Here is a 115,343-nt window from a genome sequence, read left to right as displayed (position 1 = left end):
TGTTCGTCCAGATGCCAAGTGGGTAAATATTACCGTAGAAGACACCGGCCCCGGTATCAGAGCCTCAGAACAAGCTTCGCTGTTTGAACGATTCCGCCCCGGAAACCATGCTAGAGCAGGTTGCGGCCTGGGGCTGCACTTGTCTCACCGGATTGTAGAAGCCCACTCTGGCAGTATTGACGTGGCATCAACGGTGGGTCAAGGCAGCACATTTACTGTACGTTTCCCTATCTCGCTCTAAAAATCTTGTTTGGATACAAAAGAGCGCATACGTTCTATTTTGGGCACACTCGTGCCGCTGAATTACAATTGTCCTTTTTTTGAATAAACCAACCATGAATAAAATTAGCGTTGCCTTAATTGAAGACCACCACCTGACAAGGGCTGGAATCAAAGCAGCTTTAGAAGACTGCGAAGAACTCGAATTTATCGGAGAGGCAGCTAACGGTCTGCAAGGGATAACTTTACTGGAGAAAACCCGGCCTGATGTAGCGATCGTTGATATCGGACTACCGGGGTTGGTAGATGGGATTGAATTGACAAAAAGATTCAAAGAATACGTACAAACTTCCAAAGCCCCAAGCGTAGATAACCAACCGAAAGTGTTGATTTTGACGATGCAGGATAACGAAGAATCCGTACTGGCAGCTTTTGCAGCGGGAGCCGACTCTTACTGCATGAAAGATGTCAGTTTTGAAAAGTTAGTGGAAGCTGTTGTTGAGACAAATGCTGGCGAAAACTGGATCGATTCTTCAATTGCCAGAATCGTTTTGGCTCGCATGAATAACCCTTTCAAGGAAGCTGTTAACAAAGCCCCCATTTCCACTGTGTCAATCAATGGAGTTGAGCCAGAGTACGGTCAGTTGTTAATGGCAAACCCTTTAACAGAACGAGAAAAAGAGGTTATAGAGTTGATTGTCGAAGGGTGCAGTAATGAGGAAATTTGCAAGCAGCTATACATTTCCCTCGGTACTGTGAAAACTCATGTGCGTAATATCCTTAATAAGCTGTCTTGCGACGATCGCACTCAAGCTGCTGTCAGAGCCCTTCGCGCGGGTTTAGTTGACTAAATCCGTTTCAAGAGCAACCGCTTGGTGGATAATACAACAGAGACGTTCCAGCAATCTAAGCTATTTAGGCGAGGGTCGCGATTAGAGGAGGTGCAGTGCCAGTTAATGCCGACAAACCACACTTGTGGAAACCCGATATTGCCCTGTCGGTAGACTTCTATAACAATTGGTTCATGCAGTTCGCTCCCCTCGCCTACCGCGACACTCGCATTGCTACAACTCAACAAGTTGAATTTGCCTCTTCTGAGACAGCCAATCTGACCAACATCACGTCCGTATTACTGCGACAGCATCCAGAGGTTTTGCCCATTTTACGCATGGCGGCAGCGCCGCCAATTGCGCGCGATCGCTTGGGAAATCCGATTAGAAGCGTACCTGAGTTATAAGTAAGAACTGAGAGAAATCGTGACGTAAAGCTAGGTCCGCAAAAGATATCTTTCATGTGGCTCGCGATCGCTATCTGATGTTTCATGTCGGGTGGCATGGAGAAAGACGAATGTTTGGATATGTTATTAACATTGAGATGAGGATAATTGAGTTATCAAATTGAATACGCTGACGCTGCTATTGAGCATCTAAAATTTTTAACAACTCGACAGCAGCGAACTGTATTAGATACTGTAGACGAACAACTAAAATATGAACCCCTAGTTGAGACAAGAAATCGCAAACCGATGGAACCTAACAGTTTAGCGACCTGGGAATTGCGGATTGGAAATTTACGGGTGTACTACGATGTAGAAGAAAACACAGTTTCTGTAGTCTACATTCAAGCAGTTGGAGTCAAGAACCGCAATCAAGTTCGGATCGGTCAGGAGGAAATTGAACTATGAAATCAGTAGAACTCGCACAAGCAACTGAATCGTTGGGTAAATACATTCAAGTTTTAGGGAAAGAACCGTTGCTTGTTACCATCAAGGGAACTTCTGTAGCTGTACTAACGCCAATTGCCGACTTAGAAAATTTACCCTTAGCAACAAATCCAGATTCGCTAATATTAATCAAAAAATCTTTGCAGCAACAACCGTCTGATTGTGCAGCATCATTAGCCGATTATGTCCGTAGTTTGGGAAGAGAACCGATGATCGCAGCATTTGAAAGTAAACCTGTAGCTGTTTTAGTAGCTATAGCTGATATTGAAAGGGTTTCTTTAAGTAGCAATCCTCGGTTTTTGGAGATTATCGATCGCTCCAAACAACAGCAAAAAGCAGGTAAAGTTGTGAGTAGTGAAGATGTGCGAAAGAAGTTAGGGTTAGGATGAAGAAAGGAGGGCGATCGCTACCTGTACAAGCATCGCTTTCTCTGATATGCTCAGGAAAAGCGTCCCCTTTCCCCTTTCCTCTGTACCTATATGGGTCATCAAAATACTGGTAGAGGTAAACCTTTTGCCTTTACCCTGAATTATTCAAGGGTAATTTAACTGGATAGAAACTGTTTTATTCGCATTAAAGTACGCCAAACATCTGGTGAAAGAGCATCTTTTAAAACCCTTTTATAGTCTTCATGGCTTAATGGTTTAGTATGCGAAGCCTGATTGCGAATTTGATAAATACGTTCCCAGGCATCGAAGACATGAGAAGGTAGAGTTTGCTGTAAACAGCATGATACAACTGTGTCAAAAAAATTTGGAGAATGATTTGGCATTGCTCTGATAACATACAAGGCATATCCCAAGGGAAGAAAACGATGCCTTACTACTTGCGGATAGTGCCGAGCGCGTTGATTGACATCCTTATGAATTCCTCGAGCAGTTTCAACTCTTCCCCTTACCCTTGAGCTTGGATCGTATCGCGCAAAAAAATCAGGCATAGTTACGTTACGCGCAGCACGAGCCGCTTGGATGACTGACAAATTAATTTCAAGTTCAAATGCTTTCGAGACTCCCTGTGCTCCGGGTGTAAAATCTACTGAATTAAATTGTCTCCTTTTTGGAGGATTAACGCAAAATTATAAGTTTTAAAATCGTTTAGTGCCTATTTTCTTGCTCTTTTAGCGTCTATCCCTAAACCTACGCTTCTCCATAGGCTCCACCCAAATCGTACAAAATCCTTCTGTAGCTGGCCTACCCGCAACTTCCAGAGTCACCCCCAAACGCTTGACATCTTTTTTACATTCTAAATTAGTCAGACTATCCGAATTCCACTTCATCAAATTCCGAGCAAACTTCCCCTCAGCGCTAGTCGCCCACCGCAAAGCCTCCGCCTGCTCCTGAGTCAGATGAACCGCTTTCCCCGGCGCAAACCCTTCTTGCGACCAAAGTAAACCCATCCACCCTATCAAAGCACCGACACCCAACGCTACCAACAGGATACTCGCAGCCGGTATCAAAGCAAGAGCCGATGTCCTCCACCGAGTCAATTCCGTCTGACGCACCAGAGAATTGACTGCTTCAGCAATTTTCCCCTCTTGCTTCTCAACCGCCACCCGTTCGTAACTCGCCAAAGTCTTGTTAATCCGCCCCACCCACCGATCGAACGCTAACTCAAAATCCTCTGGTTTTGGACTCTCTTGAATCAGCACTTCCAATCGGCCAGCAGCCAACAAAATCAGAAAAATCGGGTCAGTTGGCTCAATTTTCCCCTTAAAAGCCAACTCCAAAACTTTGCGCCTGTACTCCTCAGATTGCCCCTCTAAAGCAATATCCAGCAAAGATTTAGTATCAACAGCACCATAACTCACGGCAACATCCCCGTAGTTTCAAACGCTTCATAAGCTGACAACATAAACGACTTAATCCGCTGTCGGCCCAACACACCGAGTTCCTGGCTATTCCTTGCCAAATCAAAAGTTATCCCCCGAGCATCTATCGCATTCCTTTCCCGTGAATAAAACTTAGGAAAATCAATCACCTTCACCTCATACTTTTTAATCGCATTCTGAACCTCCTCCATCTCTTCCACAGAACTCCAATCATCCTCCAATCCCAAATTGCGGACTAGGACGTGAGCAATCTTATTGTCAAAATGCTTAACTGACTTCAAAAAGAGCTGCACGCTATCGTAGCCCCCCGTGCAAATAAACCACTTGCAAAAACTAATGCGAGACTGCTTCCCCAACTCAATTAAATTGTTTCTTCCCATCCACTTAGTTACCAAAGGATAAACCTGAGCCGGTAAATTGACAATTACGCTCTTCTCAAACGCCAATTCAAAAATCCGATCCGCTTCGTAAAACTTCTTCTCATCCTCGCTAAATAGAGCTTCACGGCATACACTCTCATAGATTCGAGATACATCAGGATTAGAGCGATCGGTATCTACGGCAAAAAATGGGAAATTCTTGTCCAAGAAATACTGAATCAAAACCCTAGCAAATAAGCTCTTGCCAACCCCGCCTTTCTCTCCATCAATCAGATGAATTTTAGTAGCCGATTTTTCAACCTTTTCTAACCCGCACTCTTTGAAACCATTCGAGTTTTCTATCACTGTATCCATACCTGAATCTCCTCCTTCATTTACCTGTTTAACCACAGAATCTGTTAGTTGCACTTGATATTTCGAGTTTCTACTTCTATTTGCCATGTCGAACTGTCCTATTTCAGGTTGATTTCCTAACACAAATACAGTTATTTCTGCTTTTTAGAAATAGCTAATAACTGCCCAACCAGCAAGAAAATGTGCCTAATATCTAAATTCGCAAATCCAATACAATGACTAGCCTACCTGTATTTGCAGAGGTAGTTAGGGCCAAATTCCGCTCAATAATTGAAACTCATTCATGCGAATCCTGAATCATCGAAATCCTCGCCACCCTCTAATTCAAAGAAGTCATCCGCAGTCAATCCGCTACGAGTGGAATGGTTAGGAGGCGTCAAGCTTTCCACACCGTAAACCAGAGAACGGTCTGCCTCCTCAATGCCAGCAGGTACTTCTCGCGAAGATGGTATTTGGGAAATAGGCATTCCCCCTATATTAGTAGGAGGATATTCAATCCCGCCTCGCTCGCGCAAATAGAGAGCGTGCTTTTCCAGAGCATAGACGGCATTTCTAAATAACCGCCCTAAAATAACTGGATCGGTATTCTCTTTTTCCAGATATGCTAGCGGCAACCAGTAAGGTCGCAGAGATTGGAGAATCATTTCTCTCGAAGGCAGCAATAAATTGCCTTTAATATAGGACATCAAAACTCCATCATCAGTAGATTTTAAAGGCTGATAGCGCCACAAAAAATCAACCCTTTCTTTTTTGTTAGCCACGACCAACTATCTCCTGTAAAACGGAACCTTTTGACCCACAAACAGCGGATTCTGTGACCTGAGAATTGAACTGCTTTTTCAAATTGGCCTTGAAATACGAAAACATCCCATAGACATCATTGAGCCGATTTTCAAACCCTTTCTTTGACAAAATAGGTGGCATAGCAATTTCGGCATTCCAAATAATCGGAAAGCGATCGTAATGTTCGTTTAACTCCTTGCGGAGATAATCAGCCGTCCCACCGCAGAACACCAACTCATCGCAATCCGGCGGCAAATTCTCATCCAACCAACTGGTGAGACTCCGCGCATATTCAGGTCGTGCCTCTTTGATGGCTGCTATCATCTGCTGCACTTCTTCAGCCCGCCCTTGCTTAGTCGTGCTGCGAGCCAACCGCATTAAAGGAGCTGCCTTGAACTCAGATCCCGCTGCTGCGATCGCCGGAGTCAGTCGCTCCGCAGTCTGCCCTGAAGTCCTAGCTACCACCCTCTCCACCATGCGGATGAAGCCCAAATCGCTCGTTTTTCCCGGTCTAACATCCCCCCGTTGCACCACCAGCAGACTGGCATTGCGGTAGCCAATCATGGCGATCGCGCACACCCGCTCTTTCAAAACAGAACCAACTTTTTTGTTGTGCATCAGGTAAATACCACCCCCTTCTGGCTTGCAGTTAAACGCCAACAATTCCACGCTCATCTGACCTGTAGGAGTTTGGTAATCTGCTAAAGCTTCCCGCAGCACCCGCTCGAACCTCCCCCGGTCTTCATATTCCCCCGGTGGCAACAACACGGCGATCGCCGCCGTAAATTTCGGAGGCAAATTCAGCTTTTCCTTAATCGCCCACATCCCAGCCAGAGTTTTGTGCAGCGCCCTCTCGTACTTAAGCTCCGAAAGGCCAGCATTGGCGTGAAACCTCTCTTTCGCCAAATACCCTACTGCCCTGTAATCGTTCCTAAAGGCAACCCAAGCCGTATTCTCAGGCTCGGCTGACCCCAATTGGTCTGTGCCATAAGCCAAAATTGATTCGTGCGGTACAGATACAACCTCCGGTTCCATGCACAGCAGTCGAATTTGATTCTTTGGTCCTGCGTAAAGAATTTTGGTAGCTGACCCCCCGTAATCGCAGACCGCGATCGCTTGAGGCCAGATGGTTTCGATAGTAGTTTCGCTCATATCGCAGGTCTTCCTAATTGAAGTTTCAAGAGTGGTAAACAAACAGCCCTGTACGGAAAGGACGTGCAGAAATAACCCTTACGCTAAGCCAAGCCTGCCACCTCAAAAGAAGGCTGTAAAACAAGAGCTATTCAAGGATTAAAACGCACTTACTACTTATTAACCCCTCCTAAAACCTCCCCTCCCTCAGCCAGTTGTCTGAATCCCAGCATCTACAAAAATCGGACTCACGGCTTAGGCTGGGACAGAGCTTTTGGTAGCAAGCTGTGTCAGAGGTGCGTGCAAACTGCTTTCTCTAACGGGATAGCACCCCTATGAGGAGAGCGCTGCTGCCAGCCTGTCGCTGTTCAATGGAAAATTTTCCATTAGCTATTAGACGGGAAGCCCCCCGCTGTATTGCTTGCAATCAGCATCGGGTACTTCACACAGACATCTCGAAAAAAGATGTAGAGACAAGGGCGATCGCGTATGCAAGCAAAAGTGGAAGAGCACGCATCATTGATTTTCCCAGATGTCTATTGGAAATTCCCACGCCTGTTAAGTTCAGCCAAATCTGGCTCTGGGCCACAGTGACAATGGAAAATTTTCCATTGGAAATTCCCACGCCTGTTGAATTCAGCCAAACCTGAGTCTAAGCCCTAGTGGCAAGGGAAAATTTTCCATTGGAAAGACTGACATCGAGTTGCCATGCCTTAAAGCCCCTCCAGGCAACAAGCGAGTGGCAAGTGGCTGAGGCGCGATTGCCCTCCGCGCACGCTACCCGATCGCAGCCGAAGGATAAAGTTCGTTACCCAACACCAAATAGCGAGCAAACTAGCCATGTCAAGATCCAAACGAATCAAAAGAATAGCCGTATACCTAACGCCAGAAGAACTTCAACTTGCTGAGACAATGGCTAAAAATCTCCAGGTGAGCATCAGCAGTCTGTTCCGATACCACACTTTTAAACAACAACATCAACCAGCTTTGTGCCAAAAATTAGCCGAACTTAACCTCCGCCTCAAACCGATTGCCCTTGCTACAGAACAAGCATTATGGATGGGGGAAAAAATTACACAGCCAGCCAACTTTGAGGATCTGATTGAGCAAACTTTGGCACTGCTCAAGCAAGTACAGCAACAGCAAATGAACGTACCACTTCTAATGAATTTAAGCGATATTGAGGAAAATTTAGAAGCTCCTAGCGAAAACTTTTAATAAAAACATCCACAAATCATCACTTTTTTACTACACAAGTTTTAAGTTTAGTAAATAATGATTGGCAAGCAGAAAATCGGTAAAACTTTTACCCCATTGCTCAATTACCTCTTCTCCAAAGAAGGAGCTTCACTGATTGGAGGAAATATGGTAGGAGAAAATGTCCAGGAATTAGCTGCTGAGTTTCTGTTCTCCAAACAACTCAACCCTAGAGTTGAAAAACCAGTTTACCATGCGACCTTAAGCGTGCCGGATGGCGAGTATATCCCTGATGCCAAATGGCGGGCGATCGCTCTAGATTACCTAGAAGGAATGGGACTGGATAAAAATCTGTTTGCTATCATCCGCCATACCGACCGCGACCACGACCACATTCACATTGCAGCCAGCCGTATCAAATTGGATGAGCAAGGAACTTGCGTATCAGATAGCTGGAACTATCTACGCAGCGAAAAATTGATTCAAGAATTGGAAGAAAAGTATGACTTGACACCAGCTTCCCGCAGTTTTGATAAAGAACGCCGTTCTCCCACGACTGGCGAACACCGACGGTTAGCAAGAACGGGGGAAATCAGCACGCGGGAACAACTGCAAACAGCACTAGATAGAGCAACCACTGACAGTCCCGCGCTCGCTCTTTTGATTGACCGACTCGTTGAACAAGGCATTAGTGTAAAAATAGAACCTACCCCCGCAGGCGAATTAGGGATTAGCTACAAATTAGGCAATATTGCTTTTAGCGGCACTCATTTAGGCAAAGCTTACACCTTCAAGGGGTTGCAAAAATACAGAGGAGTCACTTACTCTGCTAATACTGACATAAATGTGGAAGCCATTCCCCCATTGCAAGAGCGAGAATTGAACGAAATTTTGGAAACAGAAAACTCTAAACCAAATAGCGACGCGAACAATGATAGTGATGCTGATGACTGTGGCGAAATGAGGAACAGCAGCATCGAGAGCAATTCTTCACCAATATACTGGCAAAGCTACTCTAACATTGACAGGCCAGAGCGAGAAGGAAGCAGCACAGGGACTTCCTCAGAAACCGACAAAGATTCTCTAATCGCTGAGTCAGAAGATGTAGGCAAACCCGACTCGCCCAACGATCGCGAAACATCGGGGTTCGACTCACTTAACTGGGAGTCTGTACGAAGCAATTTAATAGAAAATGCTTGTCTGCCAGTCGAATTAATCGACCTCCTACACGACAGGGGATGGATAGACGCAGACAGCCTGAACCGCCCTGTATTCCAACTCCGCACTCTTGCAGGAGAGTACAGAGGAACCTGCACCTTAGACGCCAATAGAAAATTTTCCATTGACAGTCATGGGGAAGGCTCATATCAAGGAGGCGACAATAGTGAAAAGGGAGTTTTCTGGATAGCGGTTCAAAACAATATTGAAAGAGCCATTATTGCCAGCAACCCGGTAGAACTCCTGTCTGTAATTGCCTTAGATCCAGATTTCAATAAGAGGCCGACTTTATACTTAAGCATTGATGCGGTTTCTTCGCTGCCAACCGACTTTCTTAAGGAAGTAGAAACTATAGTAGCCGGCTTCAAAGGAGATCGAGATGGCGATCGACTGTCAAAAGAAATTATTGAAACATTCCCTCAATCAAAGCGAATCAATCCAGGCTTTGCCGGCTGGAACGCAATCTTAGCATCTCAAGAGCAAGAAACAGAAAATGGTTTTAACGATCGTGATGAAGCAATCGAGCGCAAATTTGGCGTAATTTTGGATTAATCAAAGCTCACTATTAGTATTCTACGCAGCTTTCATGGGGCCAGGAAACGATGACTGAAGTTGGGCGATAAACAAATTGCTTATTGCCCACCCTTTTCGACTTATTTGAGCAGTAAAACCGTCGTTGCAACCCACCTAAAAACCAAACAATATGCTATTTGGAAAAGAGCTTTTTCCAAACCGGCTTGTCCAAGCCGTGACTCAGACTCTATTATCAGTAGTGTGAAAGAGTGGAAGCGCCACCTTAAAATTATGAATCTACGTCACTTACTTCTCTCGACTGCGCCCTAAATCTTCGTGCAACCAGCGAGAATGGAACTCTGCTTTGTTAGAAGTAATGGAAGGACTAAAAGCAGTGTATCTCCCAATTAAATTCAGCGATTTGCCATTGGTGAAGTGGCTGCTAGCGCAGCATTATGAATGGCTTACTAACAAAAATTTGAATTTGAGAAATTCCCAACTATCATCATGAAACTGCATTCACCCATTTGCGATCTGCCAGGGTTACACCCAAGCAATTACAAAATGCTAGAAAGGCTGGGTCTTGCAACTGTACGAGACTTACTGCTCTACTTTCCCCGTGATTACATCAAGTATCAGCGAGTAAAAATTTATCAGTTGAACGTAGGCGATTCAGTCACGGTTGTAGGTAAGATTGAACATCAGGAAGTAGTTAGTCCGCCTAAAAATTCTAGGCTAACAATTCAGACTATTATTGTCAAGGACAAAACCGGTAAAATAGCCTGCAAGCGTTTCTTCAACCACCCGTACTACCAATCAAAAAAGTGGAGGAACGAGCAAGCCGCCACCTATGTTGCTGGAAGCATTGTTGCTATATCTGGGATAGTCAAAGCCGATCGCTATTGTGGAATGACATTAACTTCCCCTGAAATCCGATTAATCGGTCTAGACGAAGCCAAGGATACGAAAAATTCAATTATCCCAATTTATCCTTTGACAAAGGGAGTTAGCAACGAAATTGTCCAAGATGCAGTAACCTCAGCTTTGGAATCTGCCAAGCTGCTAAATGACCCCCTGCCGCAGGAGTTCAGACGACAACACGGTTTGATGGAATTACAGAAGGCGATCGCAAACATCCACCAGCCCCCAGACGAAACCCAACTAGAAGCTGCCCGCCGTCGCCTTGTATTTGATGAGTTTTTCTATCTCCAGCTATCGTTTCTCGTGCGTCGCCATCGGCTTTTGGCGCGATCGGCTTTTACAAAAATAACTCCTGCTGGCCCTCTAATCCAACAGTTTTACTCTCAACTTCCCTTCTCGCTTACCTCAGCTCAACGTAGGGTGATTAACGACATTCTCAACGACATGACTTCCAAAACGCCGATGAACCGACTGGTACAAGGGGATGTCGGTTCTGGTAAAACAGTTGTTGCTGTCGTTGCTATCCTCGCTGCCATCCAGTCTGGCTACCAAGCGGCACTTATGGCACCTACAGAAGTGTTGGCCCAACAGCATCACAGAAAGATTGCTACGTGGTTTGAACGCCTTGGCGTTTCTGTTCAATTGCTGACGGGTTCTACCAAAACCGCCAAGCGCAGAGAAATTCACGCCCAATTAGAGACAGGTGAACTTTCCCTGTTAGTGGGAACTCACGCGCTGCTGCAAGAGAAGGTCAACTTCAACAAACTCGGTCTGGTAGTCATCGATGAACAGCACAGATTCGGCGTGCAGCAGCGGCAGGATTTACTGAACAAGGGAAATAGACCTCATGTATTGACGATGACCGCGACTCCTATTCCGCGTACTTTAGCCCTGACCTTGCACGGGGATTTGGATGTCAGTCAGATTGACGAGTTACCGCCCGGTCGTCAGAAGATTCACACGAAAGTGCTTAATAAAAGCGCTTCAGCATACGATTTAATCCGCCTTGAGGTACTTCGAGGTCGTCAAGCGTACATCATCCTTCCCCTGATCGAAGAATCGGAAAAGCTAGATTTAAGAGCAGCGGTAGCAGAATACGATCGACTCTCAACGGAAATCTTCCCCGAATTCAAGGTAGGATTGCTGCACGGTCGGATGACATCTGCCGAGAAAGATGAAGCGCTCAACTCATTCCGCGACAACAAAACTCAGATACTCGTTTCTACCACTGTGGTTGAAGTGGGCGTGGATGTTCCAAACGCTACAGTGATTTTAATCGACCATGCCGATCGCTTTGGCTTGGCTCAACTGCACCAGTTAAGAGGTCGCGTCGGTCGGGGTTCCCACCGTTCCTATTGTCTTCTGTTAAATACCAGTAAAGCAACAGAAGCTAAGGCACGTCTTGAGGTATTGGAAAAATCTAGCAACGGGTTCTTTATTTCCGAAATGGATTTGCGACTGCGTGGGCCAGGTGTTGTGCTGGGCTATCGCCAGTCGGGAATTTCCGAATTTGCTCTGGCAAATATACTGGATGATGAGGGTTTGCTGAATTTAGCTCGTGAGATGGCAGTAGCGATCGTCAAAAGTAACCCGAATTTAGAGGGACATCCTTTGATGGTTGCAGAACTTAAAAGGCGGAGGTTGACGAGTTGGGATTGTACTCTTAATTAATAGGTTTGCTTAGAGGATATTAAAAAATTATGGTGAACAGAGTGCCAGCCCGATCGAGTATGTCAATATATTGGCTCACATCACACGGTTTTGCTTCCCTCCTCTCATCAGCAGTTAAATATAGCTTTCTTTAGCTTTTGAAATATCCTCTTAGCTTTTTATGAGAATATTTTTCTACTTAACCTCAAACAATCTATTAACAGAGCTTTTATTTCATAAGATATACTTTTAATTATATAATTGTACTTTATAATTACTATTGAGGTCGTATTTTGAACGGTTATCTTATCTACCATCCATCTCGTACTAAATCAGTATTCGATAGCATCGTAGTTTATCATGATTCTATTGGTGGCAATCAAGATCCATACATTTGGAATTGTAAATTCCTGCATTCCTATTGTCACATTACACAAATGTCTTCCATAGTAGGTGATATCAATTTTTGGGTCAGTGGCGATACTTTTCCAAATTTCAATAACCTTTATTGTGATTTGGTATTTATTATAAAAGAAAAAACTTATTGGAAAAATGCTAATACTATAGATCGTACCGATGCTATTATTGATACTGATGAAGCATATCTGGATCACTATCGCTGGGCTTGGCAACATCCTTTTAAGCGTCGTCGCAGATTCACCCTTAAAGCTGATCCAGATAACAGCTTTCAGCCACAGAACGCTTTTCAAGAATTAATTGATATTCTTCCTTTTCTGCTCGAACAAGGACTGACCCTACCTGAAATTCGTCGAGGTATGAGAGCGGGCTTTAATTCTAAACCGTTTAGCCTTAATGCTTCTTTGGCAGCTAATCTTTACTCTTGGTTGGATCGAACCGCAGCTATTAAACTTGAGGGAGCTAAGTTACAAAAAATTCGTGAAAACAACCCGCATTTAGCAAGCCTATAAATTTATTGAAAATTTTAGTATAATTCCTTAATTAACAAAAATTATTTCTTATGTAAGAGTTACGAAATTTAGCCTTAGCCATATAAACAGCTTCCTTAACTTTCCATTGTTTTTGGGGCAGTAACTCTTTAACATTTTGTAACTGAACTAATCCTCTATAATCACCTGTAATTTGAGAAACAACTCTAGCGATCGCCTTACAACAACCATCAGGATATTTAACAACTTGCAACTCAGAAAACCGAATCACCACCCAATTTCTTTCTAAGAAAAACTGATTGCGCTGATTATCTTTATTCCTATCCACACAATGATGAGGCTTTCCCGTTCTCCCATCATAAGGTTCATCAATCTCGATATCTATAGCTAAACCAGTCGGTTTATGAACCAAAATAAAGTCAGCGGTGTAACGAAAAGATGTACCGGGTATAGGAAACTCACCACCCATACAGAAGTCATAAAAACCAGAGAAATAACGACATAAGTAAATAAAAAATTGCTTTTCACTTACCCCTTGCTGTACTCCTCCCTTACTCTGACTTGCTGGCTGCTGAATAATTTCTCTTAAAGAAATATTAAGCAGCTTAGATCGCTCCTGCAACAGATAATTATATTGCTCAGTTTCCTTGCGATTTGGCTGCAAGCGACACAATTGATAACTTTCGTATTTGGATAATTGTTGTTGGTAGTCAGCCAGTCGTTGCTTGTAGCGATCGCGCACTTGAAAATCAACAAACCGCAGATAGGAAAAAGTCGCCACTACACTCACTGACGAACACGTCAGCGATGACCAGAAAGCTATAACACTCATGCCAAACAGCCAGTTAACCAACATTACTACCGCAACACTAGCTATCCAAAGTTGAATTACCAGAGAATAACGAGAATTATTGGAAACTGGCGGTCGCGGCGGAAAAGGCATTTTTTTTGTAGAAGAAGCACTTTCTTCCAAAATAGGTATCGGGTTATCCGCGCAGAACTGACGAATTGAATCAGGGATAAGAATAACTGGATAAAAGCCTCTTATTTGGCTCATAATTATGCTTTTTGTAGGCGATGTACAAACTAAAATTATGTATATTTTCAGCCTTTAACTTACTAAATATGCGCGTCGTATCCCATCAGTCCAAGGAATTATACACACCTCTACCTAATTTCCGATGTCATCGACTTATAAATGGGCTAACGCCCACCTTTTTGGGTGAAAATAATAATTTGGTACGCCACTACTTATGCCTACAAATCAGCCAAATAATACACAAAAAATTGCCACAGACCGTCTCAAATCCACGCGGGAAAAACTGACTAGAAAAATCAAATTGGCATTGAAGACTGCAACACCAGAAGAAACTCTGGAAGTGTGGATGCTAATGAAACGGCAGGAACTCAAAAGAACGACTCCTGGGTTATCGGAACAGCAGATGGAAAGCGTCGTGCGATCGCTAATCCTAGAACTCGGCTATGACATCATCGCTACCTCAACTGCCTCACCTGCTGCAGCATCGCCAGAACCAGAAGTTCAGACAGATGAAAGCGAAGTGGATGACGCGGATGAGGATAACGATGCTGATTTCACTAACGACGATCTTGAAGACGACGAAGATGACCTTTCAGAAGAATTACCAGATGTATCTCAAGAAAAAATTCCTTCTCGCAAGCAGCGAGTCCCTGCTTTAAAAAAAGTTGAAAGCTTAAGGGCTTCTACGCGAAATGGAAAGCACTATTAAGCATTGTTGACTTTGAAACTCTAAAGGAGGTTTTACACAACCGTGTACCTGCAAAAATGTGAAGCTGATAATACAACAAATTCGCTCATCTCCTACACTAATACTTCTTTGTTGGCAATAGTGGATTTCAAATCAGACTCCCTAGAACTTATCCCAGAGACGGAAATTTTGGAAGTAGGCGATGATGACATTGATTCTCATAGTTTGGAAGACGAACTCACGCCAGGAACGCTAGACCTACTCGCTCGAATTGAAACTTTTGATGAGTATTTTCATTGTTGTGGAAGGTGGTAACTAATGTATTTAGCCAAAGATTTGTTAGCCAGATATTCGATACAAGCAGTCGAACTCTGGAATCAATTGGAAACTGCTGAAACTCCCGAAGAAGAGGAGGCTATTCTTAAAGAAATCTGGGAAAATCAGACAAACCAGGAAATTGCTGCTGACACTCAAGCCGAACTAGCAGACCAACTAGATGCTGAAATTTGTGCCGTAAAAGCACGCTTAAAACACTTAGTAGAACTGCATAATAAGGCAATTGAACGACTGGAACGGTGGCGCAACAGTCTAGATAAAACCCTGCTACAATTTCACTCAATGGGAGTAATTCCTACAGAGATTGTGGGGCGCTCGCGTCACATCCGACTCAAGGAAAATCCGCCAAGTTGCGAAGTATTAATCAATCCTTGTGAATTGCCAACAGAGTACCGCACAGAAAAGCTAGTTGTTACACCCAACAAACGCAAAATCGTAGCGGATTGGAAACAAGGCATTCCCGTTGATGGCACTCGAATTGAGCGTAAACTCAGAGTTGAATACGGAATAGTACCATCAAATCTGACCTCTGCAACTGAGGTAATTTCAAATCGTGCTGCAGCACCAAATACTCAGGAGAATCATTCAACTATAACACAAAATAGTAGGCGAAAAGAAAAGGCGATCGCTAAAAGCGTTGATGGTTCTAACAAGAAGATGAAAGCACGAGTCGGCTAGGGGTAAATCTTCAGACAAACAAGCGTGGGAGGTTTAACTAACAGCAGATAGTTGTTATATCGCTATCTGCTAAACCTTTTTTTTGAACTAATTTAGGAGAACTTAATCCATGAATAAAAAAAACAACCATTCCTTTGATATTTCAACATTTGACACAATTATCTACCGAATTCATCGAGGAAAACTTGCCATCTTAATTGAGGATGGAGACAATCGCCTCGATATATCGTTTCCCATAAAAGATGGGCGATTATTCGTCCTCCTTGGTTCTATAAGAGCCGCTGTAGCTGAAGCAATGACCGATTACTTGGAAGTAGAAGCCTACGGAGATGAGCCGCTACTATTATTAAGTGGATCTTTGAATAAGTTTAATTAATACCAATAAGGGGGCTAACGCCCATAAGTAGTATGACAAGCTATTAAATAGCATAGCAAAAATGAAATGGTTGACACCAGAAGAGGCAGTCGCGGCTGCTAATTTATCGGTAACGAGCGAAGAGTTAATTGAGTATACAATTCAAGGCGAAGATGAAGAAACAATAGAGGAAAAATTCCAAAAGATTGGACTGCTATTTGACCGCGATCGCTGGCAAGCCAAAAAACATTATCTAGGTCTCCTCTCGCCAGCTAAAGTTAAAAAACCAGTCGCTACTGAATCATCAACCTCTGCAAGCGCTTCAGAATCAATAGATGATGATAATTGGGCAGAGGAAGATGAAGAAAATACTGTCTCTGAAACTGAAGAATCCCACAATTTACAATCCGAACATCAAGAAGAACCTTATATCTTAGAGAAATGTACCGTCGAACTGCACCTGACATTTAAACCAGATGACGGCCATCCAGACGGACGAATTGTAATTATTTCCGCAAGTAGTCACAGAGACTTTCCAGTTAGCGAAAAGATAAGAGAGTCATCATTGGGAGAATTACCGCCACCTCTCAAAGAACTGCTGAAGGAACTTGTAGCAGATTTTCCCAATTGCCAAGTGCGGCGACAGATTGCTAATGCTCGCAACCAAAAGAAAAGAAGCGCTAACCCAAATAAACCTGGAAGCGAAGCGAGTAGCACCACTACGTCTACAACTTCTACAGAGTCTAAAACTACTGGAACGCAACTGACCTTATTTGGGATTTGAACAACATACCTACTTTTGGGATAAGAAAATGACTTCAAAAAAGAAAGTGCTAATTTCCTTCGAGGGACAACAGCATCCTGTTGATGAGGAAATAGCAAATGATGATAACGAACTCCGCAAATTGCTCACAACTTATTACCCAGATTGCGCCAACGCCGACATCATTAGAAAACCTGGAGAATTGATTACAGTAGCCAAACGCAACGGCTCTAAAGGAGTAAAATAACCATGAAAATGACTCCTTTAGAATTCCTCATCAATGCACCAGAGGAAGTCAATCCAGCACTATCTATGTGCCGGAAACTACAACGGTTAGAGCTTTCTGGCGAACTCGATAGCGCGACTATGAAAGAAATGGTAAAAGCTATTGAGTTAGCTATTTCAAAAGGGACAGACGACGTGAGAGCAGTTGAGCAAACCAAGGAACGACTGTTAAATAGTCGCTCTGTAGCTGGTGCAGTTCCAATGGGGTTTTAATATGGCTGCAATTTGGAATGCTAAATCCGCTCTGCAAATATTACAGCAGTGCCAACCAATCATCGACTTTAAATCAGCAACCGATTATTTGTTAGATAAACTGAACACGTATCAGCTACTCAGTCTTTATCAACAATTGTTTCCTTTGGAATGGGAAAAAAGCCAATCGGAGCTCTACTCGGAAGATGAAAATCACAGTCCGAAGGAATTGGAGTTTATTTCGCTAGTTAACGAACATTTATTTCCGATTGACGACATAATTTTAGAGGGCGCTTATGAAGAGCGCCTCTATCAAATTCCTGTCTCGCCTAAAGGAATAGATTGGCAAGACCATGAAGAAGGAATTGACGCATTGCGAAGTGGATGGCAGATATTACTGCCGCTTTCGCAGTCAGGTCGGTGGTGGTTGGAATCGGTAGCAGGCGATGAAGGAAAATCGTGGTACGAATGCACGTTTGGATACAGGTTGAAAGACATTGCACATCCCGAAAAAACTAACCTCAAACTTCTCAAGAGATTAGCCCGTCGCGTTGCACCTCCTATTAGCAATTTGCCTACAGCCTTAGCACTTCTTGACTTAGAAACAGGAAATATTTGGCTAGACCAAAGTGTTTGCTGTGAAAGTTACTGGAATCATAATTTTGAATCAAGACCCTGGACAATTGAAGACATTAAATTCCTAGCAAGTGAATGGAAAAAAGCTAGTCATCTACTAGATAAAGCCTGCGAATTGATTGACTGGATTGAATCTGAGCCTAACACCAATTTCTCACACCTCTTAGCATTATGGAATCTGACATTGCATCTGAAATAATTCGAGAGGTACTGGAGGTAGCCCCCCGAAAATTGTCCACTATTCAAGCCGAACTTCTCTTTATTGAGGGCGGTACTTACATTTTTCACTATCAATCGGGGGGCAGTTCCAAGTACAAATGCCTGTCTCCAGCAACTCTGCGAGCAGCTTTTGCCAATACACCCATTGATTCGGGTTGGATAAACCCTGAATCGGGGATAGTACGTTGGGGAACTGGCAGCGCCGGGGAATGGACAATCAAATTCGTGCTACCTCAGAAACACGAAATAAATTTGTTGGAATCAAAGCACTTAGTTTCTTTACCAGCATTGGTATTCTTGGGGTTGAAATCTGATTACTGGGTTTGGGCAATTAAAGGCTCTAAATTTGACCCGGAAGCAGATGCTTTTCACGTTCCGCTGCCCAACGTCTATTTGCATTCCTATCAACCCTGTGGACGCATCTGCTGGGGAGATAATAAACCGCCTGTAGCTTCGCCCAATACTATTAAAAAAGCTTGGGAATTGTTCATCTCTAGTCCCTTCAATGGACATTTGAGTGACGGCAAATCTAGGGCGCAACCCAGTGACGTGCGCTTGCAGCTCGAAAAAGCAGTTAAACGTTCATCTTACCCAGTTAAAGATTTAGTCAGCACGAACCAAACAATTGCCAAATTAGTTTCAGCAATAACTGATGATTGAACTACCTAAACTGAATCACTACAACTTAGAAATTGTCGAGTATAAGATTGTCAAACTCGGAGACAATCTGCCGTTTCACTCTAGCAGTATGTTCGAGTATCTGATTGGCAGCAATGGCATCTTTGTTAGAGCGGTTAGACTGGGGTTAGAAGTGATAATTCCGGTGGAAATTTTTACCGCGTCAATCAGAGGATTAGAACCGATTGAGCCTTTAGTCCGATTAACTCCCGGACGAATCCCTCAGCAGATACTCATCCAAATGTGGAAAGAAAGTTGTATCGCCGCGCTTGCAGAACCACCGTTAGAAATCACTTTCCACATTCATCAGGAACAAGGACAATGGCGGCTCGTAATTCCAGAGCAAACGCAAAGTTCTGCTAAATGTAGAGCAATTGAATACGGTTTAGATTCTTCGTACATTAACGCCACTGTAGAGGTACATTCGCACAATCGGATGGCAGCTTTCTTCTCAGGTGCAGATGATGCAGATGAAGGGGGCTTCCGCATTTTCGTAGTTTTAGGGAGAGTGACTGAATCGAGCGCTGAAATTATTTGCCGCGTGGGAGTTTATCGGCAATTCTGGCACGTTCCGGCTGACTGGATATTTGAATTGCCGAGTTTCATTGCAGATGTCACCGTTGGCGGGAAAAAAGACGATTTGATTTCTAAATTCTACTCTAGTTCTGTTGCACCATCTTTGTTAGATGATCCTATCGAATTGTAAACAAGATTTGGAGATTTACCCCATGTTTAATTATGATTATTTGGAAGCTTCGCCTTTGATTGTCAGACAAGCTGATTCGATTGATTTTTGGCTAATTGGGGCGGGAGGAACGGGTTCTTGGCTGTCTTACCATATTGCACGGCTAGCACGGAGTTTGGGTAAGTCGGGGAAAAAGGTGCAATTTGCGATCGCAGATCCAGATCGAGTTGAAGAAGCCAACATCAGCAGGCAAGCTTTCTGCGATAAGGAAATCGGACTGCCCAAGGCGCAGGCTCTAGCGTTGAGATACTCTATCGCTTGGGGAGTGGACACGACGGCTTTCGTGCAGGAATTTGACCCCAAGCTAATCCGCTACGCCTACGACAAGTTGACCATCCTGGTGGGGTGCGTGGATACAGCAGCCGGGAGAGCGGCAATTAATCAGGCTCTGGAGTTAAACCAATTTTACAGCCGTTCTGAAATTCCCCGCGTGTGGTACCTGGATTGCGGAAATCATGCAGCAGCCGGACAAATCTTGCTGGGCAGTTCTTTGGAAACTGACCCAGACTTCTATAATTTTGGGGGGCTCGGATGTGCTAGGCTGCCATCTCCGGTGCTCCTGGCTCCTGACCTTTTGAAACCGAAACCTGAAGAGTTGACAAATAATCTATCTTGTGCGGAGATGGCAGTGCTGAATGTGCAGAGCGAGAGCGTGAATGTTCGAGTGGCGGCTGAGGCGGCAGATTATTTGTACCGGATGGCTGCGGGCAATCTCAAGCGGTTTGCGACCTATTTTGATTTGGAGAGTGGGACGGCGCGATCCATTTATATCACCCAGCAGTCCGTATCTACGATGTTGAAATCTTTTCACTTGGAAGCATAATTTTCTACTGTCTACTATTCTTAGGAAGTCCAACCTAGAAACAACCGTGAGACAACCCTTAAGTAAGACCCATTCAGCGTGTCGCTCTCTAATCCAGAAAGCAGTGCGTCGTGGCGATCTTTCTCTCACCAGAAAAGTAGCCTCTCATCTACGCGAGATAGGGGACGGTAATTGGTTGGCAAGACGTACAGCAGTGATTACCTTTGAAGAATGCTGGCCGCTTGGTGCAAAGTTGGATTTAAGCACTGAGTTTACAAACACAGTCAATTCCTTAATTCGTGCTGCACAATCGGTGAAAGTGAAAGATGCGACTGGCCTTGGTACACTAGCATACACTCTTTCCACAGGGGATGATTCGGTACTCTCTGGTTCTCCGGAAGATCGTGACATCAAGATAGTGTCCGAAGCCATCAAAAGGCCCAACGATTTCTGGGACTGGGTAACTGCAAACTGTTCCCAGGAACGCCAGCGTAGCCTTGTTGAAGTGGCGCAAAAAGCTCACCGTCGAGGGGGGTGGCCCTGGGACAGAGCCTTTATGCAAGCCGCTGCTTATCTCGCTCTTACAGAAGACGTACCTACCGTCGCTACTGCCAAACAACAATCCAAGGAATTTCCCTTTTGGGTGGCGCTAGATAAACATACACCGCAGGGCAAACAGGCTCTTCGTCACGCAGCAAAAAGGATTGGAGTTCCAAGTAACCAGCTTTTTTGGGTAAGCTTTTACTTTGAAAGTGCGCTCACTAATGAAGCTACTGATTCATTTTGGTGGTCAAAAGAAGTTCATTGGCGACTCCATCAAGTCGGGTTAGATTTTGAGCAAGCTAGTTTTATATGGGATAAAGCAAAACCAGTTGTTTCTGAAATACTGAAAGCTGAAGCAGAGCATTTGCGGAAGCATATAGAACCTGCGGCACCAGTTCAATTGAGCCTGTTCGACCCGACTTGCTTTGTGTTGGAAAATGAACAACTTATTTTTTCCGAAGAAACACCAAAGACAGAGCCTAATCCTTTGCAGAAGCCTAAAAATAGCTTATAGTACGTTCAATTAAAGCTTTTTGAATAAAATTTGTAGATTTTGGGAGGAAAGTATTATGTTCCAAGGTGAGGAGCTCCAGAAATTAGTCGAGCTTTTGAAGGAGAGGGATGCATACCTCTATCATGCCTGCCAATTGTTGGACTTTCAATCTTACCTCAACGTGGGGGGCATCCCCTCACGATCGCACTTAGAAAGCAACAGACAGCTTTATACTGGATTTGAGACGGATGAGAAAGATCGTAGCAGGCAAGTCTGGGACAAGGTTTTTGGTAATTTAGAGGACTTTGGTAGAACGTTTGCCTCTGGTAAACCAGCAGTCCCCAACCCTTTTGGCCCAATTTTGTTCCAAATCAAACCAGAGGCACTTTACGAAGCCACAGATGTGGCTATTTGTCTGCGCTCGGCAGGCAGACCGGGCTTTAACAGGGAGAATGAAGCTCTTAGTTCTATCCAAGACGTAGACCGTTTATTTCTATACCCCATCGAACATTCAAAAAGTTACTTTGTAAAACACCCAACGCAGCTACAAGAAGAATTCACCCCAACGGCATCAAAGGCATCTGCTCCAGAAATCAGTTGCACTGTAGTGTCTGGTCTATTCCCGTTGCATTATGTGAATTATGTTCGTGTCGAACCTTACATTATTCAGAGACAGCCCTTGCAAGCCAAAGTAAAGGAAATAATATCTAACAAGGGCGCTAAATTTAAAGTTTTTGAGCGCGATCTCGATCGCTGTCCACCTTATACAAACGAACTTTTAGAAATTATTAAAAGCGACTTGCCCTCTCTTCAAAATTTATCTCAAAATCCCAGGGTAAGTTTGGAATTGAGAGATTGGTCTATAAAACTCATGGAGAAAAACCTAGAGTATCAGTTTAATCGATTTGCTAAATATTTATATCATGGTACAATTTTGCCTATTCTCAAAGGGCAACTATAACATTCCTATTATAACAAGGATGTACCTTCTGAGACCAAAACGGCAGCTATTGAGGTTTTTTTTAATGTTTTGAACAGTGGTGAATCCTTGTCTTATACCAAATATCGCCTTATTCATAACCTAATTCATTTGAAACTAGACCCGAATACTCCAGAGTTTCGGGTCATTCATCATCTAGATGATACCATAAAAGAAGAATTAAGAACAATTTTATTTTATTTACTAAAGCAACCAACATTTGAGTTGAATATTGTAGCTTTATATGCGTTCAGAGTTTTAGGTGATTCAAGCAAAGATATAGAAAAATACGCGCATCAGCACATACCTAAACCTATAGGTTCTCCAATTCTTACTGTGCTAGATTATCTGCAAGAATTAGAGCCTATGCTCACTTGGCAAAAGACATAAACAGAAAGAAGTAAAGATTCTGAATGATACAGCAGAAGAGGAGACTGATTATGATCGATAGGAAACAGACGAATTTTATTAATTCATCAAAGTGACTCTCCACAGATAGTAGCTTTCATCAGTCTGGATAAATCATCTTAATGAGATGCCTTTAAGTTGCTGAAATAAAGTGGTGGCGTAGGAATCTGTCATCCCAGAGATATAATCTGTAATTTTGAGAATTTTGCGATAGGAGCTTTCACTCTCAGCAGGGCAAAATTCTTTTGGTAGCATTAGCTTGACCAGTTTACCTTTCTTGGTACTATAAAGAGTGGAGTTAACAAACTCCGTAAATAAGTGACCGAGAACTTCATAGCCAGCTACTTGAATGCCAATGACTTCTGAATGGTTAAAAACCTTATTTCTAGTTTTACTTTGGATACAATTAAGAGTTTCAGCGTAAGAAGTCAGTGAGATAAGGTCTCCGTCAAAGATGCCTGCTAGTAATTCTTGCTCGCGCTCAAGAAATATTGTAGCAACTTCCTGAACGAGGTTGTTAATAGCAATAGCACGCAAAAACTTAATTTGTTCTTCTTTAGTATTTGCTTTTTGTTCTATGTCGGGGCGTTTAGCAATCTCATTGAGTAATTTTTTGGCTTTTTTAAAAGAAATGTATCCCATACGATAGCCATCTTCTAAATCCACAATATGATAGCAGATATCATCCGCAGCTTCGACTAAAAAGGCAAGGGGATGCCGTGACCACCACGCCACGTCTGGACTACGGCGAATGAGTCCAACTGTATCCGCAACAGTAGCAAATAATTCTTTTTCTGCTTGGAAAAATCCATGTTTTTTCGCACTTTTTCCTGAATAATCGTTAAGAATATCTGTTGAAATTAACGATTCTCTGGGGTATTTGGTAAAAGTGGCTAACGTGGGACAGGTTAGCTGCATTCCCCCAGTTCTAGCTTGCATTCCTAATCGGGTAAGGATACGGAATCCTTGAGCATTCCCTTCAAAGAGATCTAGGTCGGCTTTTTCTTGCTTTCTTAATGTTAATTTTTCTTTGACTGTTTCGTACCAGGATGCAAAACCGCTGCGGATAGCATCTTCTCCGGCATGACCAAAAGGTGGATTGCCGATGTCATGGGCAAGGCAGGCGGCAGCAACGATATCTCCAAAATCGGAAGCGGTAAATTCGTCGAGTTTATGCCTTTCTTTAATTTTATATCCTACTATTGTGCCGAGGGAACGACCAACACAGGAGACTTCTAAACTATGGATTAGGCGAGTGCGGATGTAATCATTCTTAGCTAAAGAGAAAACCTGAGTTTTGTCCTTAAGGCGGCGGAAGGGAGAGGAGAATACCAATCGGTCGTAGTCTCTTTGAAAAGAGGTACGAGCATCTTCAGGTTTTTCTGGTTTATCCTTACCTAGTCTTTGCTTTGTCAGGAGTTTATTCCACTGCATCATTGATTTTATTTGTGGGGCGATGAAAAATTTTTACAAGCTTAGTGCCATGATACCGTCACTGTTGAATTATCTTGCGAGGGTAATGGTAAAACCTAAGACACTTCAATAAAGGGCGGCTACCGCCGCCCCATCGAACCAAACACCCCATGCCTCTGCTATGTGTCCCCCTACGCCTAGACCCTATCGATATATGTAGGGTCAGCCTGAATTCGCTCGTCGAAGTCCATATTCTCCCATTCTTCAATAACCCTCCCCGGTCTGTCCATCAAATCCGCAGGAGCACTGCTGGGACGCACGAATGGGTATTTATCCTCATCTTCAGGAGCGATCGCCAATTCCACCAGCTCAGTATCTTCATCTTCAAACAGAGCCGGATTAACAATTGTATCAACCTTTAGTTCCATTTCAATCACCTCAAAAACACTTCCAACGGTCAACACTTGACCGAGTTTCAACCTGTTAAGGCTTAGATAGACTTTTCTTACCTGCCTTACCAACTGTTTCAACAATTCCTATTATAACACCTCGATTCTAGGGAGAAATCAACTCATGGTCGCCACAGTTGTTACCGAACAAGGACTCAAGATTCCCGTTTTTGATGCCGCTTACACTGATGCCAAAGGTCGAAATGTAGGAAAATTCTTCAACAACCCAGAAATCCTGCGGCACTCGATTTTGCAAGCAATATTTGAACCAGAGGAACTGAAGACATTAATGATTGTCAAACTTGACAAATCCAATCCAGATCCTAGCCAATTACGCGCCAGCATCCATGACCCAGAAGACGGCATCAAGCGACGCATGATATTTCAATCTGGAAACAGCTATTATTTTGGTGACGAAACCCTAGCCAAAAAGATAGGAGACTTATTCGTAACCGAAAAAGACACCGCCTGTCGCTACGGTTCCCTTCTAGTCAGCACTTGTATGTCCGGCGTATCAGAATGCGACAACCTGCGAGTAAAAATTGTTGATTTTACCGACCCGCAATATGCTAAATATCGAACCGGAGACTGTCACGGTGCCATCAGTTCCGAATTACTCAAAAGCATCGGCGGCGAGAAAAATCGAGCCAGCCAATTCCGTTTCGCTTGGCTACGCAGTTGGAATTCAGAAAATACAGAATCCTCACCCCAAGTCAGCTTTTTGGCTAAAGGAACCCTCCGTCCCGATGACAATTTACTCGAGTCCGACGCCGACTCAGAAGGGAACAAACCTCAACTTATTTTAGACCGTTCCAGCATCAAAGGCATCAATAAAAAACAACTCAAAGAACTCATTCCTTGTGGCGATTACGAATTACCAAAAGCCATCCTTGGAAACCGCAAAAACAGTCAAATCGGCATCACCCAAACAAGCTGGCAGTCTACTGGAGTTTGGTTCGACGAAGAAGCCCAAAGGCAAGACTTAGTACCAACAACTAAAGCTGAAGCCCAAAGACTGGCAGCACTGCAACGCGACCCCATGAAATTGCGCCAAGCGATGATTGAAGATTACGACAAGCGCGAAGCATTTTTAGCGCGTTTGAATGAAAGAAAACTCAAACAACAACAGGAAAAACTCTCAACTACAATTAACGACGAAATTAACGGTGACAGCGAGGAAAATACCGAGGATAAAAAGCGGGAAAGACAGGACATCCAGATGCTCAAAGCCGATAAATTCGGACTGATGATAGGCAGTCCCGAATTCACCAATATGGCAGAAAGGTGGCTGGCATCCAAATGGCGAAATCTGGCAACCAGGGGAGCTTTATCAATGACTTCTGCAATGGCTCTACCCTGCGAAGATTTACCCAAAGGCAGGGTTTGCGCTAACCATTTAGAAGAAGGAGAATGCGTTCAAGGTCGATTCCCAATTCTCAACAAAGATGGTCTGAGGATATATCAAAATGTACACGCAAAAACCCTGGAAAATATTTCAGAGGAAACCCGCGGTGTCATGGCGAAAATCAAAGGGGTAATTTGGTTCAATCCCAAAGACTTAGAAAAGTTCCATCAAGGAGACTTTGACGGTGACGAACCGTTTGGCATCGAATCTCGAAAAATCCCTCAAATTGCCCAACAAATCTTACCAGCACAAGACGGATTATTTGACTTCGGAGAAGTGGTACAAGCGGAGAAAGTTCCCTATACTAAAGCTCGGTATCGAGAAGACGACCCCGAAGTCAGAGAAGGTAAAGTTAAAGCAGGTCAACGCAAATTTACCACCCTAGAACAAATTGGAGTTGCCAGCTCTCAAAATGAAGTCGGAATCGTCGCCTTAGCCATTGGCAAAGTAGCAGCAGCACTCCCCAACCCCGGCGAAGATGAAAAGCTATTTCTCAAGCAGCAAAAGCGATTTATCGCCGCTCTCAGCATCATGGAACAGTACGAAGTTGACTACCAGAAAAACTCGCTGCGGGGTAAAGATGCCAAAGAAGTGAAAGAGAAAACAAATCTAAATCCCGACACTTTACTAGAAAAAGTAGATGAATGGTGCGAGAAACACAAAAGCTGCACTTACTTTTTCCAGTACAAAGGAGACGATCGACTGTACAAACAATTTCCCATGCCTGCTGACTTCCCCAATCCTGTTTACGTCCTAGCTAAAGAAGCCGTTAACCCTTATTGGGAACAGACCCGGCTCATCCACCGCAACCGAGATGAATTTCAGCACATTCTTCCCCCCATCCCGGCTCATTTAATCGTGTCGAAAGCCAATCGCCAGCAACTAGAGGCAGCAGGCATTGAGTATGAAAAAGAAGGGAAGGAATTGCACGTTTCCTATGAGTACAAAAATGCCTTACTAGAGAGAGGAATCGAGTACCGACACAGCAAAGAAAATGACCTGCATTGGGAAGAAAACGAATTACAATGGGCGAAAGACCTGGTGCAGCGCTTTCAAGAGGACAAAAGCATTATCTACGATCGCACTGGCAGCGATATCAAAGCTCGAAAAGAGGAAATGGGGAAACTTTATGACAGTTATCGAGCCGAGATCGACGAAATTTGGGATACTCCTGAAAGAAAAACCAGGGCTGCTCATGCCTTATTCCAAGCTACCCACACTTCCGATAACCTGAGCAAACACCGGACAATTTGCCAGAAGGTAGCAGAGGATTTGGAAATTACCTTTTCCCTACAAGAAGACTACGAATTGCTCCACGAAGCCTTACCGCGAGATGTCTACGTCCTGCAAGTTCCTTTCCAGAAAATGAAAACTAAAGACGGCAGAACCATTGACCTTCCTAACCAATGGAAAGACGCACTCGATAGCAAAGGGATTGCATACGAAGCCACTGCTCATCCCGAATTGCCGTTAGTTGAATTCGCCTTCAAAAACTTACCCCAGAGCATGGTGGCGAAACTAGATGCCAAATATGGAGATAATTCCAACGACCATATCGACACCGACTCTTTGAAAGTAACCAACTACTCCGGTAATGAAACCAGACTCCTCATCGTCCCTCCCGTCGATTGTAAATGGATTGAGTCTCAAGATAAAGCAGGTAGAGGCGCACTTGTCTACAAATTATTCATGGATGAAATCTCCGATGCTTTGTCAAATTATCGGGTAAATCAAATAGAAGTAGTCAATGTCAAACATCCCGATAACGATTACTCAGAGGAAGATTTCTCCAAGTCAAAATGGAAGGATCGGAAAGTAACTCTGCAAGTGGGAACGATAGACTTACCTCCCACTCACGAGAAATATTACCGATTTCAAGGCACTCCCATTATCCAGTTGGACGCGAAAAACTTGGGTACATTTTCCCCTGAAAGTCCTAAATTTCCCCCTGGAACCACTTTTGAGGCGACGCTTTCCCCCGACAAAGGCGGCAGGTCAGTTATGCTGAAAGTTGACCGCGAATCGATTCGGTTGCCTGAAACTCAATTGCCATTGATCGATTCACCTGAAGTATCTCAGAGCTCTGAGTTGGCGAAAACTGGGCGTAGAGTGATCGCACAAAATGATAGCACGTCCCAACCCCCAAAACTCCCACAAGAATGGGCTTCAAAACTAGAAACAGCCGTTAATAACGGAAAACGCGACACCACTAACGCTAAAGCTGAAAACTGGCGGCTTTCTCTGCAAGACACCCTCTTGGGCGTCGTCTCGGAAACCTACAAACAGCGGCGGTGCCCACAGACAGCCGTTACGCGATCGCACCTTCCTTCCGATAGTACCCAACACTTCAAGTTTGGCGACAACCAATGGACGGCTTACGTGCAGCCGAACGGGGATTGTTTTGTCAGAAACGAGTCCAAGCGCACCGTGTTTAAAGCCAACGTTCACACCGGGGAGGTTCAAATTCCCCTGACAGAGCAAGCAGCGGCTCGTTTTCAAGAGATGATTGTAGAACGGGAAAAAGATTTGGCCCAGTCCCGAACTACTCTCACGCCTGCGACTGAATCGAAACCGAGGGAGTTGGAAATGGTTTAGTCGAGTGGGGGTGGCTGGGTTTTATATCGTTTCCGGTTGGATGGGAATGATAAAGTCAAGGTCAATAATTCCACATTCCCCCACCGACCACGGACCACGGATCATCATTCCGGTCTAACCGGAATTGATATTAGGGGGCGATCGCCTAGGAGTCAATGGAAAATTTTCCATTGACTTCTGTTGTACGCACAGCTAAAAGTATGTTATGGATTATACTTAAACCACTTTTTACCCTCGTCCTAGACGAACGCTTCGCTTCGCAAATCTCTGTAGTATACTTGTGCTATCCTAACAATTAGCTTGAAAACAAAGTTTCTTAATGTCAGCTAAAGATTTCTTTCACAATACAGTTAAAACATCTCTCGAAAAAGATGGGTGGACAATTACAGACGATCCTCTATTTATTCAAGCTGAGGATATTGATTTTTACATAGACTTAGCAGCAGAGAGAATCCTAGCTGCTGAAAAAACTGGTCAAAAGATAGCAGTAGAGGTAAAATCTTTTCTAGGAGCGTCAGACGTGACTGAGTTTCACATAGCACTTGGTCAATGCCTCAACTACCGTTCAGCCTTGAGATTGACAGAGCCAGAGAGAACTTTGTATTTAGCAATTACAGTTGATATTTACGATGAATTTTTTAGTCGTAAATTTATTCAAAGAGTAATTGCAGAACATCAACTCAAATTGCTTATTTTTAACCCCGAACGAGAGGATATTGTTCTATGGAAGGAATGAATTACCGTGAAGTAGTGCAAACAATTCTTAAAAGTCATGCCAAAAATCGGTCAAATAGCCAGACTGAAGTCCAACTGATATTTGATACGGAACGCGATCGCTATCAAGTTCTTAATATTGGTTGGCAAGATTTAACACGAGTATTTGGCTGTATCATCTACGTGGAGATTAAAGATGGCAAAATTTGGATCGAACGGGATGGTACAGAAATCGGAGTTGCTAACGAATTAGTAGAAGCTGGAGTTCCTAAGCTAGATATAGTTTTAGCGTTTAAAGCTCCCTATAAACGAAAATTTACTGAGTTTGCTGTCAGTTGAAAATGGGAGCGATCGCATTTAGTCATTTTGAGAAATATCCCTCTTTACTCTCCTATTAAACATTTGCCACTGATTCGTCACAGTTTATGTTTGTTCGCTCAGCAATTTTTCTTTCAACTCCTGACATTCTTGGGCTAATGGGATGCCTAATCCTGTAGCAATGGATAAGGCATAATCGCAAGTCTCAATAGCTAGAGGGATGTAGCCTAAATCCGCTGACTCATTTTAGCGATCGCTATCTTAATCCGCTCTGTTGCCTCGCTGGTTCAGGTACTAACCCCACTGATATTACGACAAAGGTCAGGTTCTTCTAAGAAATAGCACCTGCTAACAAAAAGCATGAGTTGCATCCTCCACACAGAGGGTGCAACTTTTTGTGAGAAATAACAGCTCACGATTGTTACTGAAACCCACAAAAAGCTTTATATTTTAACCCTTCTGTTTCCTAATATTTCCTAATATTCCCTAATTTCTCCTACTTCTCCCTAATATTTCCTAAATTTTCCTCCCAATTTCACAAATCTTAATTAAGTTAAATTAAATTTCGCTGCTTTTTAATAGATTTTTTGTACTCCGACACCTCCTCAATCCTCCTAGTTAGTGTGCTAGTCGCATAGCAAGCCATGTCAAATAGACGTTATAGGGGGGTAAAAATGAGTAAATCGCCCAAATCGCCCAATTGTCAGAATTTGTGCAAAAGGCAACGACATATATTCGCTTCAGTACAAGTAGCTGACGAATACCTTTCCTCTGGCTACCGCCAGTAAGCAGGACGATCGCTTACTCTTAAAATTGACCAAATGCCACAAAAACACTACACGCCCACTGAAATGGCGCATCCAACCAATGCTACTGCCCCTGAACCGAATGCGATCGCCCTGCCTGACCATTGGGCGCAACCGGATTTTAACTTTGGGGATGCAGTGACAGACAAGGAAGAATCTTATATCGTCATAGGTTTGGCAATGGACACACACTTGGACATTTGGAAATACTTGTGTCGCACCCCGAACAATACAGAGCGATTCTTCTGGGAATATCAACTCAGACTTGCTTAAACTTCCAGCACGAAATATTAAGACTTTGTTGAGCGACGGCGATCGCAAACCAAAAACCGTCCTCAACAACAAAGTACGATTGGCTGCAAACCATACTCAACAATGATGCACTTTGCCAACTTTCAAACAACAACATAGTCAAAGGCTACAAGCAATCCAATCCGCAGTATTCACCCTCCCATCAGCCATCTGGATGATAGAAACTGCTCTGGTAACTTCTCACTAATGCGACTTGTGACCGAACAAAACATAAACCGAAAGAAACAGCCTCATCTCCAACAGAATTGCTGAAAATTGAATCAATAAAAGCAATGGATGAATTACGGCGCAAACCTTACCATCAAGGTTCAGGAAATTGTAGCGAGCATCGGTTGCTCAGGATTAAGTTAACTTGATGCCAACAACCGCTCTGACCTAATCCCTTGCTGTTTAACTTGGCCTTAATAAACCATTAGTTAGCCCTAGAAAATTGATGTGCTTACAACTGCAAGTTTCCCCACAAACAAACTTTCCAAACCTAACGGAAAGACTGAAGTAGTCCGAGTGCGCCTAACCACCTTTGAAAAGGCAGATTTAGTGAAGCGTGCCGCAGAAGCAGGTGAAAAAAACCTGTCTGACTACTTGCGCAAACGCGCTTTTAGCCCTAACCGCACAGTCCCCGCTATCAATGAAGGAACTTGTGTCCAACTGCGAAAAATGAGCGCGCACATTTGCCAAATGACCAAAGGTGTAGAGACAGCAGTAAAAGCAGGGCAGTTACCCAAACAAAGTCTAGAAGTTCTGCAAAAATTCAGCAGAATGCTAGGCGAATATCACCAAGAACTAAGAGGGAAAGTCAGGAGAGAACTTTTGAGCGAAACCTGCGAACAAATACCCCCGCTTGTGGATTACCAATAAAGCGATCGCTCAACTAGCTAATAGTCCTGTTTGACAATCTCAAGCGCTGCTGAAAGTTCAAGCTCAAACCTAATGATAACCTCAATTTTCCTCGTAGGAGGTGAGAAAGAATGGCGGCAAAACTCTCAACTAAGCCCAACTCCAAAAGACAATTTTCTGCCCCAAAGCGTACTTGGTCTGTCCTAACAGCCACAGATCCCAAACACGTCAAAAAACTGGAACACATTCAGGAAACCCTCGATGCTGCAATAGAAACAATCCAAGAAGAAGGTGGCATTGAGGACTGGGAAGATTTCAAAAACTTCGTTGAATCCTTCAACAAACGACCCGACAGAATCAATGATTCTGGCAATCAGAAAGCTAGTGTCAGCATGGATTTAGTTACTGAAGGAAAAGGAGGCGAGGTATCTGGCTTTGTTTTCTATTTAACTAAAGACCCCAGCCAGAGAACCAGCGGTGTCTATTTAGTTAAAAATTTGAAACAGGCTGGCGTTGAAACGAAAGACAATAACAATTACTATACTCCATCCCAAATTATGGACTTAATCGGGCTGGATGCCAGTGATGAATTAGAGGAGGACGGCATTTCCGAAGAATTTGATGAGGAACTAGATGATGAATTGGAAGATGACTTAAGCGATTTAGAACTAGATGATGAATTGGGAGATGACTTAAGCGATTTAGAAGAAGATGCAGACTTTCCCAGCCACCATACGCAAACTCGCAAGTCATCGCAGTCCAAACGCCAGCTAGGAAAGTCAGTAGCTTCTCAAAAAAATGCCAGCAAAACGCAAAAAAAGGAGGAAGAAGATAATATTGAAGAACTACTTTCTGATGATGAAGATACTCCTATCTCCAATGGTGTATTGGGCAAGATAGCTAAAAATCGCCGCGTTCTAACTCAGAATGATAACGGACAAATCAAGCAAAAACTTGCTGAACACCCCGACGCAAAATATCCCTTCCTCGACACCCTTGAAACTGTTCTAAAAGAAACCGATCGTCAAGGTGCAAGTGTCGCTTCTATGGGAAGCGAAATTAACGGCTTAACCGTAAGTGGCTTAACCGTCCAAACTGTCTCTTTAATGGGTCTACTTGGAGCCAAGAGTATTGGAGATCTAATTGATTACATTGAACGAGCGAGGGAAAAGGAACAGGCAGAAAAACTCGAAAAAATTCTCGAACAAATTGACTCATTAAACGATCGCGCCGACCGAGTTGCGACTCGTGCTAAACACGCTGATGTCATTTCCGGCATAGAGGCGATAGATACACGCACTGAAAAACTTGCTGAACGGGCTAAGCAGGTATTAGAACCGCCTGCTGCAACTGAACCAGAGGAATTGGAAACGAGCCAGCCTCAGAGAAGCGATCGCGACATTGAAGCCAAGGTCACCGAGGGAGTTAAAATCAACAATCCCGAAACCAAGGCAGCTCAAATTGGCGAAAAGATTGGCGATCTAGAGAGCAAGCTCAACCCAAACTCCCAGAAATCTAAGCCTCTACAGCTCGATAAAGATACCAGCATCAGCGAACAGCTAGACCAAATTCAAGACTATTTAGGCCACCTCTCAAAGAGGTTGGATCGCCTTGAAAGTATCGTTGACAAACTGGAACATAAAATGACCGTTCAGATGCCTGTTGAATCAGAATTTAATCCTAATTCACAAGTGCCAGAAACTCGTCAAAAAGTTCAGCCCACAGTTACTGCACCTAACAGTATCGACAAGGAGGAAAGCGAAGCAGAGGATCTTCTTAGCAAAATGGTAGCTCAAACAAAAGCACAGCAGCAGCGAGAAGCTGTAGCAGATTGCTTGGTCAATTATGCTTTCGCTACGGGGCAGTCTCCCCAATCGGGTATTGCTTTTGATGGTGGCGGCAGCTTGAATGTAACTGCTGAAAACAACGAAGTTAAAGTTGTCGTAAAAGGCAGCGATAATACCGAAATTTTTTCGGGAACCAAGAATGGCGAGCGCTGGAAATTTGAGCCGAATCAAGACAAACTAACTCCCGAAGAAAGAGAAGCCATTTTCAAATTGCCTCAGTCAGAAGAAGAATACAACAAGCTAGCAACTGCCCAGGCTTTAGTTGAAAAGTTTCAGGACACCTTCCCCAAACGCTTTAGCGGGGAAAAAGATCCAGTGTTTCCTTGGAAAGAATCGCGTCGCGAAGACGGCACGACCGGGGCAGTCAAATACGAATTTGAAATCCTGGATCTGCCGGACGGGTCAAAACAACTGATAGGAACTGACCCCCGCCAAGGTGACACACAAGTGTTCGATGCCGTTCTGGTCAAAGGAAAGCCGCCAGACGTTCGACAGTGCCACATTGCTGTTGAAGAAATGGAGGCTGTAGTCGGCTCCCCAGAGCCACAAAAAACTCAATTTAGAGATTCTCAAGCATCTAAAAACTACAACTATACCTCGCCAGGACGCAAAGAACAGTCGCGAGAAGACCGCAACGAATTGCAAGCTTAAACCACTTTGAGGAAAAATTCAATGCAAAACGATTACTTGAACAACAACTACCGCTCTCATAACGATCGCGCAAGGGTTACTAACCTAGGCATTACCCACAAGCGCCGCAGGCATTTTAGCACATTCATGCGTAAATTCAAGCTCAATAACGCCGATTTAGCCTTCATTGCAATTTGCCTAATTGCAGCCATTTATCTAACTCTTGTCCAGCCCTTATTTGTCAGCGTATTTAGCTGTGCATCTCTGGTGTTCTTCGGACTATGGCAAATTACCCGCAGCGTTCCCATCCTCGAAAAACTGCTGGGCAGCAAAATTCGCTTCTGGCATTTAGCTGTCGCTGTCATAACAATAACAATGTTCCTGAATAACTTTCAGACCCCAGCACAAGCCATTTTTCTAAGCGGTCTCCAAGCGTTTATGACCAATCTAGCAAGCGAAGCTGGAGCAGCAGGAGGAGGAACAGCCATTGACGAATCAACGATCGTTTTAATTTTCAATGCCATTCGAGGCGTATTTCTCTTGCTAGTAGCCGCCGCAGCTTTATTCGCTTACAACCAAGCGCAACAAGGCAATGATTGGCGTCCAATTGTCACCCAAATTGCCCTCGCCTTCGGCATTGTGATTGCCATAGACGTAATAACGTTCTTGTTCGTCGGCGACGGCAGCGGTACTACAGCCGGCTTGGTTCCCAACCTTCCTCCGCTGGGAGTGATTACAAGTTTGACCTTTTGGAACTAAGAAAAAGGAGTCACCAATGGCTTTGCGAGATCCCGAAAAAGACTTTATCAGAGTCAATAAAATCCTGGGCAAACAAGCAAGTATCGGGTTTATTCCAGCCAATCAAATTCTACCTTGGTGCTTCTTGACCGCCATTGCATACATCTTAACGATGGGTCTATTTAGCCTGGGACTGGGTTGGTTCTTCACTGTCTCGCTTTGGCTGATTGTAAGCTGGTGGCTCCTAACAGGAAATCAACCCCACCTTTTTACTGACAAGTTCCGCAAGCCCCCCGGAGATGAGTGGTGCAACGGCGACAGCTTCTATATTTCTCCCATCTCTTCCCTGCGCCCTCCTAGCATCCAAGGCAAGCCTTACGATTCGCAAATGCGAGTCAAATTGAAGCCCAAAATTGTACCCAATCAATATGGTGGAAGGAGCAAATTTATGCCTTTCCAAAATGAAATTAACCTCTGCTGTTTGGTGGAAATTGAAAAAGATGGCAGGCAAGTGTCTGGGATGCTCCTCAATAACGGGACTAACTACCAACTGGTATTTGGATTCCGCCTCCGAGGGCTTCACAACCTACTGTTTAGGAACGAAGTGTCGGCATTTGCAGCTTCTCTTGAAGAAGGAATGAAAGACATCCCACCCAGTGAAAAAATCACTTTCTGCACCGGCTGTTACAGCAGTGATGCTGCGAGGCAAAAAGAGTTAGAGCAATTGGCTGACACCGCTGAACTCCAACCCGTATCTGTACTGCTCCGAAATGAACAGTACCGCCTCCGCCAACAAACTCATCAAGGTACCAGGCAGGTATGGGAGCAAATTGCTTTCTGTACTTGGACGGCCGATAACGAAGGCGAAACCATCTCCAGGGATTTCATTGGCAAAGCCATTGATGGGGTCAAAAAATTGTGCGATTCGATTGTGGAAACCATTGCGGGCAACACGCGAATTTACAGAGAGCAATTTTACACGAAACTGCTACTCAACTCTTTTGAACAAGGATTCCTCCGCTGGGAAATTCTCCTGAATACCAAAATGGGACTCGAAATTAGTCCCATGAATTCATCTGAACTTTGGGAGTGGCTGTGGCAGCGATTTAACAGCAGTAAACCACCGCAAATCCCTCAAGTTGTTAAACTTGAAGAAACGCTTTCTGGCTATCAGCTCAGTGAAATTAAGACGACTGAAAAACACATTTCTACAGTTTTGATTGAAGGAACGAATGGCGTATCCTCCTGCCCCGAACACCGCAAGAGCAACAACCGCGTCTATCTGACGGGAAAGGGAAAAGAATGCGCTGTTCTGACAATGTATGACGCGCCCGCAGGCTGGATTAATACCCGCCAGCAATTGAAATGGATTTGGGAGGTGATGTCCTCAAGCTACGTCCGCGATACAGAAGCTATTGTAGAAATTAGCGCCGGAAATTCCCTTGTAATTAATGATAACTTGGCCCGACAAGCGAAAGGAGCAAAAGCCGCTAGCAGCAGAGCTATAACTAAAGGGCAAGGGCGCGATATTGGCGCTGAAATTAAACAGGAGGAATCTTTCGACGCCCAGCGCCGGCTTTACCAAGGAGCCGTACCCCTCAATGCAGCCGTTGCCTTTTTAGTGTACAGAAACACTGCGGAAGAATTAAGCCAAGCCTGTAACGTACTCTCTAATAGTTTTGGAACTGCGAAAGTCATCCGCGAACGGAACGTTGCCTGGGATATTTGGCTGCAATGCCTGCCCATTACTTGGAAATGGTTGCTGCATAGCGGTTCATTTTTGAGCGAACGCCGCCTCACCCTCGACACTGAAACTGCTGCTGGAATTCTGCCACTAACAGTTCCCCGCGATTTGGATAAAAAAGGAGTTGAATTTATTACCCATCGAGGCGGAAAGCCAATTTTTATTGACTTGTTCTACAGCCAAATTAGCCGCGCTTTAATTACTGGCTCCTCTGGTTCAGGCAAGAGCGTTTTGGGGTGGCGTTTTACCGCTGAAGCTCTGGCGAATAATATCCCTGTTGTCGGGATGGACATCAGCAGCGGGGGTAACAGTACCTTCAAAACCGCGATCGAACTTTTGGGCGACCAAGGCGCATATTACGACATCAGTCAAGGATCTAGCAATTTAGTAGAACCGCCAGACCTCCGCAAGTTCGACAAAGCTGAAAGAGAGCGGCGGATGGAATCTTGGAAAGAATTTATCCGCAAAGCTCTGGTGGCGATCGCAATGGGCAAAATTCACCATCCCCACCTAGCCCAGCGGGTAGATTCAATTATCCTGCGAATGCTCGATATGTACCTTAGAGATCCAGAAATCATCGCTCGCTACAACAAGGCATTTGAAAGAGGGTGGCAATCTCCCGAATGGCAGCAAATGCCAACTCTCCAAGATTTGCTGAGGTTTTGCAGCAAAGAAAGGCTCAACCTCAAATCGTTTGAAGAACTGGATAGGCTAGCCATCAATCAAATCCTCAGCCAAGGAAATGCTTTGCTAACATCCCGCTTGGGAAAAGCGATCGGTCAGCCCAGCACGTTTTCGCCGGAACCTGCTGTTAAGTTCTTTGCCCTATCGGGACTGTCTAACGAACAAGATGCCTATTTAATGGCAATTAACGCCCATGCTGCTTGCATCCGCAACGCTCTTTCTCACCCCAAAAGCTTATTTATTGGAGACGAATTGAGCGTCCTACTCAAAAAAGATGGTTTTGCATCAGTTGTCGGCGAACTCTGCGCCACTGGCAGAAAAGATGGCATAGCTGTCTTGCTATTGAGCCAAGATTTTGATGCTATCTGCGAATGTTCCGCAGGAGCACAAATTCTGCAAAATATGGTCTACCGAATTACCGGAAGAATAACCAATTCTGGGGTGGCAGCCGCTCACAAATATTTGGGGTACGACCCGCAAATTATCAGTTCAAATGCAACGGAATCTTTTTTGCCAAGGGCTGCTGACCTCTACTCGTGCTGGCTGATTGAGAAAGGAGGAAGATTTTGGCGAGCGCGATTCTACCCCGGAGAGATGATGTTGGCATCAGTTGCTAACAATCAAAATGAAAAAGAAGCCCGAGATCGCATCATGGCTCAATATCCTCCTACCCTCAAAGGGCAGCTTCAAGGGCTAAAGCATTTCACCCAAGAATACATTGCAGCAGTGAAAGAAGGAAAAGGCTTCGACCACATTGGTCAAAATTTAGAAATTACTACCATAGCTGCCAAGGCTCAACAAAAAATGGCATCCGACTTTCACAGCAACAATTCTCAATTTTTTGCAAAAATACCAAAATAACTCCCATGAAATACCGACTTCAATTGATGCAGCAACCTGCTACAAAACTCGCAGCAGTTTCCCTATTAGCCAGCTTGGAATTAATCGTTCAAGTCAAACCAAGTTTAGCTCAAGCAACTCCTCCTTTCGTGCCCGGTACACAAGGAGTCGCGGTGAAAGCTCCAGCACCAACCGCTTTCGTACCCGGTACACAAGAAGCGGCTGTGAAATCTCCAACCCCAAACGCTTTCATCCCAAGTACACAAGAATCGGCTGTGAGATATCCAGCCCCAACTGCGGGAAGTTTCTTAGCTCCCATTGAAGATGTTTTCAAACAAGTCAACGATTTTATCGGCGACATCCAAGGTTTCGTGCAAAACGAGCTATTTGGCTCTTTAAACGAACTCCTTTCCTCTTCTCTCGGAGCTATCCAAATTCCTGATTTGAGCCAAGTCAGCAGCCAAATTATTAAAGCTCCAACATCCCAGACAGAAGGAACGAAACTATCAGATTTACTCGAAACTAAGTCGAGCAAATTAGACGGCAAAGGTTCATATACCATCATGTCTGACTTAGACGCTCAAGCTCAGCGCAGCGCCGCTATCGGCATAGCTGACGGAGCAACCCTCAGCAAAGAAGCTCAAAACAACAGCTTCCAAGTATTAGAAGCAACTCGACAAGATACCGAACAAAACGTCCAATTGGGCGAAGAATCGCAGAGCCTCGACGTTACTCAACAAATTCTCCAAAACCTCTCGCAGCAGACCGCATTGGGCGCACAAGTCCAGATGCGAAATTTACAGGAAGCTCAGCAAGCTCGCACAGATCGGGCTATTAATAACGTGCTGCTGTCGCAAGCTGCTAAGGAAATATCCGCGCTCAACACGGGCGATCGCCGAGGCAGCACTGCGTCTGGAAACCAAGCCAGCTATCAGGCGGGAATGCTGATGCTCCCCGGCGGCGGCTACTTGGGAAAACCGAGTGGCAGCAGCACAACCCCGATTTCAACTAACAGGTTCGCCGCTCCCGATTAATGCTCCGAGCAGTTAAATTGAACTCGCGATCGTCTCTTGGCTTAGCAAAGATTTTGACAACACAAATTGAGCGTAGCTGTTGACTGTATCGCTCTAAAAAAAATTGTCAAGCATCGCTCTTAAAAAGTTTGTCAAGCGCTTCTAACACGGCTGGCTTGAATGCAAAGTTGGGGAGCAAGCAGACATCACCGATGACTATTGCCTAGTTTGCGTGCAGACTGACCGTGTTGTTGAATACAAAGTTGAAAATTTTCCCGAAAAACAAATGATGGAATTTCTAGCACAAATTACGCCACCGACAAGTGGTGCAGAAGGGTCATCCTTGGACATTGTGAGCGAGTCAATTAACCTGGCTAAGACTACCTCAGAATCTTGGGACAAAGTTTGGATTAGCACGATTGACCCGATCGCTTCTGGGCTGTGGGTCGGTCTAGTATCGCTCGGCATCACCCTAGCAGCCGTCAGCATCCTCTTCTTAACTCTAAGCAGCGGGAAAGACATTATCGAAAAGCAGTCATGGTCAGAACTGGCAGCACTGTTCGTCTGGCCGCTCGTCATCATGCTGTTCCTCGGCGCTAACGGCAAATTGCTAGCAAATACCGTCATTTTTACCAGGAGCTTTGCTTACAGGCAAGTCCAAGGTGTCCTCGAAGCGCAACTAGGAGAAATGACATTTAGGGACGCGATCGCCAACGTCACTATCAGCAACATCGGCCGGCAACAACTCGAAAATCTCTACGGCGAATGCCGAAATAAAGTAGGAGAAGAGCTGGTTACTTGCTGGAATTCCAAGCAAGAAGCTGCTCGGAAAATTGTTAGCGAAGCTGAAAGGCAAGCCGCCGGCTCAGCCCCTCTGCAAGCGCTGCGGGCTTTTGCTGAAATCCTCTGGAATAATAGCTTGCCCGGCGCTGCTCAAGATGCCGCGACTTTTATAACTGACCCAGGTTCAGTGTTTAGAGAAAAAGCAGTGCCAATCATCCGATTCATTCTATATAGCATCCAGTGGGCGTTTGTCAACATCCTTGAAGCAGCGCTCTTACTAACAGCACTCTTTTCGCCGATCGCGATGGGGCTGTCGCTACTTCCCTTGCAGGGCCGACCGATTTGGGCTTGGGCAACTGGATTTCTGAGTTTATTTGGCGTCCAACTTGGATACAACATCGTCGTCGGATTGGCAGCCACCGTGCTAGTCAATTCTGGAGCCGAATTAGCTAGCGATGTTGCCTTTCTCTTTTTAATCAGCATTTTCGCACCCGGATTAGCTCTATTAATCGCCGGCGGAGGAGGAATTGCCCTGTACAGCGGCATCGCTAGCAATGCCAAACAACTCATCGATGTTTTGAGCAACGCTATAGGAGCAGCCGCTAATTTGGCAATGAACAAAGGATTTAAGTGATGTCAATGTAACTCGGAATTGAGAATTCGTAATTACCCACGCATAAATGCGAGGTAGTGAAAGTAATTCGTTTCTTGATAATTAGTATTTCGGAATTAGCGCTCGGTTTCTTTAATCCTGAATTATAAATTACTAATGAGAAATTCCGAAATACTAATTATTTCAGCGCTCGCTTTGTTTAATTAGAAATTGCGAATTAGTAATTGCGAATTACTAATTATTCGGTCACTAACCTCAGGTGCTTTTAGCGCCAGGACTGGAAAGTAGCTAAAGCTACTCGGGCCGTGTTTTATCCCTAACTTAAGACTACGGGTTTTTCACACTTACCGAAATGTTTTATGAAGGTACAAAGATTTTCACAAACTGCATTGTTGCCAGAAGCTAAAAATCTACTGGCATTGTGCTTCCTCATCTTAACTGGAGTGAATATCCTCTCCCTAATTCTGCACCTGTTCGTCGCGTACCGAATCAACTCGGTAGCTGCTATGAAGACAACGCAAGTCCAGCTAATCAACGGTCAAACTTACTATGTAGCGGAACGAGACAGGTTTTTTCGGTATCCCTCAGTTATCCAAAACTTTGTCAAAACTTGGGCCGAGTTAACCTTCAACTGGGACAATAAAATACCAGGAACTAACGATACAGACTCAGGAATTAAAGTCAATTCCAAACGAGTTCCTACCAGCAGTTATTTTGCTTCGTTACTCCTAGAACCCAATTTTGGCAAAGCTTCTCTCCCTGACATAGCTGAACTCGTCCCCAATAAAGTTTTTACGGGTCAATTGCGAGCAACTGTCATTATTTCTTTTTTATCCGAACCCCGAGAAGTCCGTCCGGGCGAATGGGAAATTGACATGATTGCTACCCGGTTGCTCGTCGATCGCACGTCAGGAATTGATGAAAGAATTCCTTTCAATCGCACTTTCCGAATCAAAGCTGTAGAACTCCAAACCCCGCCGCTAGGTAGCCAAGCCTCAGCTTTTGAACAGAAAATTTATGAGCTTCGCTCGGCGGGCTTAGAAATCAACAAAATTACCGAATTTAAACCCAATTAATAGCAGGTAAAAACATGAACGAAAAAGAACTTCAAAATTGGCGCGAATTTGATGGCGAACCCGATGAAATTGAAGAAAGTTCCTACAGTACGCCGCCTAGCAGCACAACTAGCCACCCTTTTAATGGCAACAACTCCTCTAATGGAGCCAATAACTTTTCCAACAGTTTTAATGGCAACAACTCCTCTAATGGAGCCAATAACTTTTCCAACAGTTCTAACGGTTTTCAGGCAGCTAACGCTCCTAATGGCCCTAGCAGCAATGGCAAAAAGTTGAGCCGTGAGGAGGAAAGAGAATTGGCAGGGCATGACGGAGACGCCGATGAATTATTGGCCTCCGAGCACAGAATTAAACAGGACAGCGAAGGAGCAGAAACCCGCTCTGTTTCTGAGAAGCCCGAAGTTCGGACGTTTTCAGTATTAATGGGTACTGGCGCAGTTCTCGGCATCTTGGGATTCTTTTGGTTTGTGTTCTTTGCTCCTAAACCTGTCCGCCAACAGGCAAAGACGCCGAACCCTAAACCGACTCAAGTTTCTAAAGACGAGTCAGGAGAACTAAAAAGCCGGCTGGCATTTCAAGATCAGCAGCGGGCGCTAGAAGTTCAGCCGCCTGAACCTAAAAATCGATCGACCCCTGCTTCCAAACCGACGCCTGCACCAAAACCTGTACCAGTCGCTAGAAGGTCTCAAACCCCGAGGCCGGTTCAAAACTTTAATCCGCCACCGCCAAGGACGGTACAGACCATTCCTCCTCCACAGCCGCCGTTACCGCGCCCTGCACAGCCACCTGCACCGCCCGCGCCTCGCCCGCGCCCTGTGCCGCCACCCGCACTGCTGGCACTTCGACCTGCGCCACCACCCCGGTCGCCTTCACCAGAAAAAGTAGACCCTTACGAGCGCTGGGCGCAATTAGCTTCTCTGGGGCAAAGCAGAGGTCAAGCAGTTAAAGAGCTAAATGCTGAAGGTATTTCTGCCAGTTCCGCAACTTTTCCTAGCGCAATCGCGCCGGGGATGACAGCGGCAAGCTACCCTGCTGTGCCGCCAGCAATGCCAGTACCGGCACCGCCCCCCAGTGCAGTAGCAATTGCGCCAGTAGCAGCACCAGTACCATTGTCCCAACAGCAGCCGGTGCCGCCGATTTCTCAAAACCCGCAGCCAGTGCTAGTCAGTTCGCCAAAAAGCCGACAATCGGCTGCACCAATGCAAGAGATACCCGCGATCGCAATTGGATCTCCTGGCTCGGCTGTAAACACCAAGGTCATGAGCCCTGGAGAAGCTGGAATCCTCAACCGCACGACCGCCGGCGAAAATACTGAAGGCAGCACAGCAATGAGAGAGATAGCCATCGGGTCATCTGCTCTTGCCAAGGTAATCGTGCCGATGATTTGGGACGAAGCAGGTCAAAGCCCAACAGCCGGAAGGTTTGCCGTCCAATTGACCGAGGACGTGATAGGAACTGATGGGGCGATCGCCTTACCGTCCGGCACCGTCTTAATCACTCAAGTAGAAAATGTCACGCGCGGAAATCGACTGGTTTCTCAAAGCGTGGTGGCGCTTGTTTACCCCGATTCTGCTGGTCGCATCCAACAAGTACCCATTCCTCCCGGATACTTAATCGTTCGCGGAATCGATAACCAACCTCTCATTGCCGACAGTTTATTTAACAGAGGTTCTGAAATAGCCAAGGCTGATATTTTAGTGGGAATTCTCGGCAGCTTGGGGCGGGTAGGAGAAATAATTAATCGACCCGCCCAAGAAACTTTCAGCCAGCAGAGCGGCTTTTTTGGAAGTACGGCTGTTAAAACAACAACCTCGTCTGAACCTAACATTTTAGCAGCCGCTTTAGAGGGATTCTTTACACCTACTGCCCAACGGTTGCGAGAAAGATCGGATCGCAACGCGCAAGAACTTTTGAAGCGAGGCAACGTGGCGATCGTACCAGAAGGAACTCAAGTTTCGGTATTTGTCAATGCCTTTGTCACAGTGCAGAGATAACGGAGTTGACATCCTCCCCGCCCTAAAGGAACGGAGATTCCAAGAATCACTTCTTGGACTTCCTCTTTCCACGACTCGGCTTACTCACACCGGGCTTTATACAAAAATCTTGGAGGTAATATAACCATGAAAAAACTCACTCGGAAAATTCGTCTGGCTTTACTTTCTCCTGCCTTACTAATTGCCACTGCATTCAGCAATGTCGATATTGGGCAAGCTCAAACATCGGCCCTAAAAATTGTAGGAAGAGATGCAGCAACAAATGCAACTACCAACCTTCAAGTGTGGTCTGGCCGTTCCAGCGTTATTGACTTTAGCCAGACTGGTGAAGTCATTATGTACATCCGGTTGGCAGATCCGTCCAGGGCTGTCTTTAACACTGATGCTGAATTAAAAACTAACCAAGCTAGAACCATATTTGTCCAACCGATTCAACCCTTACAATTCCCTGGCGCTACAACAGCAAACATTACTAACCTGTTTGTTAAAACTCGCTCTCCTGAAGGAATTGAACGCCTTTATACTTTCAATGTCGTTCACCGGGACGGGCAACCTACTAATAATGGCATTGCCATCTCTACGGTAGTGCCCGGGCAGGAGCCAAGCGTAACTTTAGCAGACAATCGAACGGCGACGATCGGCGACATCGAACGGGGATTAGGCATTGCTATCCGAAGAGGTTACACGCCTCCCAACGACCCTGTAGTTTTTAAAGTTCGAGAGTTCATCGCTCTAGCTCGAAATGGTACGGGTATTGCTAAAGCTGCTGAAACAACTAATCTATCAATGTCTGTTGTTATTTCATTGGGGCAGTTAGGGTTGAGTCGCGAACCTGTGTTTGAAATTCCCAAAACGTCATCTTTTTCGCCCTCTCCTTTAACTCTGATTCCAGGAAATTAAACCCGTTTACTCGACCCAATACTCCAACTTCGTATCGGGAACGTTATCCCTCTTCTTTGAAACAGAAATGTTTCTTTACATCAATTGGGAATGCGATCGCCTTCGGGAATGACTCGAAGTTCGTTACCAGGCTGGTGAAGTGTTAGCAAATGAAGGCAATCAATAAAAATTTGACTGCGTTCGAGAAGCCGATGGTAAGTTCATATAAAAATATTGCCTCACTCTAAACTCTAGCCGAGTCGCAAGTGAGGCTGTTGGATGAGTCAAAGCGAACAGTTAGTCAGAAAAACAACCTTAGAATCCCCATTCTGAACGTTTTTCTTTAACCAGAACGCTTCTTACAAATCAAATAACCGGGGTCTTTTGACAGTTATGACCACCGATCCTAGTCATAGTCAGAGCCCTTTTGGGAGCCGGAATTTTTAGCCCTTTTGGGAGCCAAAAATTTTAGTGTTAGTCCTTGCCGAAATTTTTAGCCCCTTTGGGAGCCAAAAATTTTAGCGTTAGTCCTTCAATAATACCAAATCAGAAGCTCTAAATCAACAGATATGTTCTGGTAATCGTGTCTGCGAGTGACTGCCGAGCACCGACCCACAAACATATTAAATTGATGTAGAGCGCCCCATACGTGCTTTTTGTCCAAAAAAACACGGTGTTCTTGTCTTTCTGGACCTGTGACTGGTAAAATAAGTATCAATGTTGGCACTCCTGACTCGCTCACGCTTGCTATGTACCCCCTGAAGCTCGAACTCAAACTCAACAATGCTGAACGTACCCTAATGGCGCGACACTGCTGTAGCAGAGTTGATAGCGATCGCTGACATTTACCCCCAGCCCTGCCACCGCCACTACTGGGTGAGCGATCGCAACGGCCCCACAGCCCTGCGATTTACTTTGTGATGCGAGAAAGCTTTGTAACCAGCAAGCCCATCAACCTGACAAGCACAATGGACTGACCGTAACAGGTGGAGACAGATCGCCCCCATGTCTGGCAAGAAAATCTGCGATAATCAAAGCCTTGAGGTTAATGCAGGCTCTAATAACCTTAGCGACAGACCCAACGCGAAGTTAAAGCAATCGCAACGGTCACATAAGTCATCTACAGAACCCCGGCTCTGCCGAACAAAATTTTACGAAGAATGCCCCAGTAGTGCAATCACAGATACGGTCTATACGGCTGGAGTCACTGGTATGGATTTCTGGGAAATAAGCGAAACCAGTTTAAATGGTTGCAAAGATTTTTCCAAAGGTCGAGTGGAATTGCAAATCCGCGATCGCTTTGACCTAACAGACTTTGCTGAAATTGCCTATCAAGCTAAGGAAATTATCGCCCAGAACTTCGGAGAAGAAACCCTCAAACTGCACTACGCACTGGCAATGATTGCCTTCCGCAAACCCGAAGCCGGGAGAGAGGAAATTACAGTATCAGCATCTAAACTCCTAGCTGACTTTGGTGAAAATAATAAAAAGAAACACTACATCCCAAAAGCCGAACGAGACGCCAATAGCCAGCCAGCCCGATACCTTTCTAAAGAAGAAAAACTAAAAGCCTTAGTTCATCATGGATATCTACTAAAGCGATTAGAAGTTTCCGTTAAATCTTGGCGGATACGCAATAAAATATTTACTATTGAACGCTCCAATCTCTGGGATATTTTTCAAATTACCGAGGTGTTTCATCAACAAGACAAAAACACCTTAATCGATATTGAAATCACTTATCGCCCTGGCAAATGGTTTGACAAATTTGCAGGTCACGAATACTTGCGGGAATTTGGCTACATTACCAGCGAGGCGCTAAAACTAGATTGTTACCAGGAAAAAATGGCCCTCAGACTGGCTTATTTTGCCCTATTTGCCCTGCAACAACACAAAAACGGTCGGTATCAAATAGAGACGCTGCTGACACGAACTGGGTATAAAAACGATATAGAGACAGCCAAGAGAAAGGGAGTTGTTGCCTCGAATTTAAAACGCAGCTTCGATCGAGGGCTGAAAACACTGGGAAATTTTGAATACCCGTACCTCTTTGACTACGAGCCCGATGTCCCTGACTGGGCGCATCCAAACAGCAAAGTTAAAAAGCCCAATCACTGGTTTGAAACCTGGCTACAGCTTAACGGGACTTTACGCCAGCCAGAAGCGCTACCCAAACACCCACAACAACCCGAACCAAAACCAGAGCAACCGCAACCGCCCAAAAGACCCGCCCACAAGCAGAAGCCAGCTCAGCCAGCAGCCAACCTAACCGAACCCATAGCTTTTGGTCAATGGGTGAGAGAAGCTCGGAAAACTATGGAAGAAAGCCTGAGAACAATGGCAAAAGAGCTGGGGATCTCAGCATCCCAGCTATCTCAGATTGAGAACGGCTGCTATCCACATACCATCAAGCCCAGCCTGAAAACCAAGATAATTCGTCACCTTGGCTTAAATGAGTAACTAGCCAACCAGAAGGCATCGTGGCTCCAGCGGAAAGACTCCCAGTTCAGGGGGTCTTTTTAGCATTTTGAGCAGCAGAGTGTTTAAACAGCTAAACACCTAAAAGATTAGCAAATTTGCTTGAATCTCTTATCTGACAATAGTTTCAGCGCCTAAACACTTTGGGGGTATTCGGAAAAGTTTTGGGGGTATTCGGAAAAGTTTTGGGGGTATTCGGAAAAGTTTTAAATTTGAAACCTTTGCCCTGTATAGCTTTCAGCGCCTAAAAATCTCCTGAGTAGTTTGAGTAGTTTGAGGGAGTGTCACTAACCGCAGCAGCCGAGTCAGACAGGCTGAGGATTGATTTCAAATTCTGCCAAATCTAAAACGTGACGAGAGAATTTTATCTGAGGTGCTGGAAGCATTGCTGTCAAACCAAACACACGGGAATTGCCTGCAGCCTTGCTGACACCAGAGAAACACCCCTACCCCTACTCACAACCCCCTCAACCCCGCCTGACCCCTTCTGGCTCAAGCCCTTCCATTTGACCAACACCGGAGGTGTGCTGTGAACGCGCCCATCTCCCCCCTGTCCGAATGGCTGGCTTCGGGCATAGACCCCGACCTCATCGCCCTCAACGTCCAAGACCTAAAAGGCGACGCCCCCTACGCCTACCTCCTGTACGAAATCAACGCCGCCTCCGGCAGAGTCCACCCCGACGCACAATGGCGGTGGGCCAGAAAGCACTACAGCCACATCGAACACGGCGGCTGGTGGTGCTCAGGCCTTGACCCCCTCAACAACTGGCAACCCATGTATTGGGGCTGCTTCAAACCCCACCAGCCCCGAAATGCCTTTGACCCCAAAGGCAAAATCAAACCCGTCAAATACGAACACCCCCCCAAAACCCCCACTAGAGCCTTTTTCCTGCAAGTCCCATATCACATCTGGGCAAAAGTCGCAGAACGCTACGGTGTCCCCATCGACAACTCAGACAGACAACTTGGCTTCTGGCAATGGGTATGGGACAACAACATCCCGGTCATCATCGTCGAAGGCGTAAAAAAAGCCGGATGCCTACTCACACTGGGTTACGCCGCCATCGCCCTCCCCGGTGTCACCGGCGGTGTCAGAACCAAAACCCCTCTAGGGGAAAAATGCGACCCCTACCTCATCCCCGAACTGCAATACTTCGCCACAGAGGAACGTGAAATCTACATCTGCTTCGACCGCGACAGCAAACGCCAAACCGTCCAGAACGTCAACCGGGAAATTGGCAAACTCGGCCGCCTTTTCACTGCCGCCAAATGCCCCGTCAAAGTCATCAACCTGCCAGGGCCAGAAAAAGGCGTTGACGATTTTGTGCTATCAAAGGGCGAGGATGCCTTCAGCGCCCTCAAAAATGAAGCGCAAGGCTTCCAATTCTGGCTTGCTAGGGAATCATGGCTTTTAACCTATCCCGCCTCTTTAAAGCTAAATTCTCGCTATCTAGGGAAACTCCCCTATCCAGAGTCCGGGTTAGCCTGCATCAAAGCCCCCAAAGGCACCGGCAAAACCCAAGCCCTGACCAACTTAGTCTCACAAGCCCTACACACTGGCAACCGCCGCGTCTTGATAATTACGCATAGGATTCAACTAGGCAGGGCGATCTGCGCCAGCTTAGGAATCAACTACATCGACGAAACCAGAGACTCAGCGGAGGGTAAACTGTTCGGATACGGCTTGTGCATAGACAGCCTCCACCCCCTATCTCAAGCTAATTTTAATCCAGAAGACTGGTCCGGTGCGATCGTCATCATCGATGAGTGCGAACAAGTCATTTGGCACGCCTTAAACAGTTCAACTTGCCGCGAAAACCGAGTCGCTATCTTGCAAACTCTGCAAGAACTCATCCACAATGTCTTGACAAGTGGAGGCTTAGTTGTTGCCCAAGATGCCGATTTATCCGATTACAGCATAGACTACTTAATAGCGATAGCAGGTATCCCTATTTCGCCTTGGGTTGTTGTTAACGAATGGCAGCCAAAACGCGGGCGAGATGTGACTTTTTTTGCCACTTCTAACCCGGCATCGCTGTATGTGCAAATGGAGCAACTTCTCTCTCGGAAAGTCACTTGCTGCGACATTGAAAGCCGTGCAGAATTTTGTCCTGAAGAGCAATACCGACCGCGTATTATGGTTGTAGAAGACTCTCAAAAAGTAACAGGAAAATGGTCTTGTCGAAACCTTGAAACCCAACTGCAACGACGCTTTCCCAATTATCGAATTCTTAGAATTGATAGCGAATCAGTAGCAGATCCAAATCATCCCGCTTATGGCTGCATTGAGCAACTCAATTCTCACATCAAAAACTACGATATTATCATCGCCAGCCCCACGATTGGCACTGGTGTGAGCATCGATATCCGAGGTTACTTTACAGCAGTTTTTGGCATCTTTAAAGGGACGGTAGCCGTCAATGACGCTTTGCAAGCTCTAGCCCGTGTAAGGGATGAAAATGTGCCTTGGTTTGTTTGGACTCAACAATTTGGTTTCGGCAAAATTGGCAATGGCAGCGCTAGTTATCGAGCAATAATTAAATCTCAGCAGAAAGTCATTAAAACTAATATCAAACTGTTGCACGGTGTGGATTTTGACATAGATATCGCTCACGACCCTGTCCACTTGCGGACTTGGGCTTTAATGGCAGCTAGAATCAACGTTGGAATGTGGAACTACAGAGAGGCTATTTTGGAGGGATTGAAGGCTGAAGGGCATCAGATAACATTATGTCGAGAGACTCAATTACATCAGGAGATTAAAATTATACAAATGCAAAAGTTGGCGGCTCACAATTGCCAAGACAGGGCTTTATTGGAACAGCTAACTGAACAAGCGCAAAATTTAGAAAAGGAGTTGGAAAACTTAGAAGCTGTAGCTAATTGTCTTAGTGATGAGGCCAAAGTAATCAGGGAAGAGAATAAGGTAGCTGAGGCTTCAGGAGTTGCCAATGCTGAAAACATTACTCTGTCTGAATACCTGAAATTGAAAGACAAGCGGGCTAAGACGAAGCTAGAACTTGAGAAGCAGCGTAAATATCAACTGTGGGATACTTATGGAGTGCCTATTACGCCCGAACTAAAACTCAGAGATGATGATGGCTGGTTGCCAAAAATTAGCCTGCATTATTATCTAAGTTATGACCCTGAATTTGTCAGGTTGCGAGATAAAAATCACTTGGCTGGACATCAGGAGAGGGGTAAAGGTAAGGTTTGTCCCCAAGATTTGCGCTTACTTACAGCTAGGGTGGAAGCACTTAAGAAATTGGGAGTGATGGAGTTTTTAAACCCAGATAAAGAATTTCGAGGGACTGACGCGCAAGTGATAGCTTTTGCTGAGCGGGTTAAGCTATGTTCTGTTGATGTGAAAGACTTTTTGGGCATCAGCGTCAATCCCAAGGCTAAGCCGATGGAGGTGGTGCAGTATATTTTAAGGGGTAAGCTGGGGTTTACGTTACAGCGAGTTCGTCAGGAGCGTTTGGAGGAACAAGATGCTAAAGGTCGGCCCAAGCGTATTAGGGTTTACCAGTTTGGGTTTCCCCAAGATGGCAGGGAGGCGATTTTTGAGGCTTGGCAGCAGCGGGATACTTTGGCAGTTTCTTTGGTGGAAGGTGCTAATCAGTGTTTAGCAGAGGTTTGTAGTGGCACAGGGTCGGATAATAGTATAGAGATGTCAGGGGGTGTGCCTCCCCTTGGTTTATCTCAACAGATTAATGAGGTGGGAACTGCTGGCACAGGGTTGGATAATAATATAGGGATATCTGAGGGTGTGCCTCCCCTTGGTTTATCTCAACAGATTAATGAGATGGGAACTGGCGGCACAGGGTCGGATAATAATATAGGAATATCTGAGGGTGTGCCACCTCTGGGCGAGGAATTGCCTCACGCCACTCAAGTGTTCGGAGTGGAAGCTGAACCCGCAGAGACATTAACAACAGAAGGGATGGGAGTTGCAGCTTCTTATGAGGCGATAGAACCCGAAAATCACGTCATTCCCACTTATGAGACAAAAGTACCCAAAATAGCACCGTCTGAGCTTAAAGTGGGCTCGGTGGTGAGGTTCTGCGGTGAAGTTCAGAAATATGTCGTTAGAGCTGTTGCAGGGGCTCAGGTAATGGTGAAATCCCTGTTTTCGGGGCAATTCGTCAACACTTACGCGCACCGCTTGGAGCTTGCAGAAGAGGGGACAGGATGAGTTATTTATGGCGTGAGCGATTGATGCTCAGTTCAGCCTTGTATTTGTGAACTGCGAGTGCAGCGAAAGAAATAGGCTGAACAATTTATGTCCGATGAATTCCCCATCATTATGACATCAGGAACATTAACATCACACAAGAGCGAAAGCATGATGAAGTACCCTGATGCTTTACGAACGCTTGCGGGCTTGTTTTACCACAAACCCGTCTGGGATATCCTTTGACTTGATGAATTCCACTACACCCAGTTGAGGCAACTTGATTGAGATGCCTTGTACGCAATTGGGCAACATTTGTGGAAACACGAAAGAACGCATTCTTGCCCGGTTCTTAAACCGAGGAAAGCCCATTCGCAATACGATTGCATATCCACAAACGTGGTTTCCAGTCTTCTCAAGACTTGCTGCAATACCTGAGCATTTACTGTCTTGAGTTCTGGAAAATGCTCTTTCGCTTCGGTTAAAGACTTACATTGTTTAGCTAGCGTAATATACGAATTTCTAAGCATTGCAGGCATTATTAGTGCCATTTTATGGTTCCATCTAGCGTGCCAAGTTAGGGGTGAAATGACAGTAATGTCCGATTAATTTTTGATTAACTTTTATCTCCGCGCCTACCGTCGCGGAGTGGAAGACAGCTGAACTAACAATTCCCGCACCCGGCCTACAAACAAAGCGAGCTACTGAAACCACTTTCCGCAGAGAGTGCTAATTGTGGCGACTGAACGCTCACTCGCCACTGTCCCCTCGCATTGGCGCCCGTCACGCGCGAGGCGATCGCGAAGAAAGAAAACACAACTTTTCGCTTTCCTGAAACCGCTTAGATCCTCGTACAGCAGGTCGGAGCCTTTGAATTAATTATCAGAGGAGGTGTATTTCTCCTCAGTTAATCATCCAAAAGGCTGAAGTTAATTATCCGTTTTTTCAGCCCGTGTAGCCATGCTGCACCATGTTGTCAACTGTTGCAATCTAAAAAAGGTTAGCAATGCTTACCGCGAAAAATTTGATTGGGAGTTTTCTGTTAATATGACTATCCAAACTATCAACGATGTACTATTTCCTCCTTTCCTTTTTACCACTCTCTTTTGCTTAGCCTCAGTATTCCTGCACAAACCTGAAGCAGCCCAAGAAGAACTCACAGACAATCGAACCCAAGTAAATGTGTCAACAGTCGCAACACCATCCGATGGTATTGGCAGTGCAGTAAATGGAGCAACAATTGAAATTGAGAAACCAGCCAGCTCCCATCACACTCGCCATCACACCACAGGCAAAAAAACACCAAACAAACCTGCAAAACCTATTGATTTTGCCGCACATTCAGGTGCAAGCACAACCTCAGTTCCTGCCGTTAATACTTCACTAATTTCACTTAGGCAAGCTCGCAAAATTGCTAGCGCCATCAAAGCTGCTGCGCCAGAACTGGGGTTCAAGCAAAAAGTTAACGGCTCTGATTCCTCTATTGAATGGTTGCAGGCTCAAATCAAAAATCGGCTGGAAAATTATCCCCTAATTGTGATGCCTATCATCCTCAAGCTTGCTCCCAAAGCGGTGATTGCAAATACCCTAGCATCTGCTACTTCCGAACTAAGTGAAAGTGCGCGTTCAGTGTCCTAGCAGCGAACGAAAAGTTTCTCAACCAACCAGCGTACTCGTTTACCCTCCGAAACTTATAACAATGCCCAAGCCTTACGAAGGCTTGGGCAGTTCTTTTGACCATAATAAGCGATTTTCCAATAAAATCCTAATTTTTTATTAAAGGGGAACAAAACTAGCAAAACAACTTGCAAAGTGAATCAAAAAATAGTATAATCAAATTCTTACAAGCGCCACTTCTATTTGAGCGTACTGTTATGGCGGCAATTAAACCTGTTACCTTCCGAGACCTCATAGATGCGATCGCCACATTGCCAATTATCAACTTTCCTGAGAATTTAAGTCAGTTGAGTAGCAATAAAAGCCAATCTAACTGCAATAAAGGACGCGGGCTCCGGCATCCTCGGCGCAGCGCCCCGCAAGTGGCCCATCAAGCGATAAAAGCTTTTCGGCAGACTTGACGAAAGGGCACTTTCGTCCAATAATAAGGGATCTTCCATTTTGGAGGGCTGCGCCGTGAAGGTTCAAGGCAACGGGCGTGCTAAGATTTTGACGCCCGCCGAAATATCTAGGCTGTTCGACCGGGGTTTTGTTACAGCAAGGGATAGGCTTTTGTTTGCTGTGACTTTTTATTGTGCCTGTCGTATTTCAGAGGCGTTAGCTTTAACAACTCAGGACATTGTTGGCGGTGTGGTGACGCTGCGGAAAGCGACAACTAAGGGCAAGTCAGCAACGCGAACGCTGCCGCTACATCCCATGTTGGCTAAGTTTTTATTGGCTTACAATCCAGATGCGGGTTTTTTGTTTCCTGGGCGAGAGGGTACGAAGCCTTTGACACGCTCTCAGGCCGACTTGATTTTTAAAGAAGCTTGCAAACGGGTAAGAATTAAGGGAGCTTCCACACATTCGATGAGGCGGACAGCACTCACGAACTTGAGCAATGCTGGGGTGCCACTGCGGGTAATTATGGAGATATCAGGTCACAAAAATTTGTCGAGCCTCCAGCGGTATTTAGAAGTGCAGCCGGAACAGCTTGTCAAGGCGCTCGGGATTCTGAAGTGAAGCTATCGCGACTTTGGTTCGCCAGATTGTTTCAACAGTTGAAGGGCTCTCCCGTAAGTCTTCTTTGAATTCAGGCGATATTTGGACGCAAGGCTCGCGATGGCTACCCATTTCTTGCCGGATGTATTTTAGCTAAAACAAAGGCAACTGCTATCCGCGACAATCCTGACTGGTTTGGGCCGCCTGCTCAAGAGTGAGGTGTGAATAAGCTTTCCTGACTCTTGAGTTGTAATTGACGTAATCCCCATAACTCCATAAAAACTATCTTACAGAACCAGTCAAAGGGCAGATAGATATATACTTACTGCTGCAAATGCTAGGAAATGCCCAAATCATTAAAAATGACTCCACCAATCAACAAGCCGAAGGTACTTATCAGTGCGACACCAGCAGTAAATACACCGGAATCCTGATTGTCATTACACCCACAAACCGCCAATATTTACCCCCTTAAAAGTTAGATATTTGGGGTAATTTTGGTTGGTAGCGACTACTATATCACTAAAAAAAAGCTCAAAAAATTAAGCTATTTTCGGGCGAAAAGCCCTTGTCAAAATCTAGGGATATTCATTCATTGATAGTCAGAAGATTGAACTGACAAATTTATCAGTACAAGACAGGTTTGGCCTTGTCAAAGAGCGGCAGCCCTGTCACGCGCGCGTGAAGAAGGCTCTCAAACACCTTCCATTTGGTTGTTGACGACGTTAGCGCAGCCGGAGAAGAGGATCGCTCGATCTGATTTTTTTCAACCGCTCACGACAATAAATCTTGTTTCCGATCGCTCGCGAGCACCTAGGATGACGTAAATACGTCGTTAGCGCAGCCGGAGAAGAGGATCGCACTCAGCCAGCGGGCTGGTCAAAGAGCGGCTATCGCCGCTATTGGGAGTGACCTGCTCATTTAAGTTTCATCCATTCTTAACAATAGCGAACGCATTCACCTAGGAAAGCCTTCATCACGGGCGATCGCCCTCAAAAAAGCCAGTTAGCTGTTAAGAATTAGGATTGACTTCTATTTCAGTTAACTGGCTCCCTTTCAATTAACCACACAAAATTCAAAGAGGGAGGCTATCTCACCATGAACGGACACAACTTGAATTTACTACCAGTACCACTACCGCCCATGCTGCCAGAAATGGTGGGTATCGTTGGTGATTCCCGATACTTCGCCATGTTTTATATGGGCAGCAAAGCTACTTGGACTGATGGTAGAGGGTTAGGGACTTTCAGTTATTATGCCGTGTACGAGCCACTTACTGAACATCCCGCTCTCGCCCTCGATCTGGAACCATACCACCTCGGTTCCGATGATGAATTTCCCACCCATGCAATTGTGTGCGATCGCTTGGAAGGAAAGATGTACGTCGGAGATTACCCAGAAGTAGAGAAATTTCTCAACATCCAGCACCCGCCGCTGCCCACTCTGTCACCAGAAGAAGTTGAACAGCAACGGCAAAGGATTGAGGAAGAACTGGCAAACTTTGACATTTCTACGTTGCAGAAGTTGGGGATGTTTGAGTTGTTGGCAGGGCACAATCAACAACAAAAGCAGGAGCTAGTGGAATTGGGGCATTGGCTTGACCAACAAGTAACTGAAGATTTGCTCCGGCGATATCTCAAAGCTGCTAATAAAGGTAATTGGACAGCGATTTCTGTAGTGCAAAGATTTTTGCAACGCATCCATAAAATTTTTTGACAACAGAATCATTACCATTAAACGAACGCAATCTTTACTTGTAACTATGAGAGGAATTGGTATTAGGGCCAATTCCTAGCAACACTAATTAATGACCAAAAACCCTGCCTATTTCCGTAACAAAAATAAAACACAGAATCAAGTAGTAGCCATTGGAGAAAGAGCGCTTGTACAATGCGTTAAAAGCTGGTGTCCTCCCAGTTGGGAATCAAGATTTCCAGGGAAAATCATCCCTTTCTGGATTCCTATACTTCCTGAGCGACCGCACTCTGATGCAGAAATTCTCAAGTTTGAACCGCTCCACTATCACTTTGACTTTCGCTTTTGGCATGACCGACTTATCAACTTATTCTTCACAGATGGGGAAACTGCTGAAGATTGGCAAGCACGAGTTCAATTAGCTTGTGAAGTTATCGAAATAAAACAAGTGGTGCGCTTGTGCTACCGCAATATACCAATCCTTTCAGCCGACTACAACTTCTTGCCACGCTTGGAGGAAGCTTACTCGAACTGCTCCTTGCTGCCTGGTAATATTTGCCCCCACAAAGGTTATAAACTTTTGCCAAATACCAAGCACCCTAATTTAGGAACCTGCCCGGGTCACGGCTTAGCATTTAACTTCAAAACAGGGCAATTATGCCGGAGAAAGGAATTTACACAGCTTGATTTCAGTTGATTGATTTAGGGGAATATCGCGCTGTAATTTCTTTATCAAGAAATTTGCCGAAAAACCTGTCAAAAAAAGTCAGGTGCAATCGATTCACAGCTATGAACTTATGTCAATCTTAAAAGGAAGTCGAGATTTGATTTCGGCGCTGCCGCTAAGAGATTTGAAGGGGATGCCACCTTCAATCGAATTGCCTGCTAATTTTGCCAAAATTCACACGTCGCGCTTTGAGTGCGGCGACATAGTGCGCTGGACGGGTGTTGGCGAAGAAGCTGATTGGGGGATAGTTATTGGCAAATTTTACAACTGCGAACCGCGTCGGTACTGTTGGATGTGGTGCTACATAATTTGGCTGGCTGCTAATTCCAAGAGCGCAGCTTGGTGTCAGTTTGATACGGCGCGAGAGGAAGATTTGGAGAGGTTTGAGGATGAAAAAGCCGCAGACTTTGACAGATAGAGAGCGCAATTTAATTGCAGCTTACAGCCAATGCCAATTGGGAATGACGCCGAAGCAGTTTTATGGCAAGTGGGCGGTGAGTTACGAGGAAATCGCTTTTATTTGTTCCCGTTCTAATTCTACAGTGCGGGGTTGGTTTAAAAAGGGAAAAAATCGCAGATTTCCTACTCCTGTCGATTTGCGTCATCTGGCAGTAATGGACTTTCTGCTGGAACATTTTGAGGAAATTCCAGAGGCACTGGCAACCTTGCTATGTCGGCTTTCTGAAGATAATAACTAATAACGTGCATTAGTAGTGGCGCGTATGCTTGAAATTAGTGCATTGAACAGTTGCCCGTGTTTTCTCAAATTGATAAACTTCAAAGCGTTTCACGGAGGCGGATCACCCGTTATGGATCAAAGAAACTCTTTCTCCCCCTCTCCCCTGCGAGTTTCTGAGGAGATTTCTAATGCCTCATTTCCAAATAGACGCGCCACTATTGTTTTTGATTTTATATACATCAAGCCTTTTCAGCATCAAAAAATAATTTGAGCTGGTTTCAGCACAAATATAGTCAATTGTCAATATCACCGTGACCTGTCTTTGACAATATTGTTTCAATTAAGGTAATGGCAGGTAATCAAACACAAACACAATTTGTTACTGTTATCAGGAGGTTAAAATGACCTATTTTGAGAAGTTGCACCCGTGGTGCTTAATTCGCTTACTTCCTAATTGCCAGCGTATTGTTGTGGCGCGATTTCGCAAGAGAAACGATGCAGATGAGCATCTGCGGGTTTTGCACCGGTTGGTTAAACATCGCACATTTGTGATTATTTTTGATAGTCAAGAACAGCCAGTTTTGCCTCAAGATTGATGGGCAAAACTTATTTTGAAGTCGAATTAGTCAAAGTACCTGCATTAGATTAATAACTCCGCTTCTCCACAATTTCTCCTAGTTATCAATCCAACTGATAACTGGGAGAGTTTTTGATGGGTGCATAAGTCCTAACTATGGAAAATTTGAGTAGCAGTCAAATCAACAGAACAAATTATACAAGATTTACGCCCCAAGTGTTTAAATAAACTATTGGTAGCGGTAAGGTGCTTATGGCTCACCCTACATATAGAGGTTATGCGTAAGTCCTGTTAGAGTTATTATTATCGTCTCCATCAATTAATGATTGTGTAAATTTCAGCTAGCGCTGATTAGTGTTTGAAAGATAGTGGAAGAAACCAACCCTATGATTCAAACACTGGTAAAACCGAATTTTCAATTAACTTCTCAACAAAACAACGCCCTCCAACTCCTCGAACAATTTGTAGCAAGTTCTAAACGGGTATTCGGGCTATTTGGATATGCAGGTACGGGAAAATCAACCCTTGTCAACCTGGTAGCAGAACAATTAGTCAGGGCCGGAAAGAGAGTCGCTTTCACCGCTCCCACCAATAAAGCTGTAGGCGTATTGCGACGGATGGCTGCTGAAAAAGGACTGAGAGGAGTAGACTTTATGACCATCCACCAGCTATTGGGGTTAGCTCCAGTCAAACAGGGGCAAAACAAAATCCTCAAACAAGTTTCTCCTTCTTTCCTTCACCTGTACGACACCATTTTTCTCGATGAGTGCAGTATGGTTACAGCAGAACTGTGGAATATTATTCAAGAAAGAATTGCTAGCGCTTTACTCATCGGCAGCAATCGGCAGCTTATTGTCATGGGCGACCCCGCACAATTGCCTCCTGTTAATAAGGGCGAAATAGAAGAGAAAAAATCTCAATCCTTCAGCGTGCCTGAAAAAGCCGTTTTAACAGAGGTCGTCAGGCAAGGTGCGGGCAGCCCTCTGCTAGAATTCGTAACAGCTTGCCGCACGGCTGTCAAAAGCAAAGAGGCGTTCAAACCCTTCTCCAAATTCAGCCTTGATAAAAAAAACGGAGCCTTCTTAGTCAGAGAAAAAACGCTGCTGAAATACGCCTTAAAAAAGTTCTCTTCTACTTTCCCTCAAGACCCTGATTGCTTTCGCATCCTCTGCTACACTAACGAGCGCGTCGCCTACTGGAATAGCAAAATCAGAGCCAAAATCTACGGAAAAAATGCTCCCAGATTTATTATTGGAGAGAGGTTGATTGCTAAAGCTCCCGTTATTGCTCCCGACGGCAAAACCGTCATCCTGCCCACATCAGCAGAAGTGGAAATTGCCGAATTTCAAGAGGATAGGTACTCTGGCTATAAAGCCTGGAATCTCCAGGTTAAAACCGATGCAGGCGACCAACGCCAAATTTACATCCTCCACGAAAGTGACGCTTGCCGATTCCAACAGGACAATGCTAGGTTGCTGCAAAATGCTAAAAGCAATCCGAGCTTATGGAAGGCATGGTACGACCATTGTGAAATTTTTGCAGATATGAGAAATTGTTGGGCAATTACTGTACACAATTCTCAAGGCTCTACTTTCACGGAGGTGGGAATTGATAGCAGTGATATCGGCAGGAAAGTCGCTACTAAATTGCTGTATCTTGCTCAGGTTTGTCCTAGTCAAAAAGCTCAATTTGTCAAAGAATACCGCGACAGTATTCGAGCGCACAATCAGCTTATGTACGTGAGTTGTAGTCGTGCGAAGCACCGGGTTTTTGTTACTAAATGAACCCATTTTATATTTGGTGAATGGCACTTTTAGAGTTTAAGGGCGATGCCTGTGGCTGGCTACGCCTACTCGCTTGCGATCTGACAAGACGATCGCCCACCCCCGGCTGGGGGGTTGACTTGTACGGCGTTTTGGCGTAGAATTAAAACAGGTATTTAGGTATTGACCTGTAAATTTATCGCTTTTAATTGCTTTTAATTGCCATATTATTTACCAAATAGTTGATAATTGTAACACAAATTCGGGTAAAATAGATTCGCCGCTGAGAGTAGCGGGGTTATCTAAACATTCTACTTCTGAGTTAGGACGATAAATGTAAACTTTACGGTTTTTCCGGTCAATTAACCAACCGAGAGAAACACCGTTATCGATATATTCTTGCAGTTTGTCTTTCAAGGGTTGCAGGTTGTCGCTGGGAGAACGCAACTCGATGATAAAATCAGGACAAATAGGAGCGAATTTTTGCTGCTGTTCGGGAGTGAGAGTCTGCCATTTTTCCAGTTTTATCCAAGCAGCATCAGAGGATTTCATCGCGCCGTTGGGGAGGGTGAAACCCGCAGAAGAATCAAAACCGATTCCTGTTCCGTTTTGTCTTGTCCAGATTCCCAGTTGTACAATTAAATCAAAGTTGCGATTTCCTGTTTCGGAACCTGTGGGTGGCATAATGGTAATTTCTCCGGTGGCGTTGCGTTCAATTCGATAATCCCGGTTTTGCTGGCAGAAGGCAAAAAATTGCTCGTCTGTCATGTCTATGGCAGGTGACATTTGCAGCTTCAGGGGGATGTTTTCTGTGAGTGAGATGGTTTGAGTCATTTTTTTAGCGAGATTTTAGTCTAACTTGTAGGGTGCGTCAGATTGAACGGTAAGGGGTTGAAATTTCTGGTTGATTATCTAACTCACCCTACTTTTTTTACTATGGCGGGAAACATTTGCAATATTTAGAGATTGCATTTGAATTCAGATTTTATCTAAAAATCGTACCCAAATCTTATATCTAAAGTTGAGTGACAAGCTGAATCGTGCGAACTATTCTCCGGGCAGCTAGCGCTGCCCCCGCTTAGCAGCTATTTTAACGCACAAAGATGCAAACCAAATCCCACACCGCGACAGCTAAAAGCCGAAAAAAAGAAAGCGGATTTTCCAAAATAAAACCCAAGGCAAGTGTTCCCTTAGAACAAACCGAACCTTTGGTCGAAGATGAACCAAAACTTGAAGAAAAATCCGAGCACAATTCCTCCAATAGCGCAGGCGATTCTCCCCAGCTTTTGCCAGCAGAAATTAAGCTTGTCTGCACGCAAGACAATTTAGCCAACCATCTCGAACTTGTCAGCAAAGCTGTCCCAGCAAAACCCACCCACCCCGTGTTAGGAAATGTCCTCTTAGTCGCTTGCAAAAAAACGCAGCGAGTTCAACTCAGCGTTTTCGACATGAGCTTGGCCATTCAAACATCCTTTGATGCCAAAGTGATATCTCCCGGCGACATGACCATTCCTGTCGGGCTACTTAGCGATATTGTCGGGAAATTCTCGCCCGGAGATATCACTTTAGTCAGTCGCGAAGCCTTGAGTCGCGAAGGTGAAGATAGCGAAGATAGCGGGAATAGCGCCACGCCAGAGGCTGTTAACAACAGTCCAGTTGCTACCCTAATTGCTGCTTGCGGTCGCTATCAAGTTCGAGGGCTTTCGAGTGAAGAATTCCCTGCCATTCCTGAAGTAAAAACAGCGCAAACAATTTGCATCCCCGCTGAAACGTTGAAAGAAGGCCTGAAAGGGTCACTGTTTGCCACCGCTACCGATGAAGGCAAGCACATCCTGACAGGTGTTTACTTCAAAATCTGCCAAGATAGCCTCGAATTTGCTGCCACAGACGGCCACCGTTTGGTTGTCCTCAATACTTCAATTCAAGGTTTTTCTAAGAAGAAACAAGCAGAAATTGCACAGCCTATAGAGCTTACAGTCCCAGCTAAATCGCTCGCCGAACTGGAGCGAATTTTATCGAGCAGGACATCCGCTGACCCAGTAGAGCTTTCTTACAGCACTGAAAGCGCTTTGATAGAATTCCGGTGGGGAGCGCAGCGCTTAGTAACGCGCTGTTTAGAAGGCGCATACCCAGCTTATCCCGATTTATTGCAGCAGGATTTCCAACATCAGGTAACGCTGGAAAAAGCACCTTTCATCAAAGCTATAGAGAGAATTGCTGTGCTGGCAGACAAGAAAGAAAAAACGCTCAGCATCCGTATTAATAGCGAAGCACAGCAAGTGTCACTGTCGCTTTTCAGAGAATTTGGAAACGGCTTGGAACAGATGGCGGCGCACGTTAACTCAGACGGAAATTTGTCAATTTCATTCAACATAAAATACCTGTTGGAAGGTGCAAAAGCGATCGCTAGTTCCCAACTCCAAATGCACCTCACTCAGCGCGACGGTCCCGCCATTTTAGTTCCTGCTGGCAACCGCTCCAAGCCCAACATCCTAATGGATGCCAAATACTTGTTAATGCCGATTTTCAAAGAATGATGTCTTTTGCATAAAAGGCTCGCTTGGCAGAAGTAAAAATATTGAGTTTTTTACTTCTCTCTTCTTCTGAGTGCAAACTCCGCAAATATGACTCTAATTCTCAGCAAACAATTACACCTAACCATTCAATCATGTACGCAGCATTGCCTCAAAAATACCGCCCTCGTAGCTTGTCTGAACTGGCCGGACAGGAGTACATCCAAAGGACACTTTCCAATGCGGTCAAAACTAATAAAATTGCTCCGGCTTACTTGTTCGCCGGCGAACGGGGAACGGGCAAAACTTCAACGGCCCGCATTTTAGCTAAATCTCTCAACTGCACGAGTGCAGACAAACCCACAGTAAAGCCGTGCGGCAAGTGCCAGTCCTGCCGCTCGATTGAAAAAGGCAGCAGCTTAGACGTTGCTGAAATTGACGCGGCTTCCCACAACGGCGTGGATGACGCTCGCGCCCTGATCGAGCGATCGCACTTCGCACCAGCTATCAGCCGCTACCGAGTGTTTATTTTAGATGAAGTTCACTGCCTGAGTTCCCAAGCTTTTAACGCTCTTCTAAAATGTTTGGAAGAACCTCCGCATCATGTAGTGTTCATCTTGTGTACAACAGAGCAACACAAAGTGCTGCCAACAATTAACAGCCGCTGCCAAACGTTTCTGTTTCGATCGCTGCCAATCCCAGCCATTGTCAAACAGCTAACAATGGTAGCCCAGAAAGAGTCAATTGCAATTGCCGAAGAAGCTAAAATTGCGATCGCCCGCGCCGCGAATGGCGGGATGAGGGACGCCTTGCAGTTGCTCGACCAGTTGAGCTTATTAGGAGAGGAAATTACCAGTTCTCACGTATTGGAGCTGTCGGGGCGGATACCGGAGTCGGATTTAGTTGCAATTTTGAAATCGGCCCGCACCGGCAACGCGCTGAAGCTGCTGCAACTGTCCCGCGAACTCATTGACAGCGGGAAAAGCCCTAAAATGCTGCTGGCGTCGCTGCTAGCCTGCTACCGGGACTTGTTGCTTGCAACGAGCGTGCCGGACTGTTCGCTGATGCTAGTTAGCGGCATTTCGCACTCGGCCCTGATGGAAATTGCCTCTGCTTGGGACTGCAGTGCGATCGCTGCTGGCCTCGAACAGTTGCAGGCTTCGGAATGGCAGCTCAGCAAGAGCGCTCACCCAACGCTGTGGCTGGAACTCTGCTTGCTGGGATTGGCAAGGGTGCCACAATTAAAACCCCACGCCGCAGAGAACGCGAGTGGCAACTCTTGGCAGCCCGATCGCACCCAGAAGCTGCCCAGTACCTCCTTGTTGCGATCGCCCCGTTCCAAAGAGCGAGCCATTTGGGAAAAAGTGCTCTCAGCAACTTCTGAGAAGAACCGCGCTTTACTCTGTGCCGCTTCTCTGGTAGCACTGACGGAAAAGAAAGCGGTGCTGGCCGTGCCCGCCCAATACCTGGACAAGTTCAACCGGAACGCGGCTAAGGTGCAGAAGATATTTCTGGCTGCAACGGGCGTCCGCTATCTTGTGTCGTTCGAGGAGAAAAACCCATGATTAGCTTGCTGATAGGGGATGACCTCCACGCGATTCACAAAAAGCTTTCTGCCTTTAAAAAGAACCTCGACCCCGCTTGGATTGGCTTCAATTATCACCGCTTTGATGCTTCGGCATTGAATGAGGCGGTTGACTGCGCCTTAACTCCCGCCTTGGGAACGGAAAAAGCAAAGTTAGTGGTGGTAGAAGGGTGTAATTTCAAACAGTTTACTGAAGAGGCGCTGGAGGTTCTCCAGTTGCTCCCGCAGGTGCCGGAAAAGACGCACCTGGTTTTTGTAGCGCCTTCTATTGACAAACGCCTGAAGGTGGCAAAATTCGTGCTTTCTCAAGCTAAGCTGTTCGAGTTTGACCTTATTCCCCCCTGGCGAACGGATCTCATTGCCCGATCGATCCGAACTCAAGCTTTGGCAATAGGGCTGTCGCTGAACTCAAATGCTATTGATTATTTGGCGGTTGCGATCGGGAACAATCCTGCTCGCGCTGAATCAGAACTGCACAAGCTGGCGACCCTGAGCAGCGGCGCGAACCTTACTTTAAACCAAGTGCGATCGCTGGTTCCTTCAACCACTCAAAATAGCCTTCATCTTGCCGAAGCGCTGAGGGAAAATAACTCTAAGAGAGCAGTCTATTTGCTGCTTGACCTTTTGGCAATAGAAACTTTCCCGCTGGCGATTTGTGCAACGCTGATTGCTCAATTTAGAACTTGGTTGTGGGTAAAAGCGGCGATAGTTGGAGGAGTTAAGCAAGACGCTGAAATTGCCCGGATTTGTCAAATTGCCAACCCGAAGCGAGTGTACTTTCTGAGAAAAGAAGTAGCTGCTGCTTCTCTAACATCCCTTTCGTCTGCGGTGTCCCTGCTGCTTGACTTAGAGGGTTCGCTGAAGCTTGGGCGTAAAGGGGATTCCATGTTGCCTGCAATTCTGGCGATCGCCCAACTGTTTCCTTCTAAGAAAGTAAGGCTAACAAAGTAGGAGCGATGTAGAAGTGATGTAGGGGCGATCTAGAAGTGATGTAGGGGCGATCTAGGGGCGAGCGCGAGTGTTCATTTCCCTCGTTTAACTAATGCAACAAGTTAAACGGGGAATTTTTTTTTACCAAAACACCTTATAAAACTTATTAATTAAACTAAAGTCACTCCAATGTTAATGCTTGCTAATCAAAAAATAAAACTCTCACAGAGATGCCCGAAATGTGGAAACTACGTAAGAAATGGGCTAAATTCTCCCACATACATTATGTTTGTAGTAATTGTTAATTTGAAATACAACGTGATAAAAGCTCTGTTATAATTATTTTTAATTATTTCTCCAGTTTTAATCAGAAACGCTGTCATATTAATCAATAATTGTTTAAAAATTTTTAAACATAATAGTCTTTGTTTATACCATTATGTAGCGCATTGCTAGTTTAAGAAATATGCTATTCTAAGGATGTAAAAGCAGCGAACCTTTTGACAGTGAAGGCGACCTGCCGATACAGCCCGCGCCGCCCCGACAGAGAATAACCCCAGCTTTCTGTTAGGAAACCTTATTGGGTTTAGCAGGCAAAGGTACAAAGCCCCAATCCCCAAATAAACAACCAGGGCTATCCAAATGAATAAAAATGAAACTGTGTCGCTCTCAGTCAGCGACGCGATTCAGCATATTGGTCTTGACCAACTCAAGCCTCACCCTCGCAATGAGGAAATTTACGGGTGCACCGAAAGTATTGCTGACCTGGTAGAGTTGATCCAACTCAAAGGCTACGTCCAACCGCTGACCGTCAAAACAGATGGCACGATCGTTAGCGGCCATCGGCGGTGGAGGGCGCTATCCGCGCTGGGCTGGAAGTTTGTCCCAGTTATTGTCCGCCCCTTCCAGACTGAAGATGACGAGCTCTTCGTCTTGGTGGCAGAAAACCGCCACCGCCACCAAAGTCCAGTACAGAGAATTCGGGAAGGAATTGTTGTGGAGCCTATAGCTAGAGAGCTGAGGAACAGACATGCTGCCAAGAAAGCTCGCCACGAAGCTGCTGACTCAGCAGAGCCGCCGTCGGACAACCAGCAACCGCTGATGGAAAATTTTCCATTGAAACCGATCGACTTAGGTCTGACTCCAAGGGAAATGGAACTGACGGAAAATATTGTGGCGGCTATAGTCGGCTTGGGGTGCGGCCGGAACTACAGGAAAGGGCGCATTGCCGTCAAAGCTGCCGACGAGCTCAAGAAAGATCGCCCCGAATTGGCTGCAAAGTGGTTGGACATTATTAATGACCACAGCATAGATGTAGGGTATCAACTTGCGAAGATGCAGGAGGACAAGCGAGTAGTGGCGTTGGCTGCGATCTCGTCGGGAGCAGCGAAAACCCCGAAACAAGCTAAAGCTCTGATTAAGGGTGCTTTGAGAAAATCTTCCGCCTCGAAGAAAACCGAGGGCAGCATTAGTAGCGAGCCGGTTCAAGAAAGCGATTGCGGTGGAGAATGTAAAACTTGCACTCCTTGCGAACCAATTACGGGTGAGGGAGTCAAAACGCGCTTTGGTTCAGACAACGCGGGGGCATGGGTTATTGTCAAAATCCCTTTTATTCCTAAAGAAAAAATAGCGGAAAGGAAGTGGAATGGTTTTTGGGGCCGGATTGTGGAAGTTGGAGCGACTTTGAAAGTCGATATGGGTTCAGAGGTGGTATCGCTCCTTCAATCGGATGTGGTGGCGATATTGAACCCAACGCCGAGTTTTTGCTCAATAGCTGAGCGGATTCTCAGGCTGCAAAGCTTCGGCACGGTGTACGAGTTTGGGAAAATCGTCTTGAACAGGATGCAGAGAAAAGTGGTTTGGGATGCAGCAGCGCTAGCTTATCTGGATGCTGTGGAACAGGTGGAATTGGCGCGGCGGGCGATCGAGCAGGCTTTGTAGTAAGGTTCCTTTTTACTGGCACTAACCGATGATCTGTTTGCCAATGAGTTTGAATGTGCGATCGCACAGCATTGAGTGCTGCTGCGTCGCAGTTTAACTCGTCGCTACCATAGCCGAGCAGTGCAACCTATAACTGTTTGGCTCGTTTTTTCGCTTCCGGGTCTGACGCGGGTGACAACGCCTCTGAAACCTTGATAGGTCAATCGTTGAGGCTCCTTAACCTCGACAAGCATGATGACTGCTTGAGAGGGTTATTAACAATGTTCCTGGGCAGCAATGGCGTAGTCGCAGGCATTGAGACATCGCCCTTAAACTGAAGTTCCCTGTACTCGAAACCCTCTCAAGTGGCGATCGCCCGTGAGTATTTTTCTTGAGGTCGCTCAACTCTTATTTATAAATATTTGATAACCAAAATATTCATTATCAATAAATAGCATGCAGGCGACTAGCGTCGCGCCTTCTGGGTAGGCTGTAACTGTCTTACCCACCTATGCAATTAATCACCCTCACAGATTTAAGTTTTCTAGCCAATCCGACACAACTAGCAGTTCCCATTGAATTGAAACAAGAGGAATTTCAACTAACAATGAAACAAACTTTCTTGAAACTTCCAACTGAACCCCTGCTACTTGCGAATCCAAAAGTGGATGAGTGGATTATGGAAGTTAGTTTGCTATTTCCAGAGGTATTTGAATGGGAACCTCCTACATTCTTAGTCGATACTCAGTTTAGCGCTAGGCTTAATAAAGATGTATGCGTACAAATCAACGCCAATGCAGCTTTTCTTGAACGTCAATCCGTCCATTTAATTGAATGGGCAATCCGCCATCCTGCATTAAATTGGTCTGACCGAGTAAAATTGTGGACAGCAGCCGAATCTCTCTCGCTGTCGCCAGAAAATATCAAGCTAACCGTGTTAGCACTGCACCCCGCCCATCCGGGGACGAGGCATGAAATCAGTTGGGACAGCCGGCAACACGCGCAGGCGAAAGACTGGCTCGCGTCCGCGCTGGCAGGACAGGCGAGATGGCCTGTTGCTGCTCGAAGAACATCACCGCCTGCTTGCGCGCCCCTCACTCATTTCGACATTGAGGGAATTCCAGAGGTAGAGATTTAGACTATTATCGCAGCCGCTCAGAATCCGATCGCGGCTTTTGCTATCCGAATCGATCCCAACTTCCAGGTCAAGGTCAATGGAAAATTTTCCATTGGCTGCCACACTCCCGCTAGCGCTTGCCAATGCTGCCAGTGGCAAAAACCCGCCTAGAACGCCCAGTTTTACTGACAACTGAGTCTAGCGGGTCAGAGCCAAATTTCTTGCCTGAAGCTGGCGGCATCGGCGATTGGGATGGAACGTTACCTCCGGCGTCTGGCAGAGGCAGCATCCGTTCTGCTTCCTCAATGCGATCGTACAAAGCAGCTGTAAGCTGGTCAAGACTTGCAAGTTGCACCCGACTCTCCAGCCGGAACCTGACCTCTGTATCCCAGAGAGCCTCACTCTCGCTTTGCCGCTGCAAGTCTGCTTTGGGAATAGGTATAGTCAGCGCGTAAGGAATTGACCCCTCGCCGCCGGAACTGTAGCCGGGGTTCGTAATTACACACCGGCCCTGGGGGAACCGCAAAATTTCGTCCACCGAAAACAGCGGCATTTTTTGAAGCGACTCGTTCCAACTAATAGATTGATTGCTTTGAGATTGGCCGCCCATTGAACGGCTGGTGGACTTGCTTTTCAGCAAAACTTCTTTTTCTCCGTAGCGTTCGGAGTATTTTTTTGCAGTATCAGTGTTACCCGGATTGAATAAAATATGAGTGCTGCAAGCAGAGGCGATCGCCGCCCCCATTTTCTCTCCGTACCCTTCGTACAGTTGCTCCAAACTCTGAATTCCTAGAATGAAACAAGCTCCATTCGAGCGATATTCGTTAATCCACTGCGGCATCCGATCCAATCGAATGGAGGGAAATTCATCGAGTGAAATAACCAGTGGATCTTTCCGAGGGCGACTTAAGTTGGACACAACGAGGAGGTGAATCGCGGCTGCTAGCAGAGGCCCCACGACGGAGCGCCGTTCGTCATCTAATTTGAAAATAATCATCTGTCGGCCTTCTATTTTCGTCGGGATGTCCGACTTTCCCAAAAATGCTCGCAACAGGTCAGCTTGGATAAAACTGCTGAACGTTCCGGCCGCTGTCGTCAGAATTCCTGAAATAGTTTTTTCTGCTTCCTTAGCGCTCAAAAATTGGTTGAAGCTGGTAGCGACCCACTCATCGATTCGACGGGATTGAACCGCATAGTCAATCCGCTTTACCAAATTTGGCAACCTCAAAATTGCATAGAGCATTGCCATGTCTGGATACCTAGAACCCTTGACTAATTGAAGGAGTGCTTTAGCCAATAAGTCTCCAGCTTTAGAGAAAAACTCATCACTTTTTCCATTGCCTGCACTCGCATTTCTATTAATAACCTGACCGATTTCCCCAGCCATGACCGAATCTTGAGGGGACTTCATAAAGTCGAGGGGATTAATGATGCCTGAATAAGGTTCTCCCGGTGCAAATACCGACACTTGGTAGCCATACCGCGCTGCCAGAGGTGCGTGGAGTTTGAGCTGAGCGCCTTTCTTATCGTATAGAATAATCGGAAATCCTTGCACCATTGCACTTTCTAGCGCCCTATCAATTGTAGAAAAAGTTTTACCCGACCCAGGTGCTCCAATTACTAAAGTTGACCGTTCTGCATGAGGGAGCCAAACAGTGGGAGGAGAACCAAAAGCTGTCTGAATAGTGGTAACAAAACCTTTAAGTTTTTTCCCCTTCCACCAATAGCGAGGACTGCCACACCATAGCGTGACTTTATTATGCTTGCGTTCCTTAATTTGTTTCAACGCAAGCTGAGTGGCTGCCATTTTTTCGGAAGTTCCGCACACCTTGCCAGTGGTAATTTTGCCCTTTCCATTTCCTAGAAACCGAGACAGTAAGAGAAGGAATATCAGCGCTCCTATTGTTAGATATCCATCCGGGTTATTGTATTGTTGGAAGAGACCGCCTAAGTCAATTGATGATAGGGGTGTGGGTTGCTGGGTTCTCCTCTGGGCTTGAGCGAGAACTGGAGTAGAGTTAGCCTGTGCTATCAAAAATTTAATCTCAAAATTCATAAGTATCTATCTGAATTCAATATTTGGTCTATAGATAAATTAACTATGTCCTCAGTTGTAGCTACAACTTAGTGTTGGCAGATAAGTAACCTTAAATCAAAATTACTCAGTGTTAGTTCAGTCTTGGGAACGAGCAATTACAGCCAACAGTTCTAACTTTCGGTAGAAAACAACCAGCACTTGATATTATCCCTGCTAACGCAGTCAACAGGATAGGAAGCAAAATTATTGAAAGATTTTTTTACCGTGAACAAGAAACAAAAAGAGTGGCTGTCAGAGCTTTTGAAGAGACACCCGGACTATGAAATTTTAAAACGCAGCACCATCAAACTAGGAAGAGGCGACATTTCGCTAACTTTAGAACGTACAGAATGGATCTACATGGGAGCCGTTGAAGTAAAATATTCAGGAGCCTATCTACCTGGATTAAAGTGGCATTATCTTAACGCCAGACTATCCAGAACGGGCAAATTGCTTTCCGACTTAACCTACAACTCTAAAGTCGTGTCTTACCCTCACTGTCCGCTGGCGCCTGACTGGTTGACAAAATCTAACTTAGAAGAGGTGAAAATTCAGGAAGGAGAACAGATGAATTTCCCCTTTCACGAAGCTGTATTGATGGTAAGCCAGCCCCCATTATTGAAAGGGAGTTTTTACCGAGCCAAGCGGTGGCGTAGGCGCAAACCAGAACGATCGCCTGTAACAAACAGTCGCCGCACTCCAAAAACTTTCCAGCGCGAACTGCCATTTTTGAAACCAAAAATCCTAGCTCCCGATACTAAATTTGTCCCCCTTGCTTGTATTGATGGCGCTCTCGTACAGGTTCCTGAATATCTAACAAAGTTGTTAGAAGAAGCCAATGCTAGTCTATCTGAACGAGCAGATGCAGCTTCTTTGTATGCTATCGCGGGTTTGAAAGGAGCCATCAACTTTGTTGAAGGGCTACCTCTACTGCGGACAATAGGAATAAACGCTTTACCGAGCGTCGATAGCGCCCAATATTGGCAGCGAGAAAATTAAAAGCATTGTGAGTGCTTGATTCTGATAATAGCGCAACTTCAGAAATTGCTGAAGCTGCGCGAGCGCTTTCACAATCGTTCTTTTTTTTGCACACTTAATTAGTCTTCCTCACGATGCAGTAGTTCTGTACTACCAGTTAATTTTTTTATGCCTTTTAAATTTTTTTGACAAAATTACTAGGCTTAACTGTGCTACCTCTTACCCTTTTTAAAGGTAAGGCTACCGCCTTGCAGGAAGTGCAATGTCACAAACTTTTAGAATGGTTAAAACCAATAGTAAAGCTAAAGCAAAAAGCTCAAATAACGCAGGGATGACTGAAGGCACAATCCCACATCAGTCAGAAGACCTTGATTTTGAAATTGACCCCGAACTCCTAGAACCCGGTCACAATCAAGTAAGGCGACCAATTCTGCCCTATGGCATCGTCATCAACGAACAAGTGGCGGGAATATTAATTCCAGAGGAGCAGCTAGAAAAAGCCAATTGGTTTGTCATGCCAACAGAAGAGGAAATGACTACAATTGGACTAACAGAAGATGTTACAGGCCTGCTGTTCTCTAAATGCCACTTATGCGTGCTGGGATTCGTCCCTGAATACATTCGTTACAAGAATGACGTTCCCGATCTAGGCGGTAGTGTTGTCGGGCTGTACGAAGAGTATAAAGCTCAACTCGATAAAAAGATAATGGATGTTGTTAGCGAACACGCCATTGTCTTCTTGGATGAAAACAATCGTCCCAGACACAGCACGCCTATTGTCGTCAGATTTAAAAATGTTGCGCTTTGGAGCTTTAAAGCAGCCAGAGACGAATTCTACCGTCTGTTGGAAAAAGCATTCGCCGATTATTTCCAAATTCCTTTCAGCGGGAAAACCGATAAATGGCGAAGCCTCGGTATCCTAGAGGTGGAATTCAAAGGAGTTAAAGAAGGTGAAGGCTCTAATAAGAGCTACTGTTGCAAAACTGTCAGCTATACTAAGCCAACTGCTGATAATTTCCCCTTTCTATATCTGGGACGCCCGCAGCATAAAAATGCGATTTGGGGACTGCACGATATCATTGCCGGATTCACTGAAACTCCTGCATTACCAGGTACAGCCGAACCGCAAATTCAAGTGTTGCCACCCGCTGCTCGTAAAGTAGAAAATGGAAAAAAGCAGACCGCCAATCATAAATCCCCTCGTAAAATTGCCGCTGAAGTAATAGAAGAAGAGGATGATTTGGACGATTTTGATGAAGAAGAGGAGTTCGACGATGATTTTGATGCGGAAGCAGATGACTAACAGCCTCGGTTAGTTACTTTTGAAGAAGTGCCTCATATCCAGTTAGGGAGCGAGGCATTTTTTTATTGGTGCGGAACAGGCGATCGCTAACGAAGAGCCAAGCTCAAATACTTTAAAGTCGCTTATTTCATTTTATTTGGAAGCTCAATCAAGGAACTGTTTTATTAGGAAGCTCAATCAACGAACTGTTAGCTAACTGGTACTGGCGGCCGTTGAAACAATAAAACAACTGCCGAATACCATTTTGTGACGGCTGCTGTACTTGCAAGCAAGGCAAATCAGAGGTTTCTGAGGGGTCACTTACTACTTGAAGTAGCGGTTTATTAGGTGGCAAGTTTTCGTTGAAATAACTAGCAAATACACGATGAGGAGGAACATTCTTTCTGAATAAATACCCAGCATATAAGCAACCTCCCGCCCCACAAACTCCAGGGCTGTTAAAATAAAAAATAACTAACCTGCCTGCTTGTCCGTTTACAGCCCAAGCCAACACATTTGATGCTGAATTCTGGGGGTTCAGGTCAGAATTTTCGGCAACTATGCCTTGAACAGTTTCAACAGGGATGAGTCTAGTAGCAGGTGTCCAAGAAATCGTTGTAGCACTCGGGGTGCAACCAGCAGTTCCTAACAACACCGATAACAGCAAGAACAAGACCACTCCAAAGCGGAACCACCGCCCAATAAATAAAAACGATGATACTCTGGACCGAGAATTATTTAGGGAATTAGAAGCGGGGTTTGGGAGTTCCTTATGAGAAGGTTGAGAAAACAGTAATAATTTTTTATTTGCAGCTATGATTGGTGGCTCCCCTATGTGTTCTGAACCTGAAGTTAGTTGTTGCTTTTTGCTAAACATTGCTTTAACCTCCGTGAATTATTTCTATGTAGATGTCATTCCAAATCCCGTTAGGAAAGACACCAGGCAGATTTACTAAATCCCGTTAGGAAAGACACCAGGCAGATTTACTAAATCCGGTGATGAAAGACACCAGGCAGATTTACTAAATCCGGTTATGGAAGACACCAGGCAGATTTACTAAATCCGGTGATGAAAGACACCAGGCAGATTTATTAAGTCCGCTTTAAGCAAAAGTTTGATTTTTGCTTGTAGGAGTCTTATTAAAGCGAACATATCTCACTTATCTTTGCTGGTTTTACTAAGTGAAGGAACAGTAATGCCAACCTGCTTAAATGCCCAAAGCTCTTCTTCCGAAAACTGCCAAGTGGATTCTCCCAAATTCGGCTGCAAGGTAGAGCGGAACTTATCAATACTCCCTGCCTTGTTGATGGAGTAACGCAATTCTCCCAGAGCGATTTGCCTTGCTATCGGCAGCTTGACAGTGTGGCTGTAAGGATAAAAATCGTTTGTCGGGTTGGAATAAAGCAAGCTACACTGCTTCCCTTGGAGAGAAACCAATACAGAAAAAGGCACGGCATCTCCCTGCAAATAGGCATCGAACAAGCGATATTGAGTGCTGCCATCTGTTACTTCAGTTACAAACTCTGTCCTGAGACTCCCCAGACCAACTGGAAGGCAAGCTGAAGGGACATCAGCGTTCCGAGTCGGCTGGCTAAAAGCTGGGGGATGGGTGAATAAACTGCTCAACAAATAAACCAAAAAAGCTGTTAGCAAGCCCCAGGTAAATTTCAACATAATTGTCCGTTTTTTCAAGGAAATCATGGTGCAGAACATCTCCGTTTAATTCAAATTCCTTCTTGAGATGGGTTAACAGCCGTTCCATTAATGCGGGTTTCAAAGTGCAAGCGAGGGTCTGCCGTTGTCCCAGTGCTGCCTAATCCGCCTATGACCTGACCTTGAGAAACACGATCGCCAACTTTGAGTTTCACTGAACCCTCGCGCAGATGAGCATACCGAGTTGTGCGACCGTTGCCGTGCTCAATTTCGATCCAGTTGCCGTAGCCACCGCCGCAGTTCTTTAACCCTTCCTGGCAGTTAGACACCGCTGTCTTGACAACCCCGCCGCCAACAGCTTTTACCGGACTTCCCATTGAGCCGGCAATTCCAATGCCGTTATAGATTTTCCGCACCCCGGAAACCGGACGAGTCCGCATCCCAAAGCGGCTGGTTACTGGCCCATTCGCAGGCTTGATATACTGACTCGTGGATTGACCGCCGCTGGGGGCAGCACTCGCAGAATTAGAGGATTGCGCCGCACTGAAAGTCGGAACGCAAGCAGCAGCATTCGACTCCGCGATCGCCCTACCTCCCTCTCGATAGCGCCTCAAAACATCCTGTCCGTAACTTGAGAGAGTTAAACGACCGAATATATCGGTTGAAGAGCCGTCAACTTTGGAATAGTCGCCCCCGAAATGCTTTTGAGCTACTCGCTCAATCAGGCGATCGCCACTAAAAAAACTTCCAGTAGTAGGGTCTTTTTCTTGAGAGGTGGCATTCAGCTTAGAAGCGAGACTTTGAGCAAAAACAGCTTCTTGATCGGCAGGTGGAAAAAATTGAAAAAGTTCTGTGGGAGTGGGTTGATAACCCCCTTGTAACTTGGCTAAAAATTGCTCGCCTTCTGGTTTAGATGAAATTGAACTAGCAGCGTACTCGTTGTAGCTCATAAACTGGTACTTGCCCAACGGAACCCCGCAATTCTTGCCACCATCAGCGCAAACATGAACGCCGACAGTCTCATAAGAACCGCTACTTTCGATATTGGCGATCGCTTCCGATAAAGCGGGAACATTGACTCCTTGAACATTGCCAACTGACACGGGCGCTGGTGCAGTGCTACCCGGAGGACAAGGAACATTAATATTAGCTGCTGTAGCTACGCCTTTTGTAACAGGAGAAGATACTCCGCCGCGAACTGCCCCAGTTGGTACAGAGGAAGAGCCGCCAGAGGACGATTCCAGCGCCCCAACGAAAATGGGAGAATTAACCCGATAGGTGAAGAAAGGTACTGGGCCAATGAAATAAGGAGAGCAGCCGCAAGGCGAACAAAATCGGAAGAATATAGCCGTATCAACGGTATCGGTTTGCTCGTCCGGTTCCATGACCACTACCTTAAAAGCACTGCCAAAAGGCAATCTTCCCGTAGGTTCCTTGCCACCGTTGACACCTTTAAGACAGCCCGATCCGCCCTCCACTTCCTGGTACTTACCGCTAATCCATTGCTTGCCTTCGAGCGAACCGCGAGCGTTCCGACCTGAATTCTCCAAATCGTCTAGTTCGATATAAGCGCAATCATTTTCTTGGCAGTTAACTGAAAATCCCTGAACGTCGGAGCCTGATATCGTCTTAGTTCGCCGTCGCTCGGCGGGGCCATAAATCGCATCAATTCTCATTACTAAATTGCCGAATTCTGCTATTGGATTGGGAAAGCTAGACAGAGGTAAAGCATTCAGCCCAGGTACGTCTTTAATTAAGGTCGTTTGCCAATCTGAAAACGCGCCAAGTTGAGCGCTGCTTAAGTTCGGAATCGAAGACATTGAATACTGAGACAGGTCAATTTCTCCCAGTTTCAACTGACCTAATTGTGGATTGGAACTGAGAACCAGCTCTAGAGTGCGATCGGCTACATCAATGCCAGCAGCTTTTGTTGCTAGCAGTCCCGCCACCGGCGCAATCTCTGCGACTTTAAATTGACCGAGAATAGGGATAGCCTGAACTAACTGATTTAACGACTGCTTGGCAACTAAAGTAAATGCGCTTAAAGCTACGCTATCTAAATTCAGACCAGCTTGCTGTGTAACAAAACCAAAGGATAACAATTCTGGTTGCAAAGCTTGGCTGATATCGCCCAACATGATGTACTGGTCAGGAGTTTGCCCTGCTGTCCAACTTCGGCTCAAATCATAGCCAACTGCCTGCTTGTACTCTCCCGCTGAAAGGCTTCCCGATTGACTGATGGGTGGCATTTGAGAAAAAGAAATTTGTGTCCAATCTGGCAAGAGGGCGTTAATTGAAGTAGGATTTCCTTGCCTGTCCATCCCTGGTATTTCTAAAATTTTGGTTGGCATTTCAGTTGTATCAGCAGGAATTCGTGCCGTAGCAAATATTGGTTGCTCAAACAAAATGGAAACTATTAAGGCTAAAGAGAATAACCATACTGATAATTGCCCGAATCTTGTTGATAATATTCTTCTCATGTTTGTGCAAAAAACTTTGGTTATTGGTTGAGGATACTGTACAAAAGTTAAGCAATTAAGTGGGAGAAAGGAACCCACCGAACTTGATGAGGCTGCAATTGCGCTTCTTAAAATAAATAAAGCAGTCAACCAAGGCTTTACATGGAGCAGCCTCGGCGTAAAGCACTGCAGCTCTAAGTCATCGTCCCCGAAATGAGAAGTTTCATACAGGCGATTTGTAGCCTGCCATCTGAAGCACTACAGCTCTAAGTCACTGCCGTAGAAATGAGAAGTAGCTGTTTGATTTTGATAGGAATTAGCGTCATTTACAGCTCCCTTAAAATAGGGGTTAGGGTTAGCAGCCGTCTCCGTCCACGGAGTATCTGCTAAATTCAAATCGCCTTCAAAAACGTTTTCTCGATAGCCATCAGCAAAGTAGTCTGGAACCCCGTATCCCTCTGTTTGCTGACTGCTATAACCGTTGCTTCGATATCCGTTAAGGGAGGATTCGCACGGGTTACTTTCACAGCCGCTAACAGCATAGCCATCAGCGCTGTAACCTGGTTCATTGCCACAGATATTGTTTGGATCGTTCATAAATTATGTAGCTACAAAGTCGTAAGAATCAACAATTAAGCGTAGCTAGGGATAACGAGTAGGGGTTTCATCCGATAGTCGTAATTAAACTACCGCCTATCGGCGGATAGGCTACGGCGGCGATCGACGCAGCCTATCTGCAAACAACCAAGACCTAGTGCTATTGCACGAAACAAAATATAGCGCTGGAATTGCTTTTAATTTCGCCCGCCTTCCATCCAGCAAGGTGGGTAAAAATTACTCAGAAATATAGAGGCGCGTATCTCTGCCGAATTGTTTGCCCAACAGACGGCGCAAATCCCTGTAACTGAATTCGCTACGCGATTTTTTTGACCTTCATTCGTCACACAATTATCCTTCACAAAGATATGACTCAGCTAAATCTGTTAACGCCCGAATTACTTGAAGAAATTACCACTCACCCTGTAAAACCTCAGTCCGGCATTTTGGAAAAGCTGAAGCTATTAGCCCAGATGGGTATGCACCGCGACTTAATAGCCGTGCTACTGGAATTGACCGGAATTCCCCTTCCCCTTTTACGTTACTATGCAGGCCCATTAGTTTTACACAAAACCCCCTGGTCAGAAAGCATACCTGACTGGTTGAAAACGGCTTGCTTATCCGATAGGCTCGATTTGATTCTAGAGGAGTACAGCAACAGAATTGTAGGGAATTACTGCACTTCCACAGAAGTCGTGGCGTATATGATGGGAGCCACATTTGAAGCTCCTCTGCACCACAGTTATTACAACGTCTATATGTGGGCAGCACAAGACGCCTTGACAAGACATAATCGGCTACCAAATGGTTACAATTTATCCGAATTATCTGAATTTTCAGCGGTGAACTTTGACAGCATCAAAAATGATTATCACCATCTAGCTAGAGCAATTAGGAAAAGCGTTGTCCGCCATGCAGCGTCCCAAGGCTGGGGCAAACGTAAATTGTCCCAAGATAAAAGCGCTGATGCAGATTTACCGACAGAAATGGTAACAGCTAAGTCACCAAAAGATAAGTCAAAAGTTGAAGGGCAATTGACTTTATTTTAACCACGAGAAAAAAGCAATTTTCGCCAATTATAGCCCTAATAGCAGCAAAATTAAAATGAAAGATACTTCATTGCTTGCAGAAATACTATATGAGCGAATCCGAGAAGCTCCACCTTATTCCTGGTTTCCGTCTCCCCCAGAGCTAATTGAGCTTATGATTGAAGAAGCTCAAATCATTTCAGGAATCTACGCCTTAGAACCAACAGCAGGAGACGGCTTATTGGCGCAGGCTATGGTTAGAGCGGGTGCAATCGTTGATGTAATTGAAATAAACCCGCTGCTACAACAACTTCTGTTTCAAAAAGGGTTCAATCTAGTTGGAAGTGACTTTTTAACAACTGAACCGCAGAGGCGATATAGCAGAATTTTGGCAAATCCCCCATTTTCTACGCCCCACATCAAAGGAGTTGATTTAGATATCATACAACGTGCCTATAACCTTTTTCTAGGCAATTCTGGACGCCTGGTAAGTGTTGTTAGCAATTCCATGAATGTCCGAGGCGATCCGCGATCGCAAGCATTTCGAGCCTTTCTTAAGCGCACGTCAGCCAAGTTAATCGAACTTCCCTTAGAAATCTTTTGGGGGAGCGATCGCCCGGTTACTGTTGAGAGCTACCTAGTCGTAATAGATAAAAAGTAGACGATTGCTTCCCCACTATACCGTTTTATTAGTGGGGACAGCACAACTTACCCTTCAACAAATCACTCTTACTTTGTCTCGAGATAAATATTAAGAATGTAACTTAGCGTTCTATACCGAATATCTGCCCCAATATCTCCGCTAGTTCTATCAATTTTACGACTAAAACTATTACCTTAAAACCCCTCTACTCCCATGAATAATTCCCCACCCTTCGCCAAAAATCCTATTGTGGAATACGAGCTGATTACAAACTTTTCCAGACTAAATGATGTCCTCTCGCCTTTAATAAAAGCTCGTGTTATAGCCATAGACACAGAAACCACCGGCCTAGATCCACTTACAGAACGCATCCGACTCATCCAAATAGCTGTTCCCCAACGCCCAGTGATAATTGTCGATCTAGCTGCTTTTGCCGATCGCGAATTATCGCCTTTAAAAGCACTTCTAAACAGCCGTGCGCTCAAAATATTTCAAAATGGTAAGTTCGACTGGCAGGTACTAGAAATAGCTGGACTTAGACCGTCTGGCCCATTTTTTGATGTCATGCTAGCGAGTCAGGTGTTGCGATCTGGACTCAAGAAAGACCACGATCTACAATCCCTCGCTCTTGAATTTTTAGGAATCAAACTTGACAAAAGCCTACAGTCGAGCAATTTCGGAGGTAAGTTATCAGCTTCTCAGTTAGAATACGCCGCTTTAGATGCTGCTGTCCTGCTGAAACTTAGAGCGCGACTCATCTCAAAACTTCAGAATGCTGGGTTACTAGAAACCGCCCAAATTGAATTTGAAGCGATGCCTGCTGTAGCCCAAATGGAACTAAATGGAATGTTACTGGATGCAAAACACTGGCATTTGGTGGGCGAGGAACTGGAAGCTCAAAAGCAGACTACGCTGGTGGAATTAGTGAAAGCCGGTCTTAAACCAGCCCCTAGCGCACAACTTTCGCTATTTCCAGAGATGGTGGAAACCATAAACCCCCGTTCGTCTGTACAAGTTTTAAGTGCTCTTCAGGCTCTCAACATTCCAATTAAGTCAACAAGTAAGAGCGAACTTATTCCTCTAGCTCGTCAATACCCGATTATCCAGTTGCTACTGAATTATCGGAAATTAGCATCTTTGTGTTCCAACTTTGCTGAGGCATTGCCCAAACACATTCACCCGATAACGGGGAGAATTCACCCCAGCTATCGGCAATGCGGCGCTCGTTCTGGACGCTTTAGTTGCAAGAAGCCAAACTTGCAAAACGTTCCCAGGAATTGTACGGCAAATGGGATGCGTGCGTGCTTCATTGCCGCTCCCGGATATCAAATTATTAAAGCAGATTACAGCCAAATCGAGCTAAGGATTGTCGCTGAAATATCTGGCGATCGCCGAATGCTGAATGCCTACGCTAAACGCGAAGATTTGCATACTTTAACGGCATCTTTGATTACAGGTAAGGCATTAGAGGAGGTAACGGCAGAGGATAGACGGATAGCTAAATCAGTTAATTTCGGATTAATTTATGGCATGGGTGCTGCCAAACTCCAAGCTTATGCTGAGGAAAAGTACGAGGTTTTTTTAACCTTGGACGAAGCTAAAGAGTTCAGAAAACGATTTTTCCAAGCTTATTCGGGAGTCAGAAGATGGCACGACAGCATCAGGAAAACGGTGTACGTCAAAGACATCAAGCAAATCCGTACAATTGGCGGACGCAGAAGACGGTGGGCAAAGAAACCCAGGCTTTCTGAGTTGCTAAATCACCCTGTTCAAGGAACTTCGGCTGATATGTTGAAAGTGGCGATCGCTCGTCTGTTTAAGCTCTTACCCAAGACTGGAGCGAAGTTGATTGGTGTGGTACATGACGAAATTTTGTTAGAGTGTCCAAAGGTAACTTTAAAAAGAACCACTCGCCTTCTAAAAAAAGTGATGGTGGAAGCTGGAACTCTATATTTACAGCAAGTTCCGGTTGAAGTGGAAGTAACTATTTCCTCCTCGTGGGCTTGAATTCAATTAGAAGTTTTACTCTATGTAATTTTATCCCTAATGGGTAAAAGTACATTAGGCGGCTTACTCCTTGTTATTACTTAGCGATCGCACTCTCAACTTTTCAAGTTTCTTTTTAGCCAACACAGAACTAATTGCATACCTAAATATACTTCCGGTTACATCAGATACCGTGTAGTGACAAATATTGACACTTTCAGGACTAAAGTCTCGCTCGCTTCCCGCATCCCGTATTATTTTTATGAATGGTTGCGCTCGCAATTGAGCGAAATTTTCAAACACTAAAGAAACGGTTCGCTATAACCTTTCATGTCTATTTGCTCCATTCGTCCCATGCTGCCTTCGCCACTTTTGCGATGACTTCCTCGCGTACCGCATTGTTTGCCCCAGAATCTGAAACAAAAACGGAGATCGCCAGATGTCGTCCATTCGGGAGCGTCACGAGTCCAACATCATTGGTTGCAGCCGTCACTCCATCAACGGTACGCGACGTACCAGTTTTGTGCGCTACCACTGTCCCATCAGGCAACAAATCCTTTAATGCGCTGTAGACCCGTAGGGGTCTGAGTCATCAACTTTCGCAATAACGCTTGACTAGATTCTGAAAGCCCTTGCCCTTCATGTAATGCCCGCAACAAGACGACGGCTGCATTAGGTGAAGCATAGTTGCGGTACTGCACGGCTTTATCTTGACCAATTTCCTTTTCCGTATTGGCTACAACAATGCCATTTACACCGAGGTCACGCAAATACTGAGTGACCACCTCCGATCCACCAACTAGCTTCAACAGCACCTCACAAGCTGTCCCATCACTTTCAAATACCATGTATTTCAGCAGTTCAGCTAGGCTCAGTTCCACCCCTTGCGGATTCTCGTCTCGAATCGGACTGTGCTGAAGGTCTGAGACAAAATCGCTTGCTTCAACACGAACTTGCTGATCTAGTTTCAACTTTCCTCGATCGACCTGAGCCAGTACAGTCATTCCGATGGGAAACTTGTAACGATGTCGATGTTGTTGGAGTTGGAGGTGGCGCTCAAAGGGGTACGGAAAGGGGATTTGATGTTGACAGGGATTTTGGCGATCGCTAGAGTTTTTGATTGAGTACCTGTTACTGTTGGCCCAATGGAAAATTTTCCATTGGATTTCTCCATCTATTCAATCCCAGGAATTCGGCGCAAACATTTCAGAGTTACTAAAGCCTCAACTTATGACTTCTACTTCTTACGTAGCTCGCACAAATAATGCCTTTATCCTCACCGAAACAGTAAAAGTGGCTCAACTGATATACCAAGGAGCGACTTTCGATGAAATTCGGCAACAAGTAATTGAAGAGGACTTATTTCAATTGCGATCTCTCACTTCACGCCGTCGGGCATTGAACACGGTCTTCCACCGCCTGCAAAAAGTAGACCTTAGTTACATTAAATTGCTAGCCACAGGTATTACTGATATTCGTCGCCTGACCAATCTGTTTTTAATTTTGCGCTCTGACCTTCTTCTAAGAGAACTGATTGATGAAGTATTGTTAGATAAACTCAAGCGCCTTGTTTACACGGTTAATCCTGCTGACTTGCGAACCTTTTTCGAGACTAAGCGGGAGCAAAGTCCAACCATCGCAAAGTGGTCGGATTCAACTTACCAGAAAACTGCAAGCAATACGGTGCTGGTACTTGTGAGTGCAGGGTTATTGCAAGCCATCAAACCACCAGGGAATTATGAAATTAGACCTATTCCTATTCCAGGGGCGTTACGTCAGCAACTCTTGCTTGATGGAGAAGAACTTTACCTGCGTTTGATGCTCAACTAACGCCCAGTGCTTTGAATGTTGCATCTACAGGATCGGTGTAAAAAGATGTTTGGAACTTGACAAACAGTTCAGGCGGTACGGTAGGCAGGTCAGCCGCACTGGTCATTGGTAGTAAAACGCGCTTGGCACCTGCATCGAATGCTACTTGGAGACTACCTGCCAGATTACTAACTGGGGTAATAGTACCACCCAAGGTCATCTCTCCAAAAATCGCTAGTTGGGACTGTACGCTCCGTCCTAATGATGCCGAACATAAGGAGATAAACAAAGCCAGTCCGCACTCTTGGGGAAGTCCAGCCCCTTGCAAATCTAATAACTGAAGTAAGAAATCTACGTTTTCTGGATGAATAGTGCCGCTAACTCGGTGGACATTGGCTTTGAAGAAATTTAAGGCAATATTCATCCGGTCTTTCATACGGCTGCTACTGGCTACTCCGGTGCGAACTAGCTTCCCGTTTCCTGGTACTGTTTGTAACTCTAGTTTGAATGTGCCAATCATCTCACTATCGCCTGTGCTGACAAAGTGCAAATGACCAGGGGCAAGGGCATCTTCACCTATTAAACTTACACCCCCTTGTTCTGGTACAGAGACAAAGTGTTCTTCTAGAGTTTCCAAATCAATGTAGCTAAAGTGGACATCATAGAATTCCATCCCGCCAATTTTCTTTAGTTGCTCTTTGATGCGACGGCGGACTCGCAGTGCATATACCAGTGCTTCGCGCACATCTTCTTTACTAAATGAGCCATCAGGGAATAGTAACTTTAACAGTCCTGATACTGTTTTGCGGACACCCTGTACATCTCGTTGCTTAAGGTTATCTCCCAGACGAAAATAGCGATCGATCCCATCTCCAAAACTACGTTTCCGCATTTCCCGCAGCCATTCGGCTAGGTAATCCACAATAAAGCCATACTGTTTAGTAAAGTTGTGCGGACTAAATTTAGGAATTTCCCAACCTGGAATATAAGCATGAAAGCGATCGAAAAATGCTGTATCAATCATCGCTTCGGGAAAGGGGGCTAGCAGGTGGGAAGTTTTAACCAAGGACTCTACACTTTGATTAATATTGCCCACAAATACCATTGAAGCGTTGGCAGAAATTTCTGCTTTACCCCGTGCAAACGATCCAGATGCCATATAATCTTTCATGATCTGCACGCCGTCGTTGTCGTGGAAGCTGATTCCGGCGACTTCATCAAACGCTACTACGTCAAATAAGCCTACTAGCCCTACTCGGCGAGATGCCATGTTGTAAAACAAGTTGGCAACGGTAGTCTTACCACCTGAAACTAATATTGAGTTGGGCGAAACTTCTTTATAAATGTGGGATTTGCCTGTAGAACGTGGGCCTAATTCGCAACAATTATAGTTGTTTTCGCATAATGGCACCATCCGTGCTAGCAAATGCCATTTCACATCTTCAGTGAATGTAGTTGGTTCTAGTCCTACAGAGCGAATTAGCAGATCGATCCATTCATTTTTGCTGAAAGCTGGGCGACCTGCAAACAGTTCATCCATATCCACATTTGGCATCTGGATGGGTTTGAGGCTGCCGACAATGAAGGGGCTTGGATCTGCTCCAGCTTCATATTCTAGTTGTAAGATACACCAAATACCCCCGCCTAAAAGCTTTTCATTACGTTTGACAATATCCGGGTCAATTACTACCCCTCTGATTGCCAAGTTCGCTAATTCTCCTTGGTATATATCAGCTTTCTCGTTTAATTTGACTGTTACGCGATCTATAATGGTAAATCTGCTTAATTCCCGAATTTTAGATTTAACTTTTTCTGCTTCATCAGGACGCACGTAATTTTCGGCAAGGATACGTTTAACGCTTTGAATACCTTCTTCAATAGTGGTTTCGTCATCAGTGGCGCAGTACATTCCTAGTAAATATTCCAGCACATAAACTGGAACGTTAGCACCTTCCTTGATTCGCTGAGTAAGGTCTTTACGAACTACTTTGCCAGGGTAAACTTGGTTTATTTGTTGGTCTAGATCATCCATAATTAATTGTAACTGTATTTCTGTCAGTGGTTAAATTTTTGACTCGAATCACCGCCTAGATTCCCAAAAAATATATTTCTGGATAGCTTTATCATTGTTTCTTATTTTTGCTGCTTTTTGAACACTATTAAACTATCTATAGCTATTTTTTTCTTTTCCCCATCATTTTTTTTCGTTTTTTCATCGTTTTCTTTCGTTTTCTCCTCATTATTTATATCCTGGTTATAGAATAAAAATTCATAATCTTTGTTTAAAAAAATACCATCTATTCGTTTATAACTTTTAACTGTTGTACTTGCCTCTTGAACTTGAAAAGCTATGAATTTTTGTTCCGAGATAATGTCTTCTAAATCTCCAATTCGGTTTGTTTTTAGTCTGTTTTTAGCTTGTTCAACCAATTCTTCAAATTCAAAATTATTAAAACTAAAATCACTACTTCCTTGAAATTGAGCAAATAATTTACCTACACCGATGTGGAAATCAGGCTTATAATAAAAATCTTTTATACGTTGATAAATTTTAAAACATAAATCGGCTTCCAGCTTGGGAAATTCAACACTTTCATAATCACATATGAAAGTATTTAGTAAATTTGTATCATTCAAGACTCGGAAAATTTTGTTACGCCAGTTATTAACAGCCACTAAATTACTAGAATCAAATTCAATCACTTCTTCTTTAAATTTTCTGTCAACAAAATCCTGCAATATCGTATAATATTCTTTTATTTGTTCTGGGCTACTAAGTTCTTGAATAAGATGTTGAAATATTTCCTTAGTTAAATTAACTTCATTTTCAATCAACTGACTAATTTCATTTGGTACCCACTGTCCCAAAAGGGTATCAATACTATAAGTTCCCCAAAAATCTCCTGGGATGGGCTTTGGGCAAGTATTAAATATGGATTTAAGATTTATTGGATCTCTGGTTATAGTTTTGATTTGCTTCAACGTAAAGTCCTCTATTTTTTTCCGAGTTTCTTCATTATTTGCAAGTCCATACAATCTTTCTTTCTCTTTAGCCGATAAATTCAAGCGGAATTTTAAATCTAATGAAGGATGCCATGTATGGTAAAAATTTCCTTGTGCAAGAAATTGGGACGCTGATTGAAACTTTTGCTGTTCAGCTTCTTGTTGAGGAGAAAGCGCACATTCATTCTTTAATTTGAGAAATAATTTAACAAACTCATCAAGAGAATGTGGGTCGTAAACTATTTGCCCAATCTCAACATTATGAGTGAGTCCTGACTTGGTGAAATTTCCAGAAGTTACAAGAGCAAAACCCTTATAATCATCACTTTTTAAAACTGGCTTTGAAGAAATTAATGCGTAAGATTTAGCATGGAAAAGCTTACTATGACAAGCTATAGGTGTCAAAGAAATTTTTCTAATTCCCAAGCAGCCTAATTTCTGGTATACAATATTGATAAAATTACTAATAGTAATAGGTTGTTTAAGCCATTCATCAGCATCAACAAGTAAATGAACTTCTGACAAAGTATCGTCTAATATTTTTTTTATATCACCAATCAAATTTATCATTACATCAGGATTAAAATAGCAAGTAATAGCATATAATACCCACTCTTTTTCGTCTATACTTGATGCTTGTTTAACTTGTTTTTTGATAAAATTTAATAGAGAATCTGAATCTGGATCGTTGAATAAGATAGGCATAAAAAGTGATTGTTTAAATTTTAGGCTAATGGATTTAATTTTTATTGAAAATTTTTATCAAAGTATTAAAAATCCCCAAAATCATTGGTAATCCCCAAATTTACTGTCCAAGTTTCTCGCAAAATTTCGCTCTCATCATCGGTATCCTTCACAATTAAGTAAGCAGTTGTTGGTGGATTGGTTGTTGTTACGGTCAAACGAATGCTAAATTCACGATCGCTAGGACTAACACTACTACTACTTAACTCTGCTCCCGGCACGTCTGTAATTGGTGCTAAACTCTCAGGGTCATAAAGGGCAACAGTTACCTGACGCGATCGCCATCTCCCTTCTACAGCTTCAGTTTGTACTAAACTCAAATTAAAGCGGTTATTGGTCACTCTTCGCGCCCTGGCGTTGACTTGCACTCCCACTTTGCGTGCTGGCCCTTCATCGCCCTTAACAGCGCGTTGGTGATGGTAGGTAATCACGGGAACGCAGATTTCTTGTAAACTAGCACCACCGTGTACATATTGGGAACCTGCACCTTGGACAGCAAAGCGCAAACTACCGCGAGGAACGATTGCGATCGCTTCCCCAGTATAAGGTAAGCTAAAGGCTTTAGTCCCGGAATCAGCGTCTAAATTTTGTCCCAAAACGTAGCGACGACTTGTTTCTAGCACTCCTTCCCCCCGTGGCAAAGGGCGTTTATCAGCTTCAGCAATCGGACGGCGCTGGTATAAAAACCCATGATCGGAGGTAATTAATACATTAGTCCCGTTGAGAGAATTACAAATCTTTTTCACCAGTCGCACCAGTTCGTTAATAGCTTGGGAACAAGCTGCAAATACCTGACGTTCGCTAGCAGCTTTATCACCAATGGCATCGATGGTGTTGTGGTAAATATAGACAAGGTGGTAGGCGGAAATCGCTGTGCGTCCTTCTTCACTACTCATTGTCAAAAGTTCCTGGGCACTCAGTATAGTTGGTTCAACACGGCTGTTTTGGTCTAATACTTTCTGACGTGCTGGTGTCCCTTGGGTACTTAGTCCGTCTCGAAGTACATCATTATTTCCAGGCAGTAACTCCAGCTTCCTCCCAGGTAGTAGCGCCGCCATCCCTAACTTGGTGACGCTGGGTAAAACGCCAAACAGAGGTTCAATAGTGGTTTTTCCCCGAAGTTCTTTTTGAATGGTTTCTTTGAGTTCGCTAGCGACTTCGTACCGGAGGGCATCGGAGATAATCACAAAAGCTTTTTCGCGCTCTTTTCCGCTAATAATTGGTTGTACGTGCTGTCCGAAGAAGCGGGTTTGACTGGGAGTATCTGTTAATTGCCAACTGTTTTCTAGGGAATCTGACCAGGCTTCCCCCAATTCATCTAAATACCATTGGGTGTAAAGGTTTTCTATATCCTCGATTAATCCTTTGAGGATATCGCCTCTGGCTGCATCGCTGGCAACAATAAACTGGCGGTAAGTTTGGTCAAAACGGTACAGTTGTTTGGCATAAGCTTGAAATAGTTGGGGTGCAGGCATCCGAAAGCCTTCGGGATATTGGCGCTTTAATTCTAAAAGTTCAATGGCTGCATCCAAGGCGCAATAAAGAGGTTGGTATTCGGAGAACCAAAACAAAGTGCGTCGGGCTTGTAACCAGTTTGGCCAAGGGGTGAGGTCAGGGGTGGGGGAACGTAAGGCTTTGACGCAGCCGCGAATGATGGCTTGGTCTACTACTTCAAAAGTAGCGGCTTCATAGAGGACTTCTGGAGATAAATTCTGGATAGCATCAAGGATGTTTAATTCCTCTGCAATTTGTTGGCTTAATTCTTTCCATCCTGGTGAGTCTTGTTGGTCGCGCATCCACTGGTCGATGAAGGCGTAAGCCCGTTGTCCGGGGGTAATAACTTGTGCTTTAAAATCAGTGGGAATTGACCCGTGTAAGGACTTTTCAAAATGAGTGATGAGTAGCTGTACGAACAGTTTTCGCAAGCTGGGGGTGGTGTCGGCAAAACCAGTATGTTCCTGCACAACTCGCCAGAAGTCATGGGGGTAAACAAAACGGTCAATGTCTTTCCACAGCAGATTATCTGATTCCAATAATCCTTTTAGCAAGACTTGGCGAATCAGTGCGCCTGCATCGGGGACTTTTAACCCAGCTAGTACCGATAGCATTGCCAGAATTAACCCCCGTTCGTCGGTATCTGGGGGTAAGCCCATATTTTGCAAGGCTTCCGTGCGTTTGCGGCTGTTGAAGAATTTGAGGCGATCGCGAATTGTCATTTCCAGGCTACGCTGTTTGAAGCCTAAGTCTGCGTAGATGAGGGCAGCAGGGTCAGCCGAAAAGGTTAAGCCGGACAGTTGGATGTCGAGTAACCAGTTATCCTGGTGTGGGGGTTCTGGAAAAGGTGCATACAGTAAAAAGGGTTGTTCTGGTTGTTCGATTAATAGGTGATGTTTGACGGTAAAGGGAGTATCGCCAAGTTGTAATTTTTTGATACCATCTGGCTGTAATTCATTGAAAGCATCTGTAAATTGCCCATCTGGATCATACCAAAACACTACTCGTCGTCCTGGGTGTGACCAACGGTTATCATCTTGAAATAAAGTTAGTATGCTACTTTGAATGCGGGTAGTGTTCATCTTAGGGAGTCGTTAACCGTCAACTTTTAACAATTCTAATTTCCATTGAGCAGCTTTTTGCAAATCTGCCATTTTCAGATCGGAACCTTCATAAACTAAACCCTTAAACTGAGTATAGTTATAAGCAACTCCATCATCTAAATCAAGTTTAATTCTGGCATCTGCCATTGTTTGTAATTTGGCTTGATAGTCACGTAATTCTAACTGTTGGGTTTGCAACTCTTGTAAGCGTTTAGTAGCAGCTTTTTTGGCAACGCTATTGGTTGCATTATTAAATTGTTGTTGAGTGCGGGAAGTTTCGCCATCGAGTTTGACTTGCTGTTCTAAAACATAGTCAGTGCGGAGTCGGGCGAGGGTGTCTTCTCTGTAGCGGTGCAAGTAAACTAAGGCGTTAAAGGCGCGATTTTTGCCACTGGTGAATAGCCAGTAAATCGGGCGTTTTTTATAGGTTTGGATATGGTCAGAAATGAATTCGGTTAGGAAGTAGCGGCGAATTCTATCACGGGAGGTTTCGCCACTTCTTCGGTTTAAGGTATCGGCTATAAAATCAAGGTTTTCGGTGAGGGTTTCTGGTGAGTAAGCGACGCGGATAAATTCGACAAAGCGGTTGACAATATCATCATCAAAATAAGCTTGATCTGTGATAGGAATAATGGCATCAATATCGGCAGGAAAAATGCTGTGTTGTGTCGGGTCAAAGGGTTGTCCGGCGTGAATTAATCCGGGTTTATCGAGGGAATAGCGCCCCATCATGCAACCAACGGCGTAGGAGATGAGGGAACGAATATCGCGGTTGTGGTCGGCGCGACGGATGGTGATTTGGTTGTCGGGTACTTCAGGGGTGAGTTCGTCTTGTAAACCGTATGCTTCTATCCAGTATTTGTTATTTTCTTCTTCGAGTTGTTTAAGTTGTTGAAAGGCGTTTTCGCTGTCGTTTTGCCAGTTTTTAAAGGCTTCTGATAGTTTGGGGGTGTTATATCTTAATAAGGGATGGGTTTGGAAGTCCCAGGAGGTTTCAAAGTTGTCCCAGTCTTGACGAGAAATTGCGATCGCTTGTTTTGATAAAAAACTTATATGTTGTTCAAATTGTTCTGCTAGTCCACTTAAGAGGGGCAATGAAGCAATGTGACCAACTTCAAAGTTTAGCGTAGGACTAATTATTTTAATTAACTTGGAAACTAGATGAGAACATAAAAATCCAGCTATAAAATCAAGTTTTTTTTCATTTAAAAAAACAGAAGATCCTCCTGTACCAAAAATAAATCCATTTTCATATTTTCTGGCTGCGAAATGCGAAGAAGTTACACTTGACCATGATACTGAGGCTTTGAAAATATAATCTAGGTTAAAATTATGTGCTCTAATTCTACCTGATTCATGTTTTGTTGTTTGTAACAAGTATCCATCATTTTCCCAATTGACAATAAATTCATTATTGCCATACCATTTCCTGTAATCTCCACCTTTAGTGAAAGGAAACCATTGTTTTTGGGAATTTTTTGCCTGACCTCTATTGGAATAATGAAAGCCTATTTTATCAAAAAAAACTTCATGCCAACTCCTCATGAATTGATTATTGTCACCTGTTGCCATCCCAATTCTAGTTTCTACTATAGAAGCTAATGGAACACTGATTTCAAAAATTTGTCTAACTGTAGAACTCACCCAATAAGCGATCGCACTCCCCGGTATCTTACCAAAATCAGCCTGATTTACTCCTAGATAACGATATTCATCCTTAAAAAATGCTTCTTGTTTCCATGCCACACTATAATTATCTACTAATCTTATAAAAATTGATTTACTTTCTCGTCCCGATGGTTTAGGTTTACTTAAAATAAAAGCAGTAGATTGAACAACTTTACTATTAAGTTCTGGAAAAACGCCTATTCCCAGGTGTAACATACTTTGAATCGTAAAATTTGCAATAATATATTTTCTTAGTTCTTCATAACTACTTAAAAACATCCAACTATGCTGATTAATATTAGCCATTAAACCTTCTGGCAAAGTTATCGACAAAGATTTTTTCATAAAAGGTGCAAATAAATCACCTTTACAAGAAGGATAATGTTTACTGATAAAAGTTTTCAAAGTATCATTAAATGAACCACCCCCCATATAAGGCGGATTTGCCACCACCACCCAATACTGCTTCCTCAACAATTCCGCCTGTAAAACCAACCCCCGCAACGCTGGAACAAACCCTTTAAACACTGAATAACTCGCCTCTAACGCCTCTAATTGCTCCCTTAACTTTTCCCCATCAAACACAGGCGGAACAATCAAACTCCCCAAATTATCCGCATCCTTAAACGCCTCAATCAACCCTTGCCAATCTTTAACATTCAACTCAGAAGCAGGCGGTAAACTTTGGCTATTCGTCCCACGCACCGCCGTAAGATTTAACGACAAAGACTTCCTAAAAATCCGCGAATTAATCGCCCGCGCCTTCATCAAAACCGCAAAACTCGCCAACTGTACCGCCCGTTCATCGATATCCAACCCATACAAATTATGCGTCAAAATTAACTCAGGAATATCCCTTTCTAAATACCCTTGTTCTCGGTAAATCAAAAACAGCAAAGTAAAAGCATAAACCAAAATATGACCACTCCCACAAGCAGGGTCACAAACCGTTAAATCTTCCGGTTGTAATGGTTTAAAACTTTCCTTTTCCCCCTCTTGGTGCGGATTTTCCAAATAATAAGGCATATAATCCCGCAACTTCGACTCAGGATGAGACTCCAACCACAACCGCCCCAAACTATTTTCCACCATGTAACGGACAATCCAATGAGGCGTAAAAAGTTGCGTCGCGGCGGGAATATCCTGCGCCTTCACCTTAGACTTTGCCCCAATCACTTCATCCTTCTTTTCCGAAATATAAAACTGATACAACCAACCGATAATTTCCACATCCTGTTGGTCTTCCTCATCCGGTCGTTTCGCCCGCAAATCTTCCTCACTAATATCATTCACCAACCGCCGCAAAATCGAATCTTGATTTAACAAATTACCCGGTATAAATAAGGCAATATAATTCTTGCGGCGGTCAAACAAAAAAGGCAAACTATCGGCCAAAGCCTCACACTGACACAACAACAAGCGCCGATACAGAAACTCATCGGAATTAGGTTCCCGACTCGCCAAACTGCGCCACTGATTTAAAACATCTAAATTTAATCCCGGTAACTTTTCTAATTCGGCAATTTCACTAGCTTCCCGTAGAATATCCGGGTCAACAAACATCGCTTCACTACTACTTAAAACCCGCCCAATATAACCGTTCACTTCCATGTAGCGCAAAGCAATTAAACGGTTAAACCAAGTATAAGCAATTTCATCAATTAACGTTTCTACGGCTTCCGCCAATTTCCCTTTCTGCATCAACTCTTTCAAATGTTGACGCAATAATTCATACTGCTTCGCCTCCCGCGCATCCAAAGTTTGTCCCGCAACTAATAACCCCCCAGAAACCGTTATTGGTTCCACCAATTGTTTAGCACTAATCCCATATAAAGCAGCCCGCGCCGTAACTTGTTCCCGGAGGTGACGACGCGCCCAAATAGCAAAAATTTTGATAGAGTTGCGGTTCATTTTCAGTAAAGAGACTAACAGTCCAAATTGAATGTATCTATTAAACGGAGATAATCTTTATTCTAGACGCACGCGGCGGTTTTGCTCAATTTCTCCTAGTAATGCTCCTCGTAAAGCTGCTAAATAAGATTCTACATCCTCAGCCGTTTCTAAAAAAGGTTTAGGAGCATAGCTTACCACCCGGACTGGTACAATAGCTTTTATCGCATTCACCTGATAAGAACCTGTTTTTTCTTTAGCACTGTTGATGATTTGAGCCGCCGCAGCATCAATTTTTTGTTTAAACCTATTGACAAATCCCTCTAATTCACTTTGTCGCGCGATCGCAGAATCAATATTAGTAGCATTTTTAATCATAGAAATTGCCCCTTCAATCTCTGTAAAATACTCGTCCAAATCAATTTGTTGAGTAGGATAGGCAACTTGGACATATTCAACAAGCTGTTGTTTAATATTTTCAGAAAGTAAAAATCCTTGTTCAATTTGTCCCTGTAAAACCTCACGCACGTTATCTTTAACTGGCTGCAATAAGATCGGTAATTGGGGAATTTTCGTCGTTGGGTCTGCCATTGCCAAAATTTGGCGCACTGTTTCCACCCGCTGCAATAATTCTGCATCATTAATATGACGCAACTCCAGTTCCAGAAATTTTAAATCCTGCTTCGCTTGCTCAAATACCTTAACTTGTCCAGTGTAGAAAGATTTTAACTTGTGTCCATCTTCAATCAAATCTTCCAAATCATTTTTATGAAGGCGAACAGCATTGTAAAAATCTGCTGGACTTTCCTTACTTGTAAACTCCTTTACCAGAGTTAAATAAGTTTCTAATAGCTTAATAAAAGGCAGTCCTTCTAATTGTGCCTGTGCTAACCAAGTTTCTAATTCTGCCTGTTTTACTTTGAAGCTATTTTGGTAAATTTCAAATAACTTTAATGGGTCGTTTGGTGGTGTTATTTCTAATAAATCATTTGCTAAATCCTTAGCCACTCTCAAACTAACAGGATTGATTACTTCACTGAGACGTACAGTATATTCACTTAGTCCTTTGCGACTTCTTAATTTAGCAACTAACCCTGATTCTTGAGAATTTACCGTCCCTTGAGCCAATCGCAATTCTAAGTTACCCTGATTAACCAATTCTGCTATCACACCCAGAATATCGAACTCTGACCAACCATAAGGACGAACTAGAAACTTGTCAATTAAACTCTTAATCGTCACTTGCCGATGAGTTCTTGCTTCATCATTTAACCAAGTTAGCATTTCACTATGAGCGGCTGCATTAAACGCCTGTCCCGAAGTATTTTGTTCTTGATGTTTGCGGCTGAAAGCATTACTTACCTGTTCTTCACTTTCAAATCCACTATTAACATAATTCAGCTTATTGTAAACATTATCAATTAAATAAGTTAACCCTTCAGTTAAAACATTTTTCGAGTCACGAGTGTTAATTTCTACCTTGCTACCGCAAGCGAATACATCTGCACGCTCAATTAAATCTTGTAAAGTAGTAGTAATACGTTCCTTTCGCCGACTATTTTCTTCACTGCGAGTAGTCAGAATTGTCTGGACGCTGCTACTGAGGGTGCCACTATTTTTGCGCCGGATATATTTATCAGTTTTAACCAGTTCAGTCAGTTCATCTAATAGAGTTTGGTCGTCAGCTAATCTAACTAAAACCTCCTGTCCCGCTCCCGTATTGAGAATACAGGTAGTATCTTGTTGGAGTTGGCTATAGCGATCTGCATAAGGCGTAATAATATGAAGGGTAAGGTCGCTAGTTTGTTGTCCATAAGGTTGATCGTCTAACTTCCTATTAAAGGAATATTGATGTCGTTGGTCGTAACGGATTTTCTTATCGGTAAAAATAGAATCCCAAATTAGCTTTTGCAGTTCTGCTGTTACTTCACTGGGGTCAATCTCGGTATTTTTTACTTCCCGTCCGATATCCTGTTCTTCATAAGTGAGAAAATTATATTCATCTCCCACTCGCTGAATTAAAGTCTGTTTTTCCAGGCTGTTCAGAGCCGCTTCTACCTGCGCTTTAAGTGCTAATTTATCTTGGTCAATATTACTCAGGCATAAAGTCGTCAAGTTATCCAAATTGGCGCGAATTTCCTTAACATATTTAATCATAAATAGGGTTTTTAGCAAATCAATATCAAACGGTTGCAATTGAGAATTTCGGGCCGCTTGGTCAATAACTTGACTAATGGCGCTATCTAAAAACCCTTCCACAGCTAAGTAGAATGTATTGAAAGGAACTAATCCACCTAACCCTTGACCTGCTACTGCTTTGGAAGCTAGTTGAAAAGCATCTAATAAAGAACGTTCTCCCGATGCTAAATGTTTACCCGCCGCCCCCATCATCCGAATAGCCGTAAAAACTTTTTGCAGTAAATTGAATTGATAAGGAATAAAAGGATAGCCAGCAACAAATTCTTCTGCATTACGATATCCCGGTAATTCAGCACAATCCGCTGTAAAAGTAATTTGATTTTTTAAGATAGCAACTTTTTGATGGTAAAGAGCTTCTAGACCTCGAATAGCCGCCTCTTTCTTATTCAACAAACGCAGTTTAATAACTTCATCTGTATTAGCTGAAGACAAACTTAAAGGTCGGCTAAATCGACCAATAATTTTAGAAAAGTCCTGCCCTTTTATGCGATTTTTTGTAATTTCATCCATTGCTTCTTGGGAAGTAACAACAACCCAAGCTCGTCCCTGACAAGAAATTCCTAAATCCTCAACAACCGTTTGCAAATTTAGCATCAGGTTGCTGTCATCTCCTACATATTGTCCCACTTCATCCACCATGAATAGTAAGCGATGCTGATTGCCTTTTTTATCAAGGTATTGTTTAACAAGACGAGCAAACTTTTCACTACTTAAGCTATAATTTTGTTCGTTAAAGTCAAGCAAACGAGAAGCAGCTTCCGCACTCATTCCGCTAACTGTTTGTAGAGCCGTAGAAATTTCATCTTGGTGAAATCCCCAAGCATCCCGATTTTCTTTCCATTCCAGTCCAGAAACTTGTTGAAATTCGTCTTGGAAAGCTGCGTATTTCCCTTGTTGGTCTAATTGACGTTCAAATTCGGCAATTGCTGGAACTGTACCAAAGTAACCTAAATGCTCGTCAAAAACTTTCTTAAAAACTTTTATAATACTTTCTTTATCATTTTTACTATTAGCATCGGCTTTAGAATCAATATTAAATAAAATTACATCTGTAGAATTACGTGTCGCTTTAGTGATACTAGCACGTAACATTGGATCTGGAACTCGCTCTTGATCGAAGTAATCTAAAGCGTGGCAGTTCCCCAGTGAGCGATTATCCAGCAAATAAGATAAAATTTTCAGGAAGTGAGATTTACCGGAACCAAAGAACCCAGAAATCCAAACCCCCATTTTGTCAGTTGGGGTATCTAGAGCAGTAGTATAGCGATCGTAGAAACTGCGAAAGTGTTTATCTAGTTCGTGAGTGATGACATATTCTTCAAGTTCTTGGCGAATGTTATCGCTGTCAAGTTGACCAACTTTAATCACACCATTGATATTACGGTGAATGTCTTTAAGAAATAATTCAGAGATATTCATATTCATAATCAACGCTCCTGCCGGGGAATAAGTGGGAAAGCTCGGTAGTAGTTATCGTCTTTAAAAGTGTTGAATAGGCGAAGTTCTTGACCATCGTAGGAACCGGGGAAAAACATCACCAGTGGGGTGCGATCGAGAGCTGCGTGTAAGTTGTTGAGGATAGTGTGAGAGCGCAGCAAAGGCCAACTTGCGCCCACCCCTGTCAAAAACACAAGTTGCTCCTGACCACTCATTTTTTTATGGATATGGTCAACAACCTGGGCAGGACGCACCAAAGGAGAAATAGTTTTATTCAGAAATGCGCTACCTTTAGTTGCTTCCAAATCAAATGCTTTCTGCAAAACTCGCCGTCCTTGCAAAATTTCTAGAATGGCATGGTAGAGGTTAATCTCCTCTACTTTCAGATTATTGAGAGAATTTGTTAGTTGCAGCTTTAAACGAGCAACGTGCTGCTGCACTAATGGCTCGTGTTCGGGGTCATAATCAAATATATAAAAGCCAATTTCGTTCCCAATCCCGCGATTGTTAAGTAAGCGAGAGTCTTGTAAAGCAAGGAGTAATTTATCAAGACGTTGCTGAATAGTTGGCACAGACATATTTTTCATGCTGTTGGGTTTATCGGATACCATCTGGGCAAAAGAGGAAGACCGAAAACCAGATCCATAAATTCAGCCAGAAACATCGAGTCCGGTATCAACGTGCAGAAGAAGGAAAATGGCGATGCCCACGGGTGAAACTTATACACAGTCGTTGATGCCTGGTTGACTGACAAAACTCCAAGGGAAAGGAGGTTCAACCCATAGTCGAAGGGCATTTCCGGTTTATTGTGAAAGTTACCACACAACCACAAAAACCAATGAGAACCTCCTAACTCTATCATCAACTACAGACTTTGTTTGGTCAATCTATGCCCTGGGCAGACCATCGGCATCTACAAACACTCATTTGGATGGTGATTGGCTTAGTCTACAGCGAATACATTAATTTAACCGAATGGACAATCTATGCGCGAACTCGCGATCGGTTTGCTCAGAGTCATTAACGGCGCTTCAGGCGCTGGTTGCACAACCCTCGCATTCATGCCCAACGGCTCTACAGTGAACTGGTTCAAACGGCGTTGAAGCAATAAGGCGTATCAGCGATTACCCTGATTGAAGATACATCGATGCTGTGGGAGGAGTACTGCCTGATTCGGCTTTCGGTGCAATATCGAGGACGGGCGGTGTCTCTGGTATGGCGGGTGATTCGACACGGTAGTAGTAGTGTCCGCTTTGAGGAGTATCAGGCGATGTTGAAACGAGCAAAGCGTTTGCTGCCTGCTGGAGTTTCAGTCTGCTAAAAAGCAGACTGAGGCTTTGCCGATACAACCTCGATGGGGTATTTGCAAGATACCTTACGCTGGCATTTTCCCAGAGCACAAAACAGAATAAAAAAGCAATTGCCCTCTCTTCCCAAGCATTTGACAAACTGCTGCGGGAAATCGACTACCAGAGGCGGATGAAAATAACCTTAGCTCAACAGCTCAATACTACCTTCGTTCTCGAATACCAAGACAAACTCCGCCAAGACATCAGCCACACCGAAATCAAACTGGATCGGGCGATCGTTCAACTCGTGGAATCCGTCACCGCCCCTGTAGAGGATTCAGAAGTAATCAAACTAGAAACGCCAAGCACAAACAGCGATGAAACAGAAGCAAAAATTGCCAGCCCCGAATTAGCAACGATGAAGCTTCAATATGAGGAAAGAATAGCAGCCTTAGAACAAGCCCTAACCAAAGCTGCCCCGCCTCAGACAAGCAGCGAGAGCCAAGCCCAACTATGAATCAACGAGCAACTGCAGCAGGGAAACCTGCAACTAGCCAAACAACTCTCTCAGAAGGTTTGCAGAGCGACCGCGATCGCACCTTGTTTGGAGTTTGTCTCTACACCGCCTGTCGTATTGCCGAAGCTTGTTCCCTAATGGTCAAGGATATCTACACAAACTCTGGCGCTGTCCGTTCTACAATTAACGAACGCTTTCGCCAACACTAAAAGAAAACTTCAAACCAGGACGATTCCAGTGATTGAAGATTTGCGAAGTCTCCTAATATCTTGGCGTTCCCACGCCGGCCAGACTTATTTATTTCCCGGCCGCCACCCGAACCACCCCGGGATACATTTCCCGGTGTAGAGGATGAATTGCTCGGTGTGCCGTTACCAAGAGAGCAACTGTCACAAGCCCCATCCGACGCGACTGAAGAAATTCCCGACTGGTGATTGGCTGGCTGCAAGAAAAACGGATGCTCCAGCAGCAGACAGGGTATGAAGTGCTATACCATCCGTTTAACGGCTCTCATACTGTTCCCGAGGTAATCGTACCCAAAGCCTTAGATTGGTTTACGGCATCATCTCAAACCGAGAGTAGAACAGTTGGCTAGCCCGTCCAAGTTCTTTAAAACCTAAAACAAAAGCTCCTACATGGCGTTGCTGATTCACGGTATGAATCACCTTTTCTCGGAAGTTACAAAACTCACTATACTTCGTTTATAGCCCTTCCGGAATCTTGAATTCATACCTGTATGTAGCAACGCCGTCAAAAGACAAAGTTACAACTGATCCAATGTTGCTTCAGGAAAATTTACACTCTTTGCGATTATCGCAAGAAAGCCACTAACCAAACAATTCCTGTAACGGAATTGAAAATCGTGATCGATCCTCTCCACTAGCCGATCTAGCATAAGTGGCTTGATTGCGAATCGCTAGAATCTGCTCCTCATCCCGCAGCATCGACGGCGTAAACTGGTAACGCTGTTGCCTGAGGTCGTTCAAAGTCACCTTCAATTCATCCGGCTGTTTCCCTTGTACCCGATCGCGATAATATATCTCCTCAGCACATTTTCTCACGGCATTGCCTATTTCTGCTGGCGTACAAAGCCTGTAATCCCTCAATAAAATCCGCCACTCATCATCCGTCCAAGGCGAAATACAAGCATTGCGGAAATCAGGAAAATATTTTTTGAGATGAAGATTAAAAATTTCATACATCGCCCCTTCGTGAGGCAAATCCACAAAGAAAATATCATCAAAGCGACGAATTAATTCCGGCGGTAACATCCCCAAACGGTTAACTGTCGCCACGATATAAATTGGGTATTGATGCTCTTGCATCCACGTTAAAAGCTTCCCCGATAAGCGCCTAGAAACTCCGCCATCTGCATTGGAATCCCACCCTGCAAAACCTTTATCAAAATCATCCCAATAGAGAATTGTAGGACTTAAAGCCTGAGTCAGTTCCAGCAATTCGCGCAAAGCTAAATCTGGTCTGGAAGAACCGACAATCGAACCCCAATCAGCCGCCAACAGCGGTACTCCCATCTTCTTAGCCGCAAGTTTAGCACTCAGACTTTTGCCCGTACCCGGCGGCCCCCAGAGAATCATACCCTTGGGAAATTTGAGTCCGTATTTCTCTGCTTCTGGACTCAACAGAGAAGCCACCTTTGACAGCGACTCGTCTAGCAAGTCTAAACCACCTGCATCCGGCACATCTGCCTCGGCAATAAATTCTAGGCCTCGCCCCCGCAGCTTGTTAACCTTGTGGTCGAGCACCAACCGCGCTAGTTCCTCCACACTCGAAGCAAAAGCTAGCGATCGCTCCAAAATCAACTCGATCTCACCTTGGGGCAACCCCTGGCAAGCTCGAACCAAAGCAGTTTGCAACACCTCGTCGCCTTTGTCGCCAAGCCAAGGATTGCGATCGCAAAACAACTCCACCACCTTTTGCGCTGCAACTCGGGACGGTAATGGAGTCGTCAGTACGGGAATCAGCGGCTGCAAGTTCACCGGCAGTTGTATGTAGTTTTCCAGCATCACCCAAAACTGAGGAACCGCAGACCAAGATGAGTGATAGTAAGCATTTGCCAGTTGAAACCCCAGACGCGAACTCACCTGACCGGATTCGTCAAAATCTAGCACTCCCTCAAGAATGTAAATTCCCTCTCTCTTACTCTCTAATAGAAACTCAAGCACGTCAGAATCTGGGTGCAAGTCAGTATTTTGCAAGATACACTGACCGTCCCGACTCACAATTTCCTGCAAGCAACTGTACCCAGAGTTCCAAAAGAAAACAGGCAAATGCAGCTCCTGCCCCCAATTGTGAAACTGTGCTAAAACTCTGATTCGGTCAGGCGTGTAATACTCCAGCCCGACAATCTTAATGCCTCTTTGGGCCAAAGCGAGCCAGTCATTGATGGTACGCATAAATTCAACGGTAAGAAATATTCAAAGGTACTCTTCTCATTGATATGCTACGGTCGAGCGTTGCCATCAGCCAATAGTTCTACAGCAGCCAAACCTCCTCTTAATTCTTAGGAATTATTTACCGAATTTCCTCAATATACATAATTATGTATTTCGGCTGCTCTCAAAAAAACACACCGAATTATTACATAAATTTATTTCAAACTAACAAGTTTATAAATAATTGTTAATCCCCTAAAAATAATTATAAATTTGATGAAATTTGAGAGCGCCTAACGGCGCTGTTAGCCGTGAAGTAGTTTAATTAAATCAAATTTCATGGCTACAACAACAGCTAAAAACCATAACTCTCGCCCATCCAATGGAGCGGTGACTTTGAATGGCAAAAGCAATAATGCTGCTAAGTCAAAGAGCCCAGCGACAGCTACCCAATCGCCCGTCAGTCGCCGTTCGACACTCACTGTAGAAGAGCAAGCAGACGCACTTCTAGACCGCGTGCGAACTACCATTCTGAAAAAGTTTGGAGTCAAAATTCAACTGCGCGAAAAACGCCTCCAAACTAAGGTAGGTCACGCTACCAAGGAAAAACTAGGTTTGGATATTGCTGCACAGTTAAAAAAACGCGGCAAAACGATGAACTGGCAGCGTTGGAATAACGAAGTGTTTCCAGCTCTATTTGGTCAACCCGATGCACTGCGCCACGATATGGAAGTCATTGCGCTTGTGATGGCAAAACTATACGATGTTTTCGAGCTTGACCCGCAAGAAGCAATTAAAGGTCTTGTCAAATTCAATCAAGAATCGCTTGCTAAACGCAATAGCTATAACAAGCAGGATGAATCCGATGATGAAGATGATGATGATGTGGATGACTTAGAAGATGAACTTGATGCTGATGAAGATGAGGAAACAGATGAATCCGAAGAAGACTTGGATGAGGACAGCGAAGAAGACTTCGATACCGAGGACGAAGAAGATGAGGACGAAGAAGATGAAGACGAAGACTTAGAATAATCTTTTGCCGTCACTCAATTTTATAGCTTTCCTTCACCAGTGCTTTTGTCGAATATGTAAAACTCTGCTCTGCCTAAAAAAGGCTGAACAGAGTTTTTATTTTTCTCATATTATTAGCGTAGGTTAACTAACTTTAACTAGAATAATCAGTTGGTTAAAATCTTAAACTATTCTAAAAACAATGAGTTATTAATACAACTATTGCTGTTATTAAAAACTATTCAAACTTTTTAAATAACTCAAAGAGGCAGCTATTGCTGCTGTGTAAATGAACAAAATTAAATTCAGGGAATCTGAAAAATGACAGTTACTGAAAAAGCTTACAAGACTAATGCAACCCATATCGCTAAAGCGCAAAAAACTCACACAAAAGCGCTAGACAAGTGTATTAGTTACAACGATAAACTTCGCCTAATGGTACTAGAAGTTTTGAGAGAAGAATCAGGTCGGGAACTGGCAAGCGTTGCTCGCTTTAACGGTGGCGAATTTGATTGGGAGACACATAATGCCCAATTTCGCGCTGACTACAGCGAGACACCTTTAAAAGAGTTGATGCGTGCTAGTCGCATCCTATACGGATTGACCGATATGGATGCAATCCGCGATCGCCGCGCCAAGCATCGGGGCATTCGCAATCAACGGCTCGCCCGTCAGAGCAGCCCAGTTGCTTCCAGCTCGCAAAGTGTGTACCAAGAAGTGGATGTTGCTGACGACGACATCGATGATTTGGATTAAGTCGCTTGAGCAACTAAGAATGTCAAAAATTGCCTGTTAAGGGCGGCTTCCCCACTCCTCATTGATTCTAGGAGTGGGGAAGCTTATTGCCACCCACCCACCCTTTTATTCAGAGCTATTTTACTTTGTAAAAACCGTATTTGACCTGGATGCGGATTTTAGAGGGCTAAAAAAGGAGGAAAAAAGAGGAGAAAACAGCACATTTATTACTCATTACACCTCCTATTTCCTACTTTTAGCCTCACAATCAGTATAAATGCTTATCAATTTTTGTAAAGAATTGTTGCTTTTGGCGTAATTTTCTGTACTCCGACATCTCTTGAATCCTCCTCAATCCTCGTAATTAGTGCGCCAGTCGCATAGCAAGCCATGTCAAATAGACGTTATAGGGGGGTAAAAATGAGCAATTTATGGTTTTTATGGTTTTTGCAAGAGTGCCAGAGGAATTGTTGGGAGTTGAAGTTAGCTCACGCACACTCTGGGAAGCCAAGGCGAGAAAGTTTAATGGGCAGTTTGGACTTTGACGCTCGCTGTACACTCGCGCGTGAGTAGATATTGAAGCCAGGAGCGAACCAGTTGGTGTACAGAGCTGCCGCCTTTACGATGGAGCGTCGCCGATCACGACGCAAGCCAGTTGGTGCAGTTCGGCATTGACGGCGGAGGGCAAGAGCTTTCGCGCCTTGCCCTCCTGTTTTTTATCTCGCAGCAGTAAAGATGTCGATGCTCGGTGTGATTTACGTTCGTCTGACAGCTAGCATCGAGCTTGGACTTAACTCGCCATGAGAGACCCACGCTCTTGTTTGTAGGTCGGGTTGATCCCAGCAAATCCAACATCGACCATAGCTCCATCAGTCACAAAAATAGCCAAGAATCGAAAGTTGGATATTGGCAGTTTGGACTTCCACAGAACACAAGCATGAGTAAGTGAGTCGATAGAATATTCAGTTAACTTATAGTACAAATAGCTACATTTCTCATTAAGGCTTAAAAAAGTATTAAACCTGACCTTGCGGTTGGGATTCCGCATTCATGAGGGTGCATTGTTTTTGTTTCTGCACGTAAAAGTCAGGTTGGCGATCGCAAAAACATTGCTTGCCACCAAAACTAAACAGCCCTAACCGACCTCAATAGACCAATGCACTCTCGGCACAAAAAAGCAGTAATTTGGCAGGAAATTGCAGCCGTTGGCCGGATATTTTTGGATAAAAATAGGTAGAGTGCAGCCCCTGCAAATGCCTCTAGTCGAGCGTGATTTTATACTGCTTTCCGTCTGATTTTATAATGCAAATGCCTGACTTTAGGGGACACAAAAATTAGCTATTTTTTGGGTGGTGGCTTCGATCTAGGTGCGAGTCGCTCACAGATAAGTCTACAGGAATTCGACAAATGTTTTCATAGGATTAACTCAATTTTTTCGGGGTGAATTTGCGGATTTTGTGGTCATCCGCGCACGGTAGACGGTTGTTCAGATGGTGTAAGTTCGTTCCAGATTGCAGCGCGATCGGCGTACCCGCGCTGGCAAACATCGGCTAGCACATTCTGAATGTCGATCGCTGTTCGTCGAAAGGCGCTGGCAAAAGCCTTTCGGATGAAGGCGATGCACTCGCCTTGGGTAGCCGGGTCTATGCTTATGCTTCCTCCGTTAAGCCCAATTTTCAGAATCAGGCGCGAATCTGTTTTCGGAATTTGAAGGTGGCTCAAAATCTGCTAGCAAATTAAGCTGATGGGATTAAGCGTCTACTGTTTCGGTTGGCGACGGAGGTTCCGGCGCTAACTCCGATGGGGCGATCGGCACCAATGACTGTTCTGGCGTCAGCGTCTGTATTGGCTCTGCTTTTGTCACTCCTGCTGTTGACTGTTCAAAGGAAAGTTTCGAGAGGGCTAAAGGCTCAGATGGAGTTTATGGCTCGACCTCGGACTCTGAGACTAAGTAACGCCCGTCAAGGTTGAATTGTTTTGTAGGTTTACCTCCAATGGCTGAAATCTCGCGATCGAGAGCAATCCGACACACCCGATCGGGCCACACTTTAACTACGGTGGCCCGCTCGTTTATATATTCTTGAGCTCCGGGATACTGGACTGAAACTTTTACTCGATCGCCGGGGTTCCAATTCACCCTCGGTGCAATCAGCGGGGCTGTCTGTGCTGTTGGTTCTGCGGACGGTTCCTCCGGAGCGAGCGGAACTTGCAATCGATGGCTGAGCAATTCGTTTCGCCCCCCTTCGCGGAGATTAATGCCGAAAGCTTCGTCAAACCGCCGTTCGAGAGATTCGGTAATAAGTCCCACGCAAAGGGCTAAGGCTAAAGATAAACGAGTATTAATTTACAATTATGCTTTCGATATCAAGATTTTAAATTACTGTTGTCGGCTTTACACTTTGCTGATTTTTAAGTTTACAAAGCGCTCTGATTGTTTAATGGAATGGGTAGCGCAATGGGCTGGAAACAGAAGCTATTATCACAAAGATTATCGGTATGTTCCCCTCAATGGAAACCACCGAGTCTTAGGAGATTGCACGACCGCTTTTGAGCTTATCAAACTAATGGTAGTGGATTCGGATCAAATCAATTGCCGCGTGCCGATTCCAGAGAAGAAGCTATGAGATCCCAATCCATCGCATCATCAGGGAATAGGGATAATTGCCCCGGCGATACGTTGGACTGCCCCCGGTTGTGATAGGAAAGGTGACACGCCGTACAAAGGGCGATTAAGTTTTCTAGGCGGTTGTCCTCCGGTATCCGATTGCGATGATGCACCGTCAAAGTTAAGGCGCATCGTTCAGATTTGGTTAAGCCACTTGGTTTACCGGGTCGAAGGCATTGTTGATGGCACTTAGCACAATGCCACCCCGCGTTTTCTTTCACGGAGAGCGCAATTTCTCGCCAATTGTCGGGATACCTCTTGGGTTTAGGCATAGCGGTAAAAGCTCATCTTTCCAAAATATGGCGCTCGCTCTGTTAAGTAAATTCAATTCAAAATTATCAGCAGCTAATCAACTTCAACGCTGCCTTGATTCTCCCACAGAAATTCTGCCAATAAGCAAAGATCTTCAACGGGGGGCTTATACTCGCAAGCTACGAACCATGCTTCGGTTAAAGTAGCCCCTTGTTCGGAAGTCTCAGGTTTTTGGCGCACCAGGGCGAGGAAATTGCTTGTGGTGCGGGCCCCGGCCGGGTCAATCCCCAGCCTGAGCAGTTGTAGTTCTAACGCGGGATAGATGCTGCTGGCGAGGATGTCGGCATAGTCGGTATCTAACAAATCCAGTTGTTCATTCAATGGGCGGGTCAGTCATTTGTCACGCTTCAACTTCTAGGGAGGGTTCCTCTATTCCACCACAACATCCACCACAACATCCACTCGAAGCGATCGCCTCTGGAATCAGAATTCTACTTCTCCATCAGATTTACCCTGCCCGAAATTCATGGAGTTTGTCCTTTGGTTATAAGGAGTGGCCGGAGGGTCTTCGGGGGCTGGTTTCTTCAGACTTCGCTCACCTGACTTTTGTCTATGGGATGTCTTGTCTTCGTTGGAGTTAGATTGCTGATTCTGTGCGTCAGACATTGAAAAGCTCCAGCTTATAACATTGAAAGTACAGAAGCTAAGATAACACTACCTGTTGCACAAAAGGCGGCAACACATAACGTATGGATTGCCTGATCTGCCACCTTAGCTTTTTGATCTCGCAACATCTCAAGCTCCTTTAAAGCTTCTATCCAGGTTTTAGTAATAATTAATCGGCAGTCCTCATCAGAATCGTAGTAGTTTTCTTTCATCAACAGGTCGGGTGGGGTCATGCCTCCCGCAGCTCTAGGTCGAAATCCAAGAACGCTTAGATATATTGTTAGAGCTAGGAAAACGCATACTACAATCTTTAGCCACAAGCAGCAATAGCAGATATACTGATGACCTGGACTAGCTATAAATGCTTGGTTAGGTAGGTTGATCGAAAAAATGATTGAGGTGGCACTAAAAGCCAAAATAGAACTCAATTTTGTATTGAGTGCATTAATACTATCATTAGTAAGTTTAAGTCGATACTCGGTGTAGCTATATATTAAGCTAATATTTGTATGTTCGCTTTGTTCATTTTCTATTTGGAAATTATCCATGTCCGATCCTCAACAAGAACCACCTAAGCCACAACGACAGAAAAAAGGTGCTCCCGACGAGCCTCCTGCTACCCTTCCACAACACAAAACAGTTTCTAGGAAAGATGGTGCAGATCGTTAGGGAAGCTTCCCTAGTAAAGGGAAACGGCGCAGAGCGCTCGCCACACCCTGACCCTCCTAAAACCCCAATTATCGCATTCAACCACCCCCCCCTGGGTTTTTTAGTGTGTGACTCTTGGGCTGACGGCCGTTGGTGAGGAAACTTGAGAAGCAACTGCCACACAACTTCTGTGCTGGCAAGGAAGGGGGTCTGGCCGCCTTTGAAAAAGCCATTGATAACCCAGCAGGTGCTTTTATTGTCGCGGCCATTAAAGGTTGGCAGGAAGCTGAAGTCCAGTAAAAACATCACCAAGCACCAACCTCTCTGAGTTTTGCCTCAAAGCGCTCGCTTTCAGGAGTAGCAATCGCACTATTTCCCCAGAACTAGATGGCATTTGTGAGCGCTCGCGTCTTTCCTCGAAAGAAGGTCGAAAAACTATAGGGAGCGCTCGCACCCTACCACCAACTTCTCACGCAATTGTGTCGGGCAATTGCCTGTACCCTACCATATCTGATAACCGGTTATCGATCGCAATTGGCGACTTCTCGAATGAAATAGCAAGCACTTCAAACCCTTATCGGGTAAGAATTTGAAGTGCTACCTTGCCCTTTGCGACAACTTCGCTATTTCGCTCGCCTGACTGGGAGTAGCGATGGGGTACGCATTTCTTTACATTGCGTCCTCGAACAGTCTGTATTTTGGCTTTACCTCTATTCACTTGTACACTAAGTTTTACGAGAAATATAAGTAGAAATCATCAAAAAGTTCTCTTTTAGAAAACTGCCTTTAACTACAGCTATGTTAATCACAAAATCCCAATATTTTAAATGCTTTAGCTTCCCAAGCTTCGTAGCACTCTGGACAAGTCAGGAGAATATGAGCTGCCCGATTGAGAAGATCTTCTAGCGAGACATCTAGCGGAATTTCATGAATTTGACCGTTGTCTGGTAACGAAACTTCATAACGATGGGAATTTGGTATAAAATTCTGAATATTATCAATAGCTACTTTTACTATACGATCTAATAAAACCTCTGAACAGATCAAGTTGAAACCATATTCTTGGGGATAAGCTTTTTTGTAGTTCTCCCAGGCGCGACGTATTGTAATTACACTCTGTTCGTTTTGTTGGTTAAGAGTCAGTGTTTTATAGCAAGCATATACTCGTACTGACAAAGGTGGATGTTCGTCCCCAAAATCAACATCGAATGGGTCATGACCAGACCGAAGCCCCATATCGACACATGAGATGTAGTGAGCGGATCCACAAGCGAAAGTGCCGAAAATGTCACAGAAAATTTCATTCAATCTCTTTGTATCCCAATATTCCACAGCTTTGTCTAATTGTTGATTACGTTCAATTTTTCGCTCTGGATTTATTGGTCCGGACTTCTGGCGCAACTCATTGAAATATAAGTAAATTGAGGTACCGAGATTCTCAGCAATTTCGTGAAATTTCTGGAAAACATCATGTCCTAGCTCATGATAAAGTCCAGGCATTTCCAACAGTGAAACTGCCAGTTTTGGTGGTGCAAAAATTAATGGAGCCTGCGGTGGATTGGGAAGAGTAGCAAGTTGTCCATTCAGATTTACAGCAATATCCTTGAGCCAAAAAAAACCGCATCGCTTTGCACTCAAGAGAAGAAGTTTTCTTAAAGCTAAATCAGCTTGATTTTCCTTCTGAAGCGTGGGTAGATAATAGTAGTTAAAGAGCAATATAGAGTATTCAATGTCATGAACAATCGGAAGTGCTCTAGCAAGCAGTCTAGAAGAACCAATTTTTACAATAGACTGAAGGTCTTTGTGAAGAGTTTGTGTAGTTTTTAGCTTCTGTTGGAGATAATTTATTAACCATTGATGTTCTACTTTTTTGCTTCCAAGAGCCTGGAGCTCTTTATCAATGCGACACAAGACGACTGCGTATTCAGCCGTCTTGGCTTTGAGATACTCCAAATTTGCCATAGTTTATCGGAAATAAAGGCGCTGGATACCTTCAACAAACTCGCTATCTAAAAGTGAGAGAATGTCTTCTAAAATTGGCATATCTGCATCTCTTATTTGTTCGGAAGTTTGTAATCTGTTAGCAAGTTTTTTGAGATCCTGTTGCCAGTCTTCCAGAGGCTTCTTGTGCTTCTTGATCCGATAGACAAGCACCTGAATATCTGTCGGGGTAGCTTTACTTTCTCCTAGTGCTGCTTCCAAACGACTGACAAAATTGTGAAGGATCTGTCGGCTACTCAATACATCTTCCTCTGAAAAACCTAAGTCCGCAGTTTTACCCAAAGCTTCAGCCTCTAGCGCCAGTAGAGCTGAGTTCAGTTCGCGGAGCAGTTGCTGCTCGCGATCGAGATGTCCAGATACGAACCCTAATTTGCTCATAAGTTCGCTTCCTCCTTATTAAGGATTGTATCATCTAAATCATCAGATTCAATTTCTTGTAACTCTTCTTCATCTTCCTCCTCAATTTGCGGGCGGAACGTTTCGCGCAGAGCTTGATCCGTCCACCGGATGGTTACTGGAAGTGCAATCTCGATATTTGGCGCGTTCCAATTTAGGTGTGTAAGATAATACGCATCTTCTGCAATATCTTGGAGGTTAAAATTACCACTGGTTTCCACCACTTCCAAGAGTAAATTGCTGGCTGTTTTACCGCGTGAACTATCCCATGTTCCAGGTCTACCCGTAGTGGTTAGGATAATTCTTTGTGAATCTAAAATCAAGTAAGTCCCAAACAGCGTATTTTGCAGAAATTCTCGGCTATTTTCCTCTACCACAGTAAACAAGCGTACAGGTAAGTGACTCTTACGAATTTCTACGACGGCACAGCGAAAATCTTCTGGTAGAATACCCTCCTTTTTCAGACGTGCTACTGTTTCTTGGAGCGCTAATCTTTCACTAGGCCACCACCGACCATCCCGATGAATAATAATGCTTTTAATTTGATGACCATATTGAACGATAGACCGAATAGTTTCCTCAAGACGCTTGCGTAACTCTGGCTTCTTGATAGCTTCGTGCATTCGCCCTCTTACGGTAGAGTTCCCGAAGTGTTGCTGGATTAGCCTTCCACCTGTTCCGTAGAGAAAATGATATCCAACTTTGCCAAACAGCAAATCGATACCAATGTGCAAATCGTGATGTAACGGATCTGCTATAACCCAGGGTTGGATACCAGCTTCAGTTGATACCGCTAGAGCTAGATTCTGTAACTGACTCGCAGCCAGTTGAGAATTGTGTTTCCTTGCAATGTTGCAAACTACTTTTTCAGTCACGCATTGGGACAGAACGGGGCTGAGGGCTTCCTTCAATTCACCATGTACGGTTTCTAAGAACTTATCCCATAGAACAATAATTGCTAAAGATTTAGAATTGCTCGTCGATCGTACCTCTGCCAACATACGAAGCAACGAGCTTCCCCTACGTTCGGAGCGCCCAACTTGATAGGAGCGTTGCAGGACAATCCGAGGAGATTGTCCTGTCTGTTGTTTAATTTCATGCTGTAAGTCTCCCACAAAAGTTTCGCGAGTGTCCCTCTCAATTATGTGTGGATATAACAGAATTAAGTTAGGAATAGGCTCATTGTGGTATGCTCCATTCCTATAAAGTGTTGTTAGCTTACTTGATGCCCAACGCATAATCAGCTTATCGAAGAGCTGATTTGTCTTAGGATGAACTGAACCTTTAGGAAACGGCTTATGAATTTCACCCTTTCCAAATTCTAAGCGCGGAGGGATAAAAATGCTTCTTTCTTTCTTTAAGTAAGACTGCTGAATAGAAACTGATATATCTTCATATTTCACGTCAGACAGTTCGTTAAAGAAGGTTGAGATAGTATTTACTCGTTCGTCTGGAGCCATCTGAGAACGAATTGAGCATTGCCGAATTCCTTCATATTCTGTTGTAAAAATAGGAAAAAGACGCGAAATAGGTACTGCTATAGATGTTTCTTTTGCCCGATCTTGTACAAGAATTGCTGCTTCCTTGGGATGAACTGTGATATTTGGATAGCGGGAACAATAGTATTCGTATATAGTTTTTTCTGGTAAATCAAAAGTATACTCATTGATAGTTTTTTCTGTATTTCCTGTGTAACGACACGGAATTTTTACAGCATTATTGTCACGTAAAAAATAAGCCCTTTCGTCAGCTCGAATGCTTAAATCCATGTGTTCGTGTAGGATATTCTGCTTTTCTTCCTCCGTATACTCCTGTAGAGATTTTTTGCTAACGTATCTTGTTCGTATATCAGCAGCCAAGTGAATCCCGCCATCTTGCAATAAAACAATACCAAATTTTAGTCCGCGGTAAGCATTGACAATATCTCTTTCTACTCCTTCGTTCTCAGGAACTTGACAAAAAAATAATTTCCAATTAGAGCGCCAAAATTTATCTTCTAAAGCCAGAAATTTATCGGTAAAAGGTCTTTCCAACATTCGACAGACCAGCTCTCTCTCACTTCCAACAGCTTCTTCAATAGTTACTTCAAAGGTTTTATCTGTCACTTCAATATGATAAACCTTATCAGGCACATCTGTGATTTCCACAGTATGGCCTACAAGAGGGCTACTTCCATCAGGAATTAAAAATCCAGTTCCATCAAAACGTGTCGTAGGATAAACTGGGCAGCGCAATTCTTCACGCCATAATCTATCAGCCCACCGCTGGATTCTGATAGATTTTTTATTATCTTGTGGTACTTGCTCTAGCACTTTCAATAAACGAAAGCGATAACGTGTCTTTTCAAGACCAAGTAAGGGATATAGTGTTGCTGCAATGTGTAGGGTTGGTTCTATTCTATTCATACTTCAAGCACTCTTTGGCAAAGTTTTTTAAATTTGCATTGCTGACAAATTCCAACAGAGTTAGCAAAATCAAAATCTTCTAAGCTAAAATTTAATCCATCATCATTATTGCTAAAGCGCTGAATGTAAGCAATACTACGACGGATCGAGGAAAGCGTATATTCCCGTTGTTCTAGATCCATTTTAAATGTCTTATGATTGACCGCATCGCTTCCCAAATAAACTACGTGAGCCTCAATACTTTCCAAAGGATACTCTAAAGTCAAGTGAGGCCAAAGTTGGTACACATTTATTTGGAATTCCGCTTGCGAATTTCTACCTGATAGTATTGATGAATAATTCCCTGTTTTCCAATCGAAAATCGTGAATCTTTTATCGGGAGTAACCAAGGCAAGATCTACTTTAGCTATGACTTGGACATTATCAATTACAAAACCTGGTGCGTGAGAACCGTAGATATCAGGTTCAATCCAGATTTGTTTTGCACTTTGAACTTTTTTTATAAGATCGGTTTGTTCTACCCAAATAGTAAATCGGTTAACTAATGCTTCAATAAACTGGAGTATTACCTGAGAGTTTTTACCTGAGAGTTCCAGGTCATATTCATGCTCAAACAGTGCTAATCCACCAGCCTTGTCAATTAACTGAGGAGTCTCGCGAAACCTTCTACTCTCAGAAAATGCCCATTCCTTCTCTACCTTATTTTTTAAACTCCTAAGCCATGTCTTAGATAGCAAAGAGTCTCTCCGTTGAATACGCTTGAGGGAGTTAGCAACTACAGAATGGAAAATATTTCCCTGCCACATGGGGATATTTGTTAGCTTTTTTAAAAAGCCTATTTCCTTTAGCGTAGTATCTCGGCTGTTAATTCTAGCAGGTGCAAGATAGTCGAAGTAGTATTGTCGTTCACAAGTATTTAGAACTTGAGCGCGACTAACCGACCAGTTATTTTTCAATTTTTATACCTCCTTTTTTAATCAATAGCTCTTGGGTTAATGAATAGTACAGTTGTTTCCTATTCTTACTGTACACTGTTGCGACCATCGCCTCAAACTGAATCATCGATCCACCCACAAGCCGAACAATCCCAATGCACCGCGGGCGTTTCATATTGGGGATAAGTCATTTCACACCGGGGACATCGGCGGGTAAACAAGGGGTGCGTGTCCAGCAGCTCTAACTGTTGTTCTGGTGTCCACCCCTGCCGAGGTTGCAAGATAAGTTCGCCACCATAGTAGCTTGCCCCTTCGGGTTCCCACAGTTCATCCGGTTCAACGTCGGGGTTTTCTCGAAAGTCGAGGCAAGTGTCCGCGTTGAGACCCGTCGGATGCACGGCACAGACGAGGTGTGGGTTGCGTGCGTAGAGGAAACAGCGATCGCACTCATGGATTTTGGGCATGGCGAGGGTGTTGAGGTTTTGGTCTGGGTTTAGTTTCCCAAAAATTGGGGTGTTGGTGGCGTGAGCACTCCCGTCAAAACACGGTTGCTTTACCCGCATCAAGAATACCTCGCAAAAACTGGACTAATTCAGCAAAGCTATCGGGGTTATTTTCAAGCAACCACTCCGTGAGCATTACTGAGTGTGTAGTTTTCCTAAACTCGACCCGCGGAAACGATAACTCGGCAAACAGCACATCGAGCAGTTTTGCTGCGTTAATATTTTCGTCAACGTATTGGGGATTTGATAACTCCTCTGGAGTAATACTTTTAACTCAAATCCATCCAATCCGCTAGACCCCTTGGAGCAAGAAGTTGACGAGCAAGACCAAGAATTGCCGAGACAGTACCACCCAGCTACTAAAAAAACTCTGCAAAAAGTCTTTATCATCCTGGTAGTTATTGGGGCAATCATTGGAGGAATTTTATCTATAGGGGTGATTTCGCTGATGCAAAAAGCCGGACTCACTGATGTGCCGGCGCGGGTACAGAATCCGAAGTAGTAATCAAGTCTGAAGGATCTGTGGATGCTGAATGCACGGATTTTCTGGGATGAAGCTTAAAAAACTATAATGTTTTGTATGGATGTTTTCAAAATAATTGATGCTTAAAAATTCTACGGCTGCGCCCGATCGCCTCCCACAGCCGCCAATTTCGGAAAAACTTGTCTCCTCGGGCTTTCACGCTCTTTCTGACCCCCTGCGGATTCAGATTTTGGAGTTGCTGCGAGAACAGGAGTTGTGCGTTTGCGAATTGTGCGATCGACTTTCTGTCCCTCAACCTAAACTGTCTTTCCACCTCAAAACCTTGAAGGATGCAGCTTTAGTCCGCAGCCGCCAAGAAAGCCGCTGGATTTACTATAGCCTCAATTTAGCTCAGTTTGTCGCCCTCGAACAGTACCTCGCCGAATACCGCCGCTTCAGCCAAATCCTGCCGGCCCGCCCTTGTTCCGACGCAGATTAACCCATCAACATTTCTTAATATGTTTATTGCCTGTTTGTCTTCCCTCATACTTGACATATCAAATTTTATTGATATGATTCCAGTGTACCCCTTAGTTATGACATTGGGTGAGGTCAATGAACCCAGCAGAAAAGCCCAAGGTTTCCGCACTAAGTATAATTGCTTTGACCATAGGTGCGATCGGGCTCCTCAGCTCCTGCGGACAAGTCCAGTCGCCAGAATCGCAAAGCATTAAAATTGACGGTTCCAGCACCGTGTATCCAATTACAGATGCGATGGCAAAAGAATATCAAAATACGAATCCCAAAAAAACATCAATTACTGTTGAATTCTCCGGTACAGGTGGAGGATTTAAAAAGTTTTGTGCTGGCGAAACTGACATCAGCAACGCCTCGCGACCCATCAGCCCAGGGGAAATGGAAGCCTGCAACAAAGCTGGCATCCGCTACTACGAATTACCTATCGCATTTGACGCGCTTACAGTAGTAGTCAATCCAAAAAATAACTGGATAAAAGACATTACTGTAGAGGAATTGAAAAAGATTTGGGAACCCGCCGCCCAAGGAAAAATTACCCGCTGGAATCAGATCCGACCCAATTGGCCGAATCGACCTCTAACCCTCTACGGGGCAGGCAAAGATTCCGGTACATTTGACTACTTCACAGAGGCAACAGTAGGTACTGCGAAAGCCAGCCGTACCGACTATACAGCTAGTGAAGACGATACAGTTTTAGTGCAAGGGGTTATTAAAGACGAAAATGCTTTGGGTTACTTTGGATTTTCCTATTACGAAGACAACCAAAGTCAATTGAAAGCTGTAGGTATTGACAGAGGCAAAGGAGCAGTGCTGCCCTCCCGCGAAACTGTAGAAAAAGCTCAATATAACCCCCTTGCACGACCTCTATTTATCTATGTCAACTACAACTCTGCTCAAAATAAAGTAGAAGTACGCAACTTTGTAGAATTCTACATGAAGAAAGCTCCTGCCTTAGTTAGTTCGGTGGGTTATATTCCTTTACCAAAAGAAGGCTATCAACTAATTTATCAGCACTTCTACAATGGCAAGGTGGGCACAGTTTTTGGTGGAAAAGCTCAGCTTGACTTGACTATTGGCGAGTTATTGCGACAGCAGGCAAATTTTTAGGTATCACTGGTCATCTGTCAACTGTTGTAGGTTGTTAGCTGTTAATCTAGATTGGTAACTAAACTATAACAACCGAGGTAAATTTCTCACGGATCTACTCAATGTTAAAGTCAGTTTCTAAAACAGTGAGAAGCTTGTTTTCACCGGAGTGCAGCAGAGAAGCGCTTGCCGAATTTCTGGGTACATTTATTCTAGTTTTTGCAGGTACGGGCGCGGTGATGGTTAACAAAATTAGCCAGGGTGCTATTACTCATTTAGGCGTCAGTTTTGTCTTTGGAGCCGTTGTAGCTGCGATGATTTATGCTACTGGTCATATTAGCAGCGCCCACCTGAATCCTGCTGTAACATTAGCTTTCTGGGCTAGCGGCTTTTTTGTAAGCAAACGTGTTTTGCCTTATATTCTAGCGCAGTGTGCGGGCGCGATAGCAGCTTCCACACTGCTGCTAATTACTTTAGGAAAAGTGGCAAATCTCGGTGCAACTGTTCCTCTGAATGGTAACTGGTTACAGTCTTTAATTCTAGAAACAGTATTGACTTTTATCCTGATGTTTGTTATTTTAGGTTCAGGATTAGATAGGCGCGCTCCGATCGGTTTTGCCGGGATAGCAATTGGGTTAACTGTAGGGTTAGAAGCTGCATTTATGGGGCCAATTACCGGAGCGAGTATGAATCCGGCGCGGTCATTTGGCCCAGCAATTGTAGGAGGAATTTGGCAGCACCAGTGGGTTTATTGGGTTGCACCAATTTTAGGAGCGCAACTAGCTGTTTTGGTTTATCGGATAATATCCAACGGATTTCGCGATATCAAGTAAGTGAGGAAAATAAATGAAAAGTGTGATGTTTATTTGCAAGAAAAATTCTACCCCTGTCGGGTGAGGCGACTGCAATGGACGAACAACAAGTGCAACCAATTTCAGAGAATTTGTGGTGGGTGATTCCAGGTCAACTGGCAGGGGTGCGGAAGCCAACAGCCGAGGAACTCTCTACGCTTCAATCAGTAGGTATTGGGGCGATCGTCTCTGTAATGGACGATGCTTCCAATCTGGATTTGTATGAGCAGGCAAACATTCCTCACCTTTGGTTGTCAACGAAAGGCGGTACTGCACCCAGCCACGAACAGATTCAGCAATTGCAAACCTTTGTGGATAGCCAGAATCATTTGGGGCACGGGGTTGCAATTCACTGTACTACTGGCAGACGACGCACTGGAACGATGCTGGCTTCCTACTTGATTCAGGCAGGTTCATCCTATGACGATGCGATACTCACTATTCTGGATGCCAATCCCAACGTTGAATTGAGAGAGGCGCAAACCGCTTTCCTGCAAGAGTTAGCAGGAAAACAAACTTATTCTCAATAGCCCCATTCTTATAACTAATTAACGCTACTCATGACTCGTTTTGACCATCCTCCTCGCATCCTGTTTTTGTATGGCTCTTTAAGAGAGCGTTCTTACAGCCGCTTGTTGGCAGAAGAATCTGCAAGAATTATTCAGGATTTCGGTGCTGAAGTTAGGTTTTTTAATCCTCTAGAATTGCCGATTTATGGTAGCGTTCCCGATACGCATCCGAAGGTTCAAGAATTACGGGAATTGAG

At 44.4% G+C, this 115,343-nt stretch carries 109 protein-coding genes (1 of these 109 running past the window's edge); 76 read left to right on the top strand and 33 right to left on the bottom strand.

Annotated features, from left to right (window positions below):
* The 5 genes from QUB10_RS06765 to QUB10_RS06745 all read left to right on the top strand — a co-directional run.
* Positions 1-241, top strand: the 3' end of a protein-coding gene (locus QUB10_RS06765) for a hybrid sensor histidine kinase/response regulator (protein WP_333200681.1). Its footprint begins 839 nt before the window's first position; the window shows 241 of its 1,080 coding nt (coding positions 840-1,080); its start codon lies off the left edge, out of view; it ends in the stop codon at positions 239-241.
* Between the two features lie 94 nt (positions 242-335).
* Entirely contained in the window at positions 336-1,070 is a 735-nt protein-coding gene (locus QUB10_RS06760; RefSeq protein ID WP_333200679.1) for a response regulator transcription factor, read from the top strand.
* A 95-nt stretch (positions 1,071-1,165) separates the two neighbouring features.
* Positions 1,166-1,456, top strand: coding sequence for a XamI family restriction endonuclease (locus tag QUB10_RS06755; RefSeq protein WP_333200677.1), 291 nt, complete (start codon positions 1,166-1,168; stop codon positions 1,454-1,456).
* 147 nt (positions 1,457-1,603) lie between these two features.
* Positions 1,604-1,903 carry a type II toxin-antitoxin system RelE/ParE family toxin gene (locus QUB10_RS06750; protein ID WP_333200676.1) on the top strand — a complete coding sequence of 100 codons (300 nt, stop codon included), beginning with the start codon at positions 1,604-1,606 and terminating at the stop codon, positions 1,901-1,903.
* Positions 1,900-2,331: a hypothetical protein gene (locus QUB10_RS06745; RefSeq protein WP_333200674.1), complete on the top strand. Its 432-nt coding sequence runs from the start codon at positions 1,900-1,902 to the stop codon at positions 2,329-2,331. Before QUB10_RS06750 ends, QUB10_RS06745 begins: the two co-directional genes overlap by 4 nt.
* A gap of 155 nt (positions 2,332-2,486) precedes the next feature.
* Here the strand turns inward: QUB10_RS06745 and QUB10_RS06740 are convergent, their stop codons facing one another.
* The 5 genes from QUB10_RS06740 to QUB10_RS06720 form a co-directional block, all read right to left on the bottom strand.
* Entirely contained in the window at positions 2,487-2,921 is a 435-nt protein-coding gene (locus tag QUB10_RS06740; protein WP_333200672.1) for a hypothetical protein, read from the bottom strand.
* A gap of 138 nt (positions 2,922-3,059) precedes the next feature.
* Entirely contained in the window at positions 3,060-3,749 is a 690-nt protein-coding gene (locus QUB10_RS06735) for a DUF6753 family protein (RefSeq protein ID WP_333200670.1), read from the bottom strand.
* Positions 3,746-4,591, bottom strand: a complete 846-nt coding sequence (locus tag QUB10_RS06730; RefSeq protein ID WP_333200668.1) for a mobilization protein — start codon at positions 4,589-4,591, stop codon at positions 3,746-3,748. The genes QUB10_RS06735 and QUB10_RS06730 overlap by 4 nt, the downstream gene beginning before the upstream one ends.
* Before the next feature lie 194 nt (positions 4,592-4,785).
* The gene (locus tag QUB10_RS06725) at positions 4,786-5,265 is read right to left on the bottom strand and encodes a hypothetical protein (protein ID WP_333200666.1); all 480 of its coding nucleotides are present in this window, start codon (positions 5,263-5,265) and stop codon (positions 4,786-4,788) included.
* Complete coding sequence (locus tag QUB10_RS06720; protein WP_333200664.1) at positions 5,258-6,439, bottom strand: ParM/StbA family protein; 1,182 nt, start codon at positions 6,437-6,439, stop codon at positions 5,258-5,260. Before QUB10_RS06720 ends, QUB10_RS06725 begins: the two co-directional genes overlap by 8 nt.
* Before the next feature lie 350 nt (positions 6,440-6,789).
* On the opposite strand from QUB10_RS06720, the gene QUB10_RS06715 reads away from it, so the two are divergent.
* The 5 genes from QUB10_RS06715 (at position 6,790) to QUB10_RS06695 (ending at position 12,846) form a co-directional block, all read left to right on the top strand.
* The gene (locus tag QUB10_RS06715; protein ID WP_150111731.1) at positions 6,790-7,068 is read left to right on the top strand and encodes a hypothetical protein; all 279 of its coding nucleotides are present in this window, start codon (positions 6,790-6,792) and stop codon (positions 7,066-7,068) included.
* A 190-nt stretch (positions 7,069-7,258) separates the two neighbouring features.
* Positions 7,259-7,636: a hypothetical protein gene (locus QUB10_RS06710; protein WP_015211765.1), complete on the top strand. Its 378-nt coding sequence runs from the start codon at positions 7,259-7,261 to the stop codon at positions 7,634-7,636.
* 57 nt (positions 7,637-7,693) lie between these two features.
* Complete coding sequence (locus QUB10_RS06705; RefSeq protein ID WP_333200661.1) at positions 7,694-9,385, top strand: relaxase/mobilization nuclease domain-containing protein; 1,692 nt, start codon at positions 7,694-7,696, stop codon at positions 9,383-9,385.
* A gap of 468 nt (positions 9,386-9,853) precedes the next feature.
* Positions 9,854-11,938 carry an ATP-dependent DNA helicase RecG gene (recG, locus tag QUB10_RS06700; RefSeq protein WP_333200659.1) on the top strand — a complete coding sequence of 695 codons (2,085 nt, stop codon included), beginning with the start codon at positions 9,854-9,856 and terminating at the stop codon, positions 11,936-11,938.
* 416 nt (positions 11,939-12,354) lie between these two features.
* Positions 12,355-12,846, top strand: a complete 492-nt coding sequence (locus tag QUB10_RS06695) for a hypothetical protein (RefSeq protein WP_333200657.1) — start codon at positions 12,355-12,357, stop codon at positions 12,844-12,846.
* Positions 12,847-12,877: 31 nt separating this feature from the next.
* On the opposite strand, the gene QUB10_RS06690 is transcribed toward QUB10_RS06695, so the two are convergent.
* Positions 12,878-13,882 (bottom strand): hypothetical protein, encoded by a 1,005-nt coding sequence (locus QUB10_RS06690; protein ID WP_333200655.1) that lies wholly within the window; start codon positions 13,880-13,882, stop codon positions 12,878-12,880.
* A gap of 196 nt (positions 13,883-14,078) precedes the next feature.
* Between QUB10_RS06690 and QUB10_RS06685 the strand changes: the two genes are divergently transcribed.
* The 14 genes from QUB10_RS06685 (at position 14,079) to QUB10_RS06620 (ending at position 22,646) form a co-directional block, all read left to right on the top strand.
* Positions 14,079-14,573, top strand: a complete 495-nt coding sequence (locus QUB10_RS06685; RefSeq protein WP_333200653.1) for a hypothetical protein — start codon at positions 14,079-14,081, stop codon at positions 14,571-14,573.
* A gap of 42 nt (positions 14,574-14,615) precedes the next feature.
* Positions 14,616-14,867 (top strand): hypothetical protein, encoded by a 252-nt coding sequence (locus QUB10_RS06680; RefSeq protein ID WP_333200651.1) that lies wholly within the window; start codon positions 14,616-14,618, stop codon positions 14,865-14,867.
* Between the two features lie 3 nt (positions 14,868-14,870).
* A complete protein-coding gene (locus QUB10_RS06675; protein ID WP_333200649.1) occupies positions 14,871-15,566 on the top strand; it encodes a siphovirus Gp157 family protein in 696 nt (231 codons plus the stop codon).
* Positions 15,567-15,675: 109 nt separating this feature from the next.
* Positions 15,676-15,942 (top strand): hypothetical protein, encoded by a 267-nt coding sequence (locus QUB10_RS06670; RefSeq protein ID WP_333200647.1) that lies wholly within the window; start codon positions 15,676-15,678, stop codon positions 15,940-15,942.
* 61 nt (positions 15,943-16,003) lie between these two features.
* Positions 16,004-16,705, top strand: coding sequence for a hypothetical protein (locus QUB10_RS06665; protein ID WP_333200645.1), 702 nt, complete (start codon positions 16,004-16,006; stop codon positions 16,703-16,705).
* 28 nt (positions 16,706-16,733) lie between these two features.
* A complete protein-coding gene (locus tag QUB10_RS06660) occupies positions 16,734-16,931 on the top strand; it encodes a hypothetical protein (RefSeq protein WP_015211755.1) in 198 nt (65 codons plus the stop codon).
* Positions 16,932-16,933: 2 nt separating this feature from the next.
* Positions 16,934-17,182: a hypothetical protein gene (locus QUB10_RS06655; RefSeq protein WP_015211754.1), complete on the top strand. Its 249-nt coding sequence runs from the start codon at positions 16,934-16,936 to the stop codon at positions 17,180-17,182.
* A 1-nt stretch (position 17,183) separates the two neighbouring features.
* Positions 17,184-17,996, top strand: a complete 813-nt coding sequence (locus tag QUB10_RS06650; RefSeq protein ID WP_333200643.1) for a hypothetical protein — start codon at positions 17,184-17,186, stop codon at positions 17,994-17,996.
* Positions 17,969-18,676, top strand: coding sequence for a hypothetical protein (locus tag QUB10_RS06645; protein WP_333200641.1), 708 nt, complete (start codon positions 17,969-17,971; stop codon positions 18,674-18,676). The genes QUB10_RS06650 and QUB10_RS06645 overlap by 28 nt, the downstream gene beginning before the upstream one ends.
* A complete protein-coding gene (locus tag QUB10_RS06640; protein ID WP_333200640.1) occupies positions 18,669-19,400 on the top strand; it encodes a hypothetical protein in 732 nt (243 codons plus the stop codon). Before QUB10_RS06645 ends, QUB10_RS06640 begins: the two co-directional genes overlap by 8 nt.
* A gap of 22 nt (positions 19,401-19,422) precedes the next feature.
* The gene (locus QUB10_RS06635) at positions 19,423-20,262 is read left to right on the top strand and encodes a ThiF family adenylyltransferase (RefSeq protein ID WP_333200637.1); all 840 of its coding nucleotides are present in this window, start codon (positions 19,423-19,425) and stop codon (positions 20,260-20,262) included.
* Between the two features lie 193 nt (positions 20,263-20,455).
* Complete coding sequence (locus tag QUB10_RS06630; protein WP_333200635.1) at positions 20,456-21,298, top strand: hypothetical protein; 843 nt, start codon at positions 20,456-20,458, stop codon at positions 21,296-21,298.
* Between the two features lie 55 nt (positions 21,299-21,353).
* Positions 21,354-22,238, top strand: coding sequence for a hypothetical protein (locus QUB10_RS06625; RefSeq protein ID WP_333200633.1), 885 nt, complete (start codon positions 21,354-21,356; stop codon positions 22,236-22,238).
* Positions 22,239-22,367: 129 nt separating this feature from the next.
* Positions 22,368-22,646, top strand: coding sequence for a hypothetical protein (locus QUB10_RS06620; protein WP_333200631.1), 279 nt, complete (start codon positions 22,368-22,370; stop codon positions 22,644-22,646).
* A 132-nt stretch (positions 22,647-22,778) separates the two neighbouring features.
* Here the strand turns inward: QUB10_RS06620 and QUB10_RS06615 are convergent, their stop codons facing one another.
* Together QUB10_RS06615 and QUB10_RS06610 are read right to left on the bottom strand one after the other, a co-directional pair.
* Positions 22,779-24,101, bottom strand: a complete 1,323-nt coding sequence (locus QUB10_RS06615; RefSeq protein ID WP_333200629.1) for a deoxyguanosinetriphosphate triphosphohydrolase — start codon at positions 24,099-24,101, stop codon at positions 22,779-22,781.
* A gap of 173 nt (positions 24,102-24,274) precedes the next feature.
* Positions 24,275-24,505, bottom strand: coding sequence for a hypothetical protein (locus tag QUB10_RS06610; RefSeq protein WP_333132173.1), 231 nt, complete (start codon positions 24,503-24,505; stop codon positions 24,275-24,277).
* A 145-nt stretch (positions 24,506-24,650) separates the two neighbouring features.
* On the opposite strand from QUB10_RS06610, the gene QUB10_RS06605 reads away from it, so the two are divergent.
* The 26 genes from QUB10_RS06605 to QUB10_RS06475 all read left to right on the top strand — a co-directional run bounded on the left by QUB10_RS06605 (position 24,651) and on the right by QUB10_RS06475 (position 59,126).
* A complete protein-coding gene (locus QUB10_RS06605) occupies positions 24,651-28,526 on the top strand; it encodes a hypothetical protein (protein WP_333200628.1) in 3,876 nt (1,291 codons plus the stop codon).
* Between the two features lie 319 nt (positions 28,527-28,845).
* Positions 28,846-29,262: a XisH family protein gene (locus QUB10_RS06600; protein WP_015211743.1), complete on the top strand. Its 417-nt coding sequence runs from the start codon at positions 28,846-28,848 to the stop codon at positions 29,260-29,262.
* The gene (locus QUB10_RS06595; protein WP_015211742.1) at positions 29,250-29,579 is read left to right on the top strand and encodes a XisI protein; all 330 of its coding nucleotides are present in this window, start codon (positions 29,250-29,252) and stop codon (positions 29,577-29,579) included. Before QUB10_RS06600 ends, QUB10_RS06595 begins: the two co-directional genes overlap by 13 nt.
* 800 nt (positions 29,580-30,379) lie before the next feature.
* The gene (locus QUB10_RS06590) at positions 30,380-30,637 is read left to right on the top strand and encodes a hypothetical protein (protein WP_333200624.1); all 258 of its coding nucleotides are present in this window, start codon (positions 30,380-30,382) and stop codon (positions 30,635-30,637) included.
* 474 nt (positions 30,638-31,111) lie between these two features.
* A complete protein-coding gene (locus QUB10_RS06585) occupies positions 31,112-31,534 on the top strand; it encodes a plasmid mobilization protein (RefSeq protein WP_333200622.1) in 423 nt (140 codons plus the stop codon).
* 110 nt (positions 31,535-31,644) lie between these two features.
* On the top strand, positions 31,645-34,011 hold the full coding sequence (locus QUB10_RS06580; protein ID WP_333200620.1) for a hypothetical protein: 2,367 nt from the start codon (positions 31,645-31,647) through the stop codon (positions 34,009-34,011).
* Positions 34,012-34,032: 21 nt separating this feature from the next.
* A complete protein-coding gene (locus QUB10_RS06575) occupies positions 34,033-34,749 on the top strand; it encodes a hypothetical protein (RefSeq protein ID WP_333200618.1) in 717 nt (238 codons plus the stop codon).
* 16 nt (positions 34,750-34,765) lie between these two features.
* On the top strand, positions 34,766-38,017 hold the full coding sequence (locus QUB10_RS06570; RefSeq protein WP_333200616.1) for a hypothetical protein: 3,252 nt from the start codon (positions 34,766-34,768) through the stop codon (positions 38,015-38,017).
* A gap of 5 nt (positions 38,018-38,022) precedes the next feature.
* Complete coding sequence (locus tag QUB10_RS06565) at positions 38,023-39,030, top strand: hypothetical protein (protein ID WP_333200614.1); 1,008 nt, start codon at positions 38,023-38,025, stop codon at positions 39,028-39,030.
* Between the two features lie 211 nt (positions 39,031-39,241).
* The gene (locus QUB10_RS06560; protein WP_333200612.1) at positions 39,242-40,426 is read left to right on the top strand and encodes a hypothetical protein; all 1,185 of its coding nucleotides are present in this window, start codon (positions 39,242-39,244) and stop codon (positions 40,424-40,426) included.
* A gap of 338 nt (positions 40,427-40,764) precedes the next feature.
* Positions 40,765-41,481 carry a hypothetical protein gene (locus tag QUB10_RS06555; protein WP_333200610.1) on the top strand — a complete coding sequence of 239 codons (717 nt, stop codon included), beginning with the start codon at positions 40,765-40,767 and terminating at the stop codon, positions 41,479-41,481.
* Positions 41,482-41,495: 14 nt separating this feature from the next.
* Positions 41,496-43,475, top strand: coding sequence for a hypothetical protein (locus tag QUB10_RS06550; RefSeq protein ID WP_333200608.1), 1,980 nt, complete (start codon positions 41,496-41,498; stop codon positions 43,473-43,475).
* Between the two features lie 126 nt (positions 43,476-43,601).
* The gene (locus QUB10_RS06545; RefSeq protein ID WP_333200606.1) at positions 43,602-44,375 is read left to right on the top strand and encodes a hypothetical protein; all 774 of its coding nucleotides are present in this window, start codon (positions 43,602-43,604) and stop codon (positions 44,373-44,375) included.
* Positions 44,376-45,049: 674 nt separating this feature from the next.
* Positions 45,050-45,196, top strand: a complete 147-nt coding sequence (locus tag QUB10_RS06540) for a hypothetical protein (RefSeq protein WP_333200604.1) — start codon at positions 45,050-45,052, stop codon at positions 45,194-45,196.
* Between the two features lie 370 nt (positions 45,197-45,566).
* Positions 45,567-46,814, top strand: a complete 1,248-nt coding sequence (locus tag QUB10_RS06535; protein ID WP_333200602.1) for a helix-turn-helix transcriptional regulator — start codon at positions 45,567-45,569, stop codon at positions 46,812-46,814.
* A 547-nt stretch (positions 46,815-47,361) separates the two neighbouring features.
* Positions 47,362-51,027 carry a plasmid replication protein, CyRepA1 family gene (locus tag QUB10_RS06530; RefSeq protein WP_333200600.1) on the top strand — a complete coding sequence of 1,222 codons (3,666 nt, stop codon included), beginning with the start codon at positions 47,362-47,364 and terminating at the stop codon, positions 51,025-51,027.
* A gap of 1,026 nt (positions 51,028-52,053) precedes the next feature.
* Positions 52,054-52,644 (top strand): hypothetical protein, encoded by a 591-nt coding sequence (locus tag QUB10_RS06520; RefSeq protein ID WP_333200598.1) that lies wholly within the window; start codon positions 52,054-52,056, stop codon positions 52,642-52,644.
* Between the two features lie 236 nt (positions 52,645-52,880).
* The gene (locus QUB10_RS06515) at positions 52,881-53,084 is read left to right on the top strand and encodes a hypothetical protein (RefSeq protein WP_333200596.1); all 204 of its coding nucleotides are present in this window, start codon (positions 52,881-52,883) and stop codon (positions 53,082-53,084) included.
* A gap of 55 nt (positions 53,085-53,139) precedes the next feature.
* Positions 53,140-53,685 carry a tyrosine-type recombinase/integrase gene (locus QUB10_RS06510; protein ID WP_015211723.1) on the top strand — a complete coding sequence of 182 codons (546 nt, stop codon included), beginning with the start codon at positions 53,140-53,142 and terminating at the stop codon, positions 53,683-53,685.
* Between the two features lie 313 nt (positions 53,686-53,998).
* Positions 53,999-54,139: a hypothetical protein gene (locus tag QUB10_RS06505; RefSeq protein WP_333200594.1), complete on the top strand. Its 141-nt coding sequence runs from the start codon at positions 53,999-54,001 to the stop codon at positions 54,137-54,139.
* Between the two features lie 623 nt (positions 54,140-54,762).
* Positions 54,763-55,380, top strand: coding sequence for a hypothetical protein (locus QUB10_RS06500; protein WP_333200592.1), 618 nt, complete (start codon positions 54,763-54,765; stop codon positions 55,378-55,380).
* A 91-nt stretch (positions 55,381-55,471) separates the two neighbouring features.
* Complete coding sequence (locus QUB10_RS06495; protein WP_333200590.1) at positions 55,472-56,056, top strand: hypothetical protein; 585 nt, start codon at positions 55,472-55,474, stop codon at positions 56,054-56,056.
* A 100-nt stretch (positions 56,057-56,156) separates the two neighbouring features.
* Positions 56,157-56,504: a hypothetical protein gene (locus QUB10_RS06490; RefSeq protein WP_333200588.1), complete on the top strand. Its 348-nt coding sequence runs from the start codon at positions 56,157-56,159 to the stop codon at positions 56,502-56,504.
* A complete protein-coding gene (locus tag QUB10_RS06485; RefSeq protein ID WP_333200586.1) occupies positions 56,476-56,784 on the top strand; it encodes a helix-turn-helix domain-containing protein in 309 nt (102 codons plus the stop codon). The genes QUB10_RS06490 and QUB10_RS06485 overlap by 29 nt, the downstream gene beginning before the upstream one ends.
* A gap of 382 nt (positions 56,785-57,166) precedes the next feature.
* A complete protein-coding gene (locus QUB10_RS06480; protein WP_332955146.1) occupies positions 57,167-57,361 on the top strand; it encodes a hypothetical protein in 195 nt (64 codons plus the stop codon).
* Between the two features lie 367 nt (positions 57,362-57,728).
* On the top strand, positions 57,729-59,126 hold the full coding sequence (locus QUB10_RS06475; RefSeq protein WP_333200584.1) for an AAA family ATPase: 1,398 nt from the start codon (positions 57,729-57,731) through the stop codon (positions 59,124-59,126).
* Positions 59,127-59,336: 210 nt separating this feature from the next.
* On the opposite strand, the gene QUB10_RS06470 is transcribed toward QUB10_RS06475, so the two are convergent.
* On the bottom strand, positions 59,337-59,939 hold the full coding sequence (locus QUB10_RS06470; protein ID WP_333200582.1) for a Uma2 family endonuclease: 603 nt from the start codon (positions 59,937-59,939) through the stop codon (positions 59,337-59,339).
* A 269-nt stretch (positions 59,940-60,208) separates the two neighbouring features.
* Between QUB10_RS06470 and dnaN the strand changes: the two genes are divergently transcribed.
* The 5 genes from dnaN to QUB10_RS06445 all read left to right on the top strand — a co-directional run bounded on the left by dnaN (position 60,209) and on the right by QUB10_RS06445 (position 67,191).
* Positions 60,209-61,642 (top strand): DNA polymerase III subunit beta, encoded by a 1,434-nt coding sequence (dnaN, locus tag QUB10_RS06465; RefSeq protein ID WP_333200579.1) that lies wholly within the window; start codon positions 60,209-60,211, stop codon positions 61,640-61,642.
* 131 nt (positions 61,643-61,773) lie between these two features.
* Positions 61,774-63,183 carry a DNA polymerase III subunit gamma/tau gene (dnaX, locus tag QUB10_RS06460; RefSeq protein ID WP_333200577.1) on the top strand — a complete coding sequence of 470 codons (1,410 nt, stop codon included), beginning with the start codon at positions 61,774-61,776 and terminating at the stop codon, positions 63,181-63,183.
* The gene (gene holA, locus QUB10_RS06455) at positions 63,180-64,154 is read left to right on the top strand and encodes a DNA polymerase III subunit delta (RefSeq protein ID WP_333200575.1); all 975 of its coding nucleotides are present in this window, start codon (positions 63,180-63,182) and stop codon (positions 64,152-64,154) included. Before dnaX ends, holA begins: the two co-directional genes overlap by 4 nt.
* A 621-nt stretch (positions 64,155-64,775) precedes the next feature.
* Positions 64,776-66,074 carry a ParB N-terminal domain-containing protein gene (locus tag QUB10_RS06450; RefSeq protein ID WP_333200573.1) on the top strand — a complete coding sequence of 433 codons (1,299 nt, stop codon included), beginning with the start codon at positions 64,776-64,778 and terminating at the stop codon, positions 66,072-66,074.
* A gap of 490 nt (positions 66,075-66,564) precedes the next feature.
* Positions 66,565-67,191 (top strand): hypothetical protein, encoded by a 627-nt coding sequence (locus QUB10_RS06445; RefSeq protein ID WP_333200571.1) that lies wholly within the window; start codon positions 66,565-66,567, stop codon positions 67,189-67,191.
* A 109-nt stretch (positions 67,192-67,300) separates the two neighbouring features.
* Here QUB10_RS06445 and QUB10_RS06440 read toward each other — a convergent pair whose 3' ends face one another.
* The gene (locus QUB10_RS06440; protein WP_333200568.1) at positions 67,301-69,226 is read right to left on the bottom strand and encodes a type IV secretion system DNA-binding domain-containing protein; all 1,926 of its coding nucleotides are present in this window, start codon (positions 69,224-69,226) and stop codon (positions 67,301-67,303) included.
* Positions 69,227-69,472: 246 nt separating this feature from the next.
* Between QUB10_RS06440 and QUB10_RS06435 the strand changes: the two genes are divergently transcribed.
* Together QUB10_RS06435 and QUB10_RS06430 are read left to right on the top strand one after the other, a co-directional pair.
* Positions 69,473-70,246 (top strand): hypothetical protein, encoded by a 774-nt coding sequence (locus QUB10_RS06435; RefSeq protein WP_333200566.1) that lies wholly within the window; start codon positions 69,473-69,475, stop codon positions 70,244-70,246.
* Between the two features lie 241 nt (positions 70,247-70,487).
* Positions 70,488-71,528, top strand: a complete 1,041-nt coding sequence (locus QUB10_RS06430) for a DUF5895 domain-containing protein (protein WP_333200564.1) — start codon at positions 70,488-70,490, stop codon at positions 71,526-71,528.
* A 148-nt stretch (positions 71,529-71,676) separates the two neighbouring features.
* Here the strand turns inward: QUB10_RS06430 and QUB10_RS06425 are convergent, their stop codons facing one another.
* The 4 genes from QUB10_RS06425 to QUB10_RS06410 form a co-directional block, all read right to left on the bottom strand.
* Positions 71,677-72,384, bottom strand: a complete 708-nt coding sequence (locus tag QUB10_RS06425; RefSeq protein WP_333200562.1) for a hypothetical protein — start codon at positions 72,382-72,384, stop codon at positions 71,677-71,679.
* A 279-nt stretch (positions 72,385-72,663) separates the two neighbouring features.
* Complete coding sequence (locus QUB10_RS06420) at positions 72,664-73,182, bottom strand: hypothetical protein (RefSeq protein WP_333200560.1); 519 nt, start codon at positions 73,180-73,182, stop codon at positions 72,664-72,666.
* Positions 73,183-73,232: 50 nt separating this feature from the next.
* Positions 73,233-75,512, bottom strand: coding sequence for a M23 family metallopeptidase (locus QUB10_RS06415; protein ID WP_333200558.1), 2,280 nt, complete (start codon positions 75,510-75,512; stop codon positions 73,233-73,235).
* Between the two features lie 366 nt (positions 75,513-75,878).
* On the bottom strand, positions 75,879-76,217 hold the full coding sequence (locus QUB10_RS06410) for a hypothetical protein (RefSeq protein ID WP_333200556.1): 339 nt from the start codon (positions 76,215-76,217) through the stop codon (positions 75,879-75,881).
* A 368-nt stretch (positions 76,218-76,585) separates the two neighbouring features.
* On the opposite strand from QUB10_RS06410, the gene QUB10_RS06405 reads away from it, so the two are divergent.
* The 3 genes from QUB10_RS06405 to QUB10_RS06395 all read left to right on the top strand — a co-directional run bounded on the left by QUB10_RS06405 (position 76,586) and on the right by QUB10_RS06395 (position 79,895).
* Complete coding sequence (locus tag QUB10_RS06405; RefSeq protein WP_333200554.1) at positions 76,586-77,266, top strand: hypothetical protein; 681 nt, start codon at positions 76,586-76,588, stop codon at positions 77,264-77,266.
* A gap of 55 nt (positions 77,267-77,321) precedes the next feature.
* Positions 77,322-77,906 (top strand): class I SAM-dependent methyltransferase, encoded by a 585-nt coding sequence (locus QUB10_RS06400; RefSeq protein WP_333200552.1) that lies wholly within the window; start codon positions 77,322-77,324, stop codon positions 77,904-77,906.
* Positions 77,907-78,101: 195 nt separating this feature from the next.
* On the top strand, positions 78,102-79,895 hold the full coding sequence (locus tag QUB10_RS06395) for a bifunctional 3'-5' exonuclease/DNA polymerase (RefSeq protein ID WP_333200550.1): 1,794 nt from the start codon (positions 78,102-78,104) through the stop codon (positions 79,893-79,895).
* Positions 79,896-80,208: 313 nt separating this feature from the next.
* Here the strand turns inward: QUB10_RS06395 and QUB10_RS06390 are convergent, their stop codons facing one another.
* Together QUB10_RS06390 and QUB10_RS06385 are read right to left on the bottom strand one after the other, a co-directional pair.
* Positions 80,209-80,409 carry a serine hydrolase gene (locus QUB10_RS06390; RefSeq protein WP_333200548.1) on the bottom strand — a complete coding sequence of 67 codons (201 nt, stop codon included), beginning with the start codon at positions 80,407-80,409 and terminating at the stop codon, positions 80,209-80,211.
* A gap of 7 nt (positions 80,410-80,416) precedes the next feature.
* A complete protein-coding gene (locus QUB10_RS06385; RefSeq protein WP_333200546.1) occupies positions 80,417-80,878 on the bottom strand; it encodes a serine hydrolase in 462 nt (153 codons plus the stop codon).
* A gap of 226 nt (positions 80,879-81,104) precedes the next feature.
* Here QUB10_RS06385 and QUB10_RS06380 point away from each other — a divergent pair, with 226 nt between their 5' ends.
* Complete coding sequence (locus QUB10_RS06380; RefSeq protein ID WP_333200544.1) at positions 81,105-81,704, top strand: DUF1819 family protein; 600 nt, start codon at positions 81,105-81,107, stop codon at positions 81,702-81,704.
* Here the strand turns inward: QUB10_RS06380 and brxL are convergent.
* From brxL to QUB10_RS06350, 6 genes are all read right to left on the bottom strand, one after another.
* Complete coding sequence (gene brxL, locus QUB10_RS06375; protein ID WP_333200542.1) at positions 81,697-83,715, bottom strand: protease Lon-related BREX system protein BrxL; 2,019 nt, start codon at positions 83,713-83,715, stop codon at positions 81,697-81,699. The two genes, QUB10_RS06380 and brxL, sit on opposite strands and share 8 nt — an antisense overlap.
* Positions 83,716-83,816: 101 nt before the next feature.
* Complete coding sequence (locus tag QUB10_RS06370; RefSeq protein ID WP_333200540.1) at positions 83,817-85,391, bottom strand: hypothetical protein; 1,575 nt, start codon at positions 85,389-85,391, stop codon at positions 83,817-83,819.
* A gap of 65 nt (positions 85,392-85,456) precedes the next feature.
* Positions 85,457-88,006 (bottom strand): BREX-1 system phosphatase PglZ type A, encoded by a 2,550-nt coding sequence (gene pglZ, locus QUB10_RS06365; protein ID WP_333200538.1) that lies wholly within the window; start codon positions 88,004-88,006, stop codon positions 85,457-85,459.
* A 12-nt stretch (positions 88,007-88,018) separates the two neighbouring features.
* Positions 88,019-91,606 carry a BREX-1 system adenine-specific DNA-methyltransferase PglX gene (gene pglX, locus QUB10_RS06360; protein WP_333200536.1) on the bottom strand — a complete coding sequence of 1,196 codons (3,588 nt, stop codon included), beginning with the start codon at positions 91,604-91,606 and terminating at the stop codon, positions 88,019-88,021.
* A gap of 57 nt (positions 91,607-91,663) precedes the next feature.
* On the bottom strand, positions 91,664-95,209 hold the full coding sequence (brxC, locus tag QUB10_RS06355; protein ID WP_333200534.1) for a BREX system P-loop protein BrxC: 3,546 nt from the start codon (positions 95,207-95,209) through the stop codon (positions 91,664-91,666).
* A gap of 2 nt (positions 95,210-95,211) precedes the next feature.
* Positions 95,212-95,808 carry a DUF1788 domain-containing protein gene (locus tag QUB10_RS06350; RefSeq protein WP_333200532.1) on the bottom strand — a complete coding sequence of 199 codons (597 nt, stop codon included), beginning with the start codon at positions 95,806-95,808 and terminating at the stop codon, positions 95,212-95,214.
* Positions 95,809-96,110: 302 nt separating this feature from the next.
* Between QUB10_RS06350 and QUB10_RS06345 the strand changes: the two genes are divergently transcribed.
* The 5 genes from QUB10_RS06345 (at position 96,111) to QUB10_RS06325 (ending at position 97,622) form a co-directional block, all read left to right on the top strand.
* Positions 96,111-96,245: a hypothetical protein gene (locus QUB10_RS06345; protein ID WP_333200530.1), complete on the top strand. Its 135-nt coding sequence runs from the start codon at positions 96,111-96,113 to the stop codon at positions 96,243-96,245.
* A 123-nt stretch (positions 96,246-96,368) separates the two neighbouring features.
* Complete coding sequence (locus tag QUB10_RS06340; protein ID WP_333200528.1) at positions 96,369-96,542, top strand: hypothetical protein; 174 nt, start codon at positions 96,369-96,371, stop codon at positions 96,540-96,542.
* Between the two features lie 158 nt (positions 96,543-96,700).
* On the top strand, positions 96,701-97,027 hold the full coding sequence (locus QUB10_RS06335) for a hypothetical protein (RefSeq protein WP_333200526.1): 327 nt from the start codon (positions 96,701-96,703) through the stop codon (positions 97,025-97,027).
* Positions 97,024-97,236 carry a hypothetical protein gene (locus QUB10_RS06330; RefSeq protein ID WP_333200524.1) on the top strand — a complete coding sequence of 71 codons (213 nt, stop codon included), beginning with the start codon at positions 97,024-97,026 and terminating at the stop codon, positions 97,234-97,236. The genes QUB10_RS06335 and QUB10_RS06330 overlap by 4 nt, the downstream gene beginning before the upstream one ends.
* A gap of 221 nt (positions 97,237-97,457) precedes the next feature.
* Positions 97,458-97,622 (top strand): hypothetical protein, encoded by a 165-nt coding sequence (locus QUB10_RS06325; protein ID WP_333200522.1) that lies wholly within the window; start codon positions 97,458-97,460, stop codon positions 97,620-97,622.
* A gap of 232 nt (positions 97,623-97,854) precedes the next feature.
* Here QUB10_RS06325 and QUB10_RS06320 read toward each other — a convergent pair whose 3' ends face one another.
* On the bottom strand, positions 97,855-99,441 hold the full coding sequence (locus QUB10_RS06320; protein WP_333200520.1) for an AAA family ATPase: 1,587 nt from the start codon (positions 99,439-99,441) through the stop codon (positions 97,855-97,857).
* 318 nt (positions 99,442-99,759) lie between these two features.
* Here QUB10_RS06320 and QUB10_RS06315 point away from each other — a divergent pair, with 318 nt between their 5' ends.
* Together QUB10_RS06315 and QUB10_RS06310 are read left to right on the top strand one after the other, a co-directional pair.
* Positions 99,760-100,455: a hypothetical protein gene (locus QUB10_RS06315; protein WP_333200518.1), complete on the top strand. Its 696-nt coding sequence runs from the start codon at positions 99,760-99,762 to the stop codon at positions 100,453-100,455.
* A gap of 300 nt (positions 100,456-100,755) precedes the next feature.
* Positions 100,756-101,190, top strand: coding sequence for an aminoacyl-histidine dipeptidase (locus QUB10_RS06310; RefSeq protein WP_333200516.1), 435 nt, complete (start codon positions 100,756-100,758; stop codon positions 101,188-101,190).
* A gap of 1,440 nt (positions 101,191-102,630) precedes the next feature.
* Here the strand turns inward: QUB10_RS06310 and QUB10_RS06305 are convergent.
* The 5 genes from QUB10_RS06305 to QUB10_RS06285 form a co-directional block, all read right to left on the bottom strand.
* Positions 102,631-102,891, bottom strand: coding sequence for a hypothetical protein (locus tag QUB10_RS06305; RefSeq protein ID WP_333200514.1), 261 nt, complete (start codon positions 102,889-102,891; stop codon positions 102,631-102,633).
* Between the two features lie 199 nt (positions 102,892-103,090).
* Positions 103,091-103,477: a hypothetical protein gene (locus QUB10_RS06300; RefSeq protein ID WP_333200512.1), complete on the bottom strand. Its 387-nt coding sequence runs from the start codon at positions 103,475-103,477 to the stop codon at positions 103,091-103,093.
* 278 nt (positions 103,478-103,755) lie between these two features.
* Entirely contained in the window at positions 103,756-104,106 is a 351-nt protein-coding gene (locus QUB10_RS06295) for an HNH endonuclease (RefSeq protein ID WP_333200510.1), read from the bottom strand.
* 73 nt (positions 104,107-104,179) lie between these two features.
* Positions 104,180-104,467 (bottom strand): hypothetical protein, encoded by a 288-nt coding sequence (locus QUB10_RS06290; protein ID WP_333200508.1) that lies wholly within the window; start codon positions 104,465-104,467, stop codon positions 104,180-104,182.
* Positions 104,468-104,766: 299 nt separating this feature from the next.
* Positions 104,767-105,300 carry a hypothetical protein gene (locus QUB10_RS06285; protein ID WP_333200506.1) on the bottom strand — a complete coding sequence of 178 codons (534 nt, stop codon included), beginning with the start codon at positions 105,298-105,300 and terminating at the stop codon, positions 104,767-104,769.
* Between QUB10_RS06285 and QUB10_RS06280 the strand changes: the two genes are divergently transcribed.
* Together QUB10_RS06280 and QUB10_RS06275 are read left to right on the top strand one after the other, a co-directional pair.
* The gene (locus QUB10_RS06280; protein WP_333200504.1) at positions 105,299-105,421 is read left to right on the top strand and encodes a hypothetical protein; all 123 of its coding nucleotides are present in this window, start codon (positions 105,299-105,301) and stop codon (positions 105,419-105,421) included. The genes QUB10_RS06285 and QUB10_RS06280 overlap by 2 nt on opposite strands.
* Before the next feature lie 129 nt (positions 105,422-105,550).
* Entirely contained in the window at positions 105,551-105,700 is a 150-nt protein-coding gene (locus QUB10_RS06275; RefSeq protein WP_333200502.1) for a hypothetical protein, read from the top strand.
* A gap of 501 nt (positions 105,701-106,201) precedes the next feature.
* On the opposite strand, the gene QUB10_RS06270 is transcribed toward QUB10_RS06275, so the two are convergent.
* From QUB10_RS06270 to QUB10_RS06250, 5 genes are all read right to left on the bottom strand, one after another.
* Positions 106,202-107,362 carry a hypothetical protein gene (locus QUB10_RS06270; RefSeq protein ID WP_333200500.1) on the bottom strand — a complete coding sequence of 387 codons (1,161 nt, stop codon included), beginning with the start codon at positions 107,360-107,362 and terminating at the stop codon, positions 106,202-106,204.
* A gap of 3 nt (positions 107,363-107,365) precedes the next feature.
* Positions 107,366-107,779 (bottom strand): hypothetical protein, encoded by a 414-nt coding sequence (locus QUB10_RS06265; RefSeq protein ID WP_333200498.1) that lies wholly within the window; start codon positions 107,777-107,779, stop codon positions 107,366-107,368.
* Positions 107,776-110,202 carry a Piwi domain-containing protein gene (locus QUB10_RS06260; RefSeq protein ID WP_333200496.1) on the bottom strand — a complete coding sequence of 809 codons (2,427 nt, stop codon included), beginning with the start codon at positions 110,200-110,202 and terminating at the stop codon, positions 107,776-107,778. The genes QUB10_RS06265 and QUB10_RS06260 overlap by 4 nt, the downstream gene beginning before the upstream one ends.
* Positions 110,199-111,158 carry a PD-(D/E)XK nuclease family protein gene (locus tag QUB10_RS06255; RefSeq protein ID WP_333200494.1) on the bottom strand — a complete coding sequence of 320 codons (960 nt, stop codon included), beginning with the start codon at positions 111,156-111,158 and terminating at the stop codon, positions 110,199-110,201. The genes QUB10_RS06260 and QUB10_RS06255 overlap by 4 nt, the downstream gene beginning before the upstream one ends.
* Before the next feature lie 92 nt (positions 111,159-111,250).
* On the bottom strand, positions 111,251-111,700 hold the full coding sequence (locus QUB10_RS06250; protein WP_333200493.1) for a hypothetical protein: 450 nt from the start codon (positions 111,698-111,700) through the stop codon (positions 111,251-111,253).
* Between the two features lie 241 nt (positions 111,701-111,941).
* Between QUB10_RS06250 and QUB10_RS06245 the strand changes: the two genes are divergently transcribed.
* The 6 genes from QUB10_RS06245 to QUB10_RS06220 all read left to right on the top strand — a co-directional run.
* Entirely contained in the window at positions 111,942-112,142 is a 201-nt protein-coding gene (locus tag QUB10_RS06245; RefSeq protein ID WP_333200491.1) for a hypothetical protein, read from the top strand.
* Between the two features lie 100 nt (positions 112,143-112,242).
* Positions 112,243-112,602 carry a metalloregulator ArsR/SmtB family transcription factor gene (locus tag QUB10_RS06240; protein WP_333200489.1) on the top strand — a complete coding sequence of 120 codons (360 nt, stop codon included), beginning with the start codon at positions 112,243-112,245 and terminating at the stop codon, positions 112,600-112,602.
* Positions 112,603-112,718: 116 nt separating this feature from the next.
* Positions 112,719-113,747, top strand: coding sequence for a PstS family phosphate ABC transporter substrate-binding protein (locus QUB10_RS06235; protein ID WP_333200487.1), 1,029 nt, complete (start codon positions 112,719-112,721; stop codon positions 113,745-113,747).
* Positions 113,748-113,848: 101 nt separating this feature from the next.
* A complete protein-coding gene (locus QUB10_RS06230; protein ID WP_333200485.1) occupies positions 113,849-114,559 on the top strand; it encodes an MIP/aquaporin family protein in 711 nt (236 codons plus the stop codon).
* A 74-nt stretch (positions 114,560-114,633) separates the two neighbouring features.
* On the top strand, positions 114,634-115,107 hold the full coding sequence (locus tag QUB10_RS06225) for a phosphatase domain-containing putative toxin (protein WP_333200482.1): 474 nt from the start codon (positions 114,634-114,636) through the stop codon (positions 115,105-115,107).
* A 30-nt stretch (positions 115,108-115,137) separates the two neighbouring features.
* The coding region (locus tag QUB10_RS06220; RefSeq protein WP_333200480.1) for an NAD(P)H-dependent oxidoreductase at positions 115,138-115,343 on the top strand (206 nt) is incomplete at its 3' end.

The sequence above is a fragment of the Microcoleus sp. B5-D4 genome (assembly GCF_036705145.1).
In the GTDB taxonomy this organism is placed as follows: Bacteria; Cyanobacteriota; Cyanobacteriia; order Cyanobacteriales; family Microcoleaceae; genus Microcoleus.
The sequence above is the reverse complement of the archived record's forward strand: the minus strand, read 5'-3'. Positions and strand labels throughout refer to the sequence as shown.

Excerpts from the sequence above, each read along its gene's own strand:
- QUB10_RS06720 (WP_333200664.1), bottom strand. The coding sequence starts at position 6,439 with ATGAGCGAAACTACTATCGAAACCATCTGGCCTCAAGCGATCGCGGTC.
- QUB10_RS06310 (WP_333200516.1), top strand. The coding sequence starts at position 100,756 with ATGACAGTTACTGAAAAAGCTTACAAGACTAATGCAACCCATATCGCT.
- QUB10_RS06280 (WP_333200504.1), top strand. The coding sequence starts at position 105,299 with ATGTCCGATCCTCAACAAGAACCACCTAAGCCACAACGACAGAAAAAA.
- QUB10_RS06335 (WP_333200526.1), top strand. The coding sequence starts at position 96,701 with ATGAAAATAACCTTAGCTCAACAGCTCAATACTACCTTCGTTCTCGAA.
- QUB10_RS06240 (WP_333200489.1), top strand. The coding sequence starts at position 112,243 with ATGCTTAAAAATTCTACGGCTGCGCCCGATCGCCTCCCACAGCCGCCA.
- holA (WP_333200575.1), top strand. The coding sequence starts at position 63,180 with ATGATTAGCTTGCTGATAGGGGATGACCTCCACGCGATTCACAAAAAG.
- pglX (WP_333200536.1), bottom strand. The coding sequence starts at position 91,606 with ATGAACCGCAACTCTATCAAAATTTTTGCTATTTGGGCGCGTCGTCAC.
- QUB10_RS06230 (WP_333200485.1), top strand. The coding sequence starts at position 113,849 with ATGTTAAAGTCAGTTTCTAAAACAGTGAGAAGCTTGTTTTCACCGGAG.
- QUB10_RS06500 (WP_333200592.1), top strand. The coding sequence starts at position 54,763 with ATGAACGGACACAACTTGAATTTACTACCAGTACCACTACCGCCCATG.
- QUB10_RS06760 (WP_333200679.1), top strand. The coding sequence starts at position 336 with ATGAATAAAATTAGCGTTGCCTTAATTGAAGACCACCACCTGACAAGG.
- QUB10_RS06505 (WP_333200594.1), top strand. The coding sequence starts at position 53,999 with ATGCTAGGAAATGCCCAAATCATTAAAAATGACTCCACCAATCAACAA.
- QUB10_RS06495 (WP_333200590.1), top strand. The coding sequence starts at position 55,472 with ATGACCAAAAACCCTGCCTATTTCCGTAACAAAAATAAAACACAGAAT.
- QUB10_RS06685 (WP_333200653.1), top strand. The coding sequence starts at position 14,079 with ATGCCTACAAATCAGCCAAATAATACACAAAAAATTGCCACAGACCGT.
- QUB10_RS06485 (WP_333200586.1), top strand. The coding sequence starts at position 56,476 with ATGAAAAAGCCGCAGACTTTGACAGATAGAGAGCGCAATTTAATTGCA.
- QUB10_RS06645 (WP_333200641.1), top strand. The coding sequence starts at position 17,969 with ATGGAATCTGACATTGCATCTGAAATAATTCGAGAGGTACTGGAGGTA.
- QUB10_RS06665 (WP_333200645.1), top strand. The coding sequence starts at position 16,004 with ATGAAATGGTTGACACCAGAAGAGGCAGTCGCGGCTGCTAATTTATCG.
- QUB10_RS06655 (WP_015211754.1), top strand. The coding sequence starts at position 16,934 with ATGAAAATGACTCCTTTAGAATTCCTCATCAATGCACCAGAGGAAGTC.
- QUB10_RS06575 (WP_333200618.1), top strand. The coding sequence starts at position 34,033 with ATGCAAAACGATTACTTGAACAACAACTACCGCTCTCATAACGATCGC.
- QUB10_RS06595 (WP_015211742.1), top strand. The coding sequence starts at position 29,250 with ATGGAAGGAATGAATTACCGTGAAGTAGTGCAAACAATTCTTAAAAGT.
- brxC (WP_333200534.1), bottom strand. The coding sequence starts at position 95,209 with ATGAATATGAATATCTCTGAATTATTTCTTAAAGACATTCACCGTAAT.
- dnaX (WP_333200577.1), top strand. The coding sequence starts at position 61,774 with ATGTACGCAGCATTGCCTCAAAAATACCGCCCTCGTAGCTTGTCTGAA.
- QUB10_RS06315 (WP_333200518.1), top strand. The coding sequence starts at position 99,760 with ATGGCTACAACAACAGCTAAAAACCATAACTCTCGCCCATCCAATGGA.
- recG (WP_333200659.1), top strand. The coding sequence starts at position 9,854 with ATGAAACTGCATTCACCCATTTGCGATCTGCCAGGGTTACACCCAAGC.
- QUB10_RS06635 (WP_333200637.1), top strand. The coding sequence starts at position 19,423 with ATGTTTAATTATGATTATTTGGAAGCTTCGCCTTTGATTGTCAGACAA.
- QUB10_RS06670 (WP_333200647.1), top strand. The coding sequence starts at position 15,676 with ATGAATAAAAAAAACAACCATTCCTTTGATATTTCAACATTTGACACA.
- QUB10_RS06350 (WP_333200532.1), bottom strand. The coding sequence starts at position 95,808 with ATGAAAAATATGTCTGTGCCAACTATTCAGCAACGTCTTGATAAATTA.
- QUB10_RS06425 (WP_333200562.1), bottom strand. The coding sequence starts at position 72,384 with ATGTTTAGCAAAAAGCAACAACTAACTTCAGGTTCAGAACACATAGGG.
- QUB10_RS06380 (WP_333200544.1), top strand. The coding sequence starts at position 81,105 with ATGACTTCTACTTCTTACGTAGCTCGCACAAATAATGCCTTTATCCTC.
- QUB10_RS06555 (WP_333200610.1), top strand. The coding sequence starts at position 40,765 with ATGAAGGTACAAAGATTTTCACAAACTGCATTGTTGCCAGAAGCTAAA.
- QUB10_RS06400 (WP_333200552.1), top strand. The coding sequence starts at position 77,322 with ATGAAAGATACTTCATTGCTTGCAGAAATACTATATGAGCGAATCCGA.
- QUB10_RS06550 (WP_333200608.1), top strand. The coding sequence starts at position 41,496 with ATGAACGAAAAAGAACTTCAAAATTGGCGCGAATTTGATGGCGAACCC.
- QUB10_RS06440 (WP_333200568.1), bottom strand. The coding sequence starts at position 69,226 with ATGAATTTTGAGATTAAATTTTTGATAGCACAGGCTAACTCTACTCCA.
- QUB10_RS06640 (WP_333200640.1), top strand. The coding sequence starts at position 18,669 with ATGATTGAACTACCTAAACTGAATCACTACAACTTAGAAATTGTCGAG.
- QUB10_RS06660 (WP_015211755.1), top strand. The coding sequence starts at position 16,734 with ATGACTTCAAAAAAGAAAGTGCTAATTTCCTTCGAGGGACAACAGCAT.
- QUB10_RS06410 (WP_333200556.1), bottom strand. The coding sequence starts at position 76,217 with ATGAACGATCCAAACAATATCTGTGGCAATGAACCAGGTTACAGCGCT.
- QUB10_RS06320 (WP_333200520.1), bottom strand. The coding sequence starts at position 99,441 with ATGCGTACCATCAATGACTGGCTCGCTTTGGCCCAAAGAGGCATTAAG.
- QUB10_RS06615 (WP_333200629.1), bottom strand. The coding sequence starts at position 24,101 with ATGATGCAGTGGAATAAACTCCTGACAAAGCAAAGACTAGGTAAGGAT.
- QUB10_RS06745 (WP_333200674.1), top strand. The coding sequence starts at position 1,900 with ATGAAATCAGTAGAACTCGCACAAGCAACTGAATCGTTGGGTAAATAC.
- QUB10_RS06695 (WP_333200657.1), top strand. The coding sequence starts at position 12,355 with ATGTCTTCCATAGTAGGTGATATCAATTTTTGGGTCAGTGGCGATACT.
- QUB10_RS06395 (WP_333200550.1), top strand. The coding sequence starts at position 78,102 with ATGAATAATTCCCCACCCTTCGCCAAAAATCCTATTGTGGAATACGAG.
- QUB10_RS06625 (WP_333200633.1), top strand. The coding sequence starts at position 21,354 with ATGTTCCAAGGTGAGGAGCTCCAGAAATTAGTCGAGCTTTTGAAGGAG.
- QUB10_RS06570 (WP_333200616.1), top strand. The coding sequence starts at position 34,766 with ATGGCTTTGCGAGATCCCGAAAAAGACTTTATCAGAGTCAATAAAATC.
- QUB10_RS06405 (WP_333200554.1), top strand. The coding sequence starts at position 76,586 with ATGACTCAGCTAAATCTGTTAACGCCCGAATTACTTGAAGAAATTACC.
- QUB10_RS06565 (WP_333200614.1), top strand. The coding sequence starts at position 38,023 with ATGAAATACCGACTTCAATTGATGCAGCAACCTGCTACAAAACTCGCA.
- QUB10_RS06490 (WP_333200588.1), top strand. The coding sequence starts at position 56,157 with ATGTCAATCTTAAAAGGAAGTCGAGATTTGATTTCGGCGCTGCCGCTA.
- QUB10_RS06535 (WP_333200602.1), top strand. The coding sequence starts at position 45,567 with ATGGATTTCTGGGAAATAAGCGAAACCAGTTTAAATGGTTGCAAAGAT.
- QUB10_RS06730 (WP_333200668.1), bottom strand. The coding sequence starts at position 4,591 with ATGGCAAATAGAAGTAGAAACTCGAAATATCAAGTGCAACTAACAGAT.
- QUB10_RS06415 (WP_333200558.1), bottom strand. The coding sequence starts at position 75,512 with ATGCCAACCAAAATTTTAGAAATACCAGGGATGGACAGGCAAGGAAAT.
- QUB10_RS06445 (WP_333200571.1), top strand. The coding sequence starts at position 66,565 with ATGCAATTAATCACCCTCACAGATTTAAGTTTTCTAGCCAATCCGACA.
- QUB10_RS06265 (WP_333200498.1), bottom strand. The coding sequence starts at position 107,779 with ATGAGCAAATTAGGGTTCGTATCTGGACATCTCGATCGCGAGCAGCAA.
- QUB10_RS06340 (WP_333200528.1), top strand. The coding sequence starts at position 96,369 with ATGCTGTGGGAGGAGTACTGCCTGATTCGGCTTTCGGTGCAATATCGA.
- brxL (WP_333200542.1), bottom strand. The coding sequence starts at position 83,715 with ATGGATGATCTAGACCAACAAATAAACCAAGTTTACCCTGGCAAAGTA.
- QUB10_RS06710 (WP_015211765.1), top strand. The coding sequence starts at position 7,259 with ATGTCAAGATCCAAACGAATCAAAAGAATAGCCGTATACCTAACGCCA.
- QUB10_RS06330 (WP_333200524.1), top strand. The coding sequence starts at position 97,024 with ATGAATCAACGAGCAACTGCAGCAGGGAAACCTGCAACTAGCCAAACA.
- QUB10_RS06450 (WP_333200573.1), top strand. The coding sequence starts at position 64,776 with ATGAATAAAAATGAAACTGTGTCGCTCTCAGTCAGCGACGCGATTCAG.
- QUB10_RS06235 (WP_333200487.1), top strand. The coding sequence starts at position 112,719 with ATGAACCCAGCAGAAAAGCCCAAGGTTTCCGCACTAAGTATAATTGCT.
- dnaN (WP_333200579.1), top strand. The coding sequence starts at position 60,209 with ATGCAAACCAAATCCCACACCGCGACAGCTAAAAGCCGAAAAAAAGAA.
- QUB10_RS06225 (WP_333200482.1), top strand. The coding sequence starts at position 114,634 with ATGGACGAACAACAAGTGCAACCAATTTCAGAGAATTTGTGGTGGGTG.
- QUB10_RS06370 (WP_333200540.1), bottom strand. The coding sequence starts at position 85,391 with ATGCCTATCTTATTCAACGATCCAGATTCAGATTCTCTATTAAATTTT.
- QUB10_RS06470 (WP_333200582.1), bottom strand. The coding sequence starts at position 59,939 with ATGACTCAAACCATCTCACTCACAGAAAACATCCCCCTGAAGCTGCAA.
- QUB10_RS06430 (WP_333200564.1), top strand. The coding sequence starts at position 70,488 with ATGTCACAAACTTTTAGAATGGTTAAAACCAATAGTAAAGCTAAAGCA.
- QUB10_RS06545 (WP_333200606.1), top strand. The coding sequence starts at position 43,602 with ATGAAAAAACTCACTCGGAAAATTCGTCTGGCTTTACTTTCTCCTGCC.
- QUB10_RS06675 (WP_333200649.1), top strand. The coding sequence starts at position 14,871 with ATGTATTTAGCCAAAGATTTGTTAGCCAGATATTCGATACAAGCAGTC.
- QUB10_RS06270 (WP_333200500.1), bottom strand. The coding sequence starts at position 107,362 with ATGGCAAATTTGGAGTATCTCAAAGCCAAGACGGCTGAATACGCAGTC.
- QUB10_RS06605 (WP_333200628.1), top strand. The coding sequence starts at position 24,651 with ATGGTCGCCACAGTTGTTACCGAACAAGGACTCAAGATTCCCGTTTTT.
- QUB10_RS06690 (WP_333200655.1), bottom strand. The coding sequence starts at position 13,882 with ATGAGCCAAATAAGAGGCTTTTATCCAGTTATTCTTATCCCTGATTCA.
- QUB10_RS06590 (WP_333200624.1), top strand. The coding sequence starts at position 30,380 with ATGCCACAAAAACACTACACGCCCACTGAAATGGCGCATCCAACCAAT.
- QUB10_RS06520 (WP_333200598.1), top strand. The coding sequence starts at position 52,054 with ATGACTATCCAAACTATCAACGATGTACTATTTCCTCCTTTCCTTTTT.
- QUB10_RS06715 (WP_150111731.1), top strand. The coding sequence starts at position 6,790 with ATGGAAAATTTTCCATTAGCTATTAGACGGGAAGCCCCCCGCTGTATT.
- QUB10_RS06295 (WP_333200510.1), bottom strand. The coding sequence starts at position 104,106 with ATGCCTAAACCCAAGAGGTATCCCGACAATTGGCGAGAAATTGCGCTC.
- QUB10_RS06475 (WP_333200584.1), top strand. The coding sequence starts at position 57,729 with ATGATTCAAACACTGGTAAAACCGAATTTTCAATTAACTTCTCAACAA.
- QUB10_RS06420 (WP_333200560.1), bottom strand. The coding sequence starts at position 73,182 with ATGTTGAAATTTACCTGGGGCTTGCTAACAGCTTTTTTGGTTTATTTG.
- QUB10_RS06480 (WP_332955146.1), top strand. The coding sequence starts at position 57,167 with ATGACCTATTTTGAGAAGTTGCACCCGTGGTGCTTAATTCGCTTACTT.
- QUB10_RS06705 (WP_333200661.1), top strand. The coding sequence starts at position 7,694 with ATGATTGGCAAGCAGAAAATCGGTAAAACTTTTACCCCATTGCTCAAT.
- QUB10_RS06650 (WP_333200643.1), top strand. The coding sequence starts at position 17,184 with ATGGCTGCAATTTGGAATGCTAAATCCGCTCTGCAAATATTACAGCAG.
- QUB10_RS06260 (WP_333200496.1), bottom strand. The coding sequence starts at position 110,202 with ATGAATAGAATAGAACCAACCCTACACATTGCAGCAACACTATATCCC.
- QUB10_RS06285 (WP_333200506.1), bottom strand. The coding sequence starts at position 105,300 with ATGGATAATTTCCAAATAGAAAATGAACAAAGCGAACATACAAATATT.
- QUB10_RS06250 (WP_333200493.1), bottom strand. The coding sequence starts at position 111,700 with ATGCGGGTAAAGCAACCGTGTTTTGACGGGAGTGCTCACGCCACCAAC.
- QUB10_RS06600 (WP_015211743.1), top strand. The coding sequence starts at position 28,846 with ATGTCAGCTAAAGATTTCTTTCACAATACAGTTAAAACATCTCTCGAA.
- QUB10_RS06580 (WP_333200620.1), top strand. The coding sequence starts at position 31,645 with ATGGCGGCAAAACTCTCAACTAAGCCCAACTCCAAAAGACAATTTTCT.
- QUB10_RS06515 (WP_333200596.1), top strand. The coding sequence starts at position 52,881 with ATGGCGGCAATTAAACCTGTTACCTTCCGAGACCTCATAGATGCGATC.
- pglZ (WP_333200538.1), bottom strand. The coding sequence starts at position 88,006 with ATGAACACTACCCGCATTCAAAGTAGCATACTAACTTTATTTCAAGAT.
- QUB10_RS06345 (WP_333200530.1), top strand. The coding sequence starts at position 96,111 with ATGCCCTGGGCAGACCATCGGCATCTACAAACACTCATTTGGATGGTG.
- QUB10_RS06610 (WP_333132173.1), bottom strand. The coding sequence starts at position 24,505 with ATGGAACTAAAGGTTGATACAATTGTTAATCCGGCTCTGTTTGAAGAT.
- QUB10_RS06385 (WP_333200546.1), bottom strand. The coding sequence starts at position 80,878 with ATGACTGTACTGGCTCAGGTCGATCGAGGAAAGTTGAAACTAGATCAG.